This window comes from Labrys sp. LIt4 (assembly GCF_017813775.1).
GTDB lineage: Bacteria > Pseudomonadota > Alphaproteobacteria > Rhizobiales > Labraceae > Labrys > Labrys okinawensis_A.
Window position 1 is genome coordinate 113,053 of record NZ_JAGIPY010000007.1, and the last position, 114,198, is coordinate 227,250.

At 64.3% G+C, this 114,198-nt stretch carries 100 protein-coding genes (2 of these 100 cut by a window edge); 49 read left to right on the top strand and 51 right to left on the bottom strand.

Annotated features, from left to right (window positions below):
* Both hutC and J8I29_RS15070 read left to right on the top strand, forming a co-directional pair.
* On the top strand, positions 1–327 hold the 3' end of the coding sequence (gene hutC / locus J8I29_RS15065; RefSeq protein WP_068289110.1) for a histidine utilization repressor. Its footprint begins 405 nt before the window's first position; only the last 327 of its 732 coding nucleotides appear in the window; the start codon falls outside the window, past its left edge; its stop codon occupies positions 325–327.
* A 181-nt stretch (positions 328–508) separates the two neighbouring features.
* Positions 509–1,663: an alpha-hydroxy acid oxidase gene (locus J8I29_RS15070; RefSeq protein WP_209432281.1), complete on the top strand. Its 1,155-nt coding sequence runs from the start codon at positions 509–511 to the stop codon at positions 1,661–1,663.
* A gap of 146 nt (positions 1,664–1,809) precedes the next feature.
* On the opposite strand, the gene J8I29_RS15075 is transcribed toward J8I29_RS15070, so the two are convergent.
* Positions 1,810–3,147: a hemolysin family protein gene (locus tag J8I29_RS15075; protein ID WP_209432409.1), complete on the bottom strand. Its 1,338-nt coding sequence runs from the start codon at positions 3,145–3,147 to the stop codon at positions 1,810–1,812.
* Between the two features lie 461 nt (positions 3,148–3,608).
* Between J8I29_RS15075 and J8I29_RS15080 the strand changes: the two genes are divergently transcribed.
* From J8I29_RS15080 to J8I29_RS15095, 4 genes are all read left to right on the top strand, one after another.
* Entirely contained in the window at positions 3,609–4,928 is a 1,320-nt protein-coding gene (locus tag J8I29_RS15080) for a sugar ABC transporter substrate-binding protein (RefSeq protein WP_068289116.1), read from the top strand.
* Between the two features lie 429 nt (positions 4,929–5,357).
* Positions 5,358–6,248, top strand: coding sequence for a sugar ABC transporter permease (locus tag J8I29_RS15085; RefSeq protein ID WP_068289120.1), 891 nt, complete (start codon positions 5,358–5,360; stop codon positions 6,246–6,248).
* A gap of 3 nt (positions 6,249–6,251) precedes the next feature.
* Positions 6,252–7,073, top strand: a complete 822-nt coding sequence (locus J8I29_RS15090) for a carbohydrate ABC transporter permease (protein ID WP_209432282.1) — start codon at positions 6,252–6,254, stop codon at positions 7,071–7,073.
* A 34-nt stretch (positions 7,074–7,107) separates the two neighbouring features.
* A complete protein-coding gene (locus tag J8I29_RS15095; protein WP_209432283.1) occupies positions 7,108–7,881 on the top strand; it encodes an SDR family oxidoreductase in 774 nt (257 codons plus the stop codon).
* Positions 7,882–8,149: 268 nt separating this feature from the next.
* Here the strand turns inward: J8I29_RS15095 and J8I29_RS15100 are convergent, their stop codons facing one another.
* Together J8I29_RS15100 and J8I29_RS15105 are read right to left on the bottom strand one after the other, a co-directional pair.
* A complete protein-coding gene (locus J8I29_RS15100) occupies positions 8,150–8,842 on the bottom strand; it encodes an RES family NAD+ phosphorylase (protein ID WP_209432284.1) in 693 nt (230 codons plus the stop codon).
* The gene (locus tag J8I29_RS15105) at positions 8,835–9,521 is read right to left on the bottom strand and encodes a DUF2384 domain-containing protein (protein WP_068289129.1); all 687 of its coding nucleotides are present in this window, start codon (positions 9,519–9,521) and stop codon (positions 8,835–8,837) included. Before J8I29_RS15105 ends, J8I29_RS15100 begins: the two co-directional genes overlap by 8 nt.
* 214 nt (positions 9,522–9,735) lie before the next feature.
* On the opposite strand from J8I29_RS15105, the gene J8I29_RS15110 reads away from it, so the two are divergent.
* Together J8I29_RS15110 and J8I29_RS15115 are read left to right on the top strand one after the other, a co-directional pair.
* Positions 9,736–10,548, top strand: coding sequence for a hypothetical protein (locus J8I29_RS15110; protein WP_068289130.1), 813 nt, complete (start codon positions 9,736–9,738; stop codon positions 10,546–10,548).
* A gap of 45 nt (positions 10,549–10,593) precedes the next feature.
* The gene (locus J8I29_RS15115) at positions 10,594–11,196 is read left to right on the top strand and encodes a HutD family protein (protein WP_209432285.1); all 603 of its coding nucleotides are present in this window, start codon (positions 10,594–10,596) and stop codon (positions 11,194–11,196) included.
* A gap of 154 nt (positions 11,197–11,350) precedes the next feature.
* Here J8I29_RS15115 and J8I29_RS15120 read toward each other — a convergent pair whose 3' ends face one another.
* Positions 11,351–12,253 carry a LysR substrate-binding domain-containing protein gene (locus tag J8I29_RS15120; RefSeq protein ID WP_068289134.1) on the bottom strand — a complete coding sequence of 301 codons (903 nt, stop codon included), beginning with the start codon at positions 12,251–12,253 and terminating at the stop codon, positions 11,351–11,353.
* Between the two features lie 276 nt (positions 12,254–12,529).
* Here J8I29_RS15120 and J8I29_RS15125 point away from each other — a divergent pair, with 276 nt between their 5' ends.
* The 7 genes from J8I29_RS15125 to J8I29_RS15155 are packed head-to-tail and all read left to right on the top strand — an operon-like array spanning position 12,530 to position 20,596.
* Positions 12,530–14,053, top strand: coding sequence for a leucyl aminopeptidase (locus tag J8I29_RS15125; RefSeq protein ID WP_209432286.1), 1,524 nt, complete (start codon positions 12,530–12,532; stop codon positions 14,051–14,053).
* Positions 14,043–14,948: a proline iminopeptidase-family hydrolase gene (locus tag J8I29_RS15130; protein WP_209432287.1), complete on the top strand. Its 906-nt coding sequence runs from the start codon at positions 14,043–14,045 to the stop codon at positions 14,946–14,948. Before J8I29_RS15125 ends, J8I29_RS15130 begins: the two co-directional genes overlap by 11 nt.
* Positions 14,949–14,972: 24 nt before the next feature.
* Positions 14,973–16,634 (top strand): ABC transporter substrate-binding protein, encoded by a 1,662-nt coding sequence (locus J8I29_RS15135; RefSeq protein ID WP_209432288.1) that lies wholly within the window; start codon positions 14,973–14,975, stop codon positions 16,632–16,634.
* A gap of 20 nt (positions 16,635–16,654) precedes the next feature.
* Positions 16,655–17,671 (top strand): ABC transporter permease, encoded by a 1,017-nt coding sequence (locus tag J8I29_RS15140; RefSeq protein WP_209432289.1) that lies wholly within the window; start codon positions 16,655–16,657, stop codon positions 17,669–17,671.
* Positions 17,671–18,642: an ABC transporter permease gene (locus J8I29_RS15145; RefSeq protein ID WP_209432290.1), complete on the top strand. Its 972-nt coding sequence runs from the start codon at positions 17,671–17,673 to the stop codon at positions 18,640–18,642. The genes J8I29_RS15140 and J8I29_RS15145 overlap by 1 nt, the downstream gene beginning before the upstream one ends.
* Entirely contained in the window at positions 18,639–19,598 is a 960-nt protein-coding gene (locus J8I29_RS15150) for an ABC transporter ATP-binding protein (RefSeq protein ID WP_209432291.1), read from the top strand. Before J8I29_RS15145 ends, J8I29_RS15150 begins: the two co-directional genes overlap by 4 nt.
* An 8-nt stretch (positions 19,599–19,606) precedes the next feature.
* Positions 19,607–20,596, top strand: coding sequence for a dipeptide ABC transporter ATP-binding protein (locus J8I29_RS15155; RefSeq protein ID WP_209432292.1), 990 nt, complete (start codon positions 19,607–19,609; stop codon positions 20,594–20,596).
* A 33-nt stretch (positions 20,597–20,629) separates the two neighbouring features.
* Here J8I29_RS15155 and J8I29_RS15160 read toward each other — a convergent pair whose 3' ends face one another.
* Positions 20,630–21,493 (bottom strand): LysR family transcriptional regulator, encoded by an 864-nt coding sequence (locus tag J8I29_RS15160; protein ID WP_348536023.1) that lies wholly within the window; start codon positions 21,491–21,493, stop codon positions 20,630–20,632.
* Positions 21,494–21,626: 133 nt separating this feature from the next.
* Here J8I29_RS15160 and J8I29_RS15165 point away from each other — a divergent pair, with 133 nt between their 5' ends.
* Positions 21,627–22,607, top strand: coding sequence for a quinone oxidoreductase (locus tag J8I29_RS15165; protein ID WP_209432294.1), 981 nt, complete (start codon positions 21,627–21,629; stop codon positions 22,605–22,607).
* A 154-nt stretch (positions 22,608–22,761) separates the two neighbouring features.
* Here J8I29_RS15165 and J8I29_RS15170 read toward each other — a convergent pair whose 3' ends face one another.
* The 5 genes from J8I29_RS15170 to J8I29_RS15190 all read right to left on the bottom strand — a co-directional run bounded on the left by J8I29_RS15170 (position 22,762) and on the right by J8I29_RS15190 (position 27,845).
* Entirely contained in the window at positions 22,762–23,922 is a 1,161-nt protein-coding gene (locus tag J8I29_RS15170) for a LysR substrate-binding domain-containing protein (RefSeq protein WP_105863791.1), read from the bottom strand.
* Between the two features lie 323 nt (positions 23,923–24,245).
* Complete coding sequence (locus J8I29_RS15175) at positions 24,246–24,944, bottom strand: ABC transporter ATP-binding protein (protein WP_209432295.1); 699 nt, start codon at positions 24,942–24,944, stop codon at positions 24,246–24,248.
* A complete protein-coding gene (locus J8I29_RS15180) occupies positions 24,937–25,725 on the bottom strand; it encodes an ABC transporter ATP-binding protein (protein ID WP_209432296.1) in 789 nt (262 codons plus the stop codon). The genes J8I29_RS15175 and J8I29_RS15180 overlap by 8 nt, the downstream gene beginning before the upstream one ends.
* Before the next feature lie 11 nt (positions 25,726–25,736).
* Positions 25,737–26,924 (bottom strand): branched-chain amino acid ABC transporter permease, encoded by a 1,188-nt coding sequence (locus J8I29_RS15185; protein ID WP_209432297.1) that lies wholly within the window; start codon positions 26,922–26,924, stop codon positions 25,737–25,739.
* A gap of 3 nt (positions 26,925–26,927) precedes the next feature.
* On the bottom strand, positions 26,928–27,845 hold the full coding sequence (locus J8I29_RS15190; RefSeq protein WP_209432298.1) for a branched-chain amino acid ABC transporter permease: 918 nt from the start codon (positions 27,843–27,845) through the stop codon (positions 26,928–26,930).
* A 253-nt stretch (positions 27,846–28,098) separates the two neighbouring features.
* Here J8I29_RS15190 and J8I29_RS15195 point away from each other — a divergent pair, with 253 nt between their 5' ends.
* The 8 genes from J8I29_RS15195 to J8I29_RS15230 all read left to right on the top strand — a co-directional run bounded on the left by J8I29_RS15195 (position 28,099) and on the right by J8I29_RS15230 (position 35,661).
* A complete protein-coding gene (locus J8I29_RS15195) occupies positions 28,099–29,232 on the top strand; it encodes a branched-chain amino acid ABC transporter substrate-binding protein (RefSeq protein WP_209432299.1) in 1,134 nt (377 codons plus the stop codon).
* Positions 29,233–29,547: 315 nt separating this feature from the next.
* Positions 29,548–31,002, top strand: a complete 1,455-nt coding sequence (locus tag J8I29_RS15200; RefSeq protein WP_105863797.1) for a 4-hydroxyphenylacetate 3-hydroxylase family protein — start codon at positions 29,548–29,550, stop codon at positions 31,000–31,002.
* A gap of 22 nt (positions 31,003–31,024) precedes the next feature.
* On the top strand, positions 31,025–31,444 hold the full coding sequence (locus J8I29_RS15205) for a RidA family protein (RefSeq protein WP_209432300.1): 420 nt from the start codon (positions 31,025–31,027) through the stop codon (positions 31,442–31,444).
* Positions 31,445–31,454: 10 nt separating this feature from the next.
* Complete coding sequence (locus J8I29_RS15210) at positions 31,455–32,132, top strand: DUF1028 domain-containing protein (protein WP_209432301.1); 678 nt, start codon at positions 31,455–31,457, stop codon at positions 32,130–32,132.
* A 60-nt stretch (positions 32,133–32,192) separates the two neighbouring features.
* Positions 32,193–33,362: an acetylornithine deacetylase gene (gene argE, locus J8I29_RS15215; RefSeq protein WP_209432302.1), complete on the top strand. Its 1,170-nt coding sequence runs from the start codon at positions 32,193–32,195 to the stop codon at positions 33,360–33,362.
* Between the two features lie 136 nt (positions 33,363–33,498).
* A complete protein-coding gene (locus tag J8I29_RS15220) occupies positions 33,499–34,458 on the top strand; it encodes a LysR family transcriptional regulator (protein WP_209432303.1) in 960 nt (319 codons plus the stop codon).
* A 47-nt stretch (positions 34,459–34,505) separates the two neighbouring features.
* Positions 34,506–35,231, top strand: a complete 726-nt coding sequence (locus J8I29_RS15225; RefSeq protein WP_105863801.1) for a glutathione S-transferase family protein — start codon at positions 34,506–34,508, stop codon at positions 35,229–35,231.
* On the top strand, positions 35,224–35,661 hold the full coding sequence (locus J8I29_RS15230) for a thioesterase family protein (RefSeq protein WP_105863802.1): 438 nt from the start codon (positions 35,224–35,226) through the stop codon (positions 35,659–35,661). Before J8I29_RS15225 ends, J8I29_RS15230 begins: the two co-directional genes overlap by 8 nt.
* A gap of 24 nt (positions 35,662–35,685) precedes the next feature.
* On the opposite strand, the gene J8I29_RS15235 is transcribed toward J8I29_RS15230, so the two are convergent.
* The 5 genes from J8I29_RS15235 to J8I29_RS15255 form a co-directional block, all read right to left on the bottom strand.
* Complete coding sequence (locus J8I29_RS15235) at positions 35,686–36,795, bottom strand: RHE_PE00001 family protein (protein ID WP_348536024.1); 1,110 nt, start codon at positions 36,793–36,795, stop codon at positions 35,686–35,688.
* A gap of 356 nt (positions 36,796–37,151) precedes the next feature.
* On the bottom strand, positions 37,152–38,372 hold the full coding sequence (gene repC / locus J8I29_RS15240; RefSeq protein ID WP_209432305.1) for a plasmid replication protein RepC: 1,221 nt from the start codon (positions 38,370–38,372) through the stop codon (positions 37,152–37,154).
* Positions 38,373–38,526: 154 nt separating this feature from the next.
* On the bottom strand, positions 38,527–39,519 hold the full coding sequence (gene repB, locus J8I29_RS15245) for a plasmid partitioning protein RepB (RefSeq protein ID WP_209432306.1): 993 nt from the start codon (positions 39,517–39,519) through the stop codon (positions 38,527–38,529).
* A gap of 79 nt (positions 39,520–39,598) precedes the next feature.
* On the bottom strand, positions 39,599–40,810 hold the full coding sequence (repA, locus tag J8I29_RS15250) for a plasmid partitioning protein RepA (protein ID WP_209432307.1): 1,212 nt from the start codon (positions 40,808–40,810) through the stop codon (positions 39,599–39,601).
* Between the two features lie 883 nt (positions 40,811–41,693).
* Positions 41,694–42,503, bottom strand: a complete 810-nt coding sequence (locus J8I29_RS15255; protein WP_209432308.1) for an alpha/beta hydrolase — start codon at positions 42,501–42,503, stop codon at positions 41,694–41,696.
* A gap of 82 nt (positions 42,504–42,585) precedes the next feature.
* Between J8I29_RS15255 and J8I29_RS15260 the strand changes: the two genes are divergently transcribed.
* Positions 42,586–43,194 carry a CGNR zinc finger domain-containing protein gene (locus J8I29_RS15260; protein WP_209432309.1) on the top strand — a complete coding sequence of 203 codons (609 nt, stop codon included), beginning with the start codon at positions 42,586–42,588 and terminating at the stop codon, positions 43,192–43,194.
* Between the two features lie 173 nt (positions 43,195–43,367).
* Here the strand turns inward: J8I29_RS15260 and J8I29_RS15265 are convergent, their stop codons facing one another.
* From J8I29_RS15265 to J8I29_RS15275, 3 genes are all read right to left on the bottom strand, one after another.
* A complete protein-coding gene (locus J8I29_RS15265; protein ID WP_105863808.1) occupies positions 43,368–44,726 on the bottom strand; it encodes a porin in 1,359 nt (452 codons plus the stop codon).
* 607 nt (positions 44,727–45,333) lie between these two features.
* Positions 45,334–45,597, bottom strand: coding sequence for a hypothetical protein (locus J8I29_RS15270; RefSeq protein WP_209432310.1), 264 nt, complete (start codon positions 45,595–45,597; stop codon positions 45,334–45,336).
* Positions 45,598–45,730: 133 nt separating this feature from the next.
* A complete protein-coding gene (locus tag J8I29_RS15275; protein WP_209432311.1) occupies positions 45,731–46,564 on the bottom strand; it encodes a response regulator transcription factor in 834 nt (277 codons plus the stop codon).
* Positions 46,565–47,298: 734 nt separating this feature from the next.
* Here J8I29_RS15275 and J8I29_RS15280 point away from each other — a divergent pair.
* The 7 genes from J8I29_RS15280 to J8I29_RS30300 all read left to right on the top strand — a co-directional run bounded on the left by J8I29_RS15280 (position 47,299) and on the right by J8I29_RS30300 (position 54,314).
* Positions 47,299–48,489 (top strand): aminotransferase class V-fold PLP-dependent enzyme, encoded by a 1,191-nt coding sequence (locus J8I29_RS15280; RefSeq protein ID WP_209432312.1) that lies wholly within the window; start codon positions 47,299–47,301, stop codon positions 48,487–48,489.
* Positions 48,490–48,630: 141 nt separating this feature from the next.
* Entirely contained in the window at positions 48,631–49,596 is a 966-nt protein-coding gene (locus J8I29_RS15285) for a CoA ester lyase (RefSeq protein ID WP_209432313.1), read from the top strand.
* Between the two features lie 13 nt (positions 49,597–49,609).
* A complete protein-coding gene (locus tag J8I29_RS15290; RefSeq protein WP_105863813.1) occupies positions 49,610–50,794 on the top strand; it encodes a malate--CoA ligase subunit beta in 1,185 nt (394 codons plus the stop codon).
* Between the two features lie 13 nt (positions 50,795–50,807).
* On the top strand, positions 50,808–51,704 hold the full coding sequence (sucD, locus tag J8I29_RS15295) for a succinate--CoA ligase subunit alpha (RefSeq protein WP_105863814.1): 897 nt from the start codon (positions 50,808–50,810) through the stop codon (positions 51,702–51,704).
* Positions 51,705–51,897: 193 nt separating this feature from the next.
* Positions 51,898–52,866 (top strand): D-glycerate dehydrogenase, encoded by a 969-nt coding sequence (locus tag J8I29_RS15300; RefSeq protein ID WP_209432314.1) that lies wholly within the window; start codon positions 51,898–51,900, stop codon positions 52,864–52,866.
* A gap of 557 nt (positions 52,867–53,423) precedes the next feature.
* Entirely contained in the window at positions 53,424–54,068 is a 645-nt protein-coding gene (locus tag J8I29_RS15305) for a response regulator transcription factor (RefSeq protein ID WP_105863945.1), read from the top strand.
* A 111-nt stretch (positions 54,069–54,179) separates the two neighbouring features.
* Positions 54,180–54,314: a hypothetical protein gene (locus J8I29_RS30300; protein WP_280870591.1), complete on the top strand. Its 135-nt coding sequence runs from the start codon at positions 54,180–54,182 to the stop codon at positions 54,312–54,314.
* 171 nt (positions 54,315–54,485) lie between these two features.
* On the opposite strand, the gene J8I29_RS15310 is transcribed toward J8I29_RS30300, so the two are convergent.
* Positions 54,486–55,889 (bottom strand): amidase family protein, encoded by a 1,404-nt coding sequence (locus J8I29_RS15310; protein ID WP_209432410.1) that lies wholly within the window; start codon positions 55,887–55,889, stop codon positions 54,486–54,488.
* A 187-nt stretch (positions 55,890–56,076) separates the two neighbouring features.
* Between J8I29_RS15310 and J8I29_RS15315 the strand changes: the two genes are divergently transcribed.
* Positions 56,077–56,640 (top strand): chorismate mutase, encoded by a 564-nt coding sequence (locus J8I29_RS15315; RefSeq protein WP_209432315.1) that lies wholly within the window; start codon positions 56,077–56,079, stop codon positions 56,638–56,640.
* 82 nt (positions 56,641–56,722) lie between these two features.
* On the opposite strand, the gene J8I29_RS15320 is transcribed toward J8I29_RS15315, so the two are convergent.
* Together J8I29_RS15320 and J8I29_RS15325 are read right to left on the bottom strand one after the other, a co-directional pair.
* Positions 56,723–57,157 (bottom strand): hypothetical protein, encoded by a 435-nt coding sequence (locus tag J8I29_RS15320; RefSeq protein ID WP_209432316.1) that lies wholly within the window; start codon positions 57,155–57,157, stop codon positions 56,723–56,725.
* A gap of 20 nt (positions 57,158–57,177) precedes the next feature.
* A complete protein-coding gene (locus J8I29_RS15325) occupies positions 57,178–58,407 on the bottom strand; it encodes an FAD-dependent monooxygenase (protein ID WP_245197027.1) in 1,230 nt (409 codons plus the stop codon).
* Between the two features lie 160 nt (positions 58,408–58,567).
* Between J8I29_RS15325 and J8I29_RS15330 the strand changes: the two genes are divergently transcribed.
* The gene (locus J8I29_RS15330; RefSeq protein WP_209432317.1) at positions 58,568–59,395 is read left to right on the top strand and encodes a helix-turn-helix transcriptional regulator; all 828 of its coding nucleotides are present in this window, start codon (positions 58,568–58,570) and stop codon (positions 59,393–59,395) included.
* 106 nt (positions 59,396–59,501) lie between these two features.
* Here the strand turns inward: J8I29_RS15330 and J8I29_RS15335 are convergent, their stop codons facing one another.
* The 5 genes from J8I29_RS15335 to J8I29_RS15355 form a co-directional block, all read right to left on the bottom strand.
* Positions 59,502–59,711, bottom strand: a complete 210-nt coding sequence (locus tag J8I29_RS15335) for a hypothetical protein (RefSeq protein WP_209432318.1) — start codon at positions 59,709–59,711, stop codon at positions 59,502–59,504.
* Positions 59,712–59,813: 102 nt separating this feature from the next.
* Complete coding sequence (locus J8I29_RS15340) at positions 59,814–60,863, bottom strand: sulfotransferase family 2 domain-containing protein (protein WP_181161256.1); 1,050 nt, start codon at positions 60,861–60,863, stop codon at positions 59,814–59,816.
* A gap of 687 nt (positions 60,864–61,550) precedes the next feature.
* The gene (locus tag J8I29_RS15345; protein ID WP_348536025.1) at positions 61,551–62,504 is read right to left on the bottom strand and encodes a GNAT family N-acetyltransferase; all 954 of its coding nucleotides are present in this window, start codon (positions 62,502–62,504) and stop codon (positions 61,551–61,553) included.
* 298 nt (positions 62,505–62,802) lie between these two features.
* The gene (locus J8I29_RS15350; RefSeq protein WP_105863821.1) at positions 62,803–65,994 is read right to left on the bottom strand and encodes a multidrug efflux RND transporter permease subunit; all 3,192 of its coding nucleotides are present in this window, start codon (positions 65,992–65,994) and stop codon (positions 62,803–62,805) included.
* Between the two features lies 1 nt (position 65,995).
* Positions 65,996–67,120: an efflux RND transporter periplasmic adaptor subunit gene (locus J8I29_RS15355; RefSeq protein ID WP_245197028.1), complete on the bottom strand. Its 1,125-nt coding sequence runs from the start codon at positions 67,118–67,120 to the stop codon at positions 65,996–65,998.
* Positions 67,121–67,572: 452 nt separating this feature from the next.
* Here J8I29_RS15355 and J8I29_RS15360 point away from each other — a divergent pair, with 452 nt between their 5' ends.
* Positions 67,573–68,358, top strand: a complete 786-nt coding sequence (locus J8I29_RS15360) for a glucose 1-dehydrogenase (protein ID WP_209432320.1) — start codon at positions 67,573–67,575, stop codon at positions 68,356–68,358.
* 76 nt (positions 68,359–68,434) lie between these two features.
* Here J8I29_RS15360 and J8I29_RS15365 read toward each other — a convergent pair whose 3' ends face one another.
* A complete protein-coding gene (locus tag J8I29_RS15365) occupies positions 68,435–69,514 on the bottom strand; it encodes an alpha/beta hydrolase family protein (protein ID WP_245197029.1) in 1,080 nt (359 codons plus the stop codon).
* 413 nt (positions 69,515–69,927) lie between these two features.
* Here J8I29_RS15365 and opgC point away from each other — a divergent pair, with 413 nt between their 5' ends.
* Entirely contained in the window at positions 69,928–71,424 is a 1,497-nt protein-coding gene (gene opgC, locus J8I29_RS15370; protein ID WP_105863824.1) for an OpgC domain-containing protein, read from the top strand.
* A 12-nt stretch (positions 71,425–71,436) separates the two neighbouring features.
* On the opposite strand, the gene J8I29_RS15375 is transcribed toward opgC, so the two are convergent.
* Positions 71,437–71,838 carry a DoxX family protein gene (locus J8I29_RS15375; protein ID WP_105863950.1) on the bottom strand — a complete coding sequence of 134 codons (402 nt, stop codon included), beginning with the start codon at positions 71,836–71,838 and terminating at the stop codon, positions 71,437–71,439.
* 364 nt (positions 71,839–72,202) lie between these two features.
* A complete protein-coding gene (locus tag J8I29_RS15380; RefSeq protein ID WP_209432321.1) occupies positions 72,203–74,332 on the bottom strand; it encodes a glycoside hydrolase family 3 N-terminal domain-containing protein in 2,130 nt (709 codons plus the stop codon).
* 242 nt (positions 74,333–74,574) lie between these two features.
* On the opposite strand from J8I29_RS15380, the gene J8I29_RS15385 reads away from it, so the two are divergent.
* A complete protein-coding gene (locus J8I29_RS15385; protein ID WP_209432322.1) occupies positions 74,575–75,900 on the top strand; it encodes a glycoside hydrolase family 15 protein in 1,326 nt (441 codons plus the stop codon).
* A 3-nt stretch (positions 75,901–75,903) separates the two neighbouring features.
* On the opposite strand, the gene J8I29_RS15390 is transcribed toward J8I29_RS15385, so the two are convergent.
* The 3 genes from J8I29_RS15390 to J8I29_RS15400 all read right to left on the bottom strand — a co-directional run bounded on the left by J8I29_RS15390 (position 75,904) and on the right by J8I29_RS15400 (position 79,218).
* A complete protein-coding gene (locus J8I29_RS15390) occupies positions 75,904–77,478 on the bottom strand; it encodes a DHA2 family efflux MFS transporter permease subunit (protein ID WP_105863827.1) in 1,575 nt (524 codons plus the stop codon).
* Positions 77,479–77,576: 98 nt separating this feature from the next.
* Complete coding sequence (locus tag J8I29_RS15395) at positions 77,577–78,761, bottom strand: HlyD family secretion protein (RefSeq protein WP_105863828.1); 1,185 nt, start codon at positions 78,759–78,761, stop codon at positions 77,577–77,579.
* Complete coding sequence (locus J8I29_RS15400; RefSeq protein ID WP_105863829.1) at positions 78,754–79,218, bottom strand: MarR family transcriptional regulator; 465 nt, start codon at positions 79,216–79,218, stop codon at positions 78,754–78,756. The genes J8I29_RS15395 and J8I29_RS15400 overlap by 8 nt, the downstream gene beginning before the upstream one ends.
* Positions 79,219–79,319: 101 nt before the next feature.
* Between J8I29_RS15400 and J8I29_RS15405 the strand changes: the two genes are divergently transcribed.
* Complete coding sequence (locus J8I29_RS15405) at positions 79,320–79,682, top strand: hypothetical protein (protein ID WP_105863830.1); 363 nt, start codon at positions 79,320–79,322, stop codon at positions 79,680–79,682.
* A 177-nt stretch (positions 79,683–79,859) separates the two neighbouring features.
* The gene (locus tag J8I29_RS15410; protein WP_209432323.1) at positions 79,860–82,640 is read left to right on the top strand and encodes a caspase domain-containing protein; all 2,781 of its coding nucleotides are present in this window, start codon (positions 79,860–79,862) and stop codon (positions 82,638–82,640) included.
* A 69-nt stretch (positions 82,641–82,709) separates the two neighbouring features.
* Here J8I29_RS15410 and J8I29_RS15415 read toward each other — a convergent pair whose 3' ends face one another.
* Both J8I29_RS15415 and J8I29_RS15420 read right to left on the bottom strand, forming a co-directional pair.
* Positions 82,710–83,468: an SDR family oxidoreductase gene (locus J8I29_RS15415; protein WP_209432324.1), complete on the bottom strand. Its 759-nt coding sequence runs from the start codon at positions 83,466–83,468 to the stop codon at positions 82,710–82,712.
* A 40-nt stretch (positions 83,469–83,508) separates the two neighbouring features.
* The gene (locus tag J8I29_RS15420) at positions 83,509–85,017 is read right to left on the bottom strand and encodes an FGGY family carbohydrate kinase (protein ID WP_209432325.1); all 1,509 of its coding nucleotides are present in this window, start codon (positions 85,015–85,017) and stop codon (positions 83,509–83,511) included.
* 244 nt (positions 85,018–85,261) lie between these two features.
* On the opposite strand from J8I29_RS15420, the gene eda reads away from it, so the two are divergent.
* From eda to J8I29_RS15455, 7 genes are all read left to right on the top strand, one after another.
* Positions 85,262–85,918 (top strand): bifunctional 4-hydroxy-2-oxoglutarate aldolase/2-dehydro-3-deoxy-phosphogluconate aldolase, encoded by a 657-nt coding sequence (gene eda, locus J8I29_RS15425; RefSeq protein ID WP_209432326.1) that lies wholly within the window; start codon positions 85,262–85,264, stop codon positions 85,916–85,918.
* Positions 85,915–86,868 carry a shikimate dehydrogenase gene (locus J8I29_RS15430; RefSeq protein WP_209432327.1) on the top strand — a complete coding sequence of 318 codons (954 nt, stop codon included), beginning with the start codon at positions 85,915–85,917 and terminating at the stop codon, positions 86,866–86,868. Before eda ends, J8I29_RS15430 begins: the two co-directional genes overlap by 4 nt.
* A gap of 18 nt (positions 86,869–86,886) precedes the next feature.
* Positions 86,887–87,819: an NAD(P)-dependent oxidoreductase gene (locus tag J8I29_RS15435; RefSeq protein ID WP_209432328.1), complete on the top strand. Its 933-nt coding sequence runs from the start codon at positions 86,887–86,889 to the stop codon at positions 87,817–87,819.
* 4 nt (positions 87,820–87,823) lie between these two features.
* A complete protein-coding gene (locus J8I29_RS15440; protein WP_209432414.1) occupies positions 87,824–88,696 on the top strand; it encodes an MBL fold metallo-hydrolase in 873 nt (290 codons plus the stop codon).
* Between the two features lie 41 nt (positions 88,697–88,737).
* Positions 88,738–89,631, top strand: coding sequence for an SIS domain-containing protein (locus tag J8I29_RS15445; protein WP_105863838.1), 894 nt, complete (start codon positions 88,738–88,740; stop codon positions 89,629–89,631).
* A gap of 729 nt (positions 89,632–90,360) precedes the next feature.
* Positions 90,361–91,878 carry a DUF87 domain-containing protein gene (locus tag J8I29_RS15450; RefSeq protein WP_209432329.1) on the top strand — a complete coding sequence of 506 codons (1,518 nt, stop codon included), beginning with the start codon at positions 90,361–90,363 and terminating at the stop codon, positions 91,876–91,878.
* Positions 91,879–92,064: 186 nt separating this feature from the next.
* The gene (locus J8I29_RS15455) at positions 92,065–93,486 is read left to right on the top strand and encodes a mannose-1-phosphate guanylyltransferase/mannose-6-phosphate isomerase (RefSeq protein WP_209432330.1); all 1,422 of its coding nucleotides are present in this window, start codon (positions 92,065–92,067) and stop codon (positions 93,484–93,486) included.
* 209 nt (positions 93,487–93,695) lie between these two features.
* On the opposite strand, the gene J8I29_RS15460 is transcribed toward J8I29_RS15455, so the two are convergent.
* The 8 genes from J8I29_RS15460 to J8I29_RS15495 all read right to left on the bottom strand — a co-directional run bounded on the left by J8I29_RS15460 (position 93,696) and on the right by J8I29_RS15495 (position 101,810).
* Positions 93,696–94,478 (bottom strand): SDR family oxidoreductase, encoded by a 783-nt coding sequence (locus tag J8I29_RS15460; RefSeq protein WP_105863841.1) that lies wholly within the window; start codon positions 94,476–94,478, stop codon positions 93,696–93,698.
* 338 nt (positions 94,479–94,816) lie between these two features.
* The gene (locus J8I29_RS15465; protein ID WP_209432331.1) at positions 94,817–95,818 is read right to left on the bottom strand and encodes an ABC transporter ATP-binding protein; all 1,002 of its coding nucleotides are present in this window, start codon (positions 95,816–95,818) and stop codon (positions 94,817–94,819) included.
* A 35-nt stretch (positions 95,819–95,853) separates the two neighbouring features.
* On the bottom strand, positions 95,854–96,684 hold the full coding sequence (locus tag J8I29_RS15470) for a carbohydrate ABC transporter permease (protein ID WP_105863843.1): 831 nt from the start codon (positions 96,682–96,684) through the stop codon (positions 95,854–95,856).
* Between the two features lie 3 nt (positions 96,685–96,687).
* Entirely contained in the window at positions 96,688–97,554 is an 867-nt protein-coding gene (locus J8I29_RS15475; protein WP_105863844.1) for a sugar ABC transporter permease, read from the bottom strand.
* A gap of 252 nt (positions 97,555–97,806) precedes the next feature.
* Positions 97,807–99,063, bottom strand: a complete 1,257-nt coding sequence (locus tag J8I29_RS15480) for a sugar ABC transporter substrate-binding protein (protein WP_105863951.1) — start codon at positions 99,061–99,063, stop codon at positions 97,807–97,809.
* Positions 99,064–99,335: 272 nt separating this feature from the next.
* Positions 99,336–100,292 (bottom strand): sugar-binding domain-containing protein, encoded by a 957-nt coding sequence (locus tag J8I29_RS15485; RefSeq protein WP_105863845.1) that lies wholly within the window; start codon positions 100,290–100,292, stop codon positions 99,336–99,338.
* Between the two features lie 176 nt (positions 100,293–100,468).
* A complete protein-coding gene (locus tag J8I29_RS15490; RefSeq protein ID WP_105863846.1) occupies positions 100,469–100,882 on the bottom strand; it encodes a MarR family transcriptional regulator in 414 nt (137 codons plus the stop codon).
* A 154-nt stretch (positions 100,883–101,036) separates the two neighbouring features.
* Positions 101,037–101,810, bottom strand: coding sequence for a ferredoxin--NADP reductase (locus J8I29_RS15495; RefSeq protein ID WP_105863847.1), 774 nt, complete (start codon positions 101,808–101,810; stop codon positions 101,037–101,039).
* Between the two features lie 631 nt (positions 101,811–102,441).
* Between J8I29_RS15495 and J8I29_RS15500 the strand changes: the two genes are divergently transcribed.
* Entirely contained in the window at positions 102,442–103,926 is a 1,485-nt protein-coding gene (locus J8I29_RS15500; protein ID WP_209432332.1) for a mannitol dehydrogenase family protein, read from the top strand.
* 98 nt (positions 103,927–104,024) lie between these two features.
* Here the strand turns inward: J8I29_RS15500 and J8I29_RS15505 are convergent, their stop codons facing one another.
* From J8I29_RS15505 to J8I29_RS15530, 6 genes are all read right to left on the bottom strand, one after another.
* Entirely contained in the window at positions 104,025–104,759 is a 735-nt protein-coding gene (locus J8I29_RS15505) for a phosphotransferase (protein ID WP_209432333.1), read from the bottom strand.
* Positions 104,760–104,840: 81 nt separating this feature from the next.
* Positions 104,841–106,472, bottom strand: a complete 1,632-nt coding sequence (locus J8I29_RS15510; protein ID WP_209432334.1) for a mucoidy inhibitor MuiA family protein — start codon at positions 106,470–106,472, stop codon at positions 104,841–104,843.
* A 250-nt stretch (positions 106,473–106,722) separates the two neighbouring features.
* Complete coding sequence (locus tag J8I29_RS15515; protein ID WP_105863849.1) at positions 106,723–107,580, bottom strand: type 1 glutamine amidotransferase; 858 nt, start codon at positions 107,578–107,580, stop codon at positions 106,723–106,725.
* 166 nt (positions 107,581–107,746) lie between these two features.
* On the bottom strand, positions 107,747–108,088 hold the full coding sequence (locus J8I29_RS15520; RefSeq protein WP_209432335.1) for an ADP-ribosylation/crystallin J1: 342 nt from the start codon (positions 108,086–108,088) through the stop codon (positions 107,747–107,749).
* A gap of 68 nt (positions 108,089–108,156) precedes the next feature.
* Entirely contained in the window at positions 108,157–109,746 is a 1,590-nt protein-coding gene (gene serA, locus J8I29_RS15525) for a phosphoglycerate dehydrogenase (RefSeq protein ID WP_105863852.1), read from the bottom strand.
* A gap of 157 nt (positions 109,747–109,903) precedes the next feature.
* A complete protein-coding gene (locus J8I29_RS15530; protein WP_209432336.1) occupies positions 109,904–111,070 on the bottom strand; it encodes a phosphoserine transaminase in 1,167 nt (388 codons plus the stop codon).
* Positions 111,071–111,289: 219 nt separating this feature from the next.
* On the opposite strand from J8I29_RS15530, the gene J8I29_RS15535 reads away from it, so the two are divergent.
* Positions 111,290–111,574, top strand: coding sequence for a BrnT family toxin (locus tag J8I29_RS15535; protein WP_209432337.1), 285 nt, complete (start codon positions 111,290–111,292; stop codon positions 111,572–111,574).
* The gene (locus J8I29_RS15540) at positions 111,540–111,881 is read left to right on the top strand and encodes a BrnA antitoxin family protein (protein ID WP_209432338.1); all 342 of its coding nucleotides are present in this window, start codon (positions 111,540–111,542) and stop codon (positions 111,879–111,881) included. The genes J8I29_RS15535 and J8I29_RS15540 overlap by 35 nt, the downstream gene beginning before the upstream one ends.
* Before the next feature lie 15 nt (positions 111,882–111,896).
* On the opposite strand, the gene J8I29_RS15545 is transcribed toward J8I29_RS15540, so the two are convergent.
* The 3 genes from J8I29_RS15545 to J8I29_RS15555 form a co-directional block, all read right to left on the bottom strand.
* The gene (locus tag J8I29_RS15545; RefSeq protein WP_105863854.1) at positions 111,897–112,817 is read right to left on the bottom strand and encodes a carbohydrate ABC transporter permease; all 921 of its coding nucleotides are present in this window, start codon (positions 112,815–112,817) and stop codon (positions 111,897–111,899) included.
* A gap of 15 nt (positions 112,818–112,832) precedes the next feature.
* Positions 112,833–113,939 carry a sugar ABC transporter permease gene (locus tag J8I29_RS15550; RefSeq protein WP_209432339.1) on the bottom strand — a complete coding sequence of 369 codons (1,107 nt, stop codon included), beginning with the start codon at positions 113,937–113,939 and terminating at the stop codon, positions 112,833–112,835.
* Positions 113,940–114,134: 195 nt separating this feature from the next.
* On the bottom strand, positions 114,135–114,198 hold the 3' portion of the coding sequence (locus J8I29_RS15555) for a substrate-binding domain-containing protein (RefSeq protein WP_348536026.1). It continues 1,607 nt past the right edge of the window; only the last 64 of its 1,671 coding nucleotides appear in the window; its start codon lies off the right edge, out of view — the gene reads right to left on this strand; its stop codon occupies positions 114,135–114,137.

A 114,198-nucleotide genomic window follows, 5' to 3' on the forward strand; every position in this document is an offset into this window, starting at 1 on the left:
CATTTCGAAAACGACGTGCCGGTGCAGCTCGAGGAGCGCTACGTCAACATCGACCTGGTCAGTGGCTATCTCGACCAGGACTATACCAATGCGGCGACCTATGACTATCTGCAGCAATCCACGCCCCTGACCGAGGTCGAACAGCTGATCAGCGCCTTGCCGGCGGGAGAGGAAACCGCGCGCCTGCTCCACATCCGCCCCGGCGACAGCTGCCTCGTCCTGCACCGCAAGACCTTCACGGGGCCTGTTGTCGCGACGGTGAACACCTTCACCTATGTCGGCAGCCGCTATTCGCTGGGCAGCCGCTACCTTCACACGGCGCGTTGATGACTGAACGCCCGCGTGCTCCGCACCCAACAACATCGACCTGTCATTCCCGGCCGAGCGAAGCGAGGGGAAGGGAATCCAGGGGCCAGGAGCGCATCTCGCTGCCCCTGGATTCCCTTCCCGCCGCCTTCGGCGGCGCCGGGAATGACGGGCTAAAATTTTCGAAAGCCGGCATACTTCCATGCAATTGGTGAACGTACACGACTATCGCGAGGCGGCCCGCCGTCGCCTGCCGAAGATCTTCTTCGACTATATCGATGGCGGATCCTTCGAGGAGGAAACCCTGCGGGCCAATCGCAGCGACTACGCCCGGCTGACCTTGCGCCAGAACGTGCTGGTGGAGCCCCGAGAGCAGGACCTCGGCACGCATTATCTCGGCACGCGCCATCCCCTGCCCTTCATGCTGGGCCCCGTCGGCTTTCTCGGGCTCTATGCCGGCAAGGGCGAGGAAAAGGCCGCGCGAGCCGCGCATGCCGCGGGAATCGCGCTCTGCCTTTCCAACTTCTCCATCGCTTCGCTCGCCGATGTGCGGCAGGCGACCAAGGGCCCGCTCCACTTCCAGCTCTATGTGCTCGACGATCGCTCGCTTTGCGACGAGTTCCTGGAAGGCGCCCGCCTGGCCGGCGCGGATACGCTCTTCGTCACCGTCGACACCGCGATCACCGGCATCCGTGAACGCGACGTCCGCAACGGCTTCCGCTCGCTGACACGGGTGACGCCTGGCCTGTTCCTCGGCCTTGCCCGCAAGCCGGGATGGCTTCTCGACGTGGCGGCGCGCGGCATGCCCAGCGTAAGGGCGATCGAACACCGGCGCGACTTCGGGCGCGGCGCGCTCGAACAGGCCGCCAATCTCTCGCGCCATATCGACAAGACCGTGTCGTGGAAGGACATGGCCTGGCTGCGCGAACGCTGGCAGGGCCGGTTGGTGGTCAAGGGGGTGCTTGCCCCCGAGGATGCACTGAAGGCCAAGTCGATCGGTATGGACGGCGTGGTGATCTCCAACCATGGCGGACGGCAGCTCGACGGCGCGTCGAGTACCATCGCAGCCCTGCCTGCCATCCGCCGGGCGGTCGGGCCCGATTTCTGCGTAATGCTCGACGGCGGCATCCGCCGGGGCACCGACATCGTCAAAGCCATCGGCCGCGGCGCCGACGGCGTCATGCTCGGCCGCGCCTATACCTATGGTCTCGCCGCCGCGGGCGAGGCCGGGGTTGCCGGCGTGATCGACATCCTCACCCGCGAGATCTCGATCACCCTGGCGCTGATGGGCGTGGCCTCGATCGACGAGCTGAAGTCGCTGGGCACCAAGGCCGTCATCGCAGCCGATCGAGGCTGAAGCGCCCTGCGACTTGCCGGCGTTTCGGTGTGCCGATCTCCAGATCGGCAATCTTGGAAACGATACGCCTTATCAGGAGCAATGCCGATCTGGAGATCGGCACACCATGCGCGGTAGCATGGCCGACGCCTGCCTCCTGTCTGCCCTCAGGACTCTGCCCCCTCCACCCGGCGTGCCAGGAGCTTGTCGATGCGGCGATCATCCATGTCGACGATCTCGAACACCCAGCCGCCATAGTCGAACTGCTCGCCGACATCGGGCAGGTGGCCGAGCTGCGACAGGGCGAAGCCGGCGATGGTGTGGAAGTCGCGATCCTGCGGCCTTGTCTGCAGTTGCAGCCGGTCGAAGGCGGCATAGGCCGGCATCATGCCGTCGATCAGCAGCGAACCGTCCTGGCGTTCGACGATATCGGGCTCTTCCCCCTCGACCTCGGGCAGGTCGCCGGCCATGGCTTCGAGCAGGTCCGTCTGGGTGACGATGCCTTCGAGGCCGCCATATTCGTCGATGATGAGGGCCAGTCTGATCGGGGTCCGCTTGAACTGGTCGAGCACCCGAAAGATCGGCATGGCCTCATGCACGATGAGGGGCTGGCGCATGACGGCGAGCGGATCGAGCCTCTCCCCGTCCAGCACCCGGTCGAGCAGATCCTGCTTGACGATCATGCCGAGCGGCTCGTCGATATTGCCGCGTCCGACCAGGATGTGGTCGTGCCGGCATTCGCGGATGATGCGCAGCGTCTCCTTGGGATCGTCATCGATATCGACCCAGTCGATCTCTCGCCGGGGCGTCATGATATCGCTGATGCGCCGCCCGCCGATGCTGAGCACACGCACCATCACCTCTTCCTGCGCATCCTGCAGGATGCCGGCGTCCTGGCTGGCCCGGACCAGCAATTTGAGTTCCTCGGGCGAATGCAGCGATTCCTCCCCGGAACCCGGCCGCAGGCCGCAGGCCCGCAGCACCAAATTGCCGAGGCCGTTCAGCATCAGGATGGCCGGGCGCAGCAGGAACAGGAACAGGCCCAGCGGCCGGACGATCCACAGCGCCGTGCCCTCGCTGCGCTGCAGGGCCAGGCTCTTGGGCGCCAACTCGCCCAGCACGATATGCAGGGCCGTGATGATCACGAAGGCGAGGGCGACGGCGATGGCATGCGAGCCGACGGTGGCGATCCCCGCCGGCAGCCAGCCGAGCAGCGGCTCGATCAGATGGGCGAGCGCCGGCTCGCCGATCCAGCCAAGCGCCAGGGACGAGATGGTGATGCCGAGCTGGGTCGCCGCCAGATTGGCGTCGAGATTGTCGATGGCGCGCAAGAGCGGGCGGGCGTTCATCCGCCCCGCGGCGGCAAGCTCGGCCACCCTGCTGCGGCGGACGGCAACGAGCGAGAACTCGGCGGCCACGAAAAAGCCGTTGGCGGCCACGAGAGCAAAGACGGCTAGTACCCTCAACAAGTCCATGACGAGAGCACCGTCGTCGGAACCGGACATCATCTCCCCTTCCGCGCTGGGCGCGGTCCTTTCACAAAACGAACCCTCCTAGCATCGCCGCTCTGAAGCCGGGAGGCAAACCGCTCCTCGCCAAGGCTGTGCGAAACCTCCCCCAAAGGGGGGCCACCGCTGCCATGCGCCCGAAAACCCGTCTCGCCGCCGGGTACCGACAGATCGTGCCTGCTCGAGGCAGCTTCGTTGTTGACTTAAACAATCTCCATGATAGCTTTTGGAATGTTATGAAAATATATGAAAGAAAAATACCGACACCCGGAGGAAATGGCCTGATCCGCTAGCAATCGCTGCCAAAGCTCACTTGCCTTGCCCGAATTTGGATGAAGCTTGCGCATTTCTTCAATGCCGCGGCGCGGGGGCGTTTGTCTTCGAGCGACAGCCGGCTCGGCCATCGACTTTGCAGTGCATCGAGATGTCGAACACGACACCATAAGGAGGAGGAAACCATGCGAGCTCTCAAAACACTGTGTCTCGGCGCAGCGGCGGCGTTCATCGCCGGCCTGCCCGCACAGGCCGAAACCAAACTCACCATCGCCACCGTCAACAACAACGACATGGTGGTGATGCAGAAGCTGTCGAAGGATTTCGAGGCCAAGAACCCCGACATCAAGCTGAACTGGGTGGTGCTCGAGGAAAATACGCTGCGCCAGCGCCTGACCACCGACATCGCCACCAAGGGCGGCCAGTACGACATCATGACCATCGGCCTGTTCGAGGCACCGATGTGGGGCGAGCGCAACTGGCTGACGGCGTTCGACAACGTGCCGGCCGACTACAAGCTCGACGACGTGCTCAAATCGGTACGGGATGGACTTTCCTATAATGGCAAGCTCTATGCCCTGCCCTTCTATGCCGAAAGCCAGATGACCTTCTATCGCAAGGACCTGTTCGACAAGGCCGGCCTGACCATGCCCGAACAGCCGACCTGGAAGGACATCGACGGCTTCGCTGCCAAGATCCACGATCCCGACCATGGGGTCTACGGCATCTGCCTGCGCGGCAAGCCCGGCTGGGGCGAGAATATCGGCCAGATCACGCCGGTCGCCAATTCCTATGGCGCGCGCTGGTTCGACATGGAATGGAAGCCGCAATTCGACACGCCGGCCTGGAAGGAAGGCCTGACTGTTTATGTCGACCTCCTGAAGAAATACGGCCCGCCCGGCGCCGCTTCCAACGGCTACAATGAGAATCTCGCTCTGTTCGCCAGCGGCAAATGCGGCATGTGGGTCGATGCCACCGTCTCGGCCGGCTTCCTCAACGATCCCAAGCAGAGCAGCGTCGTCGGCAAGCTGGGTTATGCCCATCCGCCCTATGGCAAGTTCAACAAGGGCAACCACTATCTGTGGTCCTGGGCCCTGGCGGTGCCGGCTTCCTCCAAGGCACCGGATGCGGCCAAGAAGTTCATCTACTGGGCCACGTCGCCCGACTATATCAAGCTGGTCGCCGATTATTCGGGTATCGTCACCGTGCCGCCGGGCACCCGCCAGTCGACCTATGACAATGCCGACTACATCAAGGCCGCGCCCTTCGCCAAGCTGACGCTGGATACCATCCAGACCGCCAACATGACGGACGCCACCCAGGAGAAGGTGCCCTATCGCGGCATCTCCTTCGTCGGCATTCCCGAGTTCCAGAGCATCGGCACCGCCGTCGGTCAGGAATTCGCCGCCGTGATCGCCGGCAAGAAGACGGTCGACCAGGGCTTGGCGGCCGCCCAGTCGCTGACCCAGCGCGCCATGCGCCAGGCCGGCTATCCGAAGAAATAGCGCGACCGCAAGACGCCGATGCGGTTCACTTAAGTATCTTCAAGGTTGCACGACGATTGTCATGGCCGGGCTTGACCCGGCAATCCAGTCCGGATCCCCGTCGCGCGGGCGGCTTTTGGATAGCCGGGTCAAGCCCGGCTATGACAACCCGGAGTGTTTCCTCCTTAAGTGAACCGCATTGGCGCAAGACACAGGTTTGCCGGGGCGATCCCGCCCCGCTCCGTGCCAAGATGCGTTTTCTCTCCCGGAACGCATCTTCGGCGGCGCGACCCCGATCCTGCCTAGACCGGGATCGCGCCGCCTACTCCCGGAAAGCGGCATGTGCGAGCCGAAACACTTGCCCGCTCTCCCCTGTTTCGACGCGTCCTTGCGCTGCCGCCGATGCCGGCAGATCGCAGAACGCCCTGGGATCGATCCGAAAGGAGCTCCATGGCCGTCGCCTTGTTCGCCCGCCATCGCGGCGTCGGAGTTGACACGCGTCCCCTGCTGGCGCCGTCCGTTCTGTTGCTGTTCGTCTGGATGATCGTGCCGCTGGCACTCACGATCTACCTGTCGTTCCAGCGCTACAATCTGAACTATCTCGACCAGACCGGCTTTGCCGGCCTCGACAATTACCGCTACCTGCTCGAAGATCCGGGGCTGACCAACGCCATCCTCAACACCGTCATCCTGGTGGTGAGCGTACTGGCGATCACGATCGTGGTCGGCATCCTCGGTTCCATCCTGCTCGACCAGCCGGTGTTCGGCCGCGGACTGGCGCGCCTTTTATGCATCGCGCCCTTCTTCATCATGCCCACGGTCAGCGCGCTGGTGTGGAAGAACCTCCTGATGCATCCGGTGAACGGGCTGTTCGCCTGGATCTCACGTTCCCTGGGCCTGCCTGTCATCGACTGGTTCTCCGACTATCCGCTCGCATCGGTGATCATCATCGTGGCCTGGCAATGGATCCCCTTCGCGCTCCTGATCCTGCTGACCTCGCTGCAATCGCTCGACCGCGAGCAGATCGAGGCCGCCCGCATGGACGGCGCCAACGGCCTGCGGCTCTTCGCACATATCATGCTGCCGCACCTCTACAGGGCCATCACCATCGTGGTGATGATCGAGACGATCTTCCTGCTCTCGATCTTCGCCGAGATCCTGGTCACCACCGCCGGCGGCCCGGGCGACGCCTCCACCACCCTGCCCTACCTCATCTACAAGACCGCCCTTCTCGATTCCGACATCGGCGGCGCCTCCGCCGGCGGCATGCTCGCCGTGGTTCTCGCCAATATCGTCGCCGTCTTCCTCATGCGCACGATTTCGCGCACGCTGGAGGATTGATCGATGGCCGTCTCCCTCACCCGCCGCATCGTCGTCAGCATCTTGTGCTGGCTGTTCACCCTGGTGCTGTTCTTTCCCATCCTGTGGATGGGAATCACGGCCTTCAAGACCGAGCAGCAGGCGATTGCCACGCCCCCAATCCTGTTCTTCCAGCCCAGCCTGCACAATTTCGAGGAGATCCTGGAGAGCGCCGACTATCTCCACTTCTTCGCCAACAGCGTGATCATCTCGGTGGGCTCGACCATACTGGGTATCCTCGTCGGCCTGCCGGCCGCCTATGCACTCGCCTTCTTTCCCGGGTCGCGTGCCAAGGACCTGATGATGTGGATGCTCTCGACCAAGATGATGCCGGCCGTGGGCGTGCTCGTGCCGATCTATCTGCTGTTCCAATGGGCGGGGCTGCTGGATTCGCTCCTGGGCCTGACCGGCCTCTACATGCTGATCAATCTGCCGATCATCGTGTGGATGCTCTTCACCTTCTTTCGCGACGTGCCCAAGGAGATCCTGGAAGCGGCGCGCATGGACGGCGCCGGGCCCCTCAAGCAGTTCGTGTGGATGCTCTTGCCGATGACCATGCCCGGCATCGCCTCGACGGCACTGCTCGCCATCATCCTGTCCTGGAACGAGGCGTTCTGGAGCATCAACCTCACGGTGACGCAAGCGACGCCGCTGACCGCCTTCATCGCCCGTTTCTCGAGCCCCGAAGGCCTGTTCTGGGCCAAGCTCTCCGCCGCATCGCTGATGGCGATCGGCCCCATCCTGATCTTCGGCTGGCTGACGCAGCGCCAGCTCGTCCGAGGTCTCACCTTCGGCGCCGTCAAGTGACGACGCTATCGTTCGCGCGGAGGATATTGCAGCGATGTATTTGAAGAAATTTGACCTTTCCGGCCAGACGGCCTTCATCACCGGCGGCGGCCGCGGCATCGGCCTCGCCAGCGCCGAGGCCTTGCTGGAGGCCGGCGCCAAGGTGGTGATCTCCGATCTCGACCCGGCCGTGCTCACCAGCGGCCGGCAGGCCCTGGCCGACAAGGGCTGGACCGTCGATGCCGTCGAGCTCGATGTCACCGATGCCGATGCCGTCGGCCGGGCTGCGCGCGAGGCCAATGAACGCCATGGCGGCATCGACATCCTGATCGCCAATGCCGGCATCGCCTGGCCCGACACTGGCGGCGAGGACATGAGCGACGAGGTCTGGCGCAAGGTGATCGATGTCGACCTCAATGGCTGCTACTGGAGCTGCCGCGAATTCGGCCGGGCCATGCTGCAGCGTGGCAAGGGCTCGATCGTCACGCTGGGCTCGATGTCCGGGCTCATTTCCAACAAGCCCCAGCGCCAGGTCCATTACAATGCCGCCAAGGCCGGCGTGCATCACATGACCAAGTCGCTGGCCGGCGAATGGGCACCCCATGGCGTGCGCGTCAATGCGGTGGCGCCGACCTATGTCGACACGCCGATGTCGCGCGGCGGCTTCGACAAGCCGGAGCTGTTCCCGGTCTGGATGGAGATGACGCCGATGAAGCGCGTGGCACGCGCCGACGAGATCGCCTCGGCCATCCTGTTCCTGGCCAGCGATGCCGCGAGCGCCATGACGGGGGCGGTCGTCGTCGTCGATTGCGGCTACACCATCTGGTAGCCCGATCCCGCGTCCATCGGGAGCTTCGTTCCCCCGACCCAGGATAGAGCGCGGCAATCCTTCCCCGACTTCGGGGAAGGTGGCGCTGCGCAGCAGCGACGGATGGGGGCGAGTGGCGCAAGCCGGTCAGATAAAGGCGAGATCGCGCCACTCACCCCCACCCGAACCGGCTTCGCCGGTCCACCCTCCCCGAAGTCGGGGAGGGATTCTCGCGTACCACAGGGTTCTGCAGAGATGTGCGGACGAGGCAGACAGCCCCGCTCCGCCGTCAGGCCTTGCCCGCGACCAGCTTTACGCCGATGCGGTCGGCCAGCAGGGTCAACTCGGTGAGCGCCTCGGCCGAACCCAGGACGCCACGCGGCTCGCCCGCCGGAGCCAGGACATCGCCGGGAAGGCGGTCGCCGAACAGGACGAGAGCGAGCGCCCGATCGTCCTGCCGGGATATCCAGCACAGGCCCTGCACCTCGGGAAGCGCCTTGTGCCAGGCTTCGGCCCAGGCGCGCGTGCCGGGATACCGGTCCTTTTCCGTATCGATGAGCTGCGTCCGGCGCAGGCCGAGGCGGCGCAAGGCCGTGGCGCTGAGATCGACGAGCAGAAGGTCCTGCCGGGGCTCGAGCCGGGAATGCACCTGGCCGACGAGCCTGGCCTTGTCGAGGGTCTTCAGGCGCGCGGTGAAGGGAACGTCGTGAAAGACGGTTTCCATGGCAGCGCATTCGAAGGAGGTCCCGCCATAGAGGGTCGGGATCGGCGCGCCCTCCTCGTTCTTGATCGGACTGAAGCGGGCATTGCCGGCAAGGCCCGGATTGAACTGGGCCGGTCCGTATCTGTCGAGGTGGATCCGGTGGATGACCTGGCCCTTGGGCCAAGTCATCATGGCTGTCTTGGCGGCGAGTTGCGACGGCGGAACGGGCGTCGGCGGGCGTGCCTTGGCAAGCCTCGGCACCGCCCTGACCTTAGCCATGCAGCACGCCCTCCATTTCGTCGCGGGCCGCGGCGATGACCCGGTCAGGCTCGCGCAGCAAAAGGTCGAGCGGGCGCTCCCCGCCCAGATAGCTGTTGTCGGAGGCGAACCAATAAGCCGCGCCCCAGCCATCCCTAGCCGGGCCGAAGATCTTCAGGACCTCGCCCAGCGGCTTGGCCGGCCGATACCCCGTCGCAGGATCCAGACCATAGCCGGGGAAATAGTCGACACCCTGATGGCGGATGGCGAAGATCTGCCCGTCCTTCTTCCACTTGTTGGGCTGGGCGCTGGGATTGGTCGCGCTGAAACCCGCCACCTCGGCGACCTGGGCCGCGGTGAGCCATTCGCCTTCCTCCAGCACGGCCTTGCGTGCCTCGGCTGTCATCCTCGCTTCGGCCAGCATATGCTGGGGCAGCGGCACCTGGGGCACCAGGGCCTCGATGATCGACTGGAGCGCGGCCTTCTCGCGCCGGGCCATGATCGCGCCGACCAGAGGAGCAATCGCCTCGAAGGTATGGGCGAGCACCTTCGCCGCTGGAGAGCTGACCTGGTCCAGCGTCACGGCGATGACCTGCGTCCCCTTGGCGCCGAGATGGCCGAGGCCGTCGCGCACCTCCTCCGGGGTCCCGGTGATGGTGGTGACCCCCGACAATGCCTTGAGAGCCTGGGCGGTCGTCATGTCATCAGCTCCAATCTTGAAATGATCATGGTTATCTATATAGCATGATAACCCATCTCATCAAGACTATCGAACCCGAATGACCGGTCATGCCGGGCAGACGGCACGCCACGGTTTTCCCAAAGCAGCGTTTCGGAAAATGCGAATTCCCGTGGCGGCGGTGGACCGCTAGCCTTCGAACGTCGAAGCAGAACCGCTTCCGGGGATTTGCCCAATGGCATGGACACAGCCTATCCAGCATGAGCAATGGCAGCCCGCCGGCCAGGGCGGCTTGCGCCATGTCGCCGATGGCCTGCCGGCGGGCGACCCCGATCGCGGCGCCGTCCTGCTGCTGGGCAATTTCGACGGCTTCCATCGCGGCCACCAAGCCCTGCTCGATGCCGCCGAGCGCATTGCAGGCGGGGACCTGCCTTTGGCCGTGATGTCCTGCGAGCCACACCCGCGCAGCTTCTTCTGCACGTCGGATTCTCCCTTTCGCCTGACCACCTCGGCGACCAAGGCCCGTCGCTTCGCCGCCCTGGGGTTCGACTACGTGTTCTCCCCGACCTTCGATGCGGGTTTTGCCTCGCTGACACCGGCGGAGTTTGCCCACGGACTCCTCAAGCAGGCCCTCGGCATCAGTCATGTCGTCACCGGCGACGACTTCCGCTTCGGCCGATCGCGGGCCGGCGACGCAGACCTGCTGGCGCATCTCGGCAGGTCTCTCGGCTTCGGCGTGACCTGCGTTCCGGAAGTCTCGGCCAATGCCCGGCGCTGCTCCTCCAGCCAGGTCCGCGCTTTCCTGCGGGCCGGCGACATCAGGGCGGCCAACGCCTTGCTCGGTTCTGCCTGGATGGCGGAAACCGTCGCTTCCGGCGGCCAACTCGCCCTTTCACCGATGCTCTGCCGCCCGCCCGCCGGCCGCTATCTGTGCTGGACAGACGGCGGCACCCGGCACTTCCACCTCGGCGCCGACGGCGTGATCACCACGGATCGGGGCACAACGCCTGCCCCCGGCTTCCTTCGCTTTCTCGACCGGCTGGCCTGACCGGCCCAGCGGCAAGACCCGCGCATCATCACAACCCGGACTGTCATGGCTATCGAACATCTTGCCCGCGCCACCTATGCCACGCTGCCCTGGAAGAACGGGCGCGGGGAAACCGACGAGATCTATCTTTTGCCGCAAGGCGGCTCGCGCGAGGATTTCGAGGTGAGGATCAGCAGCGCCCCGATCATCGAGGACGGCGCCTTCTCCAGCTTTCCCGGCGCGGAACGGGTGATCACCCTGATCGAGGGAGAGGAACTCGACCTCGACTTCGGGGATTCCAGGCACCGCCTCCTGCCCTTCGCGCCGTTCCGCTTCGATACCGGCCTGGCTCCAACAGGCCGGCCGGTCAAGGGGGCGGTGCGGGTCTTCAACGTCATGGCCAGCCGCCAGTGCTGGCATCATGCCGCGCAGCGGGTGCTGGCTGGCCCCGGCAGCCACGAAATCCCACCCGACGACCTCGTCGTCGTCTTCTCCGTCAGCGGCAGCTGGAGCCTTGACACCACCACCCGGGGCGCCCTTCGCCTGGCGGAGCGCGACACGGTGATACTGAGGGAAGAGGCGGCAGCGCTCCGCGCATCGGATGGTGGCAGAAAGGCGCGCGCCCTCGTCCTGCGCCTGCGATCGGCCGTGGCCTTGCAAGGCCTGTGATACCGACGGCATCGTTGTTTGATCCGCGCGTCATTGCGAGCGCAACGAAGCAATCCAGGCCTGGAAAACGCGGTGGCCATGGCTCCTGGATTGCTTCGCTGCGCTCGCAATGACGATGTTTGACCGATCAATCATCAAGGCCGTTGGTATAATCTCAGCCGATCGCCATCGCCCGCTTGTGCTCGGCGACTTCACCGAACAACCAGTCCTGGAACAGGCTGGCGCCCTGCTTGTTGCCGACGCTGCGGCGCTGGTAGAGATAGATGCCGGCGGGATAGGTATGGCGGGCGCTGAAGGGAGCGATCAGTCTCCCCTGCTCCAGCAGGTCCTGTGCCATCATGGTATCGGCGAGCGCGATGCCGACGCCATTGATGGTTTCCCGCATGATCGCCGTGCAATCATCCATGATGCTGCCCGACTTCGACGGGCTGTCCGCAATGCCTTCCTGCTCGAGCCAGCGCTTCCACCGCGTGGTCTCGCATTCATGGATCAGGTGATGCTGGAGAAGGTCGGCCGGCGAGCGCAGCGGCAGGGGACCGTTCAAAAGCGCGGGCGTGCAGACCGGCGTCAGCACCAGCGGGATCAGCAGCGTCAGGGCGGGGCCGGCCTTGTAGTCGAACTCGTCGACGATGGCCAAATCGAAATTGGCGCGCTTGCCCGAGGTCATCACCTCCAGGTCGACGGAGGGATGCTGGCGGCGAAAGGCCGGCAGCCGGTCGGCCAACCACAGATTGAGCACCGCCGGCACGCACAGCACCCGGACACGATGCGCCTTGCCCTGCCGCGGGCCGTCGTGAAAGCTGACGTCGTCGGTGGCACGCCAGATCGCCTCGAAGGCCTCCGACAGGCTGCGCGCATAATAGGAGCCGCGCGTCGTCAGGGTGATCTGGCGAAAGCCGCGCTCGAACAGTTCCTGGCCGAGCGTGGTCTCCAGCGTACGGATATGGCGACTGACGGCAGAAGCCGTCAGATGCAGCTCTTCCGCCGCTTCCTTGATGCTGCCCAGGCGCGCGGCGGCCTCGAAAGCGCGCATGCCATTGAGTGAGGGGAGTGCCATGCGCCGATGATGAATTGTCGGATGAGTTTTTGTCAATCGACGTGGACGAAATTGGCGTTTGATCGCCCGCCAGCTTCGGGGATACCGAAGAAGGACCAAGTCGTCATGACAAAGCGACCATAGGGGACATCGGCACCGCACCGCTGCAAGAAGCGGTCGCGGCTCTGCGCATGCGCCAGAACTCCAGATCGAACGGCAACGGCTGGGCGCTGGAACGGTGATATGCGCCGGATGGCTACCCGCGCGTCGCGCTGCAATGAAGGAGCCTTCCGTCCGATGCCGCAATCTCCAGTACCCGTGTTCGAGCCGGCAGACGGGGTCCCCTCCACAGCCACCACCATCGTGGTCCTGAAAGCTGCCGGGCAGGAACTCGGCCCCCGGGCTGCGGCCCTGGACGTCGAAATGGGCGGCCTTCTGTCCCAGGTCTGCGCCGCCCCTGCCACACCCGCCGCATCCGGCACCTGCACCGACATCTTCGCACCACCGGCGGCATCGGTCCGGCGGGTGATCGTGCTGGCGCTGGGCAAGGCCGAGACGCTCGACGCCTTGTCGCTGGCGCGTGCGGGCGGCGCGCTCGCCGCGCATCTGGAAAGCAAGGACATCGGCGAGGCGACGCTCGTCCTCGATCCCATCGCCGGCGCCGATCTGTCCGGGGCTGAGATCCTGGCACGCGTCGCGCTCGGCATCCGTTTGCGCCGCTACCGCTTCGACCTGCGCAACAAGCGTCCGGTGGCTGAGGCGGATCAGGCCTGGCGGCTGGCGCTGGTTGGCGCCGGTAAAGCCGAACTCGCCGCAGCGCTGGCGCGGACCAATGCCATCGCCGAGGGCGTCGACTATGCCCGCACACTGGTCAATTTGCCCCCGAACCATCTTCATCCCGACAGTTTCCCCGATCACCTCGACGCCTTGCGCGGTGCCGGGATCGAGGTCGAGATTCTCGACGCGGCGCGGCTGAAGGAACTCGGCATGAATGCGCTGCTCGCCGTCGGTTCCGGCTCGGCCCGCGCCCCACGCGTCGCCGTGCTGCGTTATCGCGGCACGGGCTCGGGCGAGCAGCCGCTCGCCTTCGTCGGCAAGGGCGTATGCTTCGATTCAGGCGGCCTGTGCATCAAGGGCGGCGCCCAGATGTTCGACATGAAGGCCGACATGGGCGGTGCGGCCGCAGTGGTCGGCCTCCTGCTGGCGCTCGCCCGGCAGGGCAGCCCGGTCCACGCCGTGGGCGTGCTCGGCATCGCCGAGAACCTGCCCTCGGGTACCGCACTCAAGCCGCGCGAGATCATCACCACCGCCTCGGGCCAGACCGTGGAGATCTTCGACACGGACGCAGAGGGACGCTTGCTCCTGGCCGACTGCCTCCATTACGCCGCCTCGCGCTTCGAACCCTCGGTGATCGTCGATCTCGCCACCCTGACCTATTCGGTGATGCGGGGCCTCGGATCGGTCTTCGCCGGCCTGTTCAGCACGGACAATGCCATCGCCGCGCAGATGATCGCAGCCGGCGAAACGGTCGGCGAACGCTTCTGGCAATTGCCGCTCGACCGTGCCTATGACGAGGGCCTCTACTCGCCCTTCGCCGATCTCCGGCACCACGCCAAGGACATGGAAGACGGCGATGCGCCCTATGCCGCCGCCTTCCTGCGCCACTTCACGCAAGGCCGCCCCTGGGTCCATCTCGACATCGCCGGCAAGGAACTGGCCGACCGCGACCGCCCCCTCGGCCGGCAGGGCGCCACGGCCTTCGGCGTGCAGATGCTGGAAGAATGGGTCCATAACCGCAATGGAAAGCACAATGTCGCTTGAGATCATCAGCCGGGAAGGCCGGGCTGCCTTCCGGGACTACGAGACCTGGTACCGCATCAGCGGTGAGCCGGGCGGCGACAAGGCGCCGGTGGTGATCCTGCATGGCGGCCCCGGCGTCGCCCATAACTATGTCGACGCCTACAAGCTGCTCGCCCGCGACGGACGTGCCGTGATCCATTACGACCAGCTCGGCTGCGGCAACTCCACTTTGCTGCCGGAGAAGGGCGCCGATTTCTGGACACCCGCTCTCTTCATCGAAGAGCTCGAGAACCTCGTCGACCATCTCGGCATCCGCGCCGGCTTCCATGTGCTCGGCCAGAGCTGGGGCGGCATGCTGGGCGCCGAATATGCCGTGACCAGGCCCGATGGCCTGAAGTCGCTGACCATCGCCAACTCCCCTGCCTCGATGAAATTGTGGGTGGAGGAAGCCAATCGCCTGCGGGCCGACCTGCCGGCCGACATCCAGGACACGCTGACCCGGCACGAACAGGCCGGCACCACGGACGATGCCGAGTATCACGAGGCGACCATGGTGTTCTATGAGCGCCATGTCTGCCGGATCGTGCCCTTCCCGCCCGAGGTGGCGGCGAGCTTTGCCCAGGTGGCGCGCAATCCCACCGTCTACAATGTGATGAACGGCCCCAACGAGTTCCACGTCATCGGCACGCTGAGGAGCTGGAGCGTCATCGACCGCCTGTCAGCCGTCGAGGTGCCGACGCTGATCCTTTCCGGGCGCCACGACGAAGCCACCCCCGCGACCGTGCAGCCCTACAAGGACGGCATCAAGGGCTCGCGCTGGGAGATATTCGAACATTCCAGCCACATGCCGCATGTGGAAGAACAAGAAAAATGCATGCGGGTGGTCGGGGACTTCCTCAACCAGCACGACCGGTAAACACTTCACAAGAGGGGATCGACGATGAAGAAACTGCTTTTGGCCGCCATGGCCTCGGCCCTGCTGGCCGGCTCCTGGCTTGCACCGGCCCACGCCGAATATCTCAAGGAGCATCGCGGCGGCACCATCCGCCTGCTGGCGCGCTCGGCGGCGGGAACGCTCGATCCGCACATCAACTACACCGACCAGGGCTGGCAGATGTACCAGCCGGTCTATGACGGGCTGGTGATCTTCCGCAAGGCGGAAGGCAAGGACGGCTTTTCCGTCGTGCCCGATCTCGCCGAGGCGCTGCCCACCGTCAGCAATGACGGCAAGACCTTCACCTTCAAGCTGCGCAAGGGCATCAAGTTCTCGAACGGACAGGATCTCGGCGTGAAGGACGTCGTCGCCTCCTTCCAGCGCATCTTCAAGATTTCCGGCCCGACCTCCGGCACCTTCTATGCCGGCATCGTCGGGGCCGACAAATGCCTGGCCGACACCAAGAGCTGCACGCTGGAAGGCGGCGTCGTCGCCGACGAGGCGGCCGGCACCATCACCCTCAACCTGACCAAGCCGGATGCCGAGCTCCTCTATAAGCTCGCTCTGCCGCATGCGGTCATTCTGCCCGCCGATACGCCGGCCGAGGACATGGGCTCCCGCCCCATTCCCAGCACCGGCCCCTACATGATCTCGGCCTTCGATCCCAACAAGGGCATGACGCTTTCGCGCAACCCCAATTTCAAGCAGTGGAGCGAAGAGGCCCAGCCCGACGGCTATCCCGACGTGGTCCAGTATGATTTCGGCCTGTCCGAGGAAGCGGCCGTGACCGCGATCCAGAACGGCGAGGCCGACTGGATGTTCGACCCGCTGCCGAGCGATCGCCTCGCCGAGCTCGGCACCAAGTTCAAGGACCAGCTCCACATCTCGCCGCTGTCGGCATGGTGGTATGCTCCGCTGAACACGCGCCTCGCCCCCTTCGACAACGAGAAGGCCCGTCAGGCCGTCGCCTTTGCCATCGACCGCAACACGCTGGTCAAGCTGTTCGGCGGCAAGGTGCTGGCCTCGCCGGTCTGCCAGGTGCTGCCGCCCGACTTCCCCGGCCATGAGGACTATTGCCCCTTCACCAAGAATCCGGGCGCCAAATGGTCGGCTCCCGATCTCGACAAGGCCAAGCAGCTCGTGGAGGAATCCGGCACCAAGGGCCAGAAGGTCACGATCATCGTCGAGGACACCGCCGTCTCGCGCTCCATCGGCGTCTATCTGCAGAGCGTGCTGACCAGCATCGGCTATGTCGCCGACGTCAAGCCGATCTCGACCAACATCCAGTTCACCTACATCCAGAACACCAACAACAAGGTGCAGATGTCGGTCAGCCAGTGGTACAAGGACTATCCGGCGGCTTCGGACTTCCTGAACATCCTGTTCGGTTGCGCTTCCTTCCGTGAGGGCTCGGACGCCTCGATCAACATCTCCGGTTTCTGCGACAAGGAGATCGACGCCAAGATGCAGAAGGCGCTGGACCTCGGCGTCACCGACCAGAAGGCCGCCGACAAGATGTGGGCCGAGATCGACAGGCAGATCACCGACAAGGCGCCGGCCGTCGGCCTGTTCACGCCCAAGCGCCTGGATTTCGTCAGCAAGCGCATCGGCAACTTCAAGTTCAACCCGCAGTTCAACTGGATGGTCACCCAGGCCTGGGTCCAGTGACGCGCTGCGAGGGCACGCCCATGGCGAACGAAGCCGTTGCCATACCGTACAAGACGCGAGGGCCCTGGGCCCTCGCTTTCGTGAAACTCAGGCGCAACCGGGGCGCGATGGCCTCCCTCGCGCTCTTCCTCCTGATCGTGGCCTCCTGCCTCAGCGCACCGCTCTATGCGCGCTGGGCGGGCGTGGATCCATTCGCCTCGACGCTCGACGCCGTCATCCAGATCGACGGCGCCGAGGTCCCGGTGATGGAACAGTCGACGGAAGGGCTCGGGCTCGGCTACACGCCGATCGGCCCGACCTGGCGGCTCGGCACTTATTTCCTCGGCGCCGACAGCCAGGGCCGCGACGTGATGGCCCGCCTTCTCTATGGCGGCCTCAACTCGCTGATGATCGCGGGCGCCGCCACCATCTTCACGCTGATCTTCGGCACGGCGGCGGGCCTGATCGCCGGCTATTTCGGCGGCCTCGTCGATACAGTGCTGTCGCGTTTCCTCGACGTGTTGTGGGCCTTCCCGATCTATCTGCTGGCGATATCGCTTTCCATCGTCACCATCGCGCAGGGCATTTCGATCGGGCCGATCGTGATCGAATCCGGGAGCCTGTGGCTGCCGATCATCATCATCGGCATCGTCTACGTGCCCTATGTGGCGCGTCCCATCCGCGGGCAGGTGCTGTCGCTGCGCAGATCCGAATTCGTGCTCGCCGCCATCAATCTGGGCGTGCCGGGGCGGCGCATCCTCTGGCGCGACATCCTGCCCAACATCACCACCACCCTGATCGTCTTCGTGCCGCTGATGATGGCGCTGAACATGCTGACGGAATCGGCGCTCTCCTTCCTGTCGATCGGCGTGCAGCCGCCGGCGGCGAGCTGGGGCACCATCATCCAGGACGGGCAGGCGCTGCTCTATACGCGCCCTGCGGTCGCCCTGGCGCCGGGCATCGTCATCGCCCTTTCGGTGATGGCGCTCAACGTCTTCGGCGACGGCCTGCGTGACGCGCTCGACCCGCGTTCCAAGGTTCAATTGGGGCGCGACTGATGATCTATGCCATCCTGCGCCGCTTTGGCCAGATGCTGTTCGTGATGTTCGGCATCTCGGTGATCGTCTTCCTGATCTTCTTCGCCACGCCCGGCGCCGATCCGGCGGCGCGCATCGCCGGCCGCAACGCTTCCCCCGAGGTACTGGCGGCGGTGCGTCACAATTTCGGCTTCGACCAGCCGCTCTATGTCCAGTACGGCCTGATGATGCAGAAGATCTTCATCACCGGCGACCTGACCTCCTTCGTCAATCGCGGCTGGAAGGTGGTGCCGGCCGTGCTGGATTCCATTCCCGTCACGCTCTCGCTGGTGTTCGGTGCAGCCGTGCTGTGGGTCGTGGTCTCCGTGATCATCGGCATGGTCGCCGCCGCCACCCGCGACAGCTGGATCGACAGGCTCTTGATGGCGGCAGGGCTGATCGGCATTTCCATGCCGGTCTACTGGCTGGGCGAGGTGATGAACCTGATCACCCAGAGCCGCTATCACGATACCTGGCTGTTCGGCTGGGTGCCGCCGCTCGGCTACAAGAACCTCCTCGACGATCCCAAGGGCTGGTTCCTCACTCTGGTCATCCCCTGGGTCACGCTCGCCGTGCTCTATATCGGCATTTATGGGCGCGTGCTGCGGGCGGCGATCATCGAATCCCTGCAGGAGGACTATATCCGCACCGCCCGTGCCAAGGGCCTCTCGGAAACGCGCATCTTGCTGCGCCATGCCCTCCGGACCTCGCTGATTGCCTTCGTCACCTTGTTCGGCCTCGATTTCGGCGCGCTGGTGGGCGGTTCCGCCCTGCTGACTGAGGTGGTGTTCGGCCTCCACGGCATCGGCAAGCTCACCTATGACGCGCTGCAGAACCTCGATCTGCCGATGATCATGGCAACCGTGATGTATGCCTCCATGTTCGTGGTCCTCGCCAATGCCGTCGTCGATTTCATCTATATTCTCCTCGATCCGCGCGTGAGGACGTCATGATGCTGTCCGTCCGCGACTTGCGGGTCTCCTTCCGCACCGATGACGGCCTGGTGCGCGCCATCGACGGCGTCTCCTTCGATCTCGCCGAGGGCGAGATCCTCGGTGTCGTCGGCGAATCCGGCTCCGGCAAGACCGTGTCGCTGCTCGCGGTGATGGGCCTGATCACCGACCCGAATGCGAAAATCGAAGGCTCGATCCGCTACAAGGGTCGGGAACTGGTCGGCCTGCCCGCCCGGGAGCTGCGGCGCCTGCGCGGCAACGAGATCGCCATGATCTTCCAGGATCCGATGACGGCCCTGACGCCGGTCTACACCATCGGCTGGCAGATCGCCGAGCAGATCCAGGCCCATCGCAAGATCGGCAAGGCCAAGGCTCTGGAACGGGTGGAGGAATTGCTGGCGGAGGTGAACTTCCCCAATCCGCGCGAGGCGATGTCGCGCTATCCCCACCAGCTCTCCGGCGGCATGCGCCAGCGCGCCGTGATCGCCATGGCCCTGTCCTGCGACCCGGCCTTGCTGGTGGCGGACGAACCCACCACGGCGCTCGACGTCACCGTGCAGGCTGGCATCCTCGACCTCGTGCGCAAGCTGCGTTCGACCCATAATTCGGCTGTCGTCTTTATCACCCACGACATGGGGGTGGTGTCCGAGCTCGCCGACCGGGTCATGGTGATGTATGCGGGCCGCGTGGTGGAGCGCGGCAGCCGGGCGGAGCTGTTCTCCGATCCCAGGCACCCCTATACGCGGGCCCTGCTGGGCTCGATCCCGCCCTTGACCGGCGAGAAGCCGCGCCGCCTGCCGGCCATTCCCGGCTCGCCGCCTTCGCTGCTGCGGCTGCCGCAAGGCTGCGCCTTCGGCCCGCGCTGTCCGGTGCGCTACGAGCCCTGCCAGGCGGACAAGCCCAGCCTCGGCAGCGGCACGCATGCCGCCGCCTGCTTCCGGGTGGCGCAAGCATGAGCGGTGAGATGACAGACAGGAACCAGCCGATCCTCGAAACGCGCGCGCTCGGCAAGCGCTTCTCGATCGGCACCCGCTTTTCCGCCGAGGGCAGGCGCACCGTCCATGCGGTCGACAACGTCTCCCTCACGGTGCGGCGTGGCGAGACCGTCGGGCTGGTCGGGGAATCGGGCTGCGGCAAGTCCACTTTGGCCCGTTGCCTGGTCCGGCTCTACGACATTTCCGACGGCCAGCTCATCTTCGAGGGCGACGACATCACCGGCAAGTCGCTGGCCGAGCTCCGCCCGCTGCGTCGCCGGCTGCAGATGGTGTTCCAGGACCCGTCGGCCTCGCTCAACCCGCGCCGGCGCGTCGGAGACCTGGTGGCGGAGCCGCTGCGCATCCACACCAAACTGTCATCGGCCGAGATCGCCAGGCGGGTGGCGGAATTGTTCGATCTCGTCGGGCTGCTGCCGGATCACGTCATGCGCTATCCGCACGAATTCTCCGGCGGCCAGCGCCAGCGCGTCGGCATCGCCCGCGCCATCGCGCTCAATCCGGATCTGGTGGTTCTGGACGAACCGGTTTCGGCGCTCGACGTCTCGGTGCAGGCCCAGATCGTCAACCTTCTGGCCGATCTCCAGGAGAAGCTGAACCTCACCTATGTCTTCATCGCCCATGACCTCTCGGTCGTGCGCCAGGTCTCGACCCGGATCGCGGTGATGTATCTCGGCTCGATCGTCGAGGAAGGCCCGGCCGAAGAGGTGTTCGCCACGCCGGCCCATCCCTACAGCCAGGCCCTGATCTCGGCGGTTCCCATCGTGGAGACCACGCCGGGCGGCATGCGCAAGCGCATCATTCTCACCGGCGACGTGCCGAGCCCGCTCAAGCCACCGCCCGGCTGCCGCTTCCACCCCCGCTGCCCGGTCGCCCAGGATCGCTGCCGCACGGAGCGCCCGCAGGTGCGGGATTTCAGGCCCGGTCGCAAGGTCGCCTGCCACTTCCCGGTTTCTTCATAGGGCAGGCGAAGCGGCGCAGGCGGCGCTGCCCCCTCACCCGAAACGGGCGAGGGCGAAGTCGACGAAGGAGCGCAGCTTCGGGGTGATGCGGCGATCGGGCGCATAGAGGATATGCATGACCCGCGGCGGCGGCTCGTAGTCCGGCAGCAGCCGGACCAGGCGCCCGGCCTCGATCTCGCTCAGCACCAGCGACGACGGCTGGAGCATGATGCCGAGGCCGGCCAGGGCCGCCGTGAGCAGGGCCTGGCCGTTATTGGCAAGGAAGCGATAGGAGAGCTCGACCGTTTCCAGGCCGTCGGGGCCGGCAAAGCGCCACTGGTCGCGCGTGTTGCCATGCATGAAGCCGAGGCTTTCGTGATTCTGGAGGTCGGCCGGCCTTGCGGGATGGCCGTGCACCGCAAGATAGGCCGGCGCGGCGCAGACGGTGAACGTCATGGGCCGCAGCGGGCGGGCGATCAGGCTGGAATCGGCCAGCGGGCCGACGCGGAAGACGGCGTCATAGCCTTCGTCGACGAGGTCGACGACGCGATCGGACAGGCTGAGCTCGACATCGACCTCGGGGTGGGCGGCCAGATAGTCCGGCAGGACATTGGCCAGTTCATGCGCCCCGAAGGTCACCGGGGCATTGATCCTGATCCGGCCGCGCGGGGTCGCCCGGGTCTCGGCAGCCAGCACCTCGGCCGCCTCTACCTCGGCCAGGATGGTGCGGACCCGCTCGTAATAGCTTCGCCCGATCTCGGTGACGCTCTGGCGCCGGGTCGTGCGGTTGATCAGCTGCACGCCGAGGTGATCCTCCAGCAGGCGCACATGCTTGCCCACCATCTGCGAGGACATCGAAAGCGCGTTGCCGGCCGCCGAAAAGGAGCCTGCCTCTACGGCCTTGGCGAATACAGCCATGCTGGTGAAGCGGTCCATTAATTTGAAATCACCTGTTTCAAGTGTAGCGATCAACACTCCATTTATCACGAAATGCCCTAAGATCATAACAGACGACGACACCGCAATACGGTCCACTCAGGAGATACCGTTCATGTCCGTCCAACGCAGAGTCGTCGTCGCCGAGTATGGCGCCCCCGCCGTGATGAAGCTCGAGACGCGGGACCTCCCCGCGCCGGGTGCCGGCGAAGTCCAGGTCAGGCACACGGCGATCGGGTTCAATTTCATCGACGTCTACCAGCGCAAGGGTTTCTATCCGCTGCAATTGCCGAGCGGGCTCGGCTTCGAGGCCGCCGGCGTGGTCGAAGCGGTCGGCCCCGGAGTCGGCGACCTGAAGGTCGGGGACAGGGTGGCCACTATCAATGCGGGCCTGGGCGCCTATGCTGACAGGCGCAATGTCCCGGCCGACAAGCTTGCCGTCCTCCCCGCCTCCGTCAGCGACGAGGCCGCCGCAACCTTGTTCTTCAAGGGCATGACGGCGCAATATCTGCTGCGCAAGACCCATGCCGTCCAGCCGGGCGATCTCCTGCTGGTCCACTCGGCGGCCGGAGGCGTCGGCCAGATCCTCACCCGCTGGGCCACCGCTCTCGGCGCCACCGTGATCGGCACCACGGGCTCGCCGCAGAAGCGCGATGCCGCCCTCGCCGCCGGCTGCAAAGCCGTGATCGATCTCAACGATCCCGCCTGGCCGGAAGCCTTCCTGGCGGCAACCGGCGGCCGCAAGGCCCGCGTGGTCTATGACGCCATCGGCAAGGATACGCTGATCAAGTCGCTCGACTGCGCCGCCCCTTTCGGGCTGGTGGTCTCCTATGGCGCGGCCTCCGGCCCGGCGCCCGCCATCGACCTCGACCTGCTCAACAAGAAGGGCGGCCTGTTCATCACGCGCCCCTCGGTGTTCGCCCACAATGCCGACAGCGCCAGCTTCCGCGCCAATGCCGCCGATTTCTTCGACGCGGTCGCCAAGGGGCATGTGAGCGTCGACATCGGGCAGCACTTCTCGCTCGACGAGATCGCCAGGGCGCATGAGGCCGCCGAGGCCCGCCAGGTCGTCGGCGCCATCCTGATCACGCCTTAGGGAGATGCTGCCGCGGCGCTAGCTCTCACCTCTGGCACTTGCCAAAAAGGCGCTAACCTCTCCCCATACGGGCCGGGATGCACATATTCTCAGACCGCGCCGAACGAAACGCGACGCCCTTCCGCGCCGTCGTGCTTTCCCGTACTAGACCACCTCATCGCCTTGCAAAGCGCTTGGCGCACAGATCGGCGAAATGCCGGGCCGCGGGCGAGAGTTCGCGCCCAGCGCGATGGGCCAGCACGATGCGGTTCTCTCGATGCCTGCCGGTCAGCGGACGGGTTGCCAGGTTGAGGCCGTCATAGCTCATGTCCGAGGCCGGCTTGGTCGCCAAAATCGAATAGCCGAGGCCATGGGCCACCATGCCGCGCACCATCTCGAAGGAGATCGAGCGATAGGCGATCAAGGGCTTGATGCCGGCATCCTCGAGAATGCCGGTGAAGTAGTCGCGGCTGGGCGGGGCATCGAGCAGGATCATCGGCTCGGCGGCGAGGTCCTCGGGCGCCACCTCGCTCTGATGGCAGAGCGGATGGTCGGCGGCGAGCAGGACATAAGGCGTCAGCTCGCCCAGGGAGAGTTTTTCGAACTCCTCGCCGAGGTCGAAATCATAGAGAAGCGCCAACTCGCTTTCGCCCGCCAGCAGGCTTTCGCGCAGACGGCGATGATCGCCCTCGATCAGTTTGACGCCGATGCCGCCCATCTCGCGGATGAGCGAGGGCATGAGATAGGGGCCGAAGGTGTGGAAGCAGCCGATCACCAGCCTGGCGGTCTCGCCCGCCAGGGCCGCGCGCAGCGAACTCGCTCCCTCGATCCGGTTCGACGAGCCATAGGACCGATTGGCATAGATCAGCGGCGAACCATGGCGGGAGAGGTGGATGTCGCGCACCTCGCACAGGAAGATATGATGCGTGCCGACCTTTTCGCTCGACAGCAGTCTGCAGTCGAACGCCACCAGGGGGTCGGCGATGCGCGGCGCGCCGGTCGATGCCGTCACCCATTCGGTGCATTCGAACTTGTCGCCGATCTCGTCGCGGAAACGCCCGGCGAAGACATCCGAGATGTAGGACTGGTCGTCGCGCAGGACATTGACGCAAAGCACGCCGTTCTCGACGATCTTGGCCGCGGCCGGGCTGAGATGGTGGACGCAGACCAGCATGGTCGGCAGCTCCGTATCGGCCGAAACCGAGGCCATGGCGGAGACGGTCACCCCTGCCCGGCCGGCCGGCCCGTCGGTGGAGACCACGTTCACGGTGCAGGCGGCCTGGCTCATGCCGCCGAGAAACTTCTCCCGCACCTTCGGATCGATCCCCGCGCCCATCCGCTCTCTCCCACTGGTCTCAAGAATCTGATTCAAAATTCACAACGAGGACGAGATAGGCTCCACTTTTGTCATGCCCGGGCTTGACCCGGGCATCCAGACACCGCACCCCGTTGCGATTGCGGCCAGCTGGATCACCGGGACAAGCCCGGTGATGACAAGAAGTCCTGGTTTCCGTAACTTTTCGGCCGGCGTCTTAACGCTGTCACCCCGGGCCGTTCAGGCCAACGATCCTTCCGGAAATCGTCGGCACTGGAAAATATGGATTTCCGCTGCACGGGTTCAGAAAAGCCGCAGCCCATCCGACATCCGCGGGGGCCGCCTCAGAGATAGAGGTGGTGCACCGTGTCGTTGGCGAGCAGGTCCTTGCTGGTGCCGCCCGCCGCGATCTGGCCGCGCACCAAGAGATAGCCGCGATCGGCGATCGAAAGCGCCGTTTCGGCGTTCTGCTCGATCAGGAGCACGGTCTTGCCCTCGTCGCGGATGCGCCCGACGATGTCGAAATATTCGTCGATCAGCTTGGGGGAGAGGCCGAGCGAGGGCTCATCCATCACCACAAGCTGCGGATCGCCGATCAGGGCGCGAGCCAAGGCAACCATGGCCTGCTCGCCGCCCGACATCGTCCCCGCGCCCTGCGACAGCCTCTCGCGAATGCGCGGAAACAGGCTGGCCATTGCCTCCAGCCTGTCCTCGAACGGCACCCGGCATCGGGAGGCATCGAAGGCGAGCTTGAGATTCTCCCGCACATTCAGGGTCGGAAAGAGCCGGCGCCCCTCGGGGACGAAGCCGACGCCGAGGGCGGACAGGCGTTCGGTTCCCACCACCGCCACATCCTTGCCCGCTATGCCGATCGAACCGGCGTCGAGCCTGATCAGGCCGCAAATGGCGTTGAAGGTCGTGCTCTTGCCGGCCCCGTTCGGCCCGAGCAGGCAGACGAGCTCGCCCTTGTTCACGGCAAGCGAGACATTGCGCAGCATGGGCACCGGCCCATAGCTGGTCGAGACGGATTTGAGTTCAAGCATGGCCGGCCTTGTGTCCGAGATAAGCCTGCTGGACGCGCGGCAGCTGCCGCACCTCCTGGAAATCGCCGTCGGCGATCTTCCGGCCGTAATCGATGACGGCAACTCGGTCCGGCAGGGCCCTGACCAGGCGCATGTCGTGCTCGATGATCAGGAAGGACAGGCCGGCGCGCCGGGCCATGACGGAGCGGATGCTCGCCATCAGGGCGTCGGTGTCGCGGTCGTCCATGCCCGAGGACGGTTCGTCGAGCAGGATCACCTTCGGATCGGAAGCCAGCGCCCGGGCGATCTCCAGGCGGCGCCGGTCGGCCTGGGGCAGCGTGCCGGCCAGCGTATGGCGCCGCTCATAGAGGTCGGGCGAAATGGAGCGGATCAGGTCGCCCGCCCGCTCCGCCGCCTCGTCGAGCTCGGCCCGTGCCTTGCCCGGGCGCAGCAGCGCCGTGAGCACCCCGGTGCGGGTCCGGCAATGCATGCCGATCACCACATTGTCGACCAGCGTCAGATCGTTGAACAGCCGGCTCGATTGGAAGGTGCGGGTGATGCCGGCGGCAGCGATGCGGTGGGCGGGGCTGCCGGTGATGTCCCGCCCCTCCAGCGCCACCGTGCCCTTGGAAGGACGGTAAATGCCGGTGATGACATTGAACAGCGTGGATTTCCCCGCCCCGTTCGGCCCGATGATGCACAGGATCTCCGAGCGAGCGAGCCGGAGATCGACGCCGTCGACCGCCGTCAGCCCGCCGAAGCGGATGGTCAGGTCGCGCGTCTCCAGAAGCGCCTCGCTCATGCCCTGCTCCCTCATGGCTGGCCCCTATAGTTGCGCGGGCGCTGCGGGAAGAGCCCCTGAGGCCGCAGGATCAGGAAGGCGATCACGATGATGCTGACGAAGAGCAGGCGGTAGTCGGAGAACACCCGGAGCTTTTCCGGCAGCAGCGTCAGCAGGAAGGCCCCGATGATGACGCCGAGCGTGTTGTCCATGCCGCCCACGATCACCATGGTCATGATGGTGACCGACACCACGAAGGTGAAATTGTCGGGCGAGATGTAGCTGACATAGAAGGCGTAGATGGTGCCGGCGAAGGCGGCGAGGAAGGCATCCACGCCGAAGGCCAGGATCTTGTACCAGACCACGTTGATGCCCTGGCAGCGTGCCGCCAGTGCATCGGCCCTCAGCGCATTCCAGGCCAGGCCCACCCGGCTGTGGTGCAGGCGTCCGGCCGAGAGGATGGCAAGGCCGACCAGCGCCGCCGAAAGATAGTAGAAATTGGCCTGGCTCGGCAGCTTGTAGCCGAAGACGTAGAGCGGTTTGATGAAGGAATGCCCGAAGAAGGTCGGTGCGGGAATGCCGACCAGGCCGTTGGGCCCGCCCGTCCAGGACAGGTTGTTGAGCAATTGCTGGATGACGATGCCGAAGGCGATCGTCACCAGGGCAAGATAGCTCTCCTTGGTGCGCATGGACGGAAAACCGAGCGCGAAGCCGAACAGGGTCGCCACCACCGCCGAGATCGGCAGGGTCAGCCAGAAGGAAATGCCGAAATTGATCGCCAGCAGCGCCGAGGTATAGGCGCCGATGCCATAGGAGGCGCCCGTCGCGAAATTGGGAATATTGGCGCTGCCGAGCTGGAAATTGAGGGCGAGCGCCAGCACCGAATAGAGCTGGGCCACGATGAGCAGATGCAGCGCATAGCTGCTGCCCTGCATGAAGAAGGGAAACGCCAGGACGATGGCGATACCCAGGATGATGGCAACGCCGCGGTGCTGGCGGAAGGCGGCGACGATCAGCTCCTCGAGCTGGGGGCGGAGCTGCAGGGCGGCAAAGCCCGCCCCGAGCAGGGCCAGCAACGCGACGATGATCAGGGTCCGTTCGGCCAGGAGCAGGGTGCCGAGCAGCACCGCTCCGACGAGCTCGACGCCGAGCACGGTGGCGAGGGCGCCGAGCGAGGCTCCGGCCCGCGCCTGCGACAGATTATGCGTGGTGGCGGCCATGGCTCACACCTTCTCGAAGACAGGCTTGCCGAGCAGGCCCGAGGGTTTGAAGACCAGGACGCAGATCACCAGCACGAAGATGCAGACCAGGCGATAGGAGGCACCGTCCGCCAACAAAGCCTGGGCCAGCATCTCGATGCCGGCGATCAGGAGGCTGCCGAGGATGGCCCCCTGCATCGAACCGAGGCCCCCGATCACGGCGGCCGAAAAGCCGATCAGGCCGAGCTGGATGCCGAAATCGAAGCGCACCACGCCGGCATGGCTGGCATAGAACAGGCCGCCGATGGCACCGACCGCCGAGGCGAGCAGGAAGGTGGCGGCGAACATCCGGCTGGGATTGATCGCCATCAGCCGCGCCGTGTTGCGGTCTTCGGCGACGGCCCGGATGCGCATGCCGAGCGGCGTATGCCGCATCAGGGCAAACAGGGCTGCCACCATCGCGATGCACAGGACGATCACCGTTAGGCTGAAGCCCGGCACGATCAGGCCGAACAGGGAGACCTCGCCGGTCACCAGGGCCGGGAAGGGCTTGGGATTGCTGCCCTGCGGATAAAAGCTGCGGATCAGCTCGCGCACCACGGTGCCCAGCGCCACGGTGGCGACCAGGGCCATCATGGCCGGGGCATTGCGGAAGCGGCGGATCACCAGCCAGTCGAGCAGCACGCCGAGCAGGCCGACAAAGGCGATGGCGATGAGGCAGGCGATCACGACGGCCGGCACGGTATCGAAGCCCAGCACGCCGCCGGTCAGGATCTGGATCATCGCCAGGGCGACGAAGGGCGCCGTAACCGAGACGTCGCCATGCGAGAAATGGATGACATTGAGAACGCCGAATAGCAGGCTGAACCCCAACGCCACCAAGGCATAGATGCTGGCCAGCACCAGCCAGTTGAGCAGATATTGCGCGAGTAGCGCATCCATAGAATTCCCCTCCCGCCTCGTTTGCCGAGTGTCCGGTCTTCTTTTCTAGGCATAGGCGGGGCAGCGATGAAAGCCGGCGCTGCTTAGGCATTTCTGAGGCAGTGCTTCAAAAATTGCGACTTCTCGCCTCCACAAAAACTTCGCACCCTTGCTCTCGTCTTCGGACAAGCCGACCGGCCACGGGCTCCCAAACAAGAAGACAAGTCCAGACATCCTGCCGTGGTCCGGCGCACCATCGAGCAAGGGAATAGACATGACCATCTTCAACGCACGCCGGCGCCGCCTCCTCGGCAGTGTGCTGCTGGCGACCGCCATGGCCTCGCTGCCGACCCTGGCCTTCGCCAAGGACACCATCAAGCTCGGCTTCCTCGGCCCGCTCAGCGGCGGCAACGCCCCCCAGGGCCTGGGCGCCCGCAACGGCTTCCTGCTCGCGATCAAGCAGGCCAATGAGGGCAATTATCCCTATACGGTCGAAGGCGTGGCGCTCGATGACGCCTCCGACCCTCAGACCGGCGTCTCCGCGGCCATGAAGCTGGCTAATGATCCCGCCGTGGTGGCGGCGACCGGCCATTGGAACAGCCCCGTGGCGCTCGCCACCATTCCCGTCTTTCATCGCTTCGAGATGCCGATGATCGTCTGGGGCGCCATCGGCCCGAAGATCACCGAGCAGAACCTGCCCGAGATCACCCGCGTCACGCCGACCCTGGTAGCCGAGAACCAGCCTCTGGCCGGCTGGGCCTTCAAGACGCTGGGCGCCAAGAAGATCGCCATCGTCGCCGACACCTCGGACTACGGCGTCTCCAACGCCGACGTCTTCAAGAAATTCTTCGGCGAGGCCGGCGGCCAGACCTCCTCGACCGACCTGCTCCCCGTGGGCACCACCGATTTTCGCACCATCCTGACCCGCATCAAGGGCGAAGCGCCCGACGCGATCTATTTCGGCGGCGTCATCACCGAGGCCGGCATCCTGCGCAAGCAGATGGCTGAGCTCGGCCTGACCATGCCGATGATCGGCATCTCCGGCTTCTACGATCCGGAATTCATCTCGGTGGCGGGCAAGGCCGCCGAGGGCACCATGGTGAGCTATCCGGCCTCCCAGTCCAACCCGGCTCTGACCAAGATGGAGGCCGACTACAAGGCCCAGAACTATGCCGAGGCGCCCAGCCCCTACACCAAATATGCCTATGAGGCGACGCAGATCCTTTTGAAGGTGATCGCCGACAACGGCATCGAGGACAAGGCCAAGCTCGCCCAGGCCATCCGCTCGATCAAGCATGATGGCGTGCTGGGTACGACGACCTTCGACGATCACGGCCAGACCCAGATCCCGGTCGAGATCGAGATCAAGGTCGTCAAGGACGGTGCCTGGACCACCAAGACGAACTGACCGAATGACGACGAATAAGTGAATCACTCCGAGGCTGTCATCCCCGGCGAGCGCAGCGAGGGAAGGGGATCCAGGGCCAAAGATTGAGGCCTTAACTTCTGGATCCCCAGTCACAAGCAAAGCTTGTGACGATGCCTTCGCCCTCTCCCGCTTCGCTCAAGAGCGGCTCAGCCGGGGATGACAACAGCGCTTATTTGCCAACGGTTTGCGCCTTCAACCAGGCGCCCGAGATCTAGCGCACACACAAAGCGGGCCTCACCCGCCGCACAGCTCGCGACATGCCTTCATGTCGCTGAAAACTTCGAAGGAAAGACGATGCTCAGAACGGGGCAGCAATACAGGGATTCGATCCGGGACGGCCGGCGCATCTGGATCAATGGCGAGCGCGTCAAGGACGTCACCGTCCACCCCCAATTCAAGCCGCTGGTCGACATCCGCGCGCGCATCTACGACCTCGCCCATGAGGACGCCACCCGCGACATCCTCAGCTATGAGGAAAATGGCGAGCGCTATTCCGTCGGACTCAAGCTGCCCCACAGCCGGGACGACTGGCACGCCAAGCGCCTGGCCACCGACACCATCCTGGAGGATGTCGGCGGCGTCGTTACCCGCGTTGGCGACGAGACGGCCGGCGAGATGTGGTCGCTTTATGACGGGCAGGACATCCTCAACGAGGTCGACCCACGCTTCTCCGTCAACATCCGCAACCACATCCAGCGTGTCGTCGACCGCGATCCCTTCCATGTTTCGGCCAACACCGACCCGAAGGGCGATCGCTCCAAGCGGCCGCAGGACCAGGATCCCGACATGCTCTTGCACGTCGTCAAGGAGACCGATGCCGGCATCGTGGTGCGCGGGGCCAAATACGAGACCGCCGCGGCCTATGCCAACCAGGCCTTCACCAAGCCGACCATCGCCAATTGGGGCAATTCGGAACTGTCCGACTATGCCGTCGGCTTCGTGTGCGACTTCTCCTCGCCGAATCTGCGCTTCATCGCCCGCACCGGCTTTGCCGGCCGCGCCCCGGCCGAGGACTATCCGCTCGCCAATCGCTTCGACGAAGTCGACTGCCTGGTCATCTATGACGACGTGCTGATCCCCTGGGAGAACGTGCTGTTCTACCAGCACACCAAGGCCGCCGCCTTCATCCGTGCCACGCTGCACCGCTATTCGGCCTTCGCCTTCGTGCAGCGCAATCTCAAGCTCGCCGACATGCTGATCGGCGCGGCGCTATGGAATGTGCGCCAGACGGGCCTGGAAAACCAGCAGGCCGTGCAGGAGAAACTGGCGACGCTCGCCTGCTACCGCGAGGGCATCAATGCGCATCTGACCGCCTCGATCACCAATGCCGAGAAGAGCCCGGGCGGCCTCCTGATGCCCAACCAGTCCCTGCTGATGACGGGGCGCGTGCATGCCTGCTCACAGCTCCATCACATGATGCATATCGCCCGCGAACTCTGCGGCGGCCAGATCTGCGTCACGCCCGATGCCGCCAGCTTCGCCGACGAGGAAGCAGGCATCTGGCTGAAGAAATACTACACGCTCAACGAGAACTGGGACAGCAACGACCGGCGCAAGCTGCTCGCCTTCGCCCGCGACCTGCTCAACTCCGACTATGCCGGCCACCGGCTGACCTTCCAGCTCTTCGCCCAGTCGCCGCCCTTCGCCCATCTCGGCGCCGTCTACCGCAATTTCGACTGGAACGACGCCCTGCGCTTCACCAAGAAATCCGCCGGCCTGTCGGACCGCATCCTCACCGCCCAGCGCTAATTCGGCACCCGGAGTACCAATCATGATCCACAAGCGTCTTCGCCCCTTCAATACCAAGGACACCTATCCCGAGCAGAAACTCAACACCGATCTCAGCCAGGGCGTGGTCGCCCGCGGCACCATGGTGTTCCTGCGCGGCCAGGTCTCCCAGGACCTCGACACCCGCGAGAGCCTGCATGTCGGCGATGCCCGGGCCCAGGCCCGCAAGGCCCTGGAGAACATCAAGATGCTGCTGGAGGAAGCCGGCAGCGAAATGGCCCATATCTGCCGCATCGTGGTGTATCTGACCGATATCCGCTACCGCGAGGCGGTCTATCTGGAGATGGGCGAGTGGTTCAAGGGCGTCCATCCCTGCTCTACCGGCCTGGTGGTGCCGGCCCTGGCCCGGCCCGAATGGGTGGTCGAGATCGAGGTGACGGCCGTCATCCCAGACGCCGCCTGAGGACGCGCCGATGACCTTCTCGATCTCGGCGCGCTGCGCCCGGACCGGCATGTTCGGCATCGCCGTGTCCTCGTCCTCGCCCTGCGTGGCCGCCCGCTGCGCCCATGCGCGGGCCGGTGTCGGCGTCGTCGCCACGCAGAATATCACCGATCCCCGGCTCGGGCCGAAGGGCCTCGATCTGATGGCGGGGGGACTGTCGGCGCCGGAGGCCCTCGAACGGCTCAAGGCCGAGGCGCCGCATCTCGAATTCCGCCAGCTCGCCCTGGTCGACAGTGAAGGCCGCACCGCCTCCTTCTCGGGCAGCCGGACGCTCGGCACCCATCGGGTGGTCGAGGGTGCCGGCGTGGTCGCGGCCGGCAACCTCCTGTCGTCGCCGGAGGTCCCGGTCGCCATGGTCGCGGCCTTCGAGGCAGCGTCGGCGCAGTCGCTGGGCGATCGCCTGATCGGCGCCATGCGCGCCGCGGTGAAGGCCGGAGGCGAGGAAGGTCCCGTCCATTCCATCGGCATGCTGCTGGTGCGGGACGTCGCCTGGCCGGTCGCGGACCTCAGGGTCGACTGGAGCGAAAGCGATCCGATCGAGGACCTCGACCGGCTCTGGCAGCGCTGGAAGGGCGAGATGGAAGCCTATGTCTCGCGAGCCCTCGACCCGAGCAAGGCGCCGAGCTATGGCGTACCGGGCGATCTCTGATCGGTCATGACAATCGGGGCTCGGTCCAAAGGATCGGGCCCTTCATGTGGCGATGACAGCATGGCAGCCGAACCGACGACACTGGACATTCTCGAGCACCTGATCGGTTTTGCGACCATCAGCCGGCAATCGAACCGCGAGCTGATCGGCTATGTCACCAGCCTGCTCGACGGCGCCGGCATCGGCTGGGATCTGGCCGAGAGCCCGGATGGCACGCGCGCCAATCTGTTCGCGACCGTCGGGCCCGCCACGGATGGCGGCGTCGTGCTTTCCGGCCATACCGATGTCGTTCCGGTCGAGGGGCAGGCCTGGAGCACGAATCCGTTCAGTCTGCATGAACAGGATGGCCGCTATTATGGGCGCGGCACCACCGACATGAAGGGTTTCTTGGCATCGGCCCTGGCGACGGCCTTGCGGGCGGCAAGGCAGGAGCTGAAGACCCCGCTTCATCTCGCCTTGTCCTATGACGAGGAAATCGGCTGCGTCGGCGTGCGCAGCCTGATTGATCGGTTGGCAACCGGCAGTATCCGCCCTGCCTTGTGCATCGTCGGCGAGCCGACCGGCATGCGGATCGCCACCGGGCACAAGGGCAAGGTGGCGCTGCGGGCCTGCTGTACGGGCCGTGCCGGCCATTCCGCGCTGGCGCCGCTCGCGCTCAACGCTCTGCATCTGGGGGCGGATTTCCTCGGCAGGCTGCGCGAGCGCCAGCGCCTCCTCGCCGAAACCGGCCGGCGCGACGACCAATACGAGATCCCCTATACCACCCTCCATGCCGGGCGGATGAGCGGCGGCCAGGCCCTCAACATCGTGCCGGAATGCTGCGAGATCGAATTCGAAATCCGCAACATCGTCGGCGATGATCCCGAGGCCATCGTCGCCGGCCTGAAGGAGGATGCCGAGGCGATCGTCGCGCCTCTGCGTCCGGACTTTCCGGAGGCGGCCATCGCGATCGATGAGGTCAATGCCTATCCGGGCCTGGAAACGCCTGCCGATTCGCCGGTGGTGGCGCTGCTGCGCCTGATCACCGAAAGCCGGGACCCGACGTTCAAGGTGGCCTTCGGCACCGAGGGCGGCCTGTTTCAGGACAGGCTCGGCCTGGCGACGGCGGTCTGCGGTCCCGGCTTCATGGCGCAGGGCCACAAGCCCGACGAATATATCGGCGCCGGCCAGCTCGGACGTTGCGACGCCATGCTTGCCGCGCTGGTCGACCGCCTTGCCATCGGGCTCTGACGGCTTCCCGCCGAGCGGCCAGTTGCCGCTTTGACGTACCGCATCGAACAGGGAATTTTGTCCGACGGTAACATCCGCCATCCAGGGCCGCAGCGTTGAACCCACAATCCGTGCCCGGCCGCGTGAGGAGCAACCCATGCGTTTTACCTTGCGACAATTGAGCTATTTCGTCGCCGCCGGCGAGACCGGCAGCGTCACCCGAGCGGCCGAGCTCGTGAACATCTCCCAGCCTTCGGTCTCAGCGGCGATCTCGCATCTGGAAACCGAGCTGGGCGTGCAGATTTTCGTGCGCCAGCACGCCCAGGGCCTGTCGCTGACCACGGCGGGCAAGCGCCTGCTGAGGGCTGCCAAGGAATCCCTGCGCGCCGCCTATGAACTCTATGATGTCGCCAATGCCGCTGGCTCCATCGTCTCGGGTCCGATCAATGTCGGCTCGTTCACGACCTTCTCCTCCGTGATCATGCCGGAGCTCTGGCGCGGTTTCGTCTCCAAATATCCTGACGCCCAGATGGTGGTGACCGAAGGCAGCGAAGCCGAACTCCTGGAAGGCCTGCGCTCGGCGCGGATCGACATCGCCCTGACCTATCAGCTCAATCTCACGCCGGACATGAGCTTCCAGCCGCTGGTGGAGATGCCGTCCTATGTGCTGCTGGCGGCGAGCCATCCTTTTGCCGCCAGATCGAGCGTCCGCCTGGAGGAACTGGCGGACGAACCCTTCATCCTGCTCGACCTGCCGCTCAGCCGCCAATATTTCCTGTCCATGTTCGAGCAGCGCAGCATCACGCCGCGAATCGTCGCCGAAACGGCCAGTCCCTCGACCCTGCGTTCCTATGTCGGTGCGGGCCTCGGCTTTTCCATGCTGACAGTGAGGCCGGTGAATATGATAGCGGAAAACGGCCGCCCCCTTGCCTATGTCGAACTCGAAGGCAATCTCTCCCCGATGGTGATGGGGCTGGCCTGCCTGAAGGACATACGACGCCCCCGCATCGTCGACGCCTTCGAGGCTCATTGCCGCGAGGTCATCACGATCGATCATATTCCGGGCATGCGGGGAACTGATTCAAGTCCCCGTCATGTTATAGCCGATGAGGTGTGATCGATTCTGATTCTCCACCCGGATGCCACTTGTGCATGGGAGGCGGCATGAACGAGCCAAGACTTATTCTTTACGAACTCGCCGGATCCGACCCGCAGCTTCGCTTCAGCCCGCATTGCTGGAAGATCCGGATGGCTCTGGCCCACAAGGGGCTTCAGGCCGACCGGAGGCCATGGCGTTTCACCGACAAGGAGGCCATCGCCTTCTCGGGCCAGGGACTGGTGCCCGTCCTCATCGACGGAGCCCACGTCGTTTCCGATTCCTGGCGCATCGCGCTTCACCTGGAAGAACGCTTTGCCGACCGCCCTCCCCTCTTCGGCGCGCCGCAAGCCGCAGCCGTGGCGCGTTTCGTCAACAGCTGGGCCGATACGACCCTGCTGCCCGCCATTGCCCGCCTGATCCTGCTCGACATCCACAATATCCTCGACGAGAAGGATCGGGACTATTTCCGCGCGACCCGCGAACAGCGCTATGGCAACACGTTGGAACAGGTCGTGCAGGACCAGCAGGTCCATCTCGACAGGCTGCGTCACACGCTCACGCCGCTGCGCCATCTGCTGGGCGGGCAGGCCTTCCTCGGGGGCCAGCAGCCCAATTACGCCGATTACTGCGTCTTCGGCATGTTCATGTGGGCCCGCTGTACCAGCAATGTCGCGCTCCTGGCGACCGACGATACCGTCCATGCCTGGCGCGAGCGCCTGCTCGACCTCTTCGACGGCCTTGCGCGCCAGGCTCCCCACCACAAGGCCGTTCCGGAGTTGCCCGATGCCTGACCTGCCCGTGCCGGCGGACTACGAATTCGTGACCACCGACAAGCTGCGCTATGGCGATACGGACCGGCAAGGCCATGTGAACAATGCGGTCTTTGCGACTTTCCTGGAGACCGGCCGGGTCGAGCTCCTCCACGATCTCGCCTCCCCCATCGCGGAGGCCGGCAGCTCCTTCGTGCTTGCGCGTGTCGTCATCGATTTTCGCGCCGAGGTGCTTTGGCCCGGAACGGTGGAGATCGGCACGAGGGTCAACGCCTTCGGCCGCAGTTCGATCACGCTCGATCAGGCCGTGTTCCAGAATGGGGCCTGTGTTGCGCAGGGACAGAGTGTCGTGGTGCTCGTCGACAACAGCACGCGCCGCTCCCGTGCCCTTTCCGAAAGGGCCGTCAAACGCCTGCAGGAGCTGAGCGCCCGCCGCCCTCAACCGGTGTAAGGACGGCCGACGTCACCTGTCCGCTCAGATGATCGCCCAGGCCCGGTAGCGGCCCCGCCCGGTAATCTCCCTCACCCCCAGTTCCGTTACGAGATCCTGTGCCGCCCGCGGTGTGATGTCGAGCCGCTTGGCGATGAGCTGAGCCGAGGCGAGAGGGGTCGTCAGCATCAGCTCGATCAAGGCCGGCAATTTGGAGGTGGAGCGGCGGCCGGCCAAATGGCGTTCGAGCTGGTGCCGAGCCAGGATCCAGCGGTCGTGATCTTTCAGGCCCTGTTCCGCGGCGGCCGCGATAGCCTGGATGAAGGCCAGCAGCCGGGGTCCGTCACCACGGGCAAATCGTGTCTCCCGCGGCAAAGCTCGCAGGCCCACGCATAGACAGGGCAGATGAAAGCGTGCCTTGTCGCGTGCCCGCAGGACGGCCGCTCCCAGTACGCGCCCAAGCCAGGCGGCATATTGAAGGGGCTCGATGGTTTCCCAGGCCAGGATCGCCGCCGCCGCAGCCAGCACCGGCGGCAAGCCGTCCAGACGCTTGACGTCTTCGCGCCATTCCTCGAGCCGTGCCTCCTCGTCCCAGTCGGCATCATAAATGTCCGGCTTGCGATTGGGCGAAGAGGCGACCTCTCCGGCCAGCACGGCGGATGAGCGCGAGACGACGGCATCGATTGCGGCGAGTTCGGCGGCCCAGGCTTGGTCGTCCTCCGTCTCATCGCGTTGGGCGGACGCCCTGTCCTTTCCGTGGTTTTTGAAGTCATCGGCTTCCCGGGAGATAGGAAGCGATCCGCTCTGCACGGGAGGTTCCCTGCCGAGCAGTCCCGCCAATCCGTCCTGGGAGAGAGCCCAATCCGGCGGAGCAGCGGCGATGCGTCGCCGCGCTCGCAGGACGGCATGGGCGCGGGTGAGCTCGTGGGTCGGTGTGCGTGCATCCATGGCTGCATCGTGGAGCACGAGATCCTCCAGATGAACCAGTTCGCCGTCGAGCCAGAGGCTGCCAGCGGCATCGTAGAAATGGGTGCGCGCGATCCAGCCTTCCCGGATCGGGCTCGTACGCAATCTCTCGTCGAGCCGCGCAAGTCCATCTTCCGCGGTAGCGAGTGGGACCGCGATTTCGCTCCAGGGCAGCTTTTCGAGCTCCAAACCGGCTATTTTCAAAGGCCTGATAACCCTAATGAAAAATCAAATAACGGAACCTAACATAGATTTAGCTTCCGCCACATCGAGAAGGGCACTTTTCGGCATCAGTCTCTCGCAAATGGGCTGCCAGTTCGAACCTTGCCGATATTTAACGCCGCACGACCTTGAACCGGAAGCTGTCTCTCGCCATATCCCTCTCGTCGGGAGCACGTCCCCATTCTTCCCCGGTGGGTCGATGGGTTCCCGGGGTTTCCTCCCAAGAGAAACTTCTTGGATGCCTATCCAAGCAGCGGCCGGTTTTCCGGCCGTTTTTTTTTGCAAAAGACATCATCATCGTTTCGTCCTGGCCATGGCGGCCGTCAGTTTCGTGAGAGTTGAGGCTCGCGGGCATGGATTTGCGCCATCAAAATGGGGCCGAGCGACAATTGCCCTGCCTCGGCCTTGCGGGTGAGGCTGCGCAGATAACCGCCGGCGGAATTGATGTTGGCGGCTCTCTGCACGATGCAGGCGACAGCCACGGCGGCCTGTGTTTCGCCCATCACGGTCTGCGCCTCCTCCCAGGCGCTCGGACTGATACGCAGGATGGAGCGGGCAAGGCTCGTGGCGCCGAGGAAATCACGCCAATTGCCGATGCCGTTGCGGGTATAATCGAGAATATCGGGGCAGGCCCGCAGGACCATCCCGAGCGTGTAGCTGCCCTGGATTAGAGCTGTTCGGCTTGCCGGTGCTGGTTTTGCCGCATGCTCAGCCTGGGTTACCGGTTCAGAATCAAGAAGGGATTCTGGATCTGATTTCTGTATGTGGCGCTCATTGCTGGACTCAATGGTGCTCAGTTTTGCGGTTTTGACCTGTAATTCCAATCGGTTGAGAATGTCGTCGGCGAGCGTCGAGAGCTGGTCCGCCAAGGTCTCGAGCTGTTCGAGGGTGCCGCGGCGTGGCATGGTTTCGATGAGATTGCGATAGAGGGTGTGCAGGTCGAGCCAGATCTGGCCTTCGTCGGGACTTTCGCCCATCAGTTCGCGTTGCGCGGCGGCAATCATCTTGGAAATGTCGCGCCGGCAGATGGTAATGCGCTCGCGGGCGAGTTTGAGCGAGCGGGCGGCCTCCTCGACTTCGGCGGCGAGACGCAGAAACTCGTCGGCGCGGGCAAGCAATGGTGCCAGATCGAACCCATAGGCGAGTTCGATGCCGCCGCCACGGCCGCGGCGGGCATAGCGCTTGCCGTTGGGGCTGTCGCGCCGGATGATCAGGCCCGCGTCGACAAGTACGGCCAGATGGCGCCGCAGCGTGGAGGCTGGCATGCCGTGGGCGCGGCGGCTGAGCTGCTCGTTGGACGGAAAGACGATGATGGCTTCGCCCGACAGCGTGGTCTCGGGATGGAAGGTCAGCAGCGCATTGAGTACGGCCAAGGCGCGCTCGGAAATACCGAGCCGCATCCGTGCCGTGCATAGAGCCTGATAGATCTCCCATTTCGGAAGCGCGCGCGTGGTTGGGCGCGTCTTGGCGATCGCCTGGCTTGCTATCTGGGCAAGCGTCAGCGTTCGCCGCCCAAAGGGCGACGTTGCATGATGAATTTGCACTCTCTTTCACCTTATCCAGGCAAAAGAAATCCGCTCGTCGAAATACGACGCCTGAAACGCTTGACAGTGATTCGCGGAAATGAGATTCTCTGTTTGCTTACGACAGAAAAGGCTTCCGCGCGGCGACGCTCGGGGGCTTTTTTCTTTTGCGGGGTTAATCTCCTGTTTGGTTGCGTTGTTTCGCTTCCCTGAAGGCTTCGTAAAGTGCCTCCAGGTTGGACGAAAGGTAGTGGCCGAATTCGCCCGCATCCTTCGATTTGAGCGACAGGCTGAAGGACTTTCCGGTGTTCCGGTAGCTGGCGGCCACGCGCTTGTCCTGCGCAGCCCAGTTGCCGGCCGATTGCGGCGCCGAGGCCGTTCGGACCGGCTTGCGCGCGCGCTGGAGATGCGTCAGCAACTGGTTGAAGCGGGCTGGCGTGTCGAGACGGCGAAAGTCTTCCGTGGCGAGAAGCTCCTCCGCCTGGCTGGCTGCGCCGGGCCGTAGAAGGAGTTTTTTGAGTTCCTCCCAGCGGTCGCGGCCAATCGTCTTGGCGGCACCGATCGCCTCGATGACCGAGGCGGGCACAATTTCGACGACCGACAGCATGCGCGACAGCAGCGTGTCATCGACCGTGAGGGCCGATTTGATCGTCTCTTTGCTCTGTCCCATCGCGAGCAGTTTGGCGGCAAACAGCGATTTCTCGATGAAGGACAGATCCGCCCTGCGGGTGTTTTCCTGGCCCTGCGCGATGATATGGGCGATTTCCTCGACATTCTTCACCACGGCACGCACCCGGATGCCGAGCTCACGGGCCGCGCGCGCCCGCCGATGACCGAAGACGATCATATAGCGCCCGTTACCTTCCGGATGAGGGCGGACGAGAATGGGCTGAAGCTGCCCGTCTTTCTCGATCCCCTGGCGGAACAGGGCAAATTCCTCCTCATCGTCCTCGATGCGGTCGGAGACGAAGGAGGCGTCGAGAAGCTCCGGATCGAGCGCGACAATGGTCTCGCCCTCGGTGAGGCGCTTGGCGCTCTCGGCCAATTCCTCGATCGACAGCATCATCGAGCGCGATGCACCACGCGTGGCATAGTCCGAGCGCGTTTCATGCATCGTCCGGTCCGCAGCGGGGCCAGTAATGCTCGCTAGAAGATTCTTGCGTGCCAAAGCGCCCTCCCCTGCTCTCGTTCAACATATTGAAAGAATGCGTTTTTTTGCCGATCTGCACGGCTGTCAAAAATCGGTCTCATCGCCGCCCCCACGCCTTGTGGACCAAACCGGTGATCTCCTCGTTCACGGCGTTGAGGGCCTCGATCGCACGGTCATAGGTCGATCGGATGAACTGGGAGCGATCGACTTCGTACAGGGTCTGGTTGGTGATGCCGGCGTCCGAAATCGCAGTGGATTTCAGCATCGGATTTTTGAGCATCTGGTGAGGGAACAGCGCCTGCATGAAGCCGACCATCTGGGTCTGGGGCCCGTCGATCGGTTCGAAGCGGGTAACCAGATATCGGAACCATTGCAGGCGCACTTCCGCCCCGGCCTTGCTGATCGAGCGCAGAACACCGCCCAGCATGAGCAGGAACTGGCTCATCGACATGACGTCGAGCATCTGGGGGTGAATGGTGATCAGGACCGAGGTCGACGCCGTCAGCGCGGTCAGGGTGAGATAGCCGAGCTGCGGGGGACAATCGATCACCACGACGTCATAACGATCCTCGACCTCCCTCAGCGCGTTGGTGATGCGCGTGAAGAACAGCCGCCCGTCCGGCGAAGCCCGGTTGGAGGCAGCCAGCGGCGTGTCGTACTCGTATTCCTGCAATTCCAGATTGGCCGGCACGATGTCGAGGCCGGGAAAATTGGTCGGCCGGATCACCTCACTGATCGGCTTCCTCTGGTCGTCATAGCGCAGGGCTTCATAGAGCGAGAGGTTCTTGTCGAGCTCGGGCTGGATGCCGTGCAATGCCGAAAGCGAGGCCTGTGGATCGAGATCGATGGCCAGCACCCGGTGGCCGGTGAGGGCGAGGTGCTGGGCAAGATGGGCGGCGGTCGTGGTCTTGCCGCTGCCGCCCTTGAAGTTCACCACCGAGAGAATCTGGAGCTTTTCGCCCGCGCGGCGATGCGGAACATATTTCTTGAAGTCCGCGCGGCCGTGCCGGTCGAGATATTGCCGAAGTTCCAGCATCTGCTCGGCCGTATAGCTGCGCCGCCCCGAACTGGAGGTCGTCGGGATCGGGCCCTTGCCTTCCAGATGGAGTTTCTTGACGTTGGATTGGGTGACGCCGAGGAAATAGGCGACTTCCGCCAGCGAGAAAGAGCGCAGGCTCTTCATCGCGTTCGGCGGATAATGTTCGACCCTGAGCATGTTGAGCTTGTCCGAGATCAATTCCCCCTGCTGGAGGATGGTCTCGTGAAAGCTGAATGCCTCCAGGTCCTGGTTGGAGATCGACATGTTCATCGACGACGATTCTCGGAATAACGCTTTTTCGCATGAAACAACATTTCAAGCGGGAATTATGCCCGATTCTCGCGGAGCGGCAATGAATTTTAGGTTAATGAAAGGTTAACGCCGAAATAGTGTCTCGAATCACTTTCAGGGCGGCCCGTTTCGATTCTATCTTTTTGTATTATCGCCCGTTTTTCGCGGTTTGCACGGCTGTCAAAACGGTAGCGAAAGCAGGGAAGAAAAATAAAAGATTTGCGTCGTTGTCTATTGACGGGAATCGAAGTCTGATTCCCGCAGATTCTATCCTCGCCGAGGCAGTATCTCGAAACCAGGGGATCGCGCAGTGCTTGCGGTGACCGAAGACGTTTCGGACACCGGCTGGCGATGGCGGGAAGGGTGATCCGGCCTCTCTCGCAGCCGGCGCGAATGACAAACCGACTGGGAGTGGTCGGCGGCGGTCACTATACCGGCAAGCGGTTCTTTCCAAGGCGCCAAGAGCGGCGCGGGCCGGCCGCTGCAACGCGACCCCTCGGGGCAGGGGAGAGACGGAGTGTCGACCTCCGGTCGACATCTTTCTTTCTCGCCGGCAAAGGCCTTTCTGCAGCATTGCCATCCGCAGTCGACACGCCAAATCCACCCCAAGGCGAATCGCTGCTGTCATGGTGGGATGTCTGCCGGCCCCACCAGGAGGGCCTAGGTCAAAGCGCCGGACTCGCATTCCGACCACCCGGGATTCTGGATGGGTGCGCAGGGGAGGGGACCGGCGGGTGAACGGAATGGCGTCGAGGACTGATGCCTCTCCTGACGGGGGCTCCTGCTGTCGTCAGGTGTTCCCGCAGGAGCGGCAGGCTTCGCCTGGTTGCGAACCCTGCACGATCACGAGGGCCCGCTCGGCTCAGGCAGGGTCGTCCAGGACGGCGGCGACGATGGCCTCCGGTGCGTCCTCCTGAACCAAGTGGCCAGCCCGGGGCACGCGGATGAGGGCGCCATCGGTGAGGCGGTCGGCGAGCTTGCGGCCCTGCGCGATGGGGATCCAGGCGTCGTCCTCTCCCCAGACGATGCGCGTGGGAAAGTCCGGGCGCCGATAGCGAGCCTCGACTTCCTCGATATAGCGCTGGCTCATCTGCGCGATCTGGCGATAGAAGGCCCTCTGGCCGATGTCGCCCAGCCAGGGATCCCGATAGATCGACAGCGCCTCTTCGCTGAGAGGCTGCGCGGCGGCGTTGCCGATATAGGCCGAGACGAGGGCGCGGTGGGCATAGGCTGGCAGTTCCGCAAAGGCGGCTTCATGATGGCCGACATGCCTGACAAAGGGAGATCCCTGCGGAGCGATCGCGACGGGATCGACCAGGGTCAGACGGGAAAAGGCGACATCGTCGAGGAAATGAGCCCGCAAGGCGGTCGCGCCGCCAAAATCATGAGCGAGGATTTGCGGTCGCTCGAGGCCCCATTCGCGCAGCATGGCCCCGAGAAGCCGGTTCTGCATGCCGAGCGAAACATCGCTGTCCGGCATGTCGGATTGGCCATAACCGAGCAGATCGTAGAAAAACACCCGCCGCCTGCGGGCAAGCCAGGGCGCGATGCGGCGCCAGACCTGTGACGAGAAGGGGGTGCCATGCACCAGCACCAGGGCAGGGCCGTCGCCCAGCACGCCCCATGCGATCCGGCTGCCTTCAAAGGTGAAACGGTTGGTGAGTTCCAACATGGCGCTTCTCCCGGGATAACCCCTTTATTGAAATTATAGGTTAGTCTGGATTTTTGAGCGTGCAACCTCTAAATTCAAATTAATGGTTATTTCCGAGTCTCTGAGCCGATTTGCCGAAGGGTGGAGCGAGGCCGATTATGTCGGTGGCCATCCCGTGCTTGATTTCGTCAACACCGTTGCGGACACCGGCAAGACCCGCCTGGACGACAAGATCGGCAGCTGGGATGCGATGCGCGGATGGGCTCGCGGTGCGGGCCTGCTGACGGGCCATGAGCTCGCTTCGTTTCTTCAGGATACTGCGCTCGACGATGATGGCGAGCTGGCGAGGCTGCACGGGTTCAGGGAACAGGTTTATGAGGCAATCCTCGGCCTTGCAGGCCAGGCCGATCGCGCTTCCCCAACCATGGCGGGCTTGGAGCGCTCGATCCGCGATGCCATGGGGCGGGGATCCTTTGCGGGGGAGGGAGGACGTTTTCGCTGGCGGCCGGATGCCCGCAGCCCTCGGCGCTGGCTGGACGCGCTCGCTTTGGCCTTGGAGGAGCTCCTGCGCAGCCAAGATGCCTCCCGTCTGAGGCAATGCAGCCGCTGCACCTGGTTCTTCATCGATCGCGGGCGGGGCGCGGGCCGGCGCTGGTGCGACATGCGCACCTGCGGCAATCGTGCCAAGGCCGAGGCTTTTCGGTGCCGCTAGACGCTACTGGTAGCCGGCTATTAATATCGTGTCATCAAGATAAGGAATGACATTCCGGCGCTTCCCATCGCCGGCCCGCGTCGTCATGATTCTGCGATTGCCCCGACGGATGAGCCAATTAAAAGGGCTCGGCGCAAGCCGAGCCCTCATGGTTTGATGCTGTACTGAGAGACTTAGAATACACGCCGTATGCGAATGCCGGCCTGCCAGATATTGGGCGTAGCCTTGGTGTTGGTGACCGTGGTGGTGGTTTCGCCGTCGGCCGTGGTGGTGCTGCTCGAACCCAGGTTGAAGTCTGCCCGGGTGTAAGCGACTTCGGCGCCGATGGTGAGGCCCTTCACGATCGTGTAGGTGAGGTTGGCGGCGACCGTGAATTCCTTGTCGAACGACTTCTTGCCGGCGAAGCCGAGCAGGTCATCGTAGCGAACGTCGATATAGCTGGCGACGAGGTTGGCGTTCAGGACGGGCGTGATATTGCCGCCGAGTTCGCCGACGACCGACCAGCCCTTGCCGGCGCGGAAGGTGCTGTTCGAGCCGAAATAATAGTCGCTGTAATTGTTGAAGATGCTGTTGCCGGCGCCGAGATAGTCGAGGGCGCCGTCAGCATATTGGCCTTCAACGATGAAATGTCCGCCGTCGATGAAGGGCAGTTTCAACAGGCCCGTGCCACCCACGGCCCAGCCATATTTCTGCTTGTGGGGGATGTAGTCGGGATCGGTGGCCAGGAGCGGAACGCCATTGGCGTCGACGGCCTCGGCCGAGCGGAACTGGTGGCCTGCAGCCTGGATGGCGACCGAGCCCCAGCTCTGATCCCAGCGCAGCTGGCCGACCACGTCAGGGACCTGCTGGCCGCCCTGTTTCACCGCGACGTCGGAACGATGATCGCGGCCGTCTTCCACCGACAGGGTGGCGCTCAAGCCACCGCCGAACTGGGCGGTATAAGCCAGCAGGTTGACGGTGTTGCTCTCGGCGTAATAGGGCGCCCAGATCGTGTCGCCATATTCATTGTCGTAGAAGCCGAAGAAGGAATGGGCATAACCCGCCGTCAGGCCGCCGAACTGGATGAAAGCCTTGTCGATGGTAAAGGTGTTGCCGTTATAGACGCCGCCGCGGCCCTGATGGCTGATCGGATGCGAGTCGGCATTGATCTGGAAGTAGGAGCGCAGCAGGCCCCAGTCGGTCTGGGTGCGGGCATCGAACCAGATGCGGGCCTGGGTGTTGAAGGCCGTGCGATCGTTGTTGCGGCTCCACTTGAAGTTCGAGCGCGTGACCGTCGGCGTTCCTCCGTTGACGGTCGTCTCGACGCGGCCGCTGCCGCTGCCGCCGAAGCCGCGATAATCGGCGCGGATTTCACCGCCGATCTTCAGGCAGGTATCGGTGCCGGGGATGTAGAAGAAGCCCGGACCGAAGGCCGAGCAGACCTTCACATATTCAACGGCCTCGCCCTTGGTCATGGGCAGATCGGCGGCCTGGGCGACGCCGACGACAGCGATGCCGGCAATGGTTCCTAGAAGCAGAGATTTGGTCGCCATGCGACTCCCCCTTTGAGGTTGTTACCGGGGGCGAGATTGCGACACTTCCCGAGTCATCGCAAAAAGAATCCGATCTATGTCTCAGGATATATGGTCTTTTTGGGCATCTGTGTAACCAAAAGGCCACAATTTCAATAGTTATCGTGAATGTAAGCAAAAATACGAGCTCAAAAATACAACCGATTATTCGGAATAATATTACTGGAATCGCGCTATAGTTGCATTGTAATCAAAGATAATTACACGTGATATCTATTCGACCGGCCGTCAATGCAACCTCGCGCTTGTGGTGCGAAGGCAGCTGATGCCCTATCATCACACTGGGTTCGCGAGACCCTGAGCAATTGGAGCCCGGCCAGGAATTGACCTCCCTGGTCGGGTTTCGCTTTGGGTCGGAGGCGCGATCGGTTCGCAGAGAGCGGTATGGCTCGAGGACTGGGCACGGGGACTGCGGAAACCGCGTGAAGCGAGCCGAGCGCCTCATGGCGCCATGGCGCATGCCAAGTGGCCCCGTTCATCCATGGGGCGAAGGGAGCGGATCGTGTCGGGCCGATTTTCTTGATGTCCGCCGCCACTCTTCCCTCGGCGGTGCCGCTGCTTTCTCGCGCTATCGCGGAGCAGGCGGCCATTGCCGCCCTATGGCCGCCAGCCCTGAGATCAGAGCGTCGAGGTTCTTGCCTCCGGCGGCGATTTTCTGGTTGGATTTGTAACAGGCATATTCGACCCGTTCGTCCTCGAAGATGTCGATCTCCAGCCGGTTTTCCTCCACCGTGACCGTCAGGGTGACGGAATCCGAACCCAGGCGATCCATCATGAACCAGAGGTGATGCCGCTCCAGTGTTCGCAGCAGGGCATAGAGCTTGTGGGGCATGGGCGGTTCCGGTCCGCACGGTGGCGGTCGATCGTGAGGGCTGGCTGCGCAAGCTGACGGAGTTTTCGATTGAGAAAACGCGTCAACAAAGAATTGGAGAGAAGTGCGATCCGGTGAAAGCGCGCACTTTGCTCTAGCCAGCTTGATGGACGGCCCCGGAGGCTTCCCGCGTCTCGCGCGACCGAGCGGGCAGAAGTTGCAGGGCGTTCGTTCTCGCCACGACTTCCGTGCGGCTGCGAGCTTTCAGCCTGCGCAGGATGTTGCGGATGTGCACTCTCACGGTGAACTCGCTCATCCCGAGTTCGCGGGCAATGTCCTTGTTAGAAGAGCCCTTGCGCAATTCGAGGACGATTTCGAGCTGCCTGGGCGTCAGCAGAGCCTGCAGGGGCTGCTTGTGCTCCCTGGGATCGGGCGTGTCGGTTTTCCCTGGGCCCGCCGCCAGCAGAGGCGTGAACAGTCCACCCCGGCGGACGAGGCGGGCCGCAAAGATGACGTTGTCGATCGTCGATTCCAAGGGGACGACACCCCTTGCGCCCTGCTTGAGAAGCGCGATCAGCATGGGCTGGGTGGTGATGTCGGCGAGCACGAGAATGCGGGCTGCAGGTGCTGCCTCGCATATCGCGCCTATGTCCCGGCCGATCGTTGCGATGCTGGGGGAATGGTCCGAAGCGATGAGCAGAACGTCGGTGGCACGAAAGGAAGCGGCCGCCCAAGCCTCGACATCCCTGAAGCCTTCCACCGCAAGCGCCGTCTCCGAGGCCATGAGGCAGCGCATCAAGGCCGTGCGGTGGAGGCCGCAGCCGCCGACCAGATCGATGGCGGCCGGAGGTATGTTGGTGCGCCTTCCAGCGCTGCCGCGTTCGGTGAGACCATAGGTGCTGAAGGTCCGTTCAGCCTGCAGGGCATGCAGGCAACGGCCTTCGTCCACGCGAATCCCGGTGAGGATTTCTGTCGGCGATAAAGTCATGCGGGCCTTGAAACCATTCTGGTGCTTCCTTCGGCAGATCGGTCCGAAAGTCGGGCTCGCCCCCAAGCCCTCTATCTCGATCGAGGATTGTTTCCTCTTTATCGTGCCATCAAATCTATATCGGCTTTTTTTACTGATTGTTTCTGCCGGTATTATACGTTGGTATTATAGCGCCGTGTGGAACCTGAGATTGCCTGCAGTCGCAGCCAACTGCGCCGTCTCCATCATGGCAGTTTTCAGATGGCCTCGGCACCAGAGACGAATTCAACTGGTTTGCTCGGCGCACTTGCCGACGGCTCTCTATGGCGGCAGAAGTATCGGTAACATAATGCCAACTGAAGATGAGACGAGGCCCGGCGGATATCTCGCGACACTTGTAATTCGCCGTGTTTCGACATCCGACGCTGGCCTTGTCGCTATCGATACAAGTCAGCGAAGCAGAGCGCGATGAACAGGAATGGCACCGCAGATCGGTTCGGCGATCTCTCGCAATGGCGATCGGGATATTTTCCGGGCGAGGCTTCGGGCGGCAAGCTCCTCTCTGGAGCAGAGCGGGTAGGGTCTCACCCATCCGATGGGGCGCAGCAGGCTCTTAAAGTGTAGGGGGCGTCCAACGCCCTCAGGCTCGTGAATCTATCCCGACAGGTGTTGTGGGCGGAAGGCCCCTCGACCGATCATCAGCCTCGAAAGCAACCGGCAGGCTCAGGACCCGCCGCACATTCGGGAGGATTTAGATGGCCGGCTTCACCCAGCTTTTCGTTCCAGGACCGACCAATGTTCCGGAGGTCGTCCGCCAGGTGATGAACATGCCGATGGAGGACATGCGCGCGCCTGACTATCCGACCTTCACGCGCGGCCTGTTCGCCGACCTGATGAAAGTGTTCCGCAACGAGACCGGCCGCGTCTTCATCTTCCCCTCTTCGGGCACGGGTGCCTGGGAATCGGCGATCACCAATACGCTCAGCCCCGGCGACCGCGTGCTGATGGCGCGCTTTGGCCAGTTTTCGCATCTGTGGGTCGACATGGCCGAACGCCTCGGCCTCGACGTCGACGTGGTCGATGTCGAATGGGGCACGGGCTGCCCGGTCGAGATCTATGCCGAACGGCTTCTCCAGGACAAGGAGCACCGCATCAAGGCCGTCTTCGTCACGCATAACGAAACGGCCACCGGCGTGACCAGCGATGTCGCCGGCGTGCGCGCCGCTCTCGACGCGGCCAGGCATCCGGCCCTGCTCTTCGCCGACGGCGTCTCCTCGATCGGCTCGATCGATTTCCGCCAGGAGGATTGGGGCGTCGATTGCGCCGTCTCCGGCTCGCAGAAGGGCTTCATGCTGCCGCCTGGCCTCGGCTTCCTGTCGGTCAGCCAGAAGGCTCTCGCAGCCGCCAAGGCGGCCGGGCACAAGCGCTGCTACTTCTCCTTCGAGGACCAGATCCGCGCCAACGACACCGGCTATTTTCCCTATACGCCGGCCGTACAGCTCCTGCGCGGGCTTCGGGTTGCCCTCGATCTCCTGTTTGAGGAAGGCCTCGAGGCTGTCTTCGAGCGTCATAACCGCCTGGCCACAGGCGTGCGCAAGGCGGTGGAGGCCTGGGGGCTGAAGCTCTGCGCCAAGGAGGCCAAATGGAACTCCGACACGGTCAGCGCGGTCCTGGTGCCGGAAGGCATCGATAGCGCCGAAATCGTGCGCCGGGCCCATTACGGCTACCAGACCTCCCTCGGTGTCGGTCTCAACAAGGTCGCCGGCAAAGTGTTTCGCATCGGCCATCTCGGCTGGGTCAACGATGTGATGATGTGCGGCGCGATCTCGGCGGCCGAAATGGCGCTGCGCGATTGCGGCGTGAAGATCCAGCCCGGCTCCGGCGTCGGCGCGGCCCTCGAGCATTACCGCCTGTCGGCCCAGCCGAGCCTGGCCAAGGCCGCCTGAGGCGCAACCTTACCCCCCATCGATGGGGAGGGGTTGTTCCTCGTGTCAGGGACTGAGTTCGTCCACCCCGCCCCCTTTTAGGTCGACCCTCTCCATCGAGGGGAGGGCAAAGAGGTCGCCGCCATCTCAAGGGACTCTAGAATGAGCCATACCATCCATCATCTGCGGAAACTGCGCCTGCAGCGCAGCGAACTCGCCGTACCGGGCTCCAATCCGGACATGATCAGCAAGGCCGCCGACGGCGCGGCCGACTATATCTTCCTGGATATCGAGGATGCCGTGGCGCCGCCCGACAAGGAGCGGGCTCGCAAGAACATCATCGAGGCCCTCAACCAGATCGACTGGCGTGCCCGCGGCAAGACCATTTCGGTACGCATCAACGGCCTCGACACGCACTACATGTACCGTGACGTCGTCGACGTGATGGAGCAGGCAGGCGACCGGCTCGACACCATCCTGGTGCCCAAGGTCGGCGTGCCCGCGGATCTCTATATGGTCGAGGCCATGGTCAACCAGATCGAGACCGCCAAGGGCTTCAAGACTCGCGTCGGCCTGGAGGGGCTGATCGAGACCGCGCTCGGCATGGCCAATGTCGAGGCGATCGCCGCCTATGGCGGCCGGCTCGAGGCGCTGCATTTCGGGGTCGCCGACTATGCGGCGAGCTGCAAGGCACGCACCGTCTCGATCGGTGGCCTCAACCCCGATTATCCCGGCGACCAATGGCATGCGGCCCTGTCGCGCATGACGGTGGCCTGCCGGGCCTATGGGCTGCGCGCCATCGACGGTCCCTTCGGCGATTTCTCGGATCCCGAGGCCTATATCGCGGCAGCCAGGCGTGCCGCCGCACTGGGCATCGAAGGCAAATGGGCGATCCACCCCACGCAGATCGCGCTCGCCAATGAGGTGTTCTCGCCGCCTGAAAAGGAAGTGAACCGCGCCCGCCGCATCATCGAGATGCTCCGGGAAGCCGAGGAGCAGGGCAAGGGTGCCGCAGCCCTCGACGGCAAGATGATCGATGCCGCGTCCGAACGCATGGCCCGCAACGTCCTGGTCATGCATGAGGCCATCCAACAGTCGACCCAGCCGCGCCCCGGCCTGCCCAACTGACGAGGTTACAGACATGGATATCCATGAATACCAGGCCAAGGAACTGCTCTCGCGCTATTCGGTGCAGATTCCGCGCGGCGGACTTGCCTACAGCCCCGAGCAGGCGACCTATCGCGCCAGCGAGATCGGCGGCGACAAATGGGTGGTCAAGGCCCAGATCCATTCGGGTGCCCGCGGCAAGGCCGGCGGCATCCGCATCTGCAAGTCCGACAGCGAGGTGTCGGAGGCGGCGGAGGCCATGCTCGGGCGCAAGCTGGTGACGCACCAGACCGGGCCCAAGGGCAAGCTGGTTTCGCGCCTCTATGTCGAGGAAACCGTCGACATCCGCCAGGAACTCTATCTCGGCATTGTGCTCGATCGCAAATCCGAGCGCGTGATGATCGTGGCGTCGGCCTCCGGCGGCATGGAGATCGAGGAAATCGCCGAAAAGCAGCCCGATTCCATCATTCGCGCCATCGTCGATCCCGGCGCGGGCATGCAGCAGTTCCAGGCCCGCGAGATCGCCTTCGGCCTGGGGCTCGAAAACAATCTGATCGGCAAGGCGGTCGACACGCTGCTCGGCTGCTACCGCGTCTTCCGCGACTACGACGCCTCGATGCTGGAAATCAACCCGCTGGTCGTCACCCGCGACGGCAACCTGATCGCCCTCGACGCCAAAATGTCCTTCGACGAGAATGCGCTGTTCCGCCGCGCCGAGATTTCGGAACTGCGCGACAAGTCGCAGGAAGACCCGCGCGAGACCTTCGCCTCCGATCGCGGTCTGTCCTATGTCGGGCTCGACGGCAATATCGGCTGCATCATCAACGGTGCGGGCCTGGCCATGGCAACGATGGACATGATCAAGATCGCCGGCGGTGAGCCGGCGAACTTTCTCGACATCGGCGGCGGTGCCTCGCCCGAGCGTGTCGCCAAGGCGTTCCGCGCCGTGCTCGCCGACAAGAATGTCGAGACCATCCTGGTCAACATCTTCGCCGGTATCAATCGCTGCGACTGGGTGGCCGAGGGCGTGGTCAAGGCGATGCGCGAGGTCGGCGTGAACGTGCCCCTGGTGGTGCGCCTGGCCGGCACCAATGTCGAAGAGGGGCGGCGTATCCTCGCCGAATCCGGCGAGAAGGTGATCGTAGCCGACACGCTGGCCGAAGCGGCCGAAAAATCGGTCGAGGCGATGCGCGCCTTTTCCAAATCCAAGAAGCATTGAGGGGGGAAGCGAAATGGCAGTTCTGTTGAACCGCAAGACGCGCGTCATCGTCCAGGGCCTGACCGGCAAGATCGGCTCCTTCCACGCCCAGGACATGAAGCGCTACGGCACCAATGTCGTCGGCGGCGTCACCCCCGGCAAGGGCGGGCAGGAGCATAATGGCATCCCGGTCTTCAACACGGTGAAGGGTGCCGTCAGGGAGACGGGCGCCGAAGCCTCGATCGTGTTCGTGCCGCCGCCCTTTGCGGCCGATTCCATCATGGAAGCCGCCGATGCCGGCCTCAAATTCTGTGTCTGCATTACCGATGGCATTCCCTCCCAGGACATGATGCGGGTGAAGCGCTATATGCGGCGCTTCCGCTATGAGGAACGCATGCGCCTGATCGGCCCCAACTGCGCCGGCGTGATCACGCCCGGCCAGGCGCTGATGGGCATCATGCCCGGCAACATCTATCTGCCGGGCCGGGTCGGCATCGTCGGCCGCTCGGGTACGCTCGGCTATGAGGCGGCCTCGCAGATGAAGGCCCTCGGCATCGGCGTCTCCACCAGCGTCGGCATCGGCGGCGACCCGATCAACGGCTCGTCCTTCAAGGATATCCTCAAACTGTTCGAGGAAGATCCGGATACCGATGCCGTGGTGATGATCGGCGAGATCGGCGGACCGCAGGAAGCCGAAGCCGCCGAATGGGCCAAGCATCACATGCGCAAGCCGCTGATCGCCTACATCGCCGGCCTGTCGGCGCCAAAGGGTAAGCGCATGGGCCATGCCGGCGCCATCATCTCCGCCTTCGGTGAGTCGGCGCAGGAAAAGGTCGAGATCCTGCGCGATGCCGGCGTGACCATCGTGCCGACGCCGGCAGCCTTCGGGCCGACGGTCGCCGGCGTGCTGGAGAGCAGGAAGGCGGCCTGAGCGGGCCGCCAGGGAGCGCGACCATCGCCGGCTCGGCCATGTGCGCGCCTCCTGCGGGACATCGTTCGATGGCAGCCTTCGGGCCATGGCGGGTGGGCGAAGCCGGTCTTCGACCATTGCTTTTGCCGGCTCAATAACGAGTGCGATCCGGTCCGCCGCGTCGGATTTCAGCAGCCCTGATGGGGGAAGTGCGATGACACCTCGGATACTGGTAACGCGGCGGTGGCCCGCCTCGGTCGAGCGGGTCCTGGCCGACAGGTTCGATACGACGTTCAACCAGGATGATACGCCGCTGGCCCCGTCACAGTTGAGCGACGCGTTCCGGCAATTCGATGCCGTGCTGCCGACGGTCAGCGATAAGCTGCCTGCCTCGGTTTTTCCCGACAAGGATGTGCGAACCAGGCTCCTGGCCAATTTCGGCGTCGGCTTCAGCCATATCGACATCGATGCGGCACGCGCCCGCGGCATGACCGTGACCAATACGCCGGGTGTGCTCACCGACTGTACTGCCGATATTGCCCTCGCACTGCTGCTCGCGGCGGCGCGGCGGGCAGGGGAGGGAGAGCGTCAATTGCGCGCCGGCGCTTGGAGGGGCTGGTGCCCTACCCATATGATCGGCTCCAAGGTGAGCGGCAAGACCATCGGTATCATCGGCATGGGCCGGATCGGCAAGGCAACGGCCAAGCGCGCTCATTTCGGCTTCGATATGAAGGTCGTCTTCTACAACCGCTCGAAAGTCGACGACGAGACGGTCAGAGCCATGGAAGCACGGCAGCTGGCAAGCGTCGAAGAGGTGCTGGCCGAGGCGGATTTCGTCTCCCTGCATTGTCCGGGCGGCGCGGAGAACCGGCACCTGATCAATGCGGCCCGGCTGCGGGCGATGAAACCGGGTGCCTTCCTGATCAACACCGCGCGTGGTGACGTGGTCGACCAGGAAGCGCTGATCGCCGCGCTCGAGAGCGGGCAGATCGCAGGCGCCGGCCTCGATGTTTATGATGGGGAACCGGCTGTGCCTGCCGCGCTCCTGCGTCTGGAGAATGTGGTCCTGCTGCCGCATCTCGGCAGCGCCACAGAAGAAACCCGCGTGGCCATGGGCATGCGGGCTGTCGACAACCTCACTGCCTTCTTCGAGGGGCGAGCAGTGCCCGACAAGGTGGCATGAAGCGACGGACTGCCGGATCGCCAACTGCGATGCGGCTGACAACGTCCGAGAGTGATCGCCCAGCCGACTGAGCGCCGGGCGTTCTCATGCCGGCGACCACGGCAAGGCGCGGCCGGCAACCAGATCAATGTCTGCGGTTCCCCCGCTTCATATGTCATTTAATGCCCGCTCGGCCGTCCAGGTCCGCATCCGATCACCGGCCCCCAAATATCCGTGCTTTGGCCCGGGCAGGGCCGTTCCTGTGCAGCGGAGGTTCGGAGCGGGGTTTCGTCGCCTAAGGACAAACTATGTTGCGATTTGCGGACAAAGATTGATTCACTGCGCAGGGGAGAAATGAAACGTGCTTGTCAGCGACATATAAGCACTGGAATGAAAAAATGTTTCACGATATGAATATTGCGTGAGGCAGGCACTGAATTGCCGTCGCGGCTTGGAACGCCCGAAACACAGAAGGCCCAAAACAGAAGACGTCGGATCAGGGGTGGCGCGCGTCGCAAATCGGGGGACATATGAACGCCGAGGGGAAAAGCCAGCGTCAGGGCATCGAGGTCGATAGGATGCGGGGAGCTCCGGAAGGCCGGTTCAGGGTGCTGATCGCCGAGCGCAACCCGCTGGTGGTGGCGGCCCTCGGCGAGATGATCAAGAATGACGCCCGCTTCGAGCTGGTCGCCAGTGTGCAGTCCGGCGAGGCTTTCCTGACGGCGGTAGCCGAGCCGAACTTCGACCTGGCCGTTCTGGGCTGGAAACTCTCCGACATGAACGGCGCCGAAGTGTTGGAGGAACTGCGCCAGCGCAGCCTGCACGCACGCATCGTCATCTTCTCGAACGATCATGACATTGCCATTCTCAAGCAATGCGTGCGCCTGGGCGTTCAAGGCTATTGCTATCAGTTCGACGATCCCGCCATCCTGTTCGACACGCTGGTGGCGGTCGCCCATGGCCGGATCTGCATCCCCTATCTGGACGTGTCCAAGATCAACGACACGCCGCTGTCACGCCTCACCACCCGCGAGCGTGAATTGCTTGCCGTGCTCGCGGATGGCTGGACCAATCTGCAGATCGCCGCCCGCACCGGAATCTCGGAAAACACGGTCAAATATCACCTCAAGAATCTCTACGACAAGCTGGAGGTGCGCAACCGGGCGATGGCGGTTGCCCTCTACGCCACCGAAAAAAGCCGGGGCCCTCAGGCCAATTCTTGACACGGGGCGGAAGTTTTGGGCCCACAGGCGCGCCTGCGATTGCCAGGTCTGCAGTCATCGGCCTGTCATGAGGAGAGGGCAGAAGGCCGCGCGTGTGAGGAGAGTGACGCGATGACCATCGAACTTTGGCCCTTTCTGGTTCTACCCCTTGCCGGGCTCGTGGCGGGGGCGGGCATCGTTCGCTTCGTCATCGGACCGGACTGGATGGAATGCCTGCGCCAGTGTCGCGAGCTTCAACGCCGCTAAAGCGGTTTTCAGAAGGGCTGAGAGGCTTTCGTTTAGAAAACGCCTCGACTGCGGGCGCCAAACGGCTACACGGAGCGATCATCGAAAGCCCTTCCGGCGTCGCCTTTACCTGCTGAAGGCGCTTTGGGAGCGGTGCATTCGGGCAAAGCCCCGATGCAGGACCGGCAAGCGTCAGTTGCCGGCGGGATCCACCACCGATGGCGGTCCGAAGGCGGCTTCGATGACCGCGCCTGCCGCAAGGCACAGGTCTTCGCGAAAGCGCGGCGCAAGCAATTGAACCCCAGTCGGGCTTCGCCCGGTCAATCCGGTAAAGACCGAGAGCCCGGGCAAACCGAGGAACGGCACCCCGATCTGCGGGATCTGAGCCTCCCAGACCCGTTCGAATGCCGCCTGACCCTTGAGGTCCAGATCGTCCTCGAACGGCAGATCGGCCGACACCGGCAGCAATACCACCGGATAGGTCTCCATGAAGAGCTGCCATTGCCGGATCAGGGTGGCACGCCGGGTCAACGCCTGCGAATAGCAGGCGGGGGTGGTGGAGCGGCCAAGCGCCTGGTGGCCCCGTAAAACGGCGAACGCGCCCGGATCGCCTTCCTTCTCGGCGGCGGCAAGCTTGGCCTCGTAGCCCTCGCCGATCCAGAGCCGGGTCTGCAGTTCGGCCGCTTCGCGTAGCGGCGGCAGATCCCCGACCTCTTCGACGATCCAGCCGGCGGCCTCCAGATGCCGGGCGGCATCGCGCAATTTGGCGCGGATCGGCTCGCAGGTGCCGATCTTGCCCGGATCGAGGCAAAGAGCGGCGCGCCTTGCAACTTCCGGCCCCGTCAGCGGCGCCGGCGTCCACCACGGATCGCGCGCGTCCCGGCGCGACAGCGCCTTTAGCGCGACCCTGAGATCGTCGATCGAGCGGGCCAAGGGCCCGGATACCGCCGTGATCTGGCCGACAATATCCCGCTCGGGAGACGAGGCGTTATAGGCCGCCACCCGCCCGGGGGAGGGGCGCAGTCCGTGGATGCCGCAGGCATAGGCGGGATAGCGGATCGAGCCGGCGATATCCGTGCCATGCGCGAGAGAACCGATGCCGCTCGCGACCGCCGCGGCCGCGCCGCCTGACGATCCGCCCGGCGTCAGCGTGGGGTCATGGGGGTTCTTCGTATGGCCGTGCAGGCGATTGTTGGTGAACCAGCGATAGGAAAAAGCAGGCGTGTTGGTCCGGCCCAGCAGCATCGCCCCGGCCTCGAGCAAGCTGTCGACGACGGGGCTATTGTCCGCCGCCAGCAGATCCTTCTGCAATGTCGCGCCGTTGGTGGTGGCATATCCCCTCTGGTCCACATTGACCTTGACGGTAACGGGGACCCCGGCGAGCGCTCCGGCTTCTTCCCCGTGGGCAATGGCCGCGTCGATCCGGCCCGCCTGCGCCAGGACGTCCTCAGGCCGTATGTCGACCACGGCATTGATCGATGGATTCACGGCAGATAGCCTCTCGAGTGCGGCTGTTGCCACATCATGTGCAGATACCTGCCTGGATTTGACGAGAGCGGCGATTTTCGTCGCGTCCAAGCGCCAGAGTTCGTTCATCGCGGTTTTCCGATTCCCTCGATCATGGCATGAAAGTACAAATAGTGTCGGCTCGATGCCCTTGGAGCAAGAAGGATCACGGCATCTCGCTTCGATGGAGGGCGAATTCGCTTTCACGATCGTGGAATAGGCCGCAGCATAATTCGGATGATCGGTTTCAATCACCAATGAGGATCTTGGGTTGAACATGTCGCGTATCGGATTGAATCAGGCCATGGCGTGGCTGTTGCCTTTGCTGTTTGTGAGCCTGATCCTGGCAGCGCAGACGAGCTCTTTTGCCGCAGGGATTACTCCCTTGGCGGAAAAGGTCAGCCATCGTCTGTCCTACATGAAGGATGTCGCGGGGTATAAGGCGCAGAATCACCTGCCGATAGAAGATCCGGTTCAGGAAGCCAAGGTTCTGGACAGCGCCAAGTCAGAGGCCGAGAAACTGGGGCTGGACCCCGCCACGGTGGAGCCCTTCATCATCGCCCAGATCAAGGCTGCGAAGGCCGTCGAATATCGCTATCTCGCCGATTGGCTTGCGCAGCCGGAGACAGGGTGGCAGCCGCGCCCGCTCGACAAGGTGAGGCAGGACATCGCGCGGTTGAGCAAGGAGATTCTGGAGCAACTCGCGCGGGATCTCAAGAGCGAACGGTTCACCTCGGATGAGCGCTCCAGCTTCTTCAAGGTGGTTCACGAGCCCAATCTGAAGGAATCGGACAAGCAGCAATTGTTCAGTGCCTTGCTGGCGATAAGGCTGGCGAAGTAGGGCCTAAGGGGCTGCGCGTAGCGGGTCCTCGGATCATGGCAGGATGGGTTGCACCGGCCGAGAGGAGGTGTTGCTACCTTCGTCATAGCGCGGAGCTGGCGGCTCGCCCGGCTTCCCGTCCAGTCGCGATCAGCCGCGCGGCGAGGGCCGTGGCTTCCTCGGAAGAGGCGGCGATTTCCATGGCGATCCCGAAGGCCTTGGTGGCCATCGCTGTCTGGGCTCGAAGCGCTACGCGCTTCAGGCGATCGGGCTCGATGGCGATCAGGGACAGGCAGAGCCTGCCGAGAACCTGCTTGTTCGCCTTGAGCCAGATACCCCTGCGCTTGCGATCCTCATGGGTTTCTTCCGCATGGCCGGCGGGAAAGACCACGACGAAGGGCTGGTCTTGCGCAAGGAGTGCCTCCATCTCGCGCATCCAGCGCCCGGCATAGCCCGGGACGATTGCCTCGGGCCGGGACTGAATGAGCGGAAAGCCGGAAACGTCGTGGACGATGAAGGCTTGGTGGTCGAATGGCATAGGCGATCCTCGGTTCGTAGTCAGATGGCAGTGCCGTCGCCGAAAAGGCGGTGTGCACCCTGCAGGGAGGCCGCGATCGCCCTATTGGCCCGCCGGCGCAGATCGTCTTCATAGGCGGCAATCGCTGTCGCAAGTGTCGACTTGCCGATAGCGCTCATGCTCAGCCAGGTGGCGAGATGCGCCGCATCATCGAGCGCCGTGTTGGCACCGACGCCACCGGCCGGGCTCATCGCGTGGATCGCATCTCCCAGCATGGTCACGCGGCTTGGCGTCCACGCGGGCAGGGCGTCGGCACTGCGTATCGCGAGCGCAGCGATGGTCGATCGGTCAGCCTCGGCAAACAGGGCACGCAAGCCACCGGTCCAAGAACGGGCGAGGTACTGGACCCGAGCCGCCAGTGCCTCCCCATCGGCCTCGCGCAAGGCCGCCTCGTCCAGTCCCAGGCTCGTCCGCCGGCCAATGACGGCCCAGTAGAGATAATCCGCGATGGGCGTGAGCCCCGCCGCAGCCAGCGGGAAGCGAAAGGTCATGGCATCGACGATCACCGCGAAATCATCGGCGAAGATCACGGACGTACCGTCCAAGAGCGTGTCGGCAACCTGACCGTCGGAGGGGAGAAGGGATTTGCCGTAGATGCAAACGGCACCGGTCTCCTTCGGTGCCAGCAGGGGCAAGCACTGGCGACGTACGGTGGAATTCACGCCGTCGGCGGCGACGAGGATGTCGGCTTCGCACGCCGTGCCATCTTCGAATCCTATTGTAACCACGGCCTCATTTCGTGCGTCGAAGCGGCGAAAGGCCTTGCCGAAGTGGACGTGGTCCTCGATGCCGCACAGGAGAATTTCCCGAAGGGTGAGACGGTTGGCGCTGAGATCGCCATCGCCTGATGGGTCTGCGCCCACCGCCGAGGGGCGCCAGTTGCCGGAAGGTCGACCTTCGACCCGCCCGAGTTGGGTATCGAGAAAACGTCCATCCGAGTGGGAGACGGCACAGGTCTGGCGAAAAAGCTGGTTCAATTCGGGTGTCAGGCAGGCTGCCAGCGCCTGCTGGCCCGTCTCGTCGATTCTGATCCTGTAGCCCTGCGTCCTGCTGTCCGCCGCCTCGTCCCTTTCATAGACATCAAACGAGATGCCCTGTTGTCTCAGTCCCTGGGCTAGGCAGAGGCCGCCCAGCCCTGCACCGATGATAACGACATGAAGGGGCCGACGGGTCATGCAAAGCCTGTTCCGAGGCAGGGCGCCCGCGACCATGACCGCGTACCTGCCCTCATTCCTGTTTCGATGCGTCTTTGCGGTTCATGGCGATTTCGCCCGGCCGGAAGACGCTCCTGCGTGAAGGTGACCAAGGCTAGAGCGGCGCGTGAAATCCTGATAACGACATTTGGCCAAACAATAGTGAGAAGTGGCCAAGATGGTGCCTGATCTTCAGGGCATGGACTTCATCGAGCGGTCGGACGGGCCGCCGCTGGTTGCGATATGGGGTGGCGAGGAGCCGGAAAGCCGATATCGTCTGGGTACCCGTGAATATGATTGGCACAGCCACGTACGCGGCCAGGTCTTTTGCGTCGAGAGTGGGCTCGTCCATGTCCGCACGTCGCACGGGTCATGGCTGCTGCCGCCTCATCGTGCCGGGTGGATACCGCCGGGGGAGCATCATTGGGCCAGTGTCAGCGGTGCCACCAGCGGTTGGAGCGTCGTCGTGGCCCCTGAGGAGGCCCGGCAATTGCCGGGTCTACCCTGCGTCTTCGGCATCAGCGAGTTGATGCGAGCGCTGGTTCGGCGCGCTGTTTCCTGGACGATGCAGCCATCACTGTTCCCGGAGCAGCAGCGCATCATGCAGGTTCTGCTCGATGAGATTGCACGCGCGCCGCACGAGCCGCTCCATCTGCCCATGCCATCCGACCCGCGGCTGGCGCGTATCGCTCGGGTTGTCCTGAGTGAGCCGGGCAGCACCCGCACATTGGAGCAATGGGCGTCGTTGGGGGCGGTCTCTGCGCGGACGCTGCGCCGGCTGATGCAGGCCGAAACCGGCCTCAGTTTCGCAGCGTGGCGCCAGCAGGTCCGACTGACCCATGCCCTCGAAATGCTTGCTGGCGGGGAGCCGGTTGCCGCTATCGCTGACGCGCTGAACTATGCCTCTCCCAGCAATTTCATTGCGATGTTCCGGCGTGCCTTCGGCGAATCGCCGGCGCGCTATTTCTCGGGACGCGGACCGCGGGATTTCGAGAAGAGCGGCTAGGACATTTCAAGAAAGGAGGATGGAATATGCGATCGAGAAAACGTGCCGGCACGGCCTCAGGAAGCCGTACCGGGTGATTTTAGCTCTCCGACGGAAGCGACCGGGTTCAGGCCGGCTGGCGCCAATGGCGGTCCGACTGCCACCTCGGCTTGAAGTGCTGACACCAATTGCCGGCACTTGGCATCCAGTGCTTGGGCAGGCGACCGGCGCGGGCGCAATCGGTGGCGCTGTAGGGAATGCCGCGTTCCGTCGCGCAGGCACTCAGTCCGATTGCCAGGCTGGCGGCCATCGTGGCCAGAATCAGTTTCGCGCGCATGGACAGTCCCTCACTTTCACGACGTGCCGGTGAACCTGAACCGGACGCCCGGGGCCGTCAAGTCGGTCGGCGTCAACAGCGTGGCCGCCGCTCATGATTGGCCTATCCGGCCTGGGATTGCGCGCGCGTAGCGAAGAAATAGTCGCCCGGAAACCTCTGGCATATCGCCTCATAGAGCTTCAAATCATAGCTCAGCCGGGGGCGGAGGCGCTCGGCGACCTCGTTTCTGTCGAGCGCCGCCATCTCGTTCGATACCGGCGTGACATTGTCGACACGATGCGGCAGTTCCTTGCCGAGATAGAAGCTGATTGCTTCCAGGCTTTGCCTGTAGTTTTCGACCGTGCCGATATAGGCAAATTCACTGTCGACGTTCTTCAGCGCCTTCTCGAACTGGGCCGGGCCGACTTTCTGCTGGTCAGCATATCCGGCCAGGTATCGTGTGCTGTAATTATCGAATGTTACGTCATCCACATTGTCGAACGCGTCGAATATCGATGAACGAGCAGTGATCCTCGTATCCTTGACGACATATTTCATGTAGAGGTAACATGAAATGGCATGGTCGACGGGGTCTCTCACAATGGAGATATATTTGTAGTCCCTGCCGGAATGCTTATGAAGGCCATACATATAGTGGCCGAATACGATGTCTACATCGTCGAGGGCCTGATTGCTGAAGGTCGCGATTTGATCTTCATGCAGGCAGGGATACTCATGATAGACCTGTAGCAGATTGATATCCGGATCGCTTTGCAGGGCTCGCCGGGTGCTGGTTCCCGCCGTCTTGGGAATGTGCATGAAATAGACGGCGGGCCGCGTCGAACGCGCGCGCGGATCGTAACGGTGATAGCGGCGCTGGACCACGATGCCGTTGACAGCAACCTCGATCAGGATGGTGCCGAGCTCGCCGATCAGGTGTTTGCGTGGCTCGAAATAGACATTCCATCCGAGCGCATGCGGCCGATTGGTCGCGGCGGGAACGTCGGGCCGCTCGCAGGTCTCGACATAACCAAGCTTCTGCCGATTGACGAAAACCGAAAGTGAATCGATGGGCCGGTGCGATGACACCCACCCTTCTATTTGGGTAATTCTATCGCGCAGCGGGTTTTTGAATTCCGTATCGATATACGCAATTGCAGAATTATCCGTCATTGTTTCCATCTGGATCGTGTTTGGCCAACTCAGTTTGGGAAAGCCCTATTTTGGACATATTTCCTACATGTTTGTTCACGTTGTGCAAAGGAGAAATGAAAAAACGCGCAGCCTTTCCCGTTGAATTGGAATGCTATGCTTGCAATCTGGCTGTGCGTGCCGCCGCCGTCCGTGAATGGTAACGAAGACAGGTGGCGCAGTTGATGGAGCTGAGTCTCGTCGGGACGGGATTGCCTCAAAGGCTATCCCATTGAACTCATGCGAAAATTTGGGCCCAAGCATGCCCGAGGCGAATGTTCCCTGAAAGACCCCGGCATTTTTGACGGGTGGACTTATGGGCGCCCTGCCGTAAGATCTTACCCAAGCTAGCAGGGGCGCCAAGGCTAGCGAATGCGTTGCGGAGGTTGTGGGTGTTCTTCTGCCGGGCGGTGCTTCACGTAGCATCCAAGAGTAGATTTCACCTGTGAGAACTCGACGTTGATGAATTCAGGACCGGAGGAATGGAGTTGCAGGCTCGTTCCTCCGTTTTCTTTTGCGGGCCCCCGCCACCCGATTGCCTGATACCGGTGCGGTCGGCCTTTTCACCAGGTGCCGTGACGTCTTTGCGACCGCACGTCCCGTATCAGCTCCCGCCGGCTGTCGCGTCGCGGCCTTCGGAACCGGCGCGGCGGGCATTGCAGGCGCCGGTCAGCAGAAAGGGTTGTAGACTTCGGGGTTGAACCGGCGGATCTCGCGCAGGGTGCGATAGAGCGGCGTCGATTTGGAGACGATGTAACGCGGGCTCGCCGCGCCGCCGAAGCCGGAGAAAAGCAGCATCGAGCCTGAATTGACTACGCCGTCGAAGTCGAAGGTCAGGCCCCGCGCAACCGCCTTCTGGATGGCATGCCAGAGCAGGAGAGGAATGGCGCCGTTGGCGCTGTCGGCCGCGCGGGTCGACATCAGGTAATAATAGGCTTGGCTGTCCCAGGCGCAGAAGATGGCGGCCTTGGCCACGCCGCCATGCCGGGCCACCAGAAAGTGGCCGCGTTTGCGTTCCAGAGTGGCCGCCGTGACTGCTCGGCAAGCCGCAAAATCGACATTGGCGCTCTCGTTTCGCGCTTCCAGATTGGCGCCGGCGAAGCGGAAGAATTCCTCCGGATCCATGTCCTGCGAGACGAGATGATGCTCCTCGGCCCGGCGGATCACATTGCGCGTCTTGTCGCGCATGCCGCGCCAGAGCTGTTGCTGTTCTGCTGGCTGGATCTCGAAGGTGAACTGCACCGAGACCTCGTAATTCTCGGCTTGGAAAGCGAGTGCATCTGAAATGCCCGCATGCATTTTCTGGCGGAAGGAGGCGATTGCCGGCAGCTTGCGCAGGAGCTCGCGGATGATCCCCTGCGTCTTCAGGAAGCGGTTGGGTTTCGATCCCTGGGGTTCGACGATACCGGGGCCGAGGAAATGCGTCATCGGCGGCATGTTGGCGCTCTGCAGGCCAAGGCGCGATTCCAGGACATAGGGCAAGCGTCCGACGGTGCGCCCTCCCTCCTCATGCTCCACGAACTCGACTTTCCCTTGCGTGGCCGCGTCCAGCCACCAGTCCTCATGGAAGACGGTGGGGATCAACGGGTCGACAAGGATGTCTGACGTCGGTTTTTCCAACACGCTGCAGATGACCCAGTATGATTGAAATAATTATTGAATAATCATGTCTCACCGGATCGTTTACAGAATGTTTCAGTTGATGGTCAAGGCTGTGACTTGGAAGTCAGGCGCATTTTCTAACAATAATTCCGGCCTTGCTATCCCTTTTTGCACATTAAGAATATTTAATTAAATCAAAAGTACTAACTCCATCCTGCAAGGATGGTAGCATATACCTCTTTCCATTGCCGGATCGAACATAAAAAACCCCGCCACGTTGCCGCGGCGGGGGACTTCTACGCTACGGAAGGAGGCTGGCTTAATGGGCCGCGGTGTCTCCCGGATGGGCCTTGCCGCCGAAGCGCTGTTTCACCCATTCGCGCAAGCCCTGGAAGAAGACATAGAGCATCGGAATCAGGAAGATGCCGAGAACGGAGGCGCCCACCATGCCGGCGAACACGGCCGTGCCGACGGCGCGGCGGCTGACCATGGCGGCGCCGGTGGCGATCACCAGCGGCACCAGGCCGAGGATGAAGGCGATCGATGTCATCATCACCGCGCGGAACCGCATCTTGGCGCCGAGAATGGCGGCATCCCGGATCGGCAGGCCGGCCTCGCGCTGCTCCTTGGCGAACTCGACGATCAGAATGCCGTTCTTGGCGGCGAGTGCGATCAGCACCACCAGACCGATCTGGGCGTAGACGTCGAGGGAGAGCGTAGCGATCGGCATGCCCGTTATCGAGCCGACCCAGGCCAGGAACTGCGGGACGAACAGGATGCCGAGGAAGGAGGTGAAGACCGCCACCACCACGGACAGCAGCACGGGGATCGGAATCACCCAGCTCTCATAGAGCGCCACCAGGAACAGAAAGGCGAACAGCACGGCAAGGCCCAAAATGATGCCCGTCTGGCCGGAGGCCTGGCTTTCCTGATAGGAGGTGCCGGTCCATTCGAAGCCATAGCCAGGCGGCAGGGTCTTGGCCGAGACATCGGCCATCGCAGTCATGGCATCGCCCGAGGAGATGCCGGGCTTGGGCGAACCGTTGATGCTCACCGCGCGATAATTGTTGTAGCGCGCGATCGTCTGCGGCCCGAGCTGGGTCGAAATCGAGGTGATGGAGCGCAGCGGCACCATCTCGTTCTTGTTGTTGCGGATATAGATCTTCCACAACGCCTCGGTATCGTTGCGATCGCCGATCTCGCCCTGGATGTTGACCTGCCAAGTCCGGCCATAGAGGTTGAAGTCGTTGATGTAGGCCGAGCCCAGTGTCGCCTGCAGGGTGGCGAACACGTCCGACATCTGCAGTCCCAGGGCCTGGGCCTTGTCGCGATCGATATCGAGGAAGATCGAGGGATTGTTCGCGCTGAAGGTGGTGAACACGCGCGACAATTTCGGATCCTGGTTCGCGGCCGCGATCAGCCCCTGCGCGACGCCTGCCATGGTTGCCGGCTCGGCGCCCTCCAGATTCTCCAGCATGTACTGGAAGCCGCCCGTGGTGGACAGGCCGATGATCGGCGGCACGTTGAGCGCGAGCACCTGCGCGGTGTTGATCGACTGCGTTGCGCCGAACACCCTGCCGATCAGCGTCTGGGCCGAGTCCGCCGCCTTCTTGCGGTCTTCGAACGGCTTCAGGCGCGCCACCATGAAGGCGCTGTTCGACTGGGCACCGCCGTCGAGGAACGAGAAGCCGACGATCGCCAGATTGTCCTGGATCTGCGGCATCTGCTTGAGGATGCCTTCGACCTGTTCCACCACGGCCGTGGTTCGGTTGACCGAGGCGCCGTCCGGCAATTGCAGAACGATGAAGAAGGCACCCTGGTCTTCCTCCGGCACGAAGCCGGTCGGCGTCTTTCCGGCAAGATAATAGGTACCGGCGGCAAAGGCTGCGACGGCGACCAGGCTGAGCACCGAGACGCGCACCAGCCTCGTCACCACGGCGGCGTAACCGTCGCGGACATTGTCGATCCGCCGCATCACCCAGGCCATGATGCCGCGCTTCTTGCTGTGGCGCAGGAAGACGGCGCACAGAGCGGGCGACAGCGTCAGGGCGTTGAGGGCCGAGATCAGCATGGCGGCCGAGATGGTCACGGCGAACTGGCGGAAGAGCTCGCCCGTCAGGCCCGGGATGAAGGCGATCGGCACGAACACCGACAGCAGCACCAGGGTGATCGCGATGATCGGCGCGGTAATCTGGCTCATCGCCTTCTTGGTGGCGGCGACCGGCGACAGTTCCGGCTCTTCCTCCATCACGCGTTCGACGTTCTCGACCACCACGATGGCGTCGTCGACGACGATGCCGATGGCGAGCACCAGCGCCAGCAGCGACACCGTGTTGGCCGAATAGCCGAGCGCCAGCATTACGGCGAAGGTGCCGACCAGGCTGACGGGCACGGCAATGGCCGGGATGATGGTGGCCCGCAGGCTGCCCAGGAACAGGAAGACGACGACCACCACCAGGATGAAGGCCTCGATCAGCGTCCGGATCACCTCGCCGATGGTGTCGGAGACGAAGGTCGAGGTGTCGTAGACGATGGTGGAGGACAGCCCCTTGGGGAAATTCTTCTGAACTTCCGCGAGGGTTTTCTGGATTTCCTTGGATGTCGCGACGGCGTTGGCACCGGGCGACAGATAAATGGCGACCGCGACGGCGGGCTTGCCGTTCAGGCGAGAGGTCTGGTCGAGATTCTGGGCGCCCATCTCGACGCGAGCGACGTCGCGCACGCGCAGCACGGAACCGTCGGGATTGGCGCGCACCACGATATTGCCGAACTGCTCGGGCGTGGCCAGGCGACCCTGCGTCTGCAGGTTGAGCTGCAATTGCTGGTCCGACGCGGCCGGCTGGGCGCCGATGCGTCCGACCGGCGCCTGCACGTTCTGGGCCTGGATGGCGCTGGCGATGTCGGAGGGCTGGAGCCCGAGATTGGTCATGCGCTGGGTGTCGAACCAGATCCGCATGGAATAGTTCTGCTTGCTGAACAGGCTGGCCTGGCCGACGCCGGGCGTGCGGGACAGCCGGTCGAGCACGTTGATCGCCAGATAATTGGTGATGAACAGCGGATCGAGCTTGGGATCGTCCGACGAGAACAGCACGAATTGCAGGATCGAGGACGAGCGCTTCTGCACCGTCACGCCCTGGGTTCTGACCGTATCCGGCAGCTTGGCGAGCGCCGCCTGCACGCGGTTGTTGACGTTGACCGTGTCGATATCGGGGTCGGAGCCGAGAGCGAAGGAGACGGTGAGGCCGTAGCTGCCGTCATTGCCGCTGTTCGACTGCATGTACAGCATCTTGTCGACGCCGATGATCTGGGCTTCCAGCGGCTGGGCCACGGAGGATTCGACCACGGCGGCCGAGGCACCCGGATAGCTGGCGCTGACCTGGACCTGCGGCGGCACCAGGTCGGGATATTGGGCCACGGGCAGGAAGCCCATCGCCAGGGCGCCCGCCAGCGTGATGACGATGGCGATGACGACGGCAAGGCGCGGCCGGTCGATGAAGACGGATGAAAACATCTTACTTGGCCGCCCCATTGTTGGAGGCGGGGATCGGCGAGGGCGCGACCTTGATGCCGGGACGGACTTTCTGGATCCCGTCGACGATCACCTTCTCGCCTTCGTTGAGGCCGGCCGAGACCATGGCGGTCGCCGGTGTGGTCTGGCCGAGCTGGACGCGACGCTGCTCGACCGCATTGTCCTGGCCGATCACATAGACATAGCTGCCCTGCTGATCGGTCAGCACGGCACCGCGCGGAATGCCGAGGACCTGGATCGGCTCGACGCCCTCCAGCAGCACGGTGACGAATTCGCCGTCGATCAGCGGCCGGCGGTTGATCTCGCCGGGCGTGGCGCCGGAGACGGTGGGGTTGGCGATTTCACCGCGCAGGGTCACCGTGTCGGTGCCGTTGGCGATCGACGGATCGACATAGTTGAGCTTGCCATCCTGCTCATAGGTCGAACCATCGGGCAGCTTCAGCTTGATGCGCACGGCGGCAAAACCACCGCGGCTGCCGTAATATTTCGACATCTCCAGGAATTGCGGCGACGGCACCGGGAAGGTGACATACATCGGATCCTGGCTGACGATGGTGGCGAGCGTTCCGGAGGTCGGCCCGACGATGTTGCCGGTCGTGACGGCATAGCGTCCGATCTTGCCGTCGATCGGCGAGGTAATCGTGGTGTAGTCGAGGTTGATCTGCGAGGTGCGCAGCTGGGCATTCGCTCCCAGGATCTGGGCTTCGAGGGCTTGTTGCGAGGCAATCGCAGTGTCGACCGTCGACTGCTGGCCGGCAGGCGTCTTGAGCAGGGCCTGGGCACGCTCGGTCGTCAGCTTCGCATTGCGAAGCTGGGCTTCGTACTGGGCGATCAGCGCCTTGTTGACGTCAACGGCGGCCTGGTAGGGCGGCTGTTCCAGCCGGAAGAGCACTTCGCCCTTCTTGACCTCTCGCCCTTCGGTAAAGGGGGTTTCCTCGAGCTGGGCGGTGACGCGGGCCACGATGTTGACCCGATTGATCGCCTCGACGCGGCCGATGAATTGCTGCGTCTGGGTGATCGGCATCTTGGAGGCGACGATGAAGCCTACGGCCGGGGGGCCGGCATTGGGCATCTGGGCGGCTGCCGGCGAGACGAGGACGGACGACATCGCAGTCGAACCGAGCAACGCCGCGAGGGCGACCATCGGCAGCGGGCGACGCCGGGCGCGGAGGTTGGAAGAAAGAAAAGACCGTATAAATGCTGCTATCATCACGCGCCCTGTCGCAAGATGCCAGCCGCTGAGGCACTTGGCATCCCCATCGCAGTGATGCGGCGCCACGAGACAAACTGGATCAAAATAAAAAACAAAAACAATTTAGTAGAATGAGCTGCTCTTTTGGAAGCTCCATTGTGGCAGATCAATGGCTTCGGCGGCTTAAACCGGCAAGCCAGAGTCGCTCCTGCCCCAAATGGGACATTTTTGCAACAGGGCCGATATTGCCCCAGCCCGAACATGGCTTTCAAAAAACGCGACAGGGCCGCAGAATCTTTCTACAGAACCTCGGCAAGAAAAGATGAGGCGTCGGCCCGTTGAGGACCCACCGGCGCAAGGGGGACGTCATGAGTGATTTTGCCGGCAAGGCCGTGATCGTGACCGGCGGCAGCCTTGGCATGGGGCTGGCCTGCGCCACACGCTTTGCGCAGGGCGGCGCCGATGTGCTGATCGTGGCCAACGACAAGGCTTCCATCGAGACCGCGCTCGCCGGCCTCGGCCCGCGGGCGCGCGGCCTGGTGGGTGACGTGCGCAGGGCGGCAGACATGCAGGCGGCCGCGGCCGAGGCGGCGAGCGCCTTCGGCGGCGTCGACATTCTGGTGTGCTGCGCCGGCATCCAGCGCTATGGCACGGTGGTCGAGACCCCGGAAGAGGTGTGGGACGACGTGCTCGACGTCAATCTGAAGGGCATCTATCTGGCAGCCAAATACGCCATTCCCGAAATGCGCAAACGCGGCGGCGGCGCGATCGTGGCGATTTCCTCGGTTCAGGCTTTCGCGTCGCAGACATCCGTTGCCGCCTATACGGCCAGCAAGGGCGGCATCAATGCCCTGGTGCGGGCGATGGCGCTCGACCATGCCGGCGAGAACATCACCGTCAACAGCGTCTGCCCCGCTTCGGTCGACACGCCGATGCTGCGCTGGGCGGCCGATCTCTACAAGGGCGACTCGACGGCGGAGGCCACCCTCGCCGCCTGGGGCAAGGGCCACCCGATCGGACGCATCGGCCAGCCCTGGGAGATCGCCGAGGCCGTCGCTTTCCTGGCCAGCGACAAGGCGCGTTTCATCACCGGCAGCGATTTCAAGATCGACGGCGGCGTGATGGCCAAGCTCGGTATCGTGCTGCCGGAATAAGGTTCTCCGGGCGCGCTGGATTCGCCCGAACGGCGCGCCGGTCCCCTGCAGGAGCGAGGCGGGGACCTGGACCGGTTTATTTCACCACGGTCTCGCCACCAGCCATCTTGGGCGCCGGTTCGCCGCTGGCAGCGCTCGGCATGGCGGGGCTCACCGCCACCAGCGGCGGAGCGGTCGCGGGGGCGAATTTCGAATCCACGAATTCGAGGGCATCCTCGATGGTCTTGCGCCACAGCGACCAGGTGTGGTCACCGTCGGTGACGCGGAATTCGATGTTGATCTTGTCGGCCATCAGCGTCTCGTAGAGGGCCATGGACCCGCGCCAGAAATTGAGGCCGTCATGGTCGCCGACGGTGAGATAGATCGCCGGCAATTCGCTGCCGGCTTCGATCTGCCGGGCGAGCAGGGTAAACACATTGGCGTCGTTGAAGCGCCGGGCATCGAAGGGCGTGCCGAAGGCACCGCCGAAATGGGCGCCCTCCGGCGGCAGGTCGGGGCCTCCGACCACGGTGGCCTGATCGATGCGCTTGAAATAGCTGCCGCTCGCGCCTTCCCATGCCGTCTGGGTCTGCGCAGTGGGGATGTTCTGCCAGATGGCGCCGGACAGGCTGGCGACCGCGACAAAGCGGTCCGGCCGCTTGAAGGCAAAGCGCAGCGCCCCGAAACCGCCCATGGAAATGCCGGCGATGGCGCGGGATTTGCGCGTGCAATGCGGAGCAAAGCGCTTCTCGAAGGCCGTGGGCAGTTCGTTGAGGAGCGCGGTTTCGTAATTGCCCGGCCCCTTCACATCGGCTGAATCGACATACCAGCTGTTGCCGGCGGAGGGCATCACCACCATCATCGGGTTGATGCGCCCGCTCTTGATCAGACGGTCGAGCGTGACCTTGATGCTGGCAAGCGACGACCAGTCGCGATTATTGGCGTCGCGGCCATGCAGGAGATAGAGCACCGGCCAGCCGGTTTCCGGCGCCGGCAGGTCCGGACGATAGACCGACACGGTCAAGGGCCGGCCCAAGGCCTTGCTCGGAAACGACATTTCTTCCAGCGTGCTAGCCCTGGCGCCGGCAAGCATGGTCAATCCGGCCAGGAGGCCGAGGCAAAGCGCCGCAGTCCTGCGGGCAACAGCAAAAATTCGTGCGGGTTCGGTGCGGACCATGCGCATTTCAAGCTCGTATTGTGCCGTGCGACAAGCGAATTCGTCGAAAGCCGGCGATCGCTGCCCGCATCCATCGCATGGTTGCCGCGCTGAGGCCGTTTGACCCGCCGCTTATGCCGACAAGCTGTGTCACAAATTAGGAAAACAAAAACAATTTCTAGCCTTTGCGCTGCCGGAGCGTCGTTTTGTCGAACAGCGTGGCGATGATGCAACAGGACATGCAACTTTTTGGCCGCAATTTCGTTCATCCCCGGTACAGGATGAGGCCGCCACTATGTCGCCAGGCTCCAAGAATCGCTTCTGGACTTAGTCGAGCGAGGTGCTGAAGGAGGGATGCCGAAGTGCTGGCATCCTGTCGTGGCAATTCAAGCGCGCCGCGGCGACAGCAGTGATGGAAGTGGAAGGCGCGTATTATGGATAATCAATTTAGCTTGTTGCGGCTGGCACGGCCCATGCGCCCCTATCTGCTTACGGCGCTTTTGTTCGTGCCATGCTATTTTCTGCAGTCCTATCTGGGCTGGCATAGCTATTCATACTTTGTCTTTCTGCCCGCGGTCGTGCTCGCAGAGGTTCTGTTCGGCTTTGGCATCGGCCTGTTTGCCATCCTGCTGACGGCCACGATCGTCACTTTCCTGTTCATCCAGCCCTTCTATACGCTGTGGCTGGCGCCCGCCCAGCTTCCGGCGCTGGCCCTGTTCGCCCTCACGGCAATCCTGATCTTCGGCGCCTGCGAAGCGGTGCGTCTGCTGATCGACTATGTCACCGATCGCCGGCAGAACCCGCCGAAGCCCGTCGCCGCCAGCCCGGCGGTCAAGCCCAATCAGCGCGCCGTCTCCGTCGACATGTGGCGTGGCTTCGTGCTGTGCACGATCTTCATCAATCACATGCCCGGTAACCTCTTCGAGGTGATCACTTCGCGCAATTTCGGCCTGTCCGATTCAGCCGAGGCCTTCGTGTTCATGTCCGGCGTCGCCATGGCGCTCGCCTATGGCCGCAAGTTCAATGCCGGCAAGGAAGCCGACGTCTCCCTGGCGCTCGGCAAGCGGGCAGTGAAGCTCTATGGCGTCCATGTGCTGATGACGCTGGCCGGCATCGCCATTTTCGCTGCCGGTGCGCTGCATTGGCGGATGCCCGATCTCATGGCGATCCATGGGCGTGACCTCTACGTCCAGGACGCCGGCACCTTCCTGCTCGGAACGCTCTCGCTCGGCCATCAGATCGGCTATTTCAACATCCTGCCGCTCTATATCGCCCTGATCGCCCTGGTGCCGGCCCTGTTCTATTTGGCGCGGCTGCATATCGGCGTGATGCTCGCTGCCTCGGCGCTGCTGTACGGCCTGGCCCGCTATTATGGCTGGAACCTGCCGTCCTGGCCGGTTGCCGGGGGCTGGTTCTTCAATCCCTTCACCTGGCAGTTCATGATGGCGATCGGCATCGCGGTCGGCCTCCTGCTGCAGCAGGGGCGCCTGGCGATCTCCAAGCCGCTGTTCGCCCTTGGCGGCCTGATCGTCTTCGCGGGTGCTTTCGTGGTCACCAATGGCTTCGGCCTGTCCTTCGGCGTGCGTGAGGCGGTCTATGGCTGGCTCGACCTCGACAAGACCAATCTTGGCCTCGGCCGCCTCGTGCACTTTCTGGGCATGGCGGGCTTCATCTACGGGCTGGGCATCTCGCCCAAGCTCGCCTCGCTGCGGGTGATGCAGCCTCTGATCATGCTCGGCCGCCACAGCCTGCTGGTGTTCTTCCTGCTCTCGCTGCTGGCCGGAGCGGGCCAGGTGGTGCTGATGACGGGCCACGACGCGCTGTGGATCCAGATCGCCCTCGTCTGCGGCGGCATCGCCTTCCTGTGTGCGGCCGCCAAGTTCAGCGAGGCGGAGAAGGCAGCCGGCGGCCCGGTCATGGTGCGGGGCTGAACCAGCCCCCCCTCAGCGGAACAAGGGCAGGATGGCTCGAACCCTGCCATCCCGCAGATAGAGGCCGCCCCACATCAGCACGCCGAGATAGACACCGAAGAGGAGGTGGCTGAAGATCGGCGTGCCCGCCCTGAGATTGGTGGCGATGGCGCCGCCAAGCAGGCCGGTGAGCAACACCGCTCCCAGGACCGAGCTGCGCGGAATGGCGTAGAGCACCGTGGCGGCGAGGGTGATCACGCCGATTGTGCGGGCATGTTCGGGCGGATAGCCGAGGCCCTGCATGGTGTCGATCACCACCTGCAGGGGAACCAGCTTGATGGCGCCGTCGAAGATGAGAAAGGCGACGACCAGGGTGCTGAGCACGATGCCCGTCCAGTAGGCACCCTTGGAGATGGAGGCGGTTTCGTTCGGCATGGCTTCGTCCTCGGTATTGGCGGGAGCGGGGCTGTCCGCCCGTTGCCACAAGGACGTTCGTCTGCCTGCGGAGCCGACAGGGCTCCGGCAAGATCGCTCGCTTTTTCCGTTGTTAAGAGCCGCTGCCCGACTACCTGCCGGCGCCGACCTGCGACAGGCGTTGAGGGAAGCGGGTCGGGCATCCGGTCATGGCGATTGGCCCGGCGTCCCCTTCTGGCGCGCGACGGCAGCCGCGCGGAGCACCCAAGGCGGCGCTCGATCGCGCCCCTGACGGTGCCCCCTCAGTTTCGAGCAAGGCCTCAGCCTGCCTCCCATGCTCGTATAGGACCGCGACGAAGCGATAGTGGCGGCAGACCGACGGCGCTCACAGCTTGAGCGTCACCCGGGTGTTCAGGAGCTGGCTGCGCCTGGCGCTGGAGCCAAGCTTGATCTCGAAATCGCCCGCTTCCAGCACTGGCTGCAGGTCCCTGCCGGGGAAGGCCAGGTCCCTCGCCGCCAAGGCGATGGAGACGGTGCCGCTCTGGCCGGGATCGAGGCTGATCTTGGCAAAACCCCTCAGTTCCAGCAGGGGCCGGGACAGGCTCGCCACCAGATCATGCGTGAAAAGGAACACGGTCTCCTGGGCGGTCCGCTTGCCGGTATTGGTCACCGTGGCGCTGACCTCGATGGTATCGTCAGGGCCGAACACAGTCTTGCTCACCGTCAGGCCGGACAGGGCGAAGGCGCCATAGGTGAGGCCATGCCCGAAAGGAAAAGCCGGCGCGTTGGGGGCGTCGATATATTTGGAGGTGTAATGGTCGTTCGGGTTGAAGGGGCGGCCCGTCGGGTATTGCTCGTAATAGAGCGGGGCCTGCCCGACCGCGTCGGGCCAGCTCACCGGCAGGCGGCCGGAGGGCGATTCCTGCCCCATCAGGAGATCGCCGATGGCCGGGCCGGCCTGTTCGCCGGGCCACCAGGCCATCAGCACGGCCGAGGCGCTGTGAAAGAGCCAGGGCAAGGTGAGGGGCCGGCCGGCGAAGAGCACGACGACCACCTTCTTGCCGAGCGCCAGGATCGCCTCGGCGAGCTCGCGCTGCTTGCCCGGCAGTTCCGGATGGGCGCGGCTGGCGGCTTCCCCGCTCATCGGTGCCGTCTCGCCCAGGCAGAGCACCACGGTGTCGGCAACCCGCGCCGCTTCCACCGCGGTGGCGATGCCGGACATGTCGTCCGAGTTGATCTTCACGCCCTCGGCCTGCGCCACGACGGTGGCGACCTTGCCGAGGCTGGTGCGCAGGGTGATGCTGTCCTCGGCGACCGAGGCGCCGCCCCACGGGCCGCGCATGTCGGCCTGGGCATCGGCCAGCGGGCCGATCAGGGCGATGCGCTCCGTGCGCGTGAGCGGCAGGGCCTCGTTGTAGTTGGTGAGCAGGACGCAGGATTTGCGGGCCGCGTCGCGGGCGACCTCGTGATGGTCGATGTTGCCGGCCATGGCAGCCAGGGGCGCCGTGCCGCGCCGATAGGGCTGGTCGAACAGGCCGAGCCGTTCCTTGAGGGCGAGGACACGCCGCACGCTGGCGTCGATCTCCGCCATGGTGATGAGGCCCGCTGACAGCGCTTCCGGCAGATGCTTGCGATAGGCGTTGGAGACCATGTCGATGTCGACGCCCGCCCGCAGGGAGAGGGCGGCGGCCTCGGCCAGGCTGCCGGCCACGCCATGGTTCATCAGCTCGGCCACGGCATTGTAGTCGCTGATGATGACGCCGTCGAAGCCGAGCTTGTCGCGCAGCCAACCCTTGAGCAGCGGCTCATGCGCCGTCATCGGCATGCCGGCCAGGCTGTTGAAGGCGGGCATGATGGCGGCCACCCCCGCTTTCACGGCGGCCTCGAAGGGGGGCAGATAGATCTCGTGCAGAGCCCGGTCCGAAATGTCCACCGAGGCATATTCGCGGCCGGCGACCGGCGCGCCATAGGCGCAGAAATGCTTGGCGGTGGCGGCGATCGAGCCGATGGCCGAGAGGTCCGAGCCCTGGAAGCCCTTGACCTTGGCGATCGCCATCTCGGCGTTGAGCCAGGAATCCTCGCCGGCGCTTTCGACGATGCGGCCCCAGCGCAGGTCCCTGGAGACATCGATCATCGGGGCGAATGTCAAGGCGAGGCCGTCGTTCCAGGCCTCTACCGCCGCGATGCGCGCCGTGCGCGCCCAGGCGGCCCTGTCGAACATGGCGGCTTCCGCCAGCGGCACCGGAAAGGCCGTCTTATGGCCGTGGATGACGTCGAAGCCGAGCAGCAGCGGAATGCCGAGGCGCGATTCCTCCACGGCGATACGCTGGACCTCATTGACGTGATCGACGCCGACCATGTTGAGCAGATTGCCGATATCGCCCGAACGAATGGCGTCCGGCGAATCCCCGCCGAGCAGGGGACCGGTCACCGCATAGCCCGAGGCAACCATATTGAGTTGGCCGAGTTTTTCTCGCAGCGTCATCTTGGACAGCAGGGTCTCGATGCGGCTCATCACAACTCCTCGTTCGGCAGATTGTCGCCGATCGCCGGACCGGCAGGCCGATGCGCAAATCAGCTTCTCTTCCCTGCTTAACGCCTCGCCGCTTCTGTTCAACCCCCACCTTGATTAGCATCGTCAGAGCGTTTCGGGGTTGGGCGGAATCGCCAGGAAGCGCAGAGACACGTCGGAACAAAGAGTTAGAGCAAATTGACGTTTCGGACGACGCGTTTTGCTCAGGGAATCGGAGAGAGCAGATGAGCGTGATCACGGATCTGGATCGCTGGATCGAGCGGCAATATCCCGTTGCCGTCCGGAACATGCAGCTTGCCATCTCCGCCACGGCCACGGTGAAGGAGCGGCCGGGTTTCGGCCAGACCATCACTCCGAAAAGGGGCTCGGTGGTGGCGTCGCCCGTGCCGGCCTCCTACGATCCGGATCCCGACTATTTCTTCCACTGGTACCGCGACTCGGCCGTGGTGATCGACGCTCTGCGTCAGATCGACCCCCTGTGGCTCGACAGCGATATCGCAGCGGTCCATTTCTGCGATTTCGTGGATTTCAGCCTGGAGCTCAACGCCCTCAGGGGCGCCGATCTGGTCGAGGGCCCGGATTGGCGGGCAAAGGTCGCCGAGGACTATCGGCAATTCGTGCGTGAAGATGCCGATCTGGCCAGCGTGGTGGTCCGCGGCGAAACGCGGGTCAACCCGGACGGCTCCCTCGACATCTCGCGCTGGAACCGTCCGCAATATGACGGTATCGCCGCCCGTGTGCTGGCGGTGCTGCGCTGGGCCTCCGGCCGATCCTTCGGCGTCAGGCATGATGATGCCATCGCGACCCTGCTGGACGAGGATATCCGCTTCGTCCTCGCCCATTGGCGCGAGCCGAGCTACGACATCTGGGAGGAGGAGAAGGCGCATCACTACTATACGCTTCGAATCGAGGCGGCCGCGCTGGAGGAGGGGGCCTCCTGGCTGGCGGCGCAGGGCGATGCCGCGACCGCCCAGCGCGCCCGGGCGGATGCGGCCGAGATCCAGGGCCGTCTCCATCATTTCTGGCAGCCCGAACCCGGCTTCTATCGTTCGCGGCTGACCGAGGACGGCAAGCCGACGCCGAAGGATCTCGACATCGCCGTCATCCTCGCTGGCATCCACGCCGGCGGCGCCCTGCCCACGCATTCGCCCCACGACATCCGGATGGAAGCGACGCTGGATCGTCTCGACGCGATCTTCGAGGAGGACTACGCGATCAATCGGGGCCGGCCGGAGGGACGCGGCATCGCTCTCGGCCGCTACCGGGGCGACGAATATTATTCGGGCGGGGCCTATTATTTCTCGACCCAGGCGGCGGCCGAATTCTGCTATCTGCGCGCGGCGGCCCTGCGGGGGGCGGATCCCGCCGCTGCCGATCGCCTGAAGGCACGGGGGGATGCCTATCTGGAAACCATTCGTGCCTTCACGCCCGACAATGGCGAAATGTCCGAGCAATTCGACCGTGTGACCGGCGAGCATAGCTCCGCCAAGCATCTGGCCTGGAGCTATGCCGGTTTCATCACGGCGGTGGAGGCGCGAAAGCGGGCATGACCCTCACTCCATCGCCATGCTGTGATCCATTTCCGCAGGCTTGGCGGCCTTTCGCAGGAAGAAGACCAGCGGCATCGCGGCCAACGTCAGCAGCATCATCAGCTTGAAGTCGTTGATATAGGCGATGATGGTCGCCTGCTGGCCGACCATGCCGTCGAGCATGGTCTGTCCAGCGGCGCTCAGCGGGTCGAGCAGTCTGGCCCGGGTCATGTCCTGCAGGGCCTGGTTGTAGGGCGTGATGTGGGCGACGAGATCGGCGTGGTTGGCCTGGGTGCTTTCGATCAGCAGGGCCGAGGTCATGGAGATGCCGACGCTGGAGCCGATATTGCGCGACAAATTGTAGAGGCCGGTGCCGTCGCCGCGCAGGCTGGCGTCGAGGGTCTGGAAGGTCACCGTGGTCAGCGGCACGAACAGGAAGCCCAGGCCTGCGCCCTGCACGAAACCGGTGACGATGATCTGCCATTGCGAAATATCGGGGGTCCAGCCGGTCATGTCGTAGAGCGACCAGGCGGTCAGCCCGAAGCCGATCAGCAGGAGCAGGCGCGTGTCGAGCTTTCCGACCAGGCGGCCGACGATGAACATGCAGACCATTGTGCCGATGCCGCGCGGCCCCATCACCAGGCCGGCGGTCACCACGGGATAGCCCATCAGCGATTGCAGATAGGGCGTCATCAGCGCCATGGCGGCGTAATAAGTGAGGCCCACGGCGGATATCAGCACCACCCCGACGGCGAAATTGCGGTCCACGAACAGGCGCGGCTTCACGAAAGTATCCTTGCCCGTGAAGGTGTGGACCAGGAAGATATAGAAAGCGCCGGCGCAGATCAGGGCCTCGAGCTGGATCTCGCCCGAGGAGAACCAGTCGAGCTGCTCGCCCCGGTCGAGCAGCACCTGCAGCGCGCCGATGGCGATGGAGAGCATGCCGAAGCCGAGCCAGTCGAGCTTCACGGCCGTGCTGCTGCGGGTCTCGGTGACGAAGGCCATCACGCCGAGCATGGCGACGAGGCCGATCGGCAGATTGATATAGAAGATCCAGCGCCAGGAAATGTGGTCGGTGAGCCAGCCGCCGATGACGGGGCCTAGCACGGGGCCCACCATCACGGCGACGCCGAATACGGCCATGGCTCCGCCGCGCTCCTCCGGCGTGTAGATGTCGAGCATGATGGCCTGGGCCAGCGGCACGAGAGCGGCGCCGAACACGCCCTGCATCAGGCGGAAGCCGACGATCTGCACCAGGGATTGCGCCATGCCGCACAGCATGGAGGCGACCACGAAGCCGATGATGGAGACGAGCAGCAGCCGCTTGCGGCCGAACCGGGCCGCGAGGAAGCCGGAGGGCGGCGTCATGATCGCCGCTGCCACGATATAGGAGGTCAGCACCCAGTTGATCTGGTCCTGGCTGGCGGCGACGCTGCCCTGGATATGGGGCAGCGCGATATTGGCGATGGTGGTGTCGAGCGCCTGCATGATCACCGCCAGGATGACGCAGGCGGTGATGGCGCCGCGATTGGCCACCTTGGGGGCAGGCAGAGCGGGACTGGAGATTGGGCCGGCGCTCGCGGTGGCGGATGCGCTCATGGCAGGCCTCGTTCGCAACGATCTGGGATTATAGGTGATGAAATAAACAGGTGCTCAAAATGCGGGCCGGCGCACGGCGAGGCGCGACGGCGTTATCGTCAGCCGGCCTGGTGGTTGCCTTGAGGCTTGTCTTGGCCGAACCAGCTCGTCACGAAGCTGGGCAGGCCGCGGGCATGGCCGGTGTCGACACCGACCACCACGCTCATGCCGACACGCAGGGCCGGCTTGTCGGGCGCGGGATCGATGCTGATGCGCATGGGAATGCGCTGGACCACCTTCACCCAATTGCCGGAGCTGTTCTGTGCAGGCAGCAGGGAAAAGCTCGAGGCGGAGGCCGGGCTGATGGTCTCGACCGTGCCGGTCCAGGTCACGCCCGGATAGGTGTCGACCGAGATCTCGACCGGCTGGCCGGGCTTGACATAGGTGAGCTCGGTTTCTTTCGGGGTCGCGTCCACCCAGATATTGGTGGTGGAGACCAGGTTGAAGGCGCGCTGGGAGGCGTTGAGATAGGCGCCGCGCTGCAGGGCATCGACATTGGTGACGATGCCGTCGAACGGCGCCCGGACTATGGTGTCGCCGAGGTCGCGCTTGGCGTTGTCGACGGCCGATTGGGCCTGGAGGTAGAAGGGGTTCTTTTCCACCGGCAGAGAAGCGTCGCCGCCGAGCTGGGCCAGCATGGCCTGGGCATTGGCCTGCGCCACGATGACCTTCTGGCGCGCCGCATCGAGATCATGCTTGGCCTGGTCGAAGCTCTGCTTGGAGGCGGCGCTGGAGGATTGCAGGTCCTGCTGGCGCTTGAACTGCGCCTCATAATAGGGAATGTCCGCCTTGGCCTGCTCGATCTGCGCCTCGGCCTGGGCATAACTCGCCTGCAGGGTCAGGACCTGGTTGCGCACGGTGCCGAGCTGCGCCTCCGCCCCTTCCAGGGCCGTGCGGTAGCTGTCGGGACGGATGCGGTAGAGCACGTCTCCCTTCTTGACGGCCTGGTTCTCGACGACGTCGATCTCCACCACCGTGCCGGCGACGTCCGTGGATATGCCGACCATCGCCGCCTGCACATAGGCGTTGTCCGTCTCCATCACCTGCCCGCCGGTGACGTAGAAATAGCCGCCTGCCACGAGGGCGACGGGAAGCAGGGCAAAGAGCAGGGGGCGGGTCAGCGAGCGCCTGCGCATCTTGGCCGGCTGCGGCGTGGCCGTGTCCCGACTGGCCTTGTCGCCGGAGAGGCCGTCGATCTCGATAGGGTTTTCGAGTTTCTGGGTCTGGTTGCTGCCGTCAGCCATGATTTGCCTCCTTCTCGTCGACCGGCTGGCGGCAGGCTTCGAGAAGGTTGGCCTTCATCTGCGTCAGGGTGTCGAGTAGTTTCACGCGGTCTTCGTCTGGGATGGACGCCAGGGCTTCCGCCCGCGTCCGGTCGCCGAGAACGCGCATCTCGGCGAGAATGGGATGGGCGGCCGGCGTCAGGAAGAGCAGCCAGACCCGGCGGTCGCTCGCATGCTGGCGCCGTTCGATCAGCCCGCGCGCCTCGAGCTTGTCGAGAATGCGCACCAGAGTGATCGGCTCGATTTCGAGCAGTTCGGCCAGCCCGCTCTGATGGATGCCCTCGCTGCGGGAGAGAAAGGCGAGCGTCTGCCATTGCGAGCGCGTCAAGCCGATATCGCCGGCCCGCTGCTCGAAGCGCTTGCGCATCAGGCGGGCGACGTCATGCAGGATGAAGCCGAGGGTGGGCGGATTGAGCATCTCTAGAACATGCCCTTCTAATTATAAGCTTGCTTATCTTTAGGCATGATTATAACAAGGATGCCTCGAATGCAATCGCGCAGATGGTGCGGAACCGAAAAATGGCTGCTGATCACGCGAGATTTGATCGGGGTTCGGCGCTGACCGCGGCTGGCCTGGTGGGCGCGGCCTGTTTTGCGCTGGTGCTCGGTACGCATCCTGCGGCCGCCGCCCCGCGCTTCGTCAGCTGCGGCGGCGCTGCCATGTTGGGGGCTGCGCTGCTCAATTGCTCCCACCTCGCGCCGACCAAGCCGGCGCAGCTGTGCAATTTCAGTTGGAGCCTCCTGCAGGTCGGTAACGTCCCGCAGGTGGTGAGCGGCTCCTTCCTGCTGCCGCCGGGCGCCAACAACGCCCAGGTCTATCAGGGGGCCGGCTATGTCGCCGCGCTGGCTTCGCCGGTCATCCTCTGCCAGGACCAGAATTGACCTCGATCTGGGGTCTCTGGCGCCCCGGCCTCTCTATTGCCCCCACACCGCCCCAAAACAGCCCCTTTTGGTTCACACGCCATACAAGTTGGCTAGGCTATCGCTTAGGTTGTACTCACAGGCCAAGAGCCGTTCGAGCTCGGCCCATGCCGGGTGGAAACCAAGAGGGCCAGATCAATGTCCGCGACGTTTCGCAGCGCCTTTGCGCTCCTGTTCATCCTGCTGGCGGCGAGTTTGCCGCTGCAACCTGCCCGGGCACAGAGCCAGGGCGAAAAGCGCATTGCCCTCGTCATCGGCAATGCCGATTACAAGGCCGGGCCCCTGGCGACCAGCGCCAATGACGCCGGCCTGATCGCCCAGACTCTGCAGGCCGCCGGTTTCGACGTCACCGGTGCCCGGGACCTGGACCAGGAGTCGCTGCGCAAGGCGTTCCGTGAATTCCTCGACAAAGCCTCCGCATCGGGCCCCGACACGGTGGCTTTCGTCTATCTCGCCGGTTATGGCCTGCAGTCGGAAGGGCAGAATTACTTCGTGCCCGTCGACGCTGCCATTCAGTCACCCGCTGCCGTGCCGGCAGAGGCCGTACGGCTCGCCGATTTCATTCGGCCGCTCGGCGCCTTGCAGCTGAAGGCCAGCATCGTGGTGATTGACGGTGCGCGCGAAAACCAGTTCGCCCGCGGCGACCAGCCTCTCGCTGGCGGGCTGGCGCTCGTCGATGCCGAACCCAATGGCCTGATCGCCTTCAATGCGGCGCCCGGCACGGTAGCGCCGGCCGAACAAGGGCCTTATGGCGCCTATGCCCAGGCCCTCGCCGAAATGATGCGCACGGGCGGGCTGCCGATCGCCGAGGTGTTCGACCGCACCCGGCTGCGGGTGAGCGAGAAGACCAATGGTGCCGTGCTGCCCTGGAGCGCCTCGAAGCTTGGCGAGCCCTTCGCCTTCTTCGACCGTACGGCCGATGCGCCCGCTCCGCAGGTTTCCCTGGAAGAAGAGAGAGCGATGCAATCCAAGCGCATCGCCGATTTCGACGCGCGGGATGCCTATGTCGCCGCCGTGGACCGGGACACCATGCAGGGCTATCAGGACTTCCTGACCGCCTTTCCGCGCGATCCCATGGCCAAGCGGGTGCGCGCCATCGTGGCCGCCCGGCGCGAGGCCATCACCTGGCACGAGACCTGGAAGCGCGACACACCCAATGCCTATTGGTCCTATCTCAAGCGCTATCCGCGCGGCCCCCATGCCTGGGACGCCCGCCGCCGCCTGAGATATCTGTCGGCCGAAATCGAGCCGCCGGCGCGTTTCGACGTGATCGAATATGACGTGCCGCCGCCGCCGGAAGTCGAGATCGTCTATGTCGAACGTCCGGTGATCGTCTTCTCCGATCCGGAATTCGACCTGCCGCCGCCTCCGCGGCCGCCGGTGATCTTCCTGCCGCCGCCGCCCCGCGATTTCGTGGAGCTGCCGCCGCCTCCGCCGCCGGTCGATGCGTATGTGCTGCCATCGCCGCGCTATGTGGCGGTGCCGGAATGGGTGCGGCCGCCGCGCTATGTCGAGCCGCCTCCGCAGAATTTCATCTTCAACAACATCCACAACGCCACCGTCATCAACGAGACGCTGGAGGCTCCTCCGGAGCGCATGCGGCCGCAGGAAGGCGAGGGCGGTCTGACGACCGGAGAGAAGGCGGCCGGCGCGGCGATCGCCGTCGGTGCGGGCGCTGCTGCGGCCCGTGTCGCCCTGCCGCCCTTCCTGCGCAATCGGGGCGGACGGGGTGGCCAGCCGGGCATGACGCAGCCGACGGCGGCGCCACAGCCGGGCGAGCCCGGCCTGGCTCCGGCCCCCGGCGAACCGCAGAAGCCGGGGCGCCTTCTGCCGGGACAGGTTCGTCCAGGCGAAGCGCTTCCTGGCCAGGAAGGCCAGCCCGGCCGAGTGCTGCCGGGACAGGAAGGTCAACCCGGACAGGCCGTACAGCCTGATACGGTGAAACCGGGGCAGGCTCAGCCGGGCCAGCCCGGTCGGCTGCTGCCGGGACGAGCCCAGCCGGGCCAGGCCGCCCAGCCGGATGAAACCAGGCCGGGCCAGCGCCAGCCCGGCAAGGCCCTGCCTGGCATGAACGGCGAGGCGCTGCCGCTCGACAATGGCAAGCCGCCGCTCGCCGGAAAGCCATTGCCTGGTCGTCTGCAGCCCGGCGGCAAAGCCGGCAAGCCCGGGCAGCTCGGCCAACCCCTGCCCGAGGGCCAACCGGATCAGACCCAGCCCCAAAAACCCCTCCCGGGGCAGAAGGGTCAGGGCCGCCTGAAGCCGGGGCAGCCGCAGCCGGACGGTACCGCCCAGCCTCCGGCCGAGAACGGCCAGCAACTCGGCAAGCCCCTGCCGGGAGCCGACGAGTCGCAGCCGCTTCCCGGTCGTAAACGGCCAAAGGGCCGGCAGCCCCAGGATGACGGCGCTCAGGCTCCGCGGCCTGGCGTCACCCCCGAGGACCAGGCCGCGCCGGATGCCGGTGCGCCATCGCAGCCGGCAGGTCGCAAGCGTCGCCCGGCCCAGGAAGGACAGGGCCTTGGCGAGCCCTTGCCACCAGCCGGACGGGCCTTGCCGGATGGCAGCGGGCAGCCGCAGCCCCAGCCGGGCCGCCGTCGCCCACGCCAGCCCGATGCCGGGGTTGCGCAACCGGATGAGCCGGCCCAGCCGTCCGGCCGCCGGCCGCGCCTCCAGCCAGGCGGCGGTGACGAAGGTGGGGCAGCCATGCCGCGCCAGAAGCGCTTGAACCCAGCGCCGGATATGGAACCGGCCGTGAATGCGCCGCGTCAGAATCGGCTGCCGCGGGCGCAGCCCGACCTCGACGGCGGGGCACCCCGGCCGATGCAGCGGATGCGGCCGGCACCGGAAGAAGGTGGTCCGGCCGCGGGTGGCGGCGGACGCCAGCGCCGTTGTGGCGGCCAGGGCGCACCGCCTTGTGAATGAGAATGAACGAGAACACCGCCCGGCTTGCCGGGCGGTGTTGCTTCAGGCCGGTTGCTGGAACTTTTCCCGTCAGAAGCCGCTGACGACGTAGCCGCCGTCGACGGGCAGCGTGGTGGCGGTCACGAAGATCGAGGCGGGCGAAGCGAAGAACAGGGCGGTGCCGACGAGATCGTCGACCGTGCCCCAGCGCTTGAGCGCCGCCTTGCTGGCAATCTTGCCCGCCGGCACCGGGTCGGACCACAAAGGCTTGGTCATGTCGGTGCGGTGATAGCCGGGCGCGATGGCGTTGACGCGGATTCCTTCGGGGCCGAATTTGTGGGCGAGGGCGCGGGTAAGCCCCACGATGCCGGTCTTGCTGGCGCAATAGGCCGGCACGCTGTCATCGGCGAGATAGCTCAGCATCGAGGCGAAGTTGATGATTGACCCTTGCGATTTCACCAGCAGGGGGTGGGCCGCCATGGCGAGGCGCATGGCGCTGTTCATGTTGACGTCGACGACTTCGAGATAGGTTTCCTCGGTCCATTCGGCATCGGGGCGGGCGATGCCCTGCGCGTTGACGAGCACGTCGAGGGCCGGCAGCGCCGCAAAGAAGCGCTCGACCGCCGCCTTGTCGCGGACGTCGAGCTGCTCGAAACGAATGGAGCGGTCGCCATTGGCGGCCTTGGCCGCCGCAAGGCGCGCTTCGGTGGAGCCCGTCGCGATGACCTCGGCGCCGAGGCTGGCAAAGCCCTGCGCGATGGCAAGGCCGATGCCGCTGGAGCCGCCGGAGACCACGACGGTCTTGCCTTCGAACAGGCCGGGACGGAAAGCGGAGAGCACGTCCTGCATGCGTGTTTCCTTCGATTTTGAGAAAGGGATGATCGGCGGTTCAGGCCTGCTGCAGCCGGTCGAGATCGTCGTAGAGTGCCTGGGAATGGCGGTAGAGGCGGTCGAACACCGGCTGCATCCGGGCATAGGTCTCGGCCCAGGCCGGGTCGGGCAGGATTTCGGCGCTGTAGCGCACGAAATGGCCGACCGCGTCCTCGACCTTGCCGAAACGTCCGAGCGCGGTTGCGGCCATCGCCGCACAGCCGACGAGGCCGCATTCGGTCTCCTCGGGCACCAGGATCGGTACGTTGTAGGCGCTCGCCTTGATCTTGAGCCAGAGTTCTGTCTTGGCGCCGCCGCCGGAAGCGACCACGCGCTCGAGCTTCTGGCCGGTGGAGGCTTCCATCACGCGGATATGGCGGTTGACCGCGAAGGCCACGCCTTCCAGCGTGGCGCGGTGGAGATGGGCGAGGCCATGCTTGGCGCCGATGCCGAAGAACTGGGCGCGGGCATTGCGGTGGGCGCCGAGCCGCTCGCCGGCCAGGAAAGGCAGGAAGAACAGACCTTCGGCCCCGGCCGGGGCCTCGGCGGCCTTGGCGACGATGTCGCCATAGGAGAGGGCCTTCTCATGAAAGGCGCGGCGGGCCCAGCGCATGGCATCGCCGCCGGTCTCCAGCAGGGTGAAGGGACCCCAATGACCCTCGACGGTGCGGACATTGCAGATCTCGGGATCGAGCAGCGGTTCGCCCGTCACCAAGGTGATGATGGAGGAGGTGCCCATCACATCCGACGCCGTGCCGGGATGGACGACGCCCGAGCCGAGCACCGCAACGGGGTAGTCGGCTCCGCCGACCAGGACGGGCGTACCCTCGGCAAGGCCGGTCTCCAGGGCGGCGCTGGCGGTGATGCGGCCGAGAATGTCGAGCGGCGAGCGGATCGGCGGCAGCTTGGCGGCGTCGAGACCAAGGCGGTCGATCATCGCGGCGGACCAGCTTCCGCTCGCCGGGTTCATTAGGAAGCTGCAGGAGGCGTCGCCCTCGTCCATGGCGATCTCGCCGGTGAGCCGCAGATTGATGTAGTCCTTCGGCATCAGCACCGTCGCGGCGGTGCGATAGGCTTGCGGATCGTTGTCGCGCAGCCAGGCGAGCTTGAAGCCAGGCCAGGCCGGCGTCGGCGGGTTGCCGCTTTCGGAAAGATAGGAGGCGGGTGGGTTGTCCCGCTCAAAGAACGCCACAAGGCCCGCCGTGCGCTTGTCATTCCACAAGGGGGCGGTATCGCGTGTCGGATTGCCATGGCTGTCGACCAGCACGGTGCCATGCATCTGGCCGCAGGCGGCGACGGCCTGGATCCTGGCGGCGGCGCCGTCCTGCCGCTCGAGCACGGTGCGGATGGCGGAGACGGTGCCCGCCCACCAGTCGGCGGGACGCTGTTCCGACCAGCCGAAAGCCGGTACGATCTGGTCATATTCGCTGGCGGCGATCTCCAGGATGGCGCCGTTGCCGATCTCGACCAGGGCTGCGCGGGCGCTGCCGGTTCCGACATCGATGGCCAGGATGAGATCCTGCGTCATGGGTGTGTCCTCGGCCTGCTCTTCAAAAAGGGAGCGGGCGGGTATGGCGGGCCGCCCTGCTCCCATGTTTTTTGGAGTGATGCTACACGTTTCCCAGCCGGTCAACTGAAAATTCCGGCATATTTATGCTGCATTGCAATAAAATGGCCGAAGCGTCTTGCCGATATCGGAGTGAATATGTAGCATTGCTACAAAATTGACACCCATGCCGATGCCATCGGCAAGCCTTGAGGAGAGCGCAGACATGGCCACCAACCCCATTGAGCGGATCGAGGCGATCGGCGTGGTGCCGGTCATCGCGATCGACAATCCCGCCGACGCGGTCGCGTTGGCCGACGCCCTGACGGCCGGTGGCCTGCCGATTGCCGAAATCACCTTCCGCACCAAGGCGGCCGCCGAAGTCCTGGCCATCCTGCGCGACCAGAGGCCGGACTTCCTGGCCGGTGCCGGAACGGTGCTGGATCTGGAATCGGTCCAGGCCTGCAAGGACAATGGCGCGAGCTTCGCCCTGTCCCCCGGCTTCGATGCGGAGATCGTTGCCGCCGCCAAGGCGATCGGCCTGCCCTTCGCCCCCGGCATCATGACGCCGACGGATCTCACCGCGGCCACACGCGCCGGCCTGCGCCTGTGCAAGTTCTTCCCGGCCGGCGTCGCCGGCGGGCCGAAGGCACTGGAAGGCATCGCCGCGCCCTTCAATCATCTGGGCGTTCGCTTCATCCCGACCGGTGGCGTCACGCTGGAGACGATGGGCGACTGGCTCAAGCATCGCTTCGTCGCGGCCGTCGGTGGCACCTGGATCGCCAAGCCCGAAGACATCAGCGGCGGCAAGTTTGCGGAGATTACCGCCAAGGCGAAGGCCGCCGTCGAGCGCGTCAAGGCGATCCGGGCGGGCGCGGCATGAGCATCTATCAGCCGGCGACCCAGCCGACGCTCTATTTCATCGGCGTAACCACCACCAAAAGCTCGATCATGCGGGTCTTCCCGGCCTGGGCGGAGCATCTGGGCCTGAAGAATGCGGTGATCAAGGGCATCGATTTTCCCCTCCATGCCGATCCGGCCGCCTATCGCGAAGCGGTCGCCTTCATCAAGGCCGATCCCAATTCGCTGGGGGCGCTGGTCACCACCCACAAGATCGACCTCTACAAGGCCTGCCGGGACCTGTTCGACGAGGTCGACGATTTCGCCCTGCGCATGGAGGAGACGAGCTGCCTGTCCAAGCGCGACGGGCGCCTAATCTGTCACGCCAAGGACCCGATCTCCTCCGGGCTCGCCCTCGACAATTTCATTCCCAAGGGACATTTCGAGCGCACCGGCGCCGAGCTCTTCTCGATGGGAGCGGGCGGCTCCACCATTGCCCTGACCTGGCACATGGTGCGCGAGGCACGGGGCGCAGACCGGCCGTCGCGCATCGTGGTTTCCAATCGCAGCCAGCCGCGCCTCGACGAGATCCGGCGCATCCACCAGGAAATCGGCATGCCGGTGCCGGTCGACTATGTGCTCGCGCCCCATGCGGCCGACAATGATGCCGTCACCGCCGGCCTCAAGCCAGGCTCGGTGGTGATCAATGCCACCGGCCTCGGCAAGGACGCGCCCGGCTCGCCGCTCACCGACGCCGTGGTCTTTCCCGAACGCGCGATCGTGTGGGACCTCAACTATCGCGGCGACCTCGTCTTCCTCGACCAGGCCCGGCGCCAGCAGGCAGCGCGCCATCTTCAGATCGAGGATGGCTGGACCTATTTCCTGCATGGCTGGACGCAGGTAATCGCCGAGGTTTTCGACATCGAGATCCCGACCTCCGGCCCGTCCTTCGAGCGGCTGGGCGAGATCGCCATCGCCGCCTCCAGGGGATGAAGACGAAGAGTTGAAGACATGGAACGCATCCTGGTCACGCCGCGGTCGCTGACGGCGACGGCCCATCCCCTGGTCGAGCGCCTGAGGAAACAGGGCCATGAGATCATCATGCCGGCGCCCGGCAAATTGCCGGACGAGGAGGAACTGCTCGCCCTCGTGCCGGGTGTGACCGGCTGGCTGGCAGGCGTGGAGAAGATCTCGCCGCGCGTCATCGCCGCGGCGGGTTCGCTCCGGGCGATCAGCCGCAACGGCACCGGAACCGACAACCTGCCGATCGACACGCTGCTCGCGCGCAAGATCGCCGTGCGCATCGCCGCCGGCGCCAATGCGGCCGGTGTGGCCGAACTGGCCATCGGCCTGATCTTCGCGGCGCTCCGCCAGATCCCCCTCTGCGATGCCGGCATCAAGCAGGGGAACTGGCCGCGCCGGATCGGCGCCGAGATCCGGGGGCGCAAGGTGGGCGTGGTCGGCTGTGGCGCGATCGGCGCCGAGGTGGCGCGCCTGGCCGCCGCGCTCGGGGCCGAGATCCTCGCCTATGATCCGCAGCGTCCTCCCGTGAATGTCGAAGCGGACAGCCTGCGCTGGGTCGAGATATCGGACATGCTGGCGGCGGCCGATGTCGTCACGCTGCATTGTCCGGCACCTGCGGACGGCCGGCCGCTCCTGGGCGCCGGAGAGTTCGCGGCCATGCGGCGGGGCGCGGTGCTGATCAACACCGCCCGGTCGTCGCTGGTGGACGAGGCGGCCTTGCTCGAAGCGCTCGAGGAGGGGCGTATCGGCTGCTATGCCACCGATGTCTTCCAGGAAGAGCCGCCGGCAAATCTCGCTCTCGCCGGCCACGCCCGGGTGATCGCCACCAGCCATATCGGCGGTTTCACCCAGGAAAGCGTCGACCGGGCCACCGAGGTCGCCATCGCCAACCTGATGGATGCCCTGCAGGGGAGGGCATGAAGTGATGCTGGAGGTCCTGCCCTTCGCCGGCCCGCTCGTGGGAAGGCTCGCGAACCGGCCGGAGGCCGGCCTCTCGCTCTATTGGCTCGGGCAGGCCGGCTTCCTCCTCGACAGCGGCCGTCACCGCCTGCTGATCGACCCCTATCTCTCAAACTCCCTGGCTGAGAAATATCGCGATCGCGGCCCTTCGCATGAGCGCATGATGCCGCCGCCGATCGAGATCGACGAGCTGCCGCCGCTCGATTTCATCCTTTGCACGCATCATCACACCGATCACCTCGACGCGGCGACATTGGCCCCGCTGGCCCGGCGCTTTGCGCAATTGCGCCTGGTGGTGCCCAAGGCCTCGCTGATACTGGCGCAAGACAGGACCGGCCTCGGCCCCGAACGTTTCATCGGCATGGATGCCGGCGAAACCCTCGTGCTCGACCAGGGGATCGAGGTGAGCGCCGTGCGGGCTGCCCACGAGGAATTGCAGCGCGATGAGCAGGGCCGCCATCTCTTTCTCGGCTATGCCCTCGGCGTGAACGGCATCCGCGTCTTCCATTCCGGCGATACCATTCCTTTTGCGGGACAAATCGAAGAGGTGCGGGCTCTGGCGGCCGATCTGGCGCTGCTGCCGGTCAATGGCCGTTCGCCCGCCTTGGCTGCTGCCGGCATTGCCGGCAATTTCACCCTGGAGGAGGCCGTGGAACTGGCTTCGGCCTGCGGCATCCCGGCTATGCTTGCGCACCACTACGGCCTCTTTGCCTTCAACACGCTCGCACCCGAGCGGATCGATGCAAAGGCCATGGCGATGGCGGGGCCGACCCGGCTGCTTCGGGCCAGGACGGGAATCGAGTATAGGCTGATAGGCCCGGCCGGAACGGCGGGCTGAGCCCTCCGATCCGAAGAGGGAGCCAGAAAGGGAAGCCGTTGATGACCTTGCCGGATCAGACCGCATCTCAGCCCGGGCCTCGCACCACGATCCAGAACGTGCTCGAGGTGATCCGGCTGACCTTGGGCGATTTGCGCAAGTCCGACCGCAAGGTGGCCGAACTCATTCTGGCCGACCCCCAGCGCATCCTGAATGCCACGGTGGCGGAGACGGCGCTCGCTGCCGGGGTGAGCGAGCCCACGGTCATCCGCTTCTGCGCCGCCATCGGCTGCAACGGCTTCCAGGATTTCAAGCTGCGCCTGGCCCAGAGCCTGGCGCTGGGCACGCCGGCCACGCATTCTGTGCTGCTCGGCACCGATACGCCGGAAACCGTGGTCGAGAAGATCTTCGACTACACCATCACCAGCCTCGACTGGGCGCGCCACCATCTCGACAAGGCTGCCCTCGCCCTGGCGATCGACATCCTGGAAAAGGCGAGGGCCATCGAATTCTTCGGCCTCGGAGCTTCGGGCGTGGTGGCCCGCGATGCCCAGCAGAAATTCCCGTTGTTCGGCGTGCCCTGCGGTGCCCAGCACGACACCCACCAGCAGATCATGGTGGCCTCGATGATGAAGCCGGGCGATGTCGCGGTGGTGATCTCCCACACCGGGCGCACGCGCTCGATCATCGAAGTGGCCCGCACCGCGCGCGAAAACGGGGCCAAGGTCATCGGCCTGACCGGGTTCGAGACCTCGCTCGCCAGCCATTGCGACGTGACCTTGCTGGTGGAGACGCTCGACAACACCAACATCTACACGCCCACCATTTCGCGCATCGCCGCACTGGTGGTGATCGACGTGCTGTCGACCGCGATCGCCTTGCGCCGCGACGAGGCCCATGTCCGGCGCTTCCAGGCCATGAAGCGCAAACTCGCCGAATACCGCATCGGTGAGTAGTGCGATTATGGGACGCTATGCTTTTTTATGCCGGACGGCGATCACAAGGTTCGGCATGAAATGGCAGGGCAGACGATCGTCCTGATGGCGGGTGACAATGGTCACGGAGTCGCCTGTTCGAACCTTCATGGCGGGAGACGCGACGGCGCTCCAGCGTTGTAGGGAGTCCCCATCATGGACGAGTATACCGAACCGGTCATAGGCGAAATATTTCGGGTTGGCTGGGACGCCGAGAAATCTCTCTCCCCGGTGAAGAAACCTGGTTGCCGCTATCCTGGATAGAGATACATGCACTTCCCCAGTCAAATGTATGCCTGACGCGGGAACGGGGACGAGGGCGGTTCCACATGCCTGGCGCCATTTACCGTCCGACGGTCCCTGGAGTTCGGCAGAGGCCACGGTTGCTGGCGGCCGGCTCCAGCTGGGTGCGGTGCTGTCGGCGAGAGCCGGTGGCGGCGCGATCACAAGCAGGCCGAGACCGAACACCAGTTTCTTCATTGTGCACACGATTGAGATGGAGCGTCCCCCGAAGGCATCCTCTTCGAGGGGGAAGGCGAAAGCAAGTCTCCCCGTCCGGCCTCCACCCTTTGTGGGCGCAGTGCTGCTGAAAGAGCACGGACCCGGGCGTTATTGCCCGCATGTGGAAATCCCCTCCCATGCGCGGGCGGGGGTTGTGAGCAGCCCCTCAGGGGCGCTATGGCTGGGACGAAACCGGAATCACTGTTTGAGATGAAGATCGAAATCGAGATGGGCGTCGCGTCTGCCGCCGGCAGTGCGCCTGCAATGCTCGACATCGAGGAATTGCTGGCCACGCGCCTGCTGGTGCAGGGCAACTCCGGCTCCGGCAAATCGCATCTCCTGCGCCGGCTGCTCGAGCAGAGCGCGCCGCATGTCCAGCAGGTCATCATCGACCCCGAAGGCGAGTTCGCCAGCCTGTCGGACCGCTACGGCCATGTCGTCATCGACGGCGAACGCAGCCTGGCCGAGCTCGAACATATCGCCCAGCGCGTGCGCCAGCATCGCGTCTCGGCCGTGCTGGTGCTGGAGAGCCTCGACGCCGAAATGCAGATGAAGGCCGCTGCTGCCTTCCTCAATGCCCTGTTCGATGCCGAGCGCGACTTCTGGTTCCCCATGCTGGTGGTGGTCGACGAGGCCCAGCTCTTTGCGCCCGCCGCCTCCGGCGATGTCGGGGAGGAGGCCCGCAAGGTCTCGCTCGGCGCGATGACCAATCTGATGTGCCGCGGCCGCAAGCGTGGCCTTGCCGGCATCATCGCCACCCAGCGCCTGGCCAAGCTCGCCAAGAACGTCGCCGCCGAGGCGTCCAACTTCCTGATGGGCCGGACCTTCCTCGACATCGACATGGCGCGCGCCGCCGATCTGCTCGGCCTCGACCGGCGCCAGGCCGAGACGTTCCGGGAACTGCAGCGCGGCCAGTTCGTCGCGCTCGGCCCGGCCTTGTCCCGTCGCCCGCTGCCCATCAAGGTTGGGCCGGTGGAGACGCGCCCCAAGGTGGCGACACCCAAGCTGACGCCGCTGCCGGAGGGAGGCGAGGCTGCTCGCGATCTCATCCTGGCGCCGGTGCCGATGGCGGCGCCGCGCCCCCGTCCCGAGCGCCGAGCGGTCACGCCGCCGCCGATGTCGACCACCGAGATCCTCGAACAGCTCGTGCGCGAGCGGCCGGCGGAGGCCACGGGCGAGGAAACCCTGCCGGCCATGCCGCCGGCCGAACTGCAGCAGGCCCACGCCCGCATCGCCTTTGCGATCATGCAGGAACCGGATGCGAGCTTCCGCACCGATGCCGTGCTCTACCAGGATTTCATCGTACGCTGCCGCATCGAGCGGCTGAGCGGCTCGCCGCCGGCCATGGCCGAGTTCAAATTCCTGCTCAGCGCAGCCCGGGCCGGTCTCGATCCCGACACTGTCGACCAGGAGCAATGGCAGCGTGCGCTCGATCATGCCCGCCTGGTGCCGGCCGACCTCCAGCCCGTGTTCCTGATTCTGGCGGCAGCGGCGATGACGGGGCTGCCATGCCCGCCGGATGCGGAGATCGCCAGGCGCTGCGGCAGCCATTCGGCCGGCCGCGCCCGCAGTCAGATCCGCCATCTGCAGAATGCCGATTTCGTGATGACGCGCGTCGACATGCGCGGCGCCCGCATCGCGGTGATTCCTGACCTGGGCTGGGAAACCGCTCCCGGCGATCCCAACGGTCCGGTGCAGGCGCGGGATGGCCTGGCTGCCGCGGAGTGACAAAGGGCGAGCCCTTAGCCGCCGGAGACCTCGGCACTATCCCGAAGTATTAGAAAAGGCTTGTCCGCATGCTCATAAGAGGAGCGCGATAAACCAAAGCAGGCCTGAAAATCTCCTGCGTCTCCTCTTATAATTGTGGCATAGAGCTATTCATTGATGGCTCCTCCAATTCAACATGAGCGGATGATGTCTACCCAGATCGTTCCCCTGATCGTTTGCGGCGGCTCCGGAACGCGGTTGTGGCCGGCCTCGCGTGCCAGCCGGCCCAAGCAGTTCCTGCCTTTGTTCGGTGATCTTTCCACCTTCCAGGAAACGATGCGGCGTGTGAGCGGTGCCGACGTCTTCGGCCGGCCCGTGATCGTCACCAACCAGGATCATCGCTTCCTGGTGGCCGACCAATTGCTGTCGATCGGGGTCGAGGCCGATATCGTGCTCGAGCCCGAAGCCCGCGATTCCGGTCCGGCGATCGCTGCCGGTGCGGCCTTCATCGCTGCGCGGGACGGCGCCAAGACGCCGGTCCTGACCCTGGCGGCCGACCATCGCGTGCGGGATATCGAAGGCTTCCGTGCCGCCTGCGTGGCAGCCAGGCGCGGCGCTGCCAAGAAAAGCATCGTGACTTTCGGCGTGGTGCCCAACCAGCCCGCGACCGGCTATGGTTATATCGAAGTCGGCGAGCCCTTGACCGACGGCGTCATGAAGGTGCGCCGCTTCGTCGAAAAGCCCGATGCCGAGACGGCCACGCGCTATGTGCGGGAAGGCTATCTGTGGAACTCCGGCAATTTCCTGTTCGAGGCCGGTTTCTTTCTCTCTGAATATGCCCGCTGCGAGCCGGAGACCGTCGAGGCGGTGAACGAGGCGGTGGCCAAGGGCAAGCTCGACCTCGGCTTCCTGCGTCTCGACGCCGAGGCCTTCGCCCGCTGCGGCAAGCGTTCGGTCGACTATGCGGTGATGGAAAAGACCCAGGCTGCCGCCGTGGTACCGGCCAGCTTCGACTGGTCGGATGTCGGCTCCTGGGGTGCGGTGCGCGAGCTCTCGCCGCAGGACGAAGCCGGCAATGCCATGCTGGGCGAAGCCTTGTTCGTCAATGCCCGCAACAATCTGGTATCCTCGGAGCGCCAGCTCGTCTGCGTGGTCGGCCTGGACGATCTTGCGGTCATCACCACGGGTGATGCCGTGCTTGTGGCCCGCCGAGACGATGCGGCCGGCATCAAGGCGCTGGTCGAGAAGCTCAAGCAGAGCCATAACGGGCTGACCCAGGACCACCTGCAGTCCTTCAGGCCCTGGGGGCACTACAAGTCGCTGGATCTCGGTGCGCGCCACCAGGTCAAGCGCATCGTGGTCAAGCCCGGCGGACAGCTCTCGCTGCAGAAGCACCATCATCGTTCCGAGCACTGGATCGTGGTGCGTGGCGTCGCCAATGTCAGCATCAACGGCCAGATCAAGACGCTGCATGAGAACGAGTCGATCTATATCCCGATCGGCTCCACCCATCGGCTGGAGAATCCCGGCAAGATCGAACTCGAACTGATCGAAGTGCAGACGGGTTCCTATCTCGGCGAGGACGACATCATCCGCATCGAGGACATCTACAACCGCGCCGCATCCTGAGGCGCGGTTGGGTTTATTTGTTCCTGCAAAGTCGCGTCATTGCGGGGAGCGGCGCGAGGCGGCAATCCGGGAGGTATTCGCTTGATGCCGCATGAAGCCTGGATTGCTTCGCTGCGCTCGCAATGACGGACTGATCGATCTTTTCGAAGCCCGATATAAGGTCGCAACGATATAAGGGAGGGGTCTCACCCCTCCCTTTTTCTTGGCGTCTACCAGCAGGTATAGCCGCCATCGACCACGACGATCGAGCCGGTCATCAGGCTGGCGGCGTCGGATGCCAGGAACTGCACGGCGGAGGCGATTTCCTCCGGCTCACCCATCCGCCCCTGCGGCGTCATTTCGAGCCAGGTCTTGAACATCTCCGCATTGGCCGGATCGGCCGCCGCATAGGCGGTCAGGGGCGTGTTGATATAGGTGGGCGCGACGGAATTGACGCGTACGCCGCGCGAGCCCCATTCGGCCGCCAGCGATTTGGTGAGGTGGTGCACGCCGGCCTTGGAGGCGTTGTAGTAGGACTGTTCCTGCGGCTTGTTGACGATGATGCCCGACATCGAACCGATATTGACGATCGAGCCTTTCTTGGCTGCCAGCATGTGCTTGCCGAAAGCGCGGCAGCACCAGAACACGCCGTTGAGATTGACGTCGAGGACGTTGAGCCAATGTTCGTCGGCGACGTCCTCGGCCGGTGTCATGGAGCGGGCGATACCGGCATTGTTGACCAGGATCTCGACGGCGCGGCCCTTGGCGGCGAGTTCGTCGGCCACGCGGGTCACTTCGGCGGATTTGGTGACATCCATCTGCACCGTTTCGGTCTTATAGCCCTTGGCAGCCAGGGCTGCCTGCCCTTCCGCCGCGACCTTCATGTCGAAATCGGCGATGACGACCTCGGCTCCGAACTCGGCCAGGGCTTCAGCGCAGGCCAGGCCTATGCCGCGCCCGCCGCCCGTGACCAGGGCGTGGCGGCCCGTGAGATCGAGTTTCTTCTTATACATCGCGGATCCTTTCATGCGTCGCTCCCGTTTGCTGCATCGATTTTGCAAACAGGACAAAAGCCCGTGCAGCTGGGTTCAATCTAATGCGGCACGGTGATTCGACGAAGTCAATCCTGCAGTGGCCATACCATTTAGGCGGCGGGCGAGGAGGTTGCTCAAATGCGCATCAAGGCCCTGAAGAGCTCAGTTCCTTGTCATGCCCGGGCCTGTTCCCGGGCATCCAGATACCGCAATCCGTCGGGATCCTGGCACCTGGATCACCGGGACGAGCCCGGTGATGATAAAGGTCGGGGTGCCCACAATCATTCGGCCAGTTTCGGAGCAAATGCGCCCAAAAATCAGGCCAGGGACAGGCCCTTGTCGTCGAAGCGATGCAGGCGGTCGGGCTGGGGGGTGAGATAGATGATGTCACCGGTGCCCAGGCTGAACTCGCCGGGTGCCCGCGCGGTGATACGGGTGCCCTCGTCGAGATCGACATAGAAGAAGGTGTCCGAGCCCAGATGTTCGGAAATCGAGATCTTGCCCTTCCACTGTCCCTCGGTGGCGGACAGGTTGAGATGCTCGGGACGGATGCCGATGGTGGTGGCGTTGTAATTCGCCGCCGCGCCGCCCTTCAGGAAGTTCATCTTGGGCGAGCCGATGAAGCCGGCGACGAACAGGTTCCTCGGCTTGTTGTAGAGCTGGAGCGGCGAGCCGACCTGCTCCACATTGCCGGCATTGAGCACCACGATCTTGTCGGCCATGGTCATGGCCTCGACCTGGTCGTGGGTGACGTAGATCATCGTGGTCTTCAGGTCCTTGTGGAGCTGCGAGATCTCGATGCGCATGTTGACGCGCAGCGCCGCGTCGAGGTTCGACAGGGGCTCGTCGAACAGGAAGGCCTTGGGCGAGCGCACGATGGCGCGGCCGATGGCGACGCGCTGGCGCTGACCGCCGGAGAGCTGGCGCGGCTTGCGGTCGAGATAATTGGTGAGATTGAGCGAAGCGGCCGCCTTGGCGACCTTCTGGTCGATGACGTCCTTGCTCTCGCCCGCCATCTTCAGGGCGAAGGCGATGTTGTTGCGCACGCTCATATGCGGATAGAGCGCGTAGGACTGGAACACCATGGCCAGCCCTCGCTTGGAGGGCGGAGCCTGGGCCATGTCGACCCCGTCGATCTTGATCTCGCCCGAGGTGGTGTCCTCCAGGCCGGCGATCAGGCGCAGCAGGGTCGACTTGCCGCAGCCCGAAGGCCCGACGAAGACCACGAACTCGCCATCCTCGATGTCGAGGTCGAGATCGGGAATGATCACGACTTCACCGAAGGCCTTGCGCACATTGCGAAGATTGAAGCGGCCCATTTACGCAGCTCCCCATTCTGACATGTTGTTGTTCGTCACTTCACGGCGCCGAAGGTCAGGCCGCGGACGAGTTGCTTTTGTGAGAACCAGCCGAGCACCACGATCGGCAGGATGGCGAGGGTCGAGGCGGCTGACAGCGTGGCCCAGAACAGCCCCATCTTGGCCGAATAGCCCGCGATGAACTGCGGCAGCGGCGCGGCGTCGAAGGTGGTCAGGTTCAGCGTCCAGAAAGCCTCGTTCCAGGCCAGGATCGTGTTCAGCAACAGCGTGGAGGCGATGCCGGGGACGGCCATCGGCGTCAGCACATAGACGATCTCGCGCCAGAGCGAGGCGCCGTCCATGCGGGCCGCTTCCAGGATCTCGCCGGGAATTTCCTTGAAATAGGTGTAGAGCATCCACACCACGATCGGCAGGTTGAGCAGGAAGAGGACGACCATCACGCTCCAGCGGCTGTCGAGCAGGCCCCAGCGGTTGAAGAGCAGGAAGATCGGCATCAAGGCGCCGACGGCCGGCATCATCTTGGTGGAGAGCATCCACATCAAGAGATCCTTGGTGCGCTTGCCGGGCGCGAAGGCCATGGCCCAGGCTGCGGGAACCGCGAAGATCAGGCCCAGCAGGGTCGAGCCGACCGACAGGAAGATCGAGTTGAGCGCGGCCCGGCCATAGTTGGATTGCGTGAAGATGTTACGGTAATTCTCCAGCGTCCACTCGAAGAAGACGAATTTGGGCGGCAGGATGCCCGCTTCGCCTTCCGTCTTGAAGCTGGTGATAACCATCCACAGGATCGGGAAGAAGATCAGGAAGCCAACGATCCAGGCGGCGGTCGTGACGGCGACCTTGCGCCGGGTGGAAACTGCGCGTGCCATGGCTCAAGCCTCCAGATTCTTGCCGATCATGCGGACGAGGAAGAAGGCGACGATATTGGCCAGCACCACGGCGACCAGTGCGCCGGCCGAGGCCGCTCCGATATCGTGGTCGCCCGCTTCGGTGAGATAGACCAGGAAGGGCAGGTTGGCCGTGTTCAGGCTGCCATTGGTGGTGACCTTGATCTCGGCGAAGATGTTGAGGAGGAAGATGGTTTCGATCAGGATCACCACCGTGATGGCGCGCGAGAGATGCGGCAGCACGATGTAGAAGAAGTAGGAAAGCGGCTTGGCGCCGTCGAGCTGGGAGGCTTCCTTCTGCTCCTCGTCCAGGGACTGGATGGCGGTGAGCAGGATCAGCGTGGCGAAGGGCAGCCATTGCCAGGCCACGATGATGATGATCGACAGGAGCGGCCAGTTGGTGAACCAGACGACCACCGGCAGGTGGAGCACCTGCGACACCCAGGTCAGCATGCCGCCGTCGGCGTTCATGAACAGGTTCTTCCAGATCAGCGCGGCCACGGTCGGCATCACGAAGAACGGCGCCAGCACCATCAGGCGCACGATGCCCTGGCCGGCGAAGGGCTGATCCATCAGGAGGGCGATCAGGATGCCCCCGACGATGGTGATGGCAAGCACGGAGCCGACGATCAGCAGCGAAACGCCCAGTGACTTGAAGAAGGTGGGGTCTGTCAGGAAGTAGGTGTAGTTCCCGAAGCTGTTCCAGTAGAAATTCGTCGGATCGTCGAGCGTATAGTTGTTCAGCGAGTAATAGATCGTCAGGACGAGCGGAACGATCATCCAAATGAAGAGCATGATGACCGAGGGTGCTACGGCCACCCTGGCGAGCACACGCGTCTGCTGCGTTGCCATCTTGAGGTCCTCCCCACAGACCAAATCTTGAATGTTCCTGAGCAAAGCGCGTTCAGGCTCGAACGCCTATTTGATCTGGTTCTTTGCCTTGATGCGTCCTGGCGTTTCTGGGGATCGCGCAAGATCCCGGCGATCTCCACGAAGCGCAAGACGCTTTCGTTCAGGTCTTTGAAAGGGGGCTGTCCCGGTGATGAAGAGCCGGGACAGCCAAGTTTCAGGAGGGGCGGTGAGCCCCGTCCCGGGAGGAAGGGGTCATTTGATGTAGCCGGCCTTGGTCATGGTCCGGGTCACCAGCTTCTGCGATGCCGCGAGGGCATCGTCGATCGAGGCAGAACCGGCCAGCGCCGCGGAGAATTGCTGGCCCACCGAGGTGCCCATGCCCTGGAACTCGGGAATGGCCACGAACTGCACGCCGACATAGGGCACCGGCTTGACGGTCGGATGGGTCGGATCGGCCGACATGATCGAATCCAGCGTCAGCTTGGCGAAGGGCGCAGCCTTCTGATAGTCGGGATTGTTGTAGAGCGAGGTGCGGGTTCCCGGAGGTGCCGCGGCCCAATTGCCCTCGGTCTTGGCAACCAGGGCCGAATAGTCCTTGCTGGTTGCCCAGGCGATGAACTTCTCGGCGGCTTCCACCTTCTGGGAACCGGCCGGCACGGCCAGCGACCAGGCCCACAGCCAGTTGGCGTTCTTGCCCAGGCCGGTATTGGGGGCGAGGGCGAAGCCGACCTTGTCGGACACGGTCGACTGCTTGGGATCCGTCACGAAACCGGCGGCCACCGTGGCGTCGATCCACATGGCGCATTTACCCTGGTTGAACAGGGTGAGGTTCTCGTTGAAACCGTTGGAGGAAGCGTCGGGCGGGCCGGCTTCCTTGAGCAGGTTCACATAGAAGGTGAGCGTTGCCTTCCATTCGGGCTGGTCGAACTGGGGAGCCCACTTCTCGTCGAACCAGCGGGCGCCGAAGGAATTGGACATGGCGGTGAGGAAGGCCATGTTCTCGCCCCAGCCGGCCTTGCCACGCAGGCAGATGCCGTAGGTGTCGGCGGTCTTCAGCTTCTTGGCGGCATCCGCCACGAAGTCCCAGGTCGGGCTGTCGGGCATCTTCAGCCCGGCCTTCTCGAACAGGTCCTTGCGATACATGATCATCGAGGACTCGCCGTAGAAGGGAGCGGCGTAGAGCTTGCCTTCATAGGTCAGGCCGTCGCGGATCGGCTTGATCAGGTCATTGGCGTCATAATTGTCGCCGAGCTTGTCGAGCGAGACCAGCCAGCCCTTCTTGGCCCAGATCGGCACTTCATAGGTGCCGATGGTGAGGATGTCGAACTGGCCGGCCTTGGTGGCGATATCGGTCGTCACCTTCTCGCGCAGGGCATTCTCCTCGAGGGTGACCCAGTTCAGCGTGATATCCGGATTGGCCTTGGTGAAATCCTCCGAAAGCTTCTGCATCCGGACCATGTCGCCATTGTTCACCGTGGCGATCGTCAACGTCTCGGCAGCGCCGGCCATCGAGGACCAGGCGAGGGAAACGCCGCAGGCAAGCGCGCCTGCAAGCGAAATCAGTGATTTTGCCGTTTGCACCAGAACCTCCCGTTAAAAATGCACACCGCTTGACACGGCTTTTGGGCGTGGGCAGACGCCCAATGCACGGGCATATTCTCAATAGCGTGACCCATTGTCAAGCTGTCTCATGCGTCGGGATTGCGCCCATGGGGCAGGCAGGCGCCAGCGCGCGCGGAAAGGGTCCACGCGTTGGGCGATTTTCGATTTTTTGGGCAGGGTCAGGTCTGTTCGAGCAGTGCCGCAGCCGTCTGTTCGTCGGTGATCAGGCCGGAAAGCAGGTCGCCCTTCAGGGCGGCGCGGATCGGGGCGATCTTGCGCTGGCCGGCGGCGACGCCGACCACCGGCACGAGGCGCGCCAGCCGGTCCGGACGGAAGCCGGGCAGGCGCTCGGTGTAGTCGTTCTGCAGGATGCGGCCGTTGCGGTCGAAAGGCCAGGCGGCGATCTCGCCGATGGCGCCGTTCTCGATCAGATAATGCATTTCCGATTCCAGCACGAAGCCGTCCTGGTGGATCGGAGAGCCGTAACTGACGTCGCTGACGCCGACATAGACGGCCCGCGCCGTCTCCACCAGGCCCTGCAGCATGGCGTGCACCGGCTGGCTTCTCAGGGCCTGGCAATGCTCGATCGTATCGGCGAGCACCGGCATTTGCAGCGGGTAGCATTTGGCGTCGAGCTTGTCCGCCAGGCGCATGGCGATTTCGAACGGACTGACGCAGCCGTCGCGGGCGGCGTTGCCGACGATCGACACCATTTTGAGGTCGGGCCGCGGCTTGGCGGAGATCTCGCGGACCATGCGCAGCAAGGTTCGGCCGGTGGAAAAGCCGAAAACGCCCGAACCGCGTTGGCCGAACTGAGTTTCGAGGATCTGCGCGGCGGCGAGCCCCACGGCCGCCAGCGGGTCGTGCAAGCCATTCGGTACCACCTCGCAGATGGTCAGGCCGTAGCTTTCACGCAACTGCTTGGCCAGGGCCGTGCATTCGGCGATGGGACTCTGGATGCGGAACTCGATGACCCGCTCCGACACGGCCAGCGCGACCAGGCGCTGCACGCTCTGGCGTGAAATATCGAATTGGGCGGCGATCTCGTCTTGGGTCGCCCCGTCGATATAGTAGAGCCAGGCCGCACGGGTGGCGAGATCGAGCTTGCGGTTCTGCAGGTCTCCGAGGTCGCTCATAATGTCCCATCCCTCCGAGTATTTGCCCAGGCTGGTTGCGAACGCCCAGATTTATAACCTAGAATGCATTCATCGGGTAGCGGCGCAAGCCTCTGCGTCGAGCGGCGGTACGATTTTAATTCCGGGGCGCTCGATCCCGGCCTCGATGGAGATGATTCCGGCATCGGGGGAGGAGGTTAGCGTAGCTTGTCCAATAGCGAGCGCAGCGTGCTGCGCTCGGCCTCGTCCAGCGGCGCCAGCGTGAGATCGGTGACGGCGGAGGCCTTCGCCACCAGTTGCGCATAGAGCGCCTCACCCGAAGCGGACAGGGAGAGGACGAGCCGGCGGCGATCCTCTTCATCCGGCCTGGTTTCGATCAGGCCCCGGCGGGACAGGCGCTCGACCACGCCCTTGACGGTCGCGACGTCCATGGCCGTCAGCCGGCCCAGGAGATTTTGGGAGGAGGTGCCGAGTTCGGCGAGCTTGGCCAGCACCGCCCATTGCATCGGTGTCAGGTCCTCGCCGAGACCGTCGGAAAACAGGACGGCATGCCGCTGGTAGACTTGCCTCAGAATGAAGCCGATCTGATCGTCCAGTCTGTAATCGGTCATGGCATTCCAAGCAGAATTTCTCGATACCGCCCACGAATGGGCGATATCGAGAAATTCTGCAAGCGTTTGAAATTCTGCAGATTCCTTCTGACAGAGCCCGTGGTTCGACCTGAAGGAATCTGCCTGGCGGCGAATCGAGGCGTAGACGTCGAACCTACTTGTCCACGAAGGCCTTTTCGATCACGAAATCGCCCGGCTCGCCATGATTGCCCTCGACGGCGCCGCGTTCCTCCAGAAGGGCCTTGAGGTCGCGCAGCATTTCGGGGCTGCCGCAGATCATCACGCGGTCCTGCTCGACATCGAGCGGCGGCAGGCCGATATCCTCGAACAGCTTTTCGGACTTGATCAGGTCGGTGATGCGGCCGGTGTTGCGGAAGGCCTCGCGCGTCACCGTCGGATAATAGATGAGCTGCTCGCGCACGGCCTCGCCCAGGAATTCATGGGCGGGAAGCTCGTGGGTGATGCGCTCGCCATAGGCCAGTTCCTGGACCTGGCGGCAGCCATGGATCAGCACGATCTTCTCGAAGCGGGCATAGGTCTCCGGATCCTTGATCAGGCTGAGGAAGGGTGCAAGCCCGGTGCCTGTGCCGACCAGATAGAGGTAGCGGCCGGGCTTGAGGTTGTCGAGCAGCAGCGTGCCGGTGGCCTTGCGGCCGACGATGATGGCATCGCCTTCCTTCAGATGCTGCAGCCGCGAGGTCAGCGGCCCGTCCTGAACCTTGATGGAGAAGAATTCGAGCGTTTCTTCGTGATTGGCACTGACCAGGCTATAGGCGCGCAGCAGGGGACGGCCATTGACCGGCAGGCCGATCATGGTGAACTGGCCGTTCTCGAAGCGGAAGCCCGGATCGCGCGTGGTGGTGAAACTGAACAGCCTGTCCGTCCAATGATGGACGCTCAGAACCCGTTCCTCGTTGAAATTGCTCATGCTGGCCGCCTCGCCACTAGGCAGGTTCCTCCTGATCGGGCCACGGCCCGATCAGGAGGAACCTGCAGGATATCAAACTTTGCAAAGTGTCATGGGGAGGCCCCTTACGGGCCTCGCCAGGACACTCCGTCCAGGTCGTCACTCATTCTCACCGTGGAGATATCCGCAAATAATCTGGCAATCAAATAAATAAACAAGGAATTGCGTGAATTAGAACCGATCCACGGTGGACGCCATAATTTTAGGGAAAATTCGTTAGTGTGCAAACGAATTTTCCGCCTCAGGAATGATCGCCTGCAACAAGTCCTTGCCAAAATGCCGGAAGGAGGGGCAAGTATAGGTTGTTGCGGGCACGCCTTCGGATTGCGGTCGGGCGTCGCCGCTTTCAGCCGGACGGGAACAGGAGGGGCAGCCCCGTTCCCGGTCCGGCATCCATCACCCAAGCATGGAGGCTCGGGCAGGCTCGTCCTGCCGGCTCGAGCTGGAGCAAAATGCGTTTGAACGTAAACGCTCAATTGCTCTGACTCTTTGTTTTGACGCGTCTTTGCGATTCTTGATGACGCATCAAATCGCAAAACGCTTTCGCGACAGACGGCGCCGGGTCGCGGCTGCCGCCATCATGGAGACGATCTTGAACAAGCTTTCCTCGAAGACTCTCGGAAGCCTCGGCGCTGCCATCGCCGTTCCCGGGTATGATCGTTCCGCCGTGCGTCCCGGCATCGTGCATTTCGGCCTCGGCAATTTCCATCGGGTCCATCAGGCCGTCTATGTCGATCGCTGCCTGCACAAGCCCGGCAATGAGGGCTGGGGCATCTGCGGCGTCGAGCTGATCGACGTGCCCGCCACCCGGGCCAAGGCCGAGGCCTATCGCGCCCAGGATTGCCTCTACACCGTCACCGAATATGCGCCGGACGGCGCGGCCAGCACCCGGGTGATCGGCGCCATGGTGGATTATCTGCATGCGCCCGACGATCCCGAAGCCGTGCTGGCCCGCCTCAGCCATGCCGACACCCGCATCGTTTCGCTGACGATCACCGAAGGCGGCTATAATCTCGACGAGACCACCGGCGTGTTCAAGCTCGATACCCCGGAGGTGGCGCTCGATCTGGCCGGCGGTCCGCCGCGCACGGCCTTCGGCTACATCGTCGAGGCGCTGCGGCGCCGGCGCGAACAGGGGACGAAGCCGTTTACGGTGATGTCCTGCGACAATCTCCGCCACAATGGCGGCACGGCGCGCAAGGCCATCGTTTCCTTTGCCCGCGCCCGCGACGCCGGGCTTGCGGCCTGGATCGAGGCCGAGGTCGATTTCCCCAACTCGATGGTCGACCGCATCGCGCCGCAGATTCCGCCCGAGGTGAAGGAGCGCCTCAACAAGCGCAGCGGCATCGACGATGCCGTGCCCGCTCTGGGGGAAACCTTCAGCCAATGGGTGCTGGAGGACGACTTCCGAGCCGGGCGGCCGCCCTTCGAAGAGGTCGGTGTCGAGATGCGCGACGATGTGCCGGCCTTCGAGTTCATGAAGGGGCGCATGCTCAACGCTTCGCACATCCTGCTCGCCATGCCCGGCATCCTCATGGGCTACCGCATCGTGCATGAGGCGCTCGGCGACACCCGCCTGCATCGGCTTCTGGAAACTTTTCTCGACCGCGATGCCATCCCCCGTATCGAGGGGCCGAAGGGCGTTTCGCTGCAGGCGTACAAGAACGCCGTGCTCGAGCGCTTCTCGAACCCGGCGATCAATGATCAACTCCTGCGCATCGCCTTCGACACCACCGCCAAGATCCCGGTTTTCCACTCCAAGACCCTGGAAATGCTGCTGGCCGATGGCGGGGACCTCAGGCGCGAGGCTTTCTTCCTGGCCTGTTTCGGCGCCTATCTGACCGGCAAGGACGACAGGGGCGAGGCGTTCGACGTGGTGGAACCACGCCTCAGCGAACAAGACTGGGAGCTTGTCCGCGGCGGCAACCCGCTCGACCTCCTGCGCACCAGCCCCTTTGCCAAGCTCGGCCTCGCCGAGCACCTGGAATTCGCCAAGCTCTATGCCGGCTATGTCGCCTCCATCCAGGCGACCTCCGCGGGCCAGACCCTGGAGGCACTGCTGGTGGAGACGGCGTGAGGAAGACGGAGCCAAGCCGGTCGAAGTGATTGCGGCGGCTGGTCGGCGGCGCGGGAAATTCCGGTCTCCGAGACGGTTCCTCGCTGTGCTGCCGGTGCTCAGGTTGCCCGAACTTCGGCGAGCCGCTTGATGGCATAGTCGTCGTCCCAGCAGACGGCGGCTTCCCATGCGGCCGACGCCTGCGCGGCGATGTCGAGTGCCTCGCTATTGAGCCCGGCGGCGTTGTGGGGCAGCGCCAGATCCAGGTCGGGGGCATCGACATGCGCCTCGTCCCAGTCGATCAGCGCGACCTGCTTTGCGGTCAAGCGGATATTGCCAGGGTTGTTGGGGTTGCCGTGAACGACGCATGTCCGGCGTCCGGCAAGCCGCGCCCACGCTGCCCGGCAGCGGGCAACGCTCTCGGGCGGCATTGCGGTGAGATCGATCTTCGTCCCGGTCTCGGCGTGCAGGAGGTCGGTCGATGATCGCCAGCCTGGGCGTTGCGGCCAACCCCTTGTCGCGCGATGTAGCTTGCCGAGCACATCGGCTACGCGATGCCAGTCGGCCGCTGTCTCGGGCGGTCCGCCTTCCATATAGGTCATCACCAACAGGCCGTCTGCGAACAGCCGGCCATCCATTGTCGGGATCGGCGTTGGCACGGACAAACCTTTATGATCGAGGTGCCGGAGGAGTTCAGTCTCCCACGCCAGATCGGCAGCGCCCCTGGTGCCGAGACGACCGACCGCTAGGTACCCCCGGACGCGCACGCTCCACACATCGTTGGCGACGCCGCCGGAGAGCGGCTCGATGCGAGCCACATCCGCACCCCACTGTCTGAGCGCCTCCCATCCCACTGGCCACCTCCTGGACTACGCCGATTAGTGCTGGACTCTAAACCGAGCGTAGGCCTCCGCAAGGAGAGAAGGGAGCCGTTCTCAATCCAGATTGATCGTCTCGGTGCCCGGCCAGGTGACCTTGTAGCCGAAATTGATGTCCTTGACGGCGTTGGGGGCGAGATCCACCGTCCACACCAGCACGCCGCGGCGGTTGTCGGCATCGCGCTGGGTCGGCGGGGTCATCTGGGCGGAGGGTTCCACCTTGATGTCCTTGTTCTCGGCCACCGGCAGGGCTTCCTCGATCGAAAGCTTGATGGCGTTGGGGCGGCCATTGCGCAGGCTGATCTTGTAGTCCCGCCTTTCGCTGGTGGTGGGGCGGGTGATCCCGGTATTGCTTTCCACCTTGCGCGTCACCGCCCGCTCCACCTTGATGCGATCATCGGCGCCGAAGCCGAGGCGCACGGGTTCTCCCTTGGTGGCGAGCGGCATGGCGGTCTGGCCGGCATAGAGACCGTCACGATAGATCGAGACGGAGCCGGGGAAGAGCGGGGTGTCTTCGCCATTGCTGAAGCTGGCTTCGAGGAAGGCCGTCTGCTGCAAGGATGGCACGGCGCGCGCCACGATTTCCGGGGAGAGCGTGGCCGAGGCGAGGCGCAGCGCCTTCGAGCCCGGTCCCGAGGGCACGCTGGCGCGGGCCGGAAGGGCCCAGACGCTCTGGTAGCCGGCGGTGTTCAGTTGGGCCTCGACCTCACGCCCGGGACGCGGCTTGGCCGGTGCTGCCTGGGTAGCCTGCGGGGCCTGGCGCGCATCGCTCTCTTCGGCGCGGCTGCGCGGCAGGGCTTCCGCCGGCAGCACGTCATAGTCGGGCTGGAAGTTGAGGACATAGCTGGCGAGCCTGGGGGGCGCGGCGCCGGTTGTGGCACGAGCGGTCGAAATGGTGAGGGCGACGTCGCTCCAGTCCTCGCCGGTCGCCTGCGTGACCTTGGCCCGCCGGACGAGTTCGAGTTCGCCCTTGTCGCTGTCGAGCCGGGCATCGTAGAGGGGCGTCCAGCCGGCATTGCCGATCAGGTAGGATATGGCGATCCGGCCCTTGGCCTGCTGTTCGGCGGTGACCGAGAGGCGAAGCTGCGTGCGTTTCCGGCCCTCGGGGCGGCCGTCGCGCTGGCTCTCCAGCCTGGCGATCTCCTCGTCGAGATCGCGGATCTTGACGGCGTTCTGGCGCAGCGCCTCGTTGACCTCCGTCATATCTTCGCCGACGGCGTTCCAGGCGCCGCGCAAGGCGGTGACGTTGCTGCCTTCCTTGGTGGCATTGAAGGTGGCGCCATTGGCAAAGCGCTCGATCAGGCCGCGCTTGGCGAGCAGGGCCTTGCCGATTCCGGCCAGACCCTCGCGCTGGTCCTTGAGATCCCGCAGCGCTTTGCCTGCAGCCGCGTCCGGAACGGCGCCGTCGTCAAGGGCGCTGGCGATGTCGGTGCCCGTCAGGGAGACGCCGGCGGCCTCGTGCATGTCGACCCTGACCGATGCGGTATCGAGGCCAGGGGGCAGATCCTTGGCCACCAGCACCGTCTCGCCCGCGGGAATGTCGAACTCGATCACGCGCGTGACCGTCGCACCGTCGGGATAGACAGCTACGGCATCGATCTTGGACTGCACACCCAGATCACCCGCAAAGGCCGGTGCAGTACCAAGCAGAAGGAGGGCGGTCAGGGCGAGGCGAGGGGCGGCGGACATGGGGGCTCTCCGTTGCGGGGGCGCCATGGGAGAACAGGATTGCGGCGGGATGGCGACGGCAACCTTGAGCTGTATCGACGGGAACAGGTCGGTAGCTTTACAGTGAAGCCCGGAAGCACGGTGTGCCGATCTCCAGATCGGCATCCCCTTGGCGAGACGCTTCGCGTTCGAGAATGGCGATCTGGAGATCGGCACACCAACTCTGCGTTGCACCCTGAGGGTCAGCACCGCTGATGCGGCAATGCCGGTCTCAGCCGCGTCCGCGCTCGGAAATCACCGGCTTCACGCGCAGTTCGATGAAGTTCTCGATTTCCTTGAGGCGGCGGCGGGCGTCGAGAATGTCGGGGCCGATGCCGTAGCGCCAGGAAATGTCGGTGCGGCGCTTGTCGGCGACCAGCGCTTCCAGGTCGGCAATCCAGCCATCGGCCGCCCGGTCGTCGCGGAAGAAACCCTCGGCGAGCAAGGTCGGCTTGTAGCGACGCATGATCACCGTCAACTCGTTCAGCGAGAATTCGGGATGGTACTGGATGCCCCAGAAGCGGCCGCCATCATGGCTGATGTCGACCGCCTGCACGTCGCTCACCGCATTGCTGGCGAGTACGATGGCGCCTTCGGGCAGGGCTTCGACTTCGTCACCATGCACGCAGGGACTGGCGAAGATGGGCGCTTTGCCGGTGTAGAGGGGATGCTCGCGCCCCTCAGCCGTCAGCGCGATGTCGCGCGCGATGCCGACCTCGCGGCCCCTCGGATTGGCCCGCACCGAGCCGCCGGCGGCGACGGTGGCGACCTGCAGGCCCCAGCAGGAGCCGAAGAAGGGCGTGCCGGACCTGTAGACCTCGCGGGCCAGCTCGACCTGGCGCATCGATTCCGGCTCAGCCTTCCAGAGGTTGAGGCCGGAGCCGGTGATGACGACGCCGTCATAGCTTTCGAGGCCGGCGGCATCCGGCAGGTTGGCACCTTCGTCGGCGGGCAGGGCGATGTCGCAGATCGCATCCGGCGCCAGGCTCTTCAGCACCGACGCATAGGATTCCGACGGCGTGAGGCCATAGGTCGCGCGGTGACGTTCACGCGCTGCACGGACATTGCCTTCGACGACGAGGAGACGCATTGCTCACCTGTGATCACATTTTTCCGTGGCCCGGTTTAGCAGCCCACGAGCCGGCGGGGAAGAGTAATGATCCTTACAAGATAAGGATTGGAGCGGCAAAATGAAGCGTTTGATATGAACGTTTCAAGCGCGCCGTCGGCACGAAGCGACTCGAAAGGGGGCCTGCTCAGGGAAAGGAATCGACGATCTTTATCTCGCCGATGATGGCAGCATTGAAGGCGGGAAGATCTTCCGCCGGTATCCAGTATTCCTGGTGATCCTTGCCGCCGGCTTCCTGGACGGCATAGCGTTCGAGGAAAGCCCGGTCGACTTCAAAGCGGGTCACGAAACCGGATCCGCTGGCCGGTACATTCCAGTCCCGAGCGATCTTTACGGCATAGGCGTGCGTCGTGACGGGGTAGAATATCGGCTGGTCGGGAAGGCGCGGAGGAAACGTCTTCATCCCGCTCGCACGGATCAGTGCCAGTTCCTCCGGACCGACAGGGCGCCACAGGGTTATGCCGGCCATATCGCATCCTTCTTTGCCGGTGCCACTATGAGAACGGGCACCGGCGCTTGCCAATGGCTCTCGTTCGCTCAGAACGTCAGCGCCTTCACCTGCACCACGTTCGGGATGGTGTTGATCTCCTTGAGCAGGGTCTCGCCCACCACCTGGTCGATGCCGACCAGGGCAATGGCATTGCCGCCTTCGAAATCGCGTCCGAACTGCATATGGGCGATGTTGATGCCATTCTCGCCGAGCAGGGTACCGATGCGGCCGATGAAGCCGGGGCGGTCGTGATTGGTGATGTAGAGCATGCGCGGCAGAAGGTCCGCCTCGACATTGATGCCCTTGATCTGCACGATGCGCGGCTTGGTGCCGGCGATGATGGTGCCGGCAACGGCCCGGGTCAGGTTTTCGGTCTCGACTTCGAGCGTGATCAGGCTGTCATGGTCGCCCGTCTTCTCGCGCGTGGTCTCCTCGATGACGATGCCCCGCTCGCGTGCCACGCTCGGCGCGGCCACGATGTTGATGTCGGCCAGAGCCGGACGTAGCAGGCCCGCCACCGCGGCTGACGTCAGCGCCTTGATCTTCATGTGGGCGACATCGCCCTCATAGACGATGCGGATGGTCTTGATGTCGGTTTCGGTGAGCTGGCCGGCGAAGGAGCCGAGCTTTTCGGCAAGCGAGATGTAGGGCTTGAGGCGCGGGGCCTCTTCCGCTGTAATCGAGGGGAAGTTGACGGCGTTGGAAATTGCGCCGCGCAGGAGGTAGTCCGACATCTGCTCGGCGACCTGCAGGGCGACGTTTTCCTGGGCTTCCGTCGTCGAAGCACCCAGATGCGGCGTGCAGACGACGTTGGGCAGGCCGAACAGCGGGTTCGCCGTGGCGGGCTCCTCGACGAAGACATCGAGGGCGGCGCCGGCGACATGGCCCGATTTCAGGAGCTCGGCGAGAGCCTCCTCGTCGACCAGGCCGCCACGGGCGCAGTTGATGATGCGCACGCCCGGGCGGGTCTTGGCCAGCGCCTCGCGCGACAGGATATTGCGGGTCTGCGGCGTCATCGGGGTGTGCAAAGTGATGATCTCCGCCCGGGCGAGCAGGTCGTCGAGTTCGACCTTTTCCACGCCCAGCTCCAGGGCCCGTTCGGCGCTCAGGAACGGGTCGAAGGCGATGACGCGCATTTTCAGGCCCACCGCGCGGTCGGCGACGATCGAGCCGATATTGCCGCAGCCGATGATGCCGAGCACCTTGCCGGTGATCTCGACGCCCATGAAGCGGTTCTTCTCCCACTTGCCGGCCTGGGTGGAAGCGTCGGCGGCGGGGATCTCGCGGGCCAGCGCGAACATCATGGCGATGGCGTGCTCGGCGGTGGTGATGGAATTGCCGAAGGGCGTGTTCATCACGATCACGCCACGCGCGGTGGCGGCCGGGATGTCGACATTGTCGACGCCGATGCCGGCGCGGCCGATCACCTTGAGATTGGTGGCCTTGGCGAGGATGGCAGAGGTGACCTTGGTGGCCGAGCGGATGGCGAGGCCGTCATAATTTCCGATGATCTCGGCGAGCTTTTCCTTGTCCTTGCCGAGAGCGGGTTGGAAATCGACCTCGATGCCGCGATCCTTGAAGATCTGAACGGCGGCGGGGGACAGGGCGTCGGAAATCAGGACTTTGGGAGCAGTCATGGAAGCTCTCCTGGAGCGCGGGCATCTGCCCGCTTATGGAAACGGGATTCTTTGCAGAAGGTGATGCTGCCGGGGCCGCCGATCTCTTGTCGGCCTCATTCCGGAAACCTCGTGTTTCCGAAGAGCCGGCAGGATGCCGGCGGTCCCAGGGAAGAACTCAGCCGATCGTGGCGATCGCCTTGTGGAACGACCAGTCGAGCCAGGGCATCAGCGCTTCGACATCGGCGGTCTCCACCGTGGCGCCGCACCAGATGCGCAGGCCCGGAGGCGCGTCGCGATAGGAGCCGATGTCGAGCCCGGCCTTCTCCGCCTCGATGGCGGAGGAGAGCGCCTTGGCGAAGGCGGCCTGTCCTTCGGGCGGGAGTGCCGCCACCCTCTCATCCACCACCTTCAGGCAGACCGAGGTGTTGGAGCGGGTCGCGGGGTCCTTGGCCAGGAAGTCGATCCAGGGCGTCTTCTCGACGAAGCGCTCGATGGCGGCGAGGTTGGCGTCGGCGCGGGCGATCAGCCCGTCGAGGCCGCCCGTGGCCTTCGCCCAGTTGAGCGCGTCGAGATAGTCCTCCACGCAGAGCATCGAGGGTGTGTTGATGGTCTCGCCCTTGAAGATGCCCTCGATCAGCTTGCCGCCCTTGGTGAGGCGGAAGATCTTGGGCAGCGGCCAGGCCGGCGTATAGCTCTCCAGCCGGGCGACGGCGCGCGGCGAGAGGACGAGCATGCCATGGGCCGCTTCGCCGCCGAGGGCCTTCTGCCAGGAGAAGGTGACGACGTCGAGCTTGGCCCAGTCGAGGCGCTGGGCGAAAGCGGCCGAGGTGGCGTCGCAGATGGTGAGGCCTTCACGATCGGCCGGGATCCAGTCGCCGTTCGGCACGCGCACGCCGGAGGTGGTGCCGTTCCAGGTGAAGACGATGTCGCGATGCTTGGCGTCGATCTCGCTGATATCGACGATGTCGCCATAGCCGGCCTTGAAGATGCGGGCATCATCGAGCTTGAGCTGCTTGACGACGTCGGTGACCCATTCGGAGCCGAAGGATTCCCAGGCCAGCACGTCGACGCCGCGGGCGCCGAGCAGCGACCACAGCGCCATCTCGACGGCGCCCGTGTCGGAAGCCGGCACGATGCCGATGCGGTAGTCCGCCGGCACGCCGAGCACGTCACGGGTCAGTTCGATCGCCTGCTCGAGCTTGGTCTTGCCAAGCTTCGCACGATGCGAACGGCCGAGAGCGGCGGATTTGAGGGCTTCGGGGGTCCATCCGGGGCGCTTGGCGCAAGGGCCGGACGAGAAGTTGACGACAGCGGGCTTTGCCGCTGGCACTGGCAGTGTCATCGCGATGTCTCCATCCTCGCAGATGGGCGTTCCTCGTTGGGGAGGAATGTCCCGCAGCCCGTATGCGCTGCGGCGAGGATGGCGTCAAGAGACTTTTGATGGTCGGATAGAGGAAATTTCGGCGTACACCTTTGAGTGGGTTAGATATATTTTTGTAGCTACATATATTGACGATTTCAGATTTTGTAGCTACAAAAAAGAGCTCAAGGTTAGAATGTCGTGACGCAGTTCGACCCACTCAAAAATTCGAGCAACCTTTCGAAACACGGCGTTGCCTTGTCGACAGCGGAGGATTTCGATTGGGAGACTGCGTTGATCGAAGAAGACAGAACCGAAGCCTATGGTGAGCAGCGCGAACGCGCCATTGGTTTCATCGGCGAGCGATTGTTCGTCTATGTCTACACGCTGCGTGGTGAGGAAGATCATGCCATCAGCCTACGCGCGGCCGATAGAAAGGATAAGAAGCGCTATGAAGAGCACATCCGCAAAATCTTCGGCTTCTGATCGAGAAAAGTGGGCGAAAGCTCTCGCGAAGGCGCAACGCTACGGCGATAGTTTGACCGACGAGCAAGATGCGGCGTTGTCCAAAGCCGCGCGTGACGATGCCGACAATCCGTCCATTCCGGAGGATGCTAGGTTCGTGACCTATCAGGAAGCCCGTCGCCGCGGGCGGCCTCGCGTGCCGGCGCCCAAGCGGCAGATCACCCTCCGGATCGATCCGGATGTGATCGAGTATTTCAAAGCATCCGGATCTGGTTGGCAGAGGCGCATCAACGCCGTGCTCAAGGAGGCGATGAAGAAGGCATCGTGACGCGGCTGTCGCGATCTACTTCACCGAGCCGGCCGTCAGGCCCTTGACGATGTAGCGCTCCAGGAAGATGCCGATCAAAGCGAGCGGGGCGATCGCCGTGGTGGCGAGCGCGGCCATCGACCACCAGTTGATGCCCTGCGAGCCGGTCTGGCTCGCCACCATCACCGGCAGGGTCTTGGCGTCCGAGGAGGTCAGCAAAGCGGCGAAGAAATATTCGTTCCAGGTCAACACCAGCGCCAGGATGAAAGCCGCCACCATGCCGGGCAGGGCGATCGGCAGGATGATGTGCCAGAACGCGCCCCACAGCGACAGGCCGTCGACCAGAGCGGCCTCATCGAGTTCGGTGGGGATGGTGTCGAACTGGTCGCGCATGATCCAGATCACGATCGGCAGCACGGTGAGCGTGTAGAGCAGGATCAGGCCGATGCGGGTGTCGAGCAGAGCGAGCTCGCGATAGAGCACCAGGAAGGGCAGGGCCAGCACCACCGGCGGCAGGATCAGTTGGGACAGGAAGAAGAAGGAGATGTCCCGGTTGCGCATCCAGGCGAATTTGTACTGGAAGCGGCTGAGGCCATAGGCGGCGAGGGAGCCGATCACCACGGCCAGCAGCGAGGAGCCGAGCGAGGTGATCACGCTGTTGGTGAAGCGCGACAGGAATTCCGAGCGCACCGTCGAGGTCGAGCCGAGCGTATCGGGCGAAAGGCCGAGCGAGCGCCAGCCCTTCCAGTCGGGCTGGAAGTCGAGCCAGGGAACGAGATGGCCCTGGGTGACGTCGACCGCCGATTTCATCGAGGTGGTCAGCGTCCAGTAGATCGGAAACAGGCAGATGAAGGCCCAGGCGACCAGCGCGCCATAGATCAGCACGCGGCTGAGCACGGTGGTCAGGCGGAAGGCGGTGTCGCGGGGCGCGGCGGTCGGGATGGCTGTCGTCGTCATGTCGATGTTCCCCGATCAGCTGCTGCGCTGCATGAAGCGGTTGGCGATATTCAGGAGCACGGTGACGAAGACGATGATCACGACGAGATAGAACATCGCCAGCATGGTGCCGTAGCCGACATTCGAGCGGTCGCGGTATTCGCGATAGATGAAGCTCGACACCGTGTCCGTCGCCCCGCCCGGCCCGCCGGAGGTCGTGTTGATCACGATATCGGCGAGCTTGAGCTTGAAGATGATGCGCAGCACGATCGCCGTGATCGAAACGGGCAGCATCAGGGGAAAGATCATCTCCTTGAACTGCTGCCAGCCGGAGGCGCCGTCGATCTTGGAAGCTTCCATCACCTCCTTGGGTAAAGCCTGCAGGCCGGCCAGCAGCAGGATCATCAGGAAGGGAATCGAAACCCAGGCGTCCATGGCCTCGATCGAGAGGCGGGCGATCCAGGGCTGGGTGAAGAAGGTCGGCTGCGACCAGCCCAGTTCCCGCATCAGCCGTGCCACCGGCCCGTAGCGATATTCCATCATCGACTTGCCGACCATCCAGCTCACCGCCACGGGGCTGAGCATGAAGGGCAGGAGGAAGGCGACGCGGAAGAATTTGCGGGCCTTGATCTCGGCATTGAGCAGGAGGGCGAGGCCGAAGGCGATGGCGTATTCCACCAATACCATCAGCACGTAGAACACCATGTTGGCGAGGGCGTTCCAGAAATCGGGGTCGTGGAAGAGCGTGACGAGATTGTCGAGGCCGTTGAAGCGCTGGCCGGCGAAAGAGGAGAGATTCCAGTCGGTCAGGGCGATGTAGAAGCCGAAAATGGTGGGAAAGATCACCATCGCCACGGTGAACAGCACAGCCGGCAGGATGAACAGGGCGCGCTCGCCCGCTTCCCCCCGCATCAGCACCTGTCCGACGCCGAGCGCCACCGACCACAGCACGAACGCGTAGAGCACGGGACGCCAATTGTCGAAGCCGAACGACATGCCCTGGTTCTCGTGCAGGAACTGCACCAGGGCGGCAACGACGAGAAGGACTGAGGCCAGGCCGATCAGGACGCGCCCGAGGAGGATGCGGCTGCTCGGGATGGAGCTTGGAGCGTGTGTAGCGGTTGCAGACGAGGTCGGCGGCATCAGGGGCCCTGAACGCGAAACGTGATTGAAAGGCGCGACGCCCGCCTTCTCCCCTAGCGGGAGAAGGTGCCCCGAAGAGGCGGATGAGGGGTTTTGCCGAACTCGCCGGACATGGCGCGTCCACCCTCATCCCCCTGCCGGGACCTTCTCCCACAAGGGGAGAAGGGACTTTATCGGCGTGGGATGTGCCTGATCCTACAGCCCCAGCGAGGCCTTGTAGAGCTTGATCTGCTTCTCGCGGCCGATCTGGTCGGTCAGC

What these genes read in the sequence shown, in the direction of transcription:
- J8I29_RS30300 (WP_280870591.1), top strand. Translation starts at nt 54,180, where the DNA reads ATGACCATCGAACTTTGGCCCTTTCTGGTTCTACCCCTTGCCGGGCTC.
- J8I29_RS15230 (WP_105863802.1), top strand. Translation starts at nt 35,224, where the DNA reads ATGCCTGACCTGCCCGTGCCGGCGGACTACGAATTCGTGACCACCGAC.
- J8I29_RS15465 (WP_209432331.1), bottom strand. Translation starts at nt 95,818, where the DNA reads ATGGGCCGCTTCAATCTTCGCAATGTGCGCAAGGCCTTCGGTGAAGTC.
- J8I29_RS15315 (WP_209432315.1), top strand. Translation starts at nt 56,077, where the DNA reads ATGTCGCGTATCGGATTGAATCAGGCCATGGCGTGGCTGTTGCCTTTG.
- J8I29_RS15400 (WP_105863829.1), bottom strand. Translation starts at nt 79,218, where the DNA reads ATGCTCAATCCGCCCACCCTCGGCTTCATCCTGCATGACGTCGCCCGC.
- J8I29_RS15110 (WP_068289130.1), top strand. Translation starts at nt 9,736, where the DNA reads ATGGCATGGACACAGCCTATCCAGCATGAGCAATGGCAGCCCGCCGGC.
- J8I29_RS15540 (WP_209432338.1), top strand. Translation starts at nt 111,540, where the DNA reads ATGAAGAGCACATCCGCAAAATCTTCGGCTTCTGATCGAGAAAAGTGG.
- repA (WP_209432307.1), bottom strand. Translation starts at nt 40,810, where the DNA reads ATGAACATGTCGATCTCCAACCAGGACCTGGAGGCATTCAGCTTTCAC.
- J8I29_RS15125 (WP_209432286.1), top strand. Translation starts at nt 12,530, where the DNA reads ATGCCGCAATCTCCAGTACCCGTGTTCGAGCCGGCAGACGGGGTCCCC.
- J8I29_RS15430 (WP_209432327.1), top strand. Translation starts at nt 85,915, where the DNA reads ATGAGCATCTATCAGCCGGCGACCCAGCCGACGCTCTATTTCATCGGC.
- J8I29_RS15305 (WP_105863945.1), top strand. Translation starts at nt 53,424, where the DNA reads ATGCGGGGAGCTCCGGAAGGCCGGTTCAGGGTGCTGATCGCCGAGCGC.
- J8I29_RS15140 (WP_209432289.1), top strand. Translation starts at nt 16,655, where the DNA reads ATGGCGAACGAAGCCGTTGCCATACCGTACAAGACGCGAGGGCCCTGG.
- J8I29_RS15515 (WP_105863849.1), bottom strand. Translation starts at nt 107,580, where the DNA reads ATGCGTCTCCTCGTCGTCGAAGGCAATGTCCGTGCAGCGCGTGAACGT.
- J8I29_RS15280 (WP_209432312.1), top strand. Translation starts at nt 47,299, where the DNA reads ATGGCCGGCTTCACCCAGCTTTTCGTTCCAGGACCGACCAATGTTCCG.
- J8I29_RS15405 (WP_105863830.1), top strand. Translation starts at nt 79,320, where the DNA reads ATGGCTGCTGATCACGCGAGATTTGATCGGGGTTCGGCGCTGACCGCG.
- J8I29_RS15190 (WP_209432298.1), bottom strand. Translation starts at nt 27,845, where the DNA reads ATGGATGCGCTACTCGCGCAATATCTGCTCAACTGGCTGGTGCTGGCC.
- J8I29_RS15220 (WP_209432303.1), top strand. Translation starts at nt 33,499, where the DNA reads ATGCGTTTTACCTTGCGACAATTGAGCTATTTCGTCGCCGCCGGCGAG.
- J8I29_RS15365 (WP_245197029.1), bottom strand. Translation starts at nt 69,514, where the DNA reads ATGGTCCGCACCGAACCCGCACGAATTTTTGCTGTTGCCCGCAGGACT.
- J8I29_RS15420 (WP_209432325.1), bottom strand. Translation starts at nt 85,017, where the DNA reads ATGACGCAGGATCTCATCCTGGCCATCGATGTCGGAACCGGCAGCGCC.
- J8I29_RS15340 (WP_181161256.1), bottom strand. Translation starts at nt 60,863, where the DNA reads ATGACGGATAATTCTGCAATTGCGTATATCGATACGGAATTCAAAAAC.
- opgC (WP_105863824.1), top strand. Translation starts at nt 69,928, where the DNA reads ATGGATAATCAATTTAGCTTGTTGCGGCTGGCACGGCCCATGCGCCCC.
- J8I29_RS15285 (WP_209432313.1), top strand. Translation starts at nt 48,631, where the DNA reads ATGAGCCATACCATCCATCATCTGCGGAAACTGCGCCTGCAGCGCAGC.
- J8I29_RS15550 (WP_209432339.1), bottom strand. Translation starts at nt 113,939, where the DNA reads ATGCCGCCGACCTCGTCTGCAACCGCTACACACGCTCCAAGCTCCATC.
- J8I29_RS15490 (WP_105863846.1), bottom strand. Translation starts at nt 100,882, where the DNA reads ATGACCGATTACAGACTGGACGATCAGATCGGCTTCATTCTGAGGCAA.
- J8I29_RS15095 (WP_209432283.1), top strand. Translation starts at nt 7,108, where the DNA reads ATGTATTTGAAGAAATTTGACCTTTCCGGCCAGACGGCCTTCATCACC.
- J8I29_RS15455 (WP_209432330.1), top strand. Translation starts at nt 92,065, where the DNA reads ATGTCTACCCAGATCGTTCCCCTGATCGTTTGCGGCGGCTCCGGAACG.
- J8I29_RS15205 (WP_209432300.1), top strand. Translation starts at nt 31,025, where the DNA reads ATGATCCACAAGCGTCTTCGCCCCTTCAATACCAAGGACACCTATCCC.
- J8I29_RS15440 (WP_209432414.1), top strand. Translation starts at nt 87,824, where the DNA reads ATGCTGGAGGTCCTGCCCTTCGCCGGCCCGCTCGTGGGAAGGCTCGCG.
- J8I29_RS15180 (WP_209432296.1), bottom strand. Translation starts at nt 25,725, where the DNA reads ATGAGCGAGGCGCTTCTGGAGACGCGCGACCTGACCATCCGCTTCGGC.
- J8I29_RS15195 (WP_209432299.1), top strand. Translation starts at nt 28,099, where the DNA reads ATGACCATCTTCAACGCACGCCGGCGCCGCCTCCTCGGCAGTGTGCTG.
- J8I29_RS15355 (WP_245197028.1), bottom strand. Translation starts at nt 67,120, where the DNA reads ATGTCGTCCGTCCTCGTCTCGCCGGCAGCCGCCCAGATGCCCAATGCC.
- J8I29_RS15450 (WP_209432329.1), top strand. Translation starts at nt 90,361, where the DNA reads ATGAAGATCGAAATCGAGATGGGCGTCGCGTCTGCCGCCGGCAGTGCG.
- J8I29_RS15225 (WP_105863801.1), top strand. Translation starts at nt 34,506, where the DNA reads ATGAACGAGCCAAGACTTATTCTTTACGAACTCGCCGGATCCGACCCG.
- J8I29_RS15320 (WP_209432316.1), bottom strand. Translation starts at nt 57,157, where the DNA reads ATGCCATTCGACCACCAAGCCTTCATCGTCCACGACGTTTCCGGCTTT.
- serA (WP_105863852.1), bottom strand. Translation starts at nt 109,746, where the DNA reads ATGACTGCTCCCAAAGTCCTGATTTCCGACGCCCTGTCCCCCGCCGCC.
- J8I29_RS15115 (WP_209432285.1), top strand. Translation starts at nt 10,594, where the DNA reads ATGGCTATCGAACATCTTGCCCGCGCCACCTATGCCACGCTGCCCTGG.
- J8I29_RS15415 (WP_209432324.1), bottom strand. Translation starts at nt 83,468, where the DNA reads ATGCAGGACGTGCTCTCCGCTTTCCGTCCCGGCCTGTTCGAAGGCAAG.
- J8I29_RS15445 (WP_105863838.1), top strand. Translation starts at nt 88,738, where the DNA reads ATGACCTTGCCGGATCAGACCGCATCTCAGCCCGGGCCTCGCACCACG.
- J8I29_RS15120 (WP_068289134.1), bottom strand. Translation starts at nt 12,253, where the DNA reads ATGGCACTCCCCTCACTCAATGGCATGCGCGCTTTCGAGGCCGCCGCG.
- J8I29_RS15275 (WP_209432311.1), bottom strand. Translation starts at nt 46,564, where the DNA reads ATGACTTTATCGCCGACAGAAATCCTCACCGGGATTCGCGTGGACGAA.
- J8I29_RS15270 (WP_209432310.1), bottom strand. Translation starts at nt 45,597, where the DNA reads ATGCCCCACAAGCTCTATGCCCTGCTGCGAACACTGGAGCGGCATCAC.
- J8I29_RS15200 (WP_105863797.1), top strand. Translation starts at nt 29,548, where the DNA reads ATGCTCAGAACGGGGCAGCAATACAGGGATTCGATCCGGGACGGCCGG.
- J8I29_RS15155 (WP_209432292.1), top strand. Translation starts at nt 19,607, where the DNA reads ATGACAGACAGGAACCAGCCGATCCTCGAAACGCGCGCGCTCGGCAAG.
- J8I29_RS15520 (WP_209432335.1), bottom strand. Translation starts at nt 108,088, where the DNA reads ATGGCCGGCATAACCCTGTGGCGCCCTGTCGGTCCGGAGGAACTGGCA.
- J8I29_RS15130 (WP_209432287.1), top strand. Translation starts at nt 14,043, where the DNA reads ATGTCGCTTGAGATCATCAGCCGGGAAGGCCGGGCTGCCTTCCGGGAC.
- J8I29_RS15075 (WP_209432409.1), bottom strand. Translation starts at nt 3,147, where the DNA reads ATGTCCGGTTCCGACGACGGTGCTCTCGTCATGGACTTGTTGAGGGTA.
- J8I29_RS15210 (WP_209432301.1), top strand. Translation starts at nt 31,455, where the DNA reads ATGACCTTCTCGATCTCGGCGCGCTGCGCCCGGACCGGCATGTTCGGC.
- J8I29_RS15390 (WP_105863827.1), bottom strand. Translation starts at nt 77,478, where the DNA reads ATGAGCGCATCCGCCACCGCGAGCGCCGGCCCAATCTCCAGTCCCGCT.
- J8I29_RS15395 (WP_105863828.1), bottom strand. Translation starts at nt 78,761, where the DNA reads ATGGCTGACGGCAGCAACCAGACCCAGAAACTCGAAAACCCTATCGAG.
- J8I29_RS15350 (WP_105863821.1), bottom strand. Translation starts at nt 65,994, where the DNA reads ATGTTTTCATCCGTCTTCATCGACCGGCCGCGCCTTGCCGTCGTCATC.
- J8I29_RS15380 (WP_209432321.1), bottom strand. Translation starts at nt 74,332, where the DNA reads ATGAGCCGCATCGAGACCCTGCTGTCCAAGATGACGCTGCGAGAAAAA.
- J8I29_RS15375 (WP_105863950.1), bottom strand. Translation starts at nt 71,838, where the DNA reads ATGCCGAACGAAACCGCCTCCATCTCCAAGGGTGCCTACTGGACGGGC.
- J8I29_RS15300 (WP_209432314.1), top strand. Translation starts at nt 51,898, where the DNA reads ATGACACCTCGGATACTGGTAACGCGGCGGTGGCCCGCCTCGGTCGAG.
- J8I29_RS15150 (WP_209432291.1), top strand. Translation starts at nt 18,639, where the DNA reads ATGATGCTGTCCGTCCGCGACTTGCGGGTCTCCTTCCGCACCGATGAC.
- J8I29_RS15080 (WP_068289116.1), top strand. Translation starts at nt 3,609, where the DNA reads ATGCGAGCTCTCAAAACACTGTGTCTCGGCGCAGCGGCGGCGTTCATC.
- sucD (WP_105863814.1), top strand. Translation starts at nt 50,808, where the DNA reads ATGGCAGTTCTGTTGAACCGCAAGACGCGCGTCATCGTCCAGGGCCTG.
- J8I29_RS15385 (WP_209432322.1), top strand. Translation starts at nt 74,575, where the DNA reads ATGAGCGTGATCACGGATCTGGATCGCTGGATCGAGCGGCAATATCCC.
- J8I29_RS15085 (WP_068289120.1), top strand. Translation starts at nt 5,358, where the DNA reads ATGGCCGTCGCCTTGTTCGCCCGCCATCGCGGCGTCGGAGTTGACACG.
- J8I29_RS15255 (WP_209432308.1), bottom strand. Translation starts at nt 42,503, where the DNA reads ATGTTGGAACTCACCAACCGTTTCACCTTTGAAGGCAGCCGGATCGCA.
- J8I29_RS15530 (WP_209432336.1), bottom strand. Translation starts at nt 111,070, where the DNA reads ATGACACTGCCAGTGCCAGCGGCAAAGCCCGCTGTCGTCAACTTCTCG.
- J8I29_RS15145 (WP_209432290.1), top strand. Translation starts at nt 17,671, where the DNA reads ATGATCTATGCCATCCTGCGCCGCTTTGGCCAGATGCTGTTCGTGATG.
- J8I29_RS15475 (WP_105863844.1), bottom strand. Translation starts at nt 97,554, where the DNA reads ATGGCAACGCAGCAGACGCGTGTGCTCGCCAGGGTGGCCGTAGCACCC.
- J8I29_RS15470 (WP_105863843.1), bottom strand. Translation starts at nt 96,684, where the DNA reads ATGGCACGCGCAGTTTCCACCCGGCGCAAGGTCGCCGTCACGACCGCC.
- J8I29_RS15265 (WP_105863808.1), bottom strand. Translation starts at nt 44,726, where the DNA reads ATGGCGACCAAATCTCTGCTTCTAGGAACCATTGCCGGCATCGCTGTC.
- J8I29_RS15360 (WP_209432320.1), top strand. Translation starts at nt 67,573, where the DNA reads ATGAGTGATTTTGCCGGCAAGGCCGTGATCGTGACCGGCGGCAGCCTT.
- J8I29_RS15480 (WP_105863951.1), bottom strand. Translation starts at nt 99,063, where the DNA reads ATGGCCGGCGCTGCCGAGACGTTGACGATCGCCACGGTGAACAATGGC.
- eda (WP_209432326.1), top strand. Translation starts at nt 85,262, where the DNA reads ATGGCCACCAACCCCATTGAGCGGATCGAGGCGATCGGCGTGGTGCCG.
- J8I29_RS15070 (WP_209432281.1), top strand. Translation starts at nt 509, where the DNA reads ATGCAATTGGTGAACGTACACGACTATCGCGAGGCGGCCCGCCGTCGC.
- J8I29_RS15485 (WP_105863845.1), bottom strand. Translation starts at nt 100,292, where the DNA reads ATGAGCGACCTCGGAGACCTGCAGAACCGCAAGCTCGATCTCGCCACC.
- J8I29_RS15510 (WP_209432334.1), bottom strand. Translation starts at nt 106,472, where the DNA reads ATGTCCGCCGCCCCTCGCCTCGCCCTGACCGCCCTCCTTCTGCTTGGT.
- J8I29_RS15100 (WP_209432284.1), bottom strand. Translation starts at nt 8,842, where the DNA reads ATGGCTAAGGTCAGGGCGGTGCCGAGGCTTGCCAAGGCACGCCCGCCG.
- J8I29_RS15330 (WP_209432317.1), top strand. Translation starts at nt 58,568, where the DNA reads ATGGTGCCTGATCTTCAGGGCATGGACTTCATCGAGCGGTCGGACGGG.
- J8I29_RS15545 (WP_105863854.1), bottom strand. Translation starts at nt 112,817, where the DNA reads ATGACGACGACAGCCATCCCGACCGCCGCGCCCCGCGACACCGCCTTC.
- J8I29_RS15435 (WP_209432328.1), top strand. Translation starts at nt 86,887, where the DNA reads ATGGAACGCATCCTGGTCACGCCGCGGTCGCTGACGGCGACGGCCCAT.
- J8I29_RS15160 (WP_348536023.1), bottom strand. Translation starts at nt 21,493, where the DNA reads ATGGCTGTATTCGCCAAGGCCGTAGAGGCAGGCTCCTTTTCGGCGGCC.
- J8I29_RS15260 (WP_209432309.1), top strand. Translation starts at nt 42,586, where the DNA reads ATGGTTATTTCCGAGTCTCTGAGCCGATTTGCCGAAGGGTGGAGCGAG.
- J8I29_RS15185 (WP_209432297.1), bottom strand. Translation starts at nt 26,924, where the DNA reads ATGGCCGCCACCACGCATAATCTGTCGCAGGCGCGGGCCGGAGCCTCG.
- J8I29_RS15495 (WP_105863847.1), bottom strand. Translation starts at nt 101,810, where the DNA reads ATGAGCAATTTCAACGAGGAACGGGTTCTGAGCGTCCATCATTGGACG.
- J8I29_RS15090 (WP_209432282.1), top strand. Translation starts at nt 6,252, where the DNA reads ATGGCCGTCTCCCTCACCCGCCGCATCGTCGTCAGCATCTTGTGCTGG.
- J8I29_RS15335 (WP_209432318.1), bottom strand. Translation starts at nt 59,711, where the DNA reads ATGCGCGCGAAACTGATTCTGGCCACGATGGCCGCCAGCCTGGCAATC.
- J8I29_RS15310 (WP_209432410.1), bottom strand. Translation starts at nt 55,889, where the DNA reads ATGAACGAACTCTGGCGCTTGGACGCGACGAAAATCGCCGCTCTCGTC.
- J8I29_RS15325 (WP_245197027.1), bottom strand. Translation starts at nt 58,407, where the DNA reads ATGGTCGCGGGCGCCCTGCCTCGGAACAGGCTTTGCATGACCCGTCGG.
- J8I29_RS15165 (WP_209432294.1), top strand. Translation starts at nt 21,627, where the DNA reads ATGTCCGTCCAACGCAGAGTCGTCGTCGCCGAGTATGGCGCCCCCGCC.
- J8I29_RS15170 (WP_105863791.1), bottom strand. Translation starts at nt 23,922, where the DNA reads ATGGGCGCGGGGATCGATCCGAAGGTGCGGGAGAAGTTTCTCGGCGGC.
- argE (WP_209432302.1), top strand. Translation starts at nt 32,193, where the DNA reads ATGGCAGCCGAACCGACGACACTGGACATTCTCGAGCACCTGATCGGT.
- J8I29_RS15135 (WP_209432288.1), top strand. Translation starts at nt 14,973, where the DNA reads ATGAAGAAACTGCTTTTGGCCGCCATGGCCTCGGCCCTGCTGGCCGGC.
- J8I29_RS15290 (WP_105863813.1), top strand. Translation starts at nt 49,610, where the DNA reads ATGGATATCCATGAATACCAGGCCAAGGAACTGCTCTCGCGCTATTCG.
- J8I29_RS15410 (WP_209432323.1), top strand. Translation starts at nt 79,860, where the DNA reads ATGTCCGCGACGTTTCGCAGCGCCTTTGCGCTCCTGTTCATCCTGCTG.
- J8I29_RS15105 (WP_068289129.1), bottom strand. Translation starts at nt 9,521, where the DNA reads ATGACGACCGCCCAGGCTCTCAAGGCATTGTCGGGGGTCACCACCATC.
- J8I29_RS15175 (WP_209432295.1), bottom strand. Translation starts at nt 24,944, where the DNA reads ATGCTTGAACTCAAATCCGTCTCGACCAGCTATGGGCCGGTGCCCATG.
- J8I29_RS15460 (WP_105863841.1), bottom strand. Translation starts at nt 94,478, where the DNA reads ATGTATAAGAAGAAACTCGATCTCACGGGCCGCCACGCCCTGGTCACG.